A 109,250-nucleotide genomic window follows, 5' to 3' on the forward strand; every position below is an offset into this window, starting at 1 on the left:
GAGATCCGCTTCGTGTCTGCCCAGGGCGGGCAAGCCCGATCTGGGTGGGGAGGAGCCGGAGGTGGGGGTGGTACAACATCGAGCGGAGCGGTGCCGCCTGCACCACCCCTACCCCTCCCCGCAAGGGGAGGGGACGAGCGCCCTACTCCGCGGCCTTCTGCCGGAGCCCGATCCGTCCCCAGATCGTGGTGAGCGCCTCGACGAGACGGGCGATGTCGGCATCCGTATGCAGCGGCGACGGGGTGATCCGCAGGCGCTCCGTGCCGCGGGCCACCGTCGGGTAGTTGATCGGCTGCACGTAGATGCCGAACTCGTCGAGCAGGGTGTCGGAGATTCCCTTGCACAGCACGGGGTCGCAGACCATCACCGGCACGATGTGGCTGTCGTTGGGCATGGTCGGGATGTCGGCGGCTTCCAGCGCCTGCCGGACCTTCGCCACGCGCTCCTGGTGCCGGGCGCGCTCGGTGCCGCTCGTCTTCAGGTGGCGGATCGAGGCCGCCGCGCCCGCCGCGACGGCCGGGGGCAGCGAGGTGGTGAAGATGAAGCCCGAGGCGAAGCTGCGTACGAAGTCGCAGAGCTTCTCGGAGGCCGTGATGTAGCCGCCGTGGACCGCGAACGCCTTGCCCAGCGTGCCCTCGATCACGTCGAGCCGGTGGGCGACTCCGTCCCGCTCCGAGATGCCGCCGCCGCGGGCGCCGTAGAGGCCGACCGCGTGGACCTCGTCCAGGTAGGTGAGTGCCCCGTGGGCCTCGGCCACGTCGCAGATCTCGGCGATCGGCGCGATGTCGCCGTCCATCGAGTAGACCGACTCGAAGGCGACCAGCTTCGGCCGGGCCGGGTCGACCAGTCCGAGCTTGCGGTTCAGATCCTCCGGGTCGTTGTGGCGGAAGATGTGGCGCTCGGCGCGCGAGAACCGGATGCCCTCGATCATCGAGGCGTGGTTCTCGGAATCCGAGAAGACCGCGCAGTTCGGCAGGCGCGACGCCAGGGTGCCGAGCGCCGCCCAGTTCGACACGTAGCCGGAGGTGAACAGCAGGGCCGCCTCCTTGCCGTGGAGGTCGGCGAGTTCCTGCTCCAGCAGCACGTGATAGTGATTCGTGCCCGAGATGTTGCGGGTGCCGCCGGCGCCGGCGCCGCAGCGGTCGATCGCCTCGTGCATCGCCCCGATGACGTTCGGGTGCTGGCCCATGCCGAGATAGTCGTTCGAGCACCAGACCGTGACCGGCCGCGTGCCGCCGGCATGGTGGTGCGTGGCATGCGGGAAGTTGCCGGCATGGCGCTCGAGGTCGGTGAAGACCCGGTAGCGCCCCTCCCGGTGGAGACCGGCGATCTCAGTCCCGAAGAAGGTCTCGTAGTCCATGTCGCCTCTCCCCGAACAAACCCTGCGGGTTGATCCCGCCTGTGACACCGGATTTCGCACAAGACCAGTTCCAGATTGGTGGACGTGCGCCGCCCGGCTGTGATCCCCCGACCTACACGCGATCTGGCGGTCTCGCCGCCTCCCCGGACGCCCGGGCCGGCAGGCTCCAGCGCCACAGCTCCGCCGAGGGCAGCGGCAGCATCAGGAACCAGTGCTCCAGGGTGGCGAGCGCGGTCAGCGTCGCCAGGACCGTGAAGCCGATCAGCTCGTGCTCCAGCAGGTTCGGCCCCAGGGCCGCGCGCCCGAGCAGCGCCGCCGCGATGGTCCCGAGGCTCACCGAGACCGGGAACAGCAGGTTCATCGGCTTCCGCGACAGGTAGCAGGCGAGGTAGCCGAGATGGTCCGGCAGGAATTCGGCGTGGAGGTTGCGGACCCCCAGGAACAGGTTGAGCCGCGCCGAGAGGTTCATCACCACCAGGGTGCCGTAGGTCCACAGGGCGAAGCGGTTGGGGCTGCCCCAGACCAGCGCCAGGATCGCGAGGCCGCCGATCACGATGGCAAATTCGTGCCACAGGCTGGTGGCCAGGGCCGCAAAGAACCGGTCGACCCCCCGCACGCCCGGGGCGCAGGCCACCGGCCGCGGACCCGACAGGAAGCCCATATAGTAGCTCATCTCCTGCCAGCCCCAGACGACGAGCGCCGCCGTGAAGGCCGTGTAGGCCCCCGTCGCGCTCGTGTCGGCGGCGCTGGACCGGATCGCCACAAGGGCGCCGGCGAGCAGCAGGGTCGCCCCGGCCATGCTCCACGGATGCGTCCGCCGCGGGGCGTGGTCGAGCAGCAGGATCAGCCCGGTGGAGAACCACCAGAGCAGAACCGCGTACAGGACCGGGGCGGCGTAGGTCCCCATGCTACCAGACCGGCTGGAGGCGGATGTCGGCCGGCAGGGCGTTGGCCTTGACGGGCAGAAGATACAACCGGGCGAAGGTCGCGGCCGCCCGGGCGGCGTGGAACCCCTGCAGGACCTTGCCGACGGGGCCGCCCCGCGCCTTGGCGTCGGCGATCGCCCGGGAGCAGGCGAGCAGCCGGTCGAGCCCCGCCTTGAACTTCGGGTTGTCGAGGTCGAGCTCCAGCGGGAAGGTCTGCCGGGAGATCTCCGAGGTGATCCGGAAGACCTTGAAGTCGTAGTCGGACGGATCGACGCCGAGCGCCTTGTGGAAGGCCGGGCGGTGATGGTCGCGGACGTACATCGTGGCGAAGACCGCAAGCAGGAAGAACCGGATCCAGTAGCGGTTCACGCCGCTCGTCAGTTTCGGGTTGGCGCGCATCAGCAGCGCGAAGGCCTCGCCGTGGCGGAACTCGTCGTTGCACCACAGCTCGAACCACTTGAAGATCGGATGGATGCGCCGCTCCGGGTGCCGCTCCAGCTCGCGGAAGATCGTGATGTAGCGGGCGTAGCCGATCTTTTCCGACAGATAGGTCGCGTAGAAGATGAATTTCGGCCGGAAGAACGTGTATTTTTTCGACTTGGTGAGGAAGCCAAGGTCCACACCGATGCCGAAATCCTTGAGCGTGTCGTTGATGAAGCCGGCGTGACGGGCCTCGTCGCGACTCATGAAGCCGAACAGCTCCTTGATGTCCTTGTTTTTCGCCCGCTTGCGCATCTCGGCATAGAGGACGCAGCCGGAAAACTCCGCCGTGATGGAGGAGACTAGAAAGTCCAAGAACTCCTTCCGCAGCTCGGGCTCCATCTGCGACAGGTCGCAGTCGAACTCTTCGTTGCGGGTGAAGTGGCGCTTGTTCGGGTCGGCGCGCAGCTCTGCGATGAGCACGTCCCAGTCGCGACGCACCGGCTCGACGTTCGTGCGGTCGAGTTCGACGAAATCGGTGGTGTAGAAGCGGGGCGACAGGAAGGTCGTCTCCTGCGCGGCCTTGGTCGATTCGTTGACCGGCAACTTCGGGACCGGCTGTCCGGTGGGGGGCGCGACGGGAGCGTTCACAGCTTCCTCCTCTCGGAAAAGCTGACCTCGTAGAGTTCGGTCAGCTCGAGATGGGCGATGAGCTTGGTCCAGGCCCGCTCGAGCGGGCCGGCCCGGGTGACGGTGGCGGTGCGGCGCACGGTCAGCCGCTCGCCGTAGGGCACGGATGTCGGCGCATCGTGGACCTGGACCTCGTCGCCGGGCGCGATCTCGAAGCCGGCATCGAGGGTCACGTGCGCGTGCAGGCTCTCGGGGGTCTGCTCGATCTCCACCGTACAGGGCACGGTGACGGTGCGGCTGCCGAACAGGCCCATCACCGGGTCTCCGTCGCGGAGACGCCCGGCGCGGGCATCAGCCGGGCGAAGGCGCCGGCATTGGTGGGGCCGAAGGCCTCCAGGGGCACCTGGCGCCCGGTGGCCTCGTCGGCCAGCGCGAGGCGGCCGTCGTCGAAGCGGGTCAGGCTGAAGGGCTTCTCGGGTCCGAGACCTTCCCGCTGGCGGGCCTGGGCGAGGCCCCGCAGGGTCCCGCGCAGGAAGCCATCCTCGCCGGGGCGGATCCAGGCGACGATGTGCCGGTCGGCGACGTCCCGCAGAGCGATGGAGCCGTCGACCTGATCCTCGGCGCGGAACTCGAGCCGCGCCACCGCCTTGGCGGGCGGCAGGGCGACGAGGCCGACACCCTCGCTCCGGCCGATCAGGACCGCCAGCATGGTGAAGCCCATCAGCGCGCCGGCGCCGATCATCAGCAGCGCCGGTGCCGGTCCCGCGGCCGCCGACCCCAAGGCCCGGCCGGCGCCCTCCGCCCGCTCGCCCATCGCGTCCCTCCCTACTCGGCCGCGACGAGGCGACCGGGATTCTCGTCCGCTCGGCCCAGGCGGGTGACCCGCATCGGCGGCGCGGTGCCGTCGGCATGGGCCTCCAGGGCTCGCGCCAGCAGCGTCGCCACCGCCTCCGCGTCCGGCACGGAGCGCAGCATGGGCTCTGTCCGCGCGAGACACCAGGGCCGGGCATGCGGCCAGAGCTGAAGGTAGGCGATACGGATGCCCGACCGCAACCGCAGCGGTAGGTCGCCGCTGCCATCCGTGAAGGCACGCAGCGACGCGGTGTCGATCTGCGCGAAGGGCAGGTTGTGGGTCACCGGCAGGGCGATGCCGGCCTGGAGCACGACGCGGCGGTTGGTCACCGTGTAGAGCGTCGTCCGGTGCGTGAGCCACGCGAGGAGCCAGAGCAGCCCGACGGCACCGGACCCGATCAGCAGCGTCGGTCCCACCACCCGCAGCGCCGCGGCGGGCGTGCCGGCCGCGAGGCCGAAGGCCAGGGCGCAGACCGCGAACCACGCGATCACCAGACGGGCGTGGAACACCCGGACCAGCAGGCCCGCGGTGGCCGGCGCACCCTGCCAGAGGATGCGCTCGCCCGCCGGCAGCGGGCCGGGCAAACCCCGCAGGGTGCCCTCGGGGAGGAAGTCGCCGCTCATATCAGGGGCTCCGCCCGGGCCGGCGTGGCGTAGAGCGTGCCGGCGCCGAAATACGAGATGATCCGCTCCTCCTCCAGGAAGGTCACGCTGTCGGGATCGCGGATCTCCGGGATGTCGGCGAACTGGCTGGCGAGCAGCGCCTCGGTCTTCACCGTCTTGGTGAAGCCGCCGGCCCGGCAGAAGGTGGTCGGCATCAGGCGGCGGCCGCCCGTCGCGAGCTCCACCTCGTAGTAGCGGATCAGCGACTCGCCGCGATCGACCCAGACGTCGCTGATGACGCCCGCCACGGCGTTGTCGGTGCCGAACACCGTCATGCCGATCGGATTCGGGCCGCTCTCGTGCACCACGAAGTTCTTCGCGACGCGCAGGGGCACGATACGGATCTCGTTGTCCCAGGTCCGGTCGTGCACGTCGTGCCGCAGCACCCAGGAGCCGGGTCCGACGCCGGCCTGGAGCGACGTGTCCGTGCGCTCGTAGGGCGCGCCCGGCCAGGGCTCGACCTTGCGGGCGGGGATGCCCGTCTCGATGTCATCTTGGCCGTGCATCGCCTGCGGCGCGTAGGTCGTCTCACCGCCCGGCAGATGGAAGGCCTTGGACCGGGGGATCAGGATCGGATCGACGGTCTTGCGGCGCCCGACCGCTTCGTTCTCGAGCGGATAGCCTTCCCGCCGGTCCTCGCGGCGCAGCCAGAAGACCAGCCCCGCGAAGAAGAGGAAGAAGGCGTAGAGCACGACTTGGGCGACGTCGACGTAGCCCGTAAGTGCGCCGGTTGGCATGGCTGTCCTCCCCGTGTCTCAGGCGGTTCGGCCGGCAAGGTCGCCGGCGATTCGGTCACGATGGTCTGTGCGCGCGTCCTCACGCACCAGCGGTCCGAGCGCGAGGAGCGCGGCGAACAGCAGGGCGATCTCGATGTGGTAGACGATGAGGTAGCCGATCGCGGGCTCGTTCATGCCCTCGCCGAGCACACCCGACTGGGCGATGGCCCCGCCGACGTCGCGCACGAGTCCGCTCGCCGCGATCGAGAGGCCGGCGGCGGTGGCCTGCACGGCGCCCCAGGCGCCGAGGGCGAGCCCGGTATCCTCAGGGCCGGCGCGGTTCATCGAGGCGGTGAGCGTGCCGTGGGCGAACAGGCCGCCGCCGAGCCCGATCAGGCTGACGCCGGCGGCGAACAGGTCGGCCGAGGCCAGCGGCGCGGCGAAGACCACCGCCGAGAAGGCGAGGATCCCGATCCCAACGCCCACCGCCGAGACCCGGAACGGATCGCCCCCGCGCCCGAGCCAGCGTGCCGCCACCAGGAGGCCGAGCCCGCCGCCGGCAGCGAGCAGGGCGGTGAGCGCCGTGGTGGCGCCCACCGACAGGTGCAGGATCTGGCCGCCATAGGGCTCCAGCAGGATGTCCTGCATGGAGAAGCCCGCGGTGCCGAGGCCGATCGCCACGAGGCGCCGCCGGGCGGTGCCCTGGCCCGCATAGGCCTGCCAGGACGACCGGAAGTCGCGCTGCGGGGCCTCGCGGGTGCGGTGGGGATCGCGGGGTTCCTGTTTCCACAGGGCGATCCCGTTGAGGATGATGGTGACCAGCGCCGCGCCCTGGATCACCTGGATCAGCCGCACGGCCGAGAAGTGGGCGAGGAACAGCCCGAACAGCACCGCGCTCGCCATCATGCCGAACAGCAGCGCCGCGCAGAGCAGGGCCACGACCTTCGGCCGCGCATGCGCCGGGGCGAGGTCGGTGGCGAGGGCGAGGCCCACGGTCTGGGTGGTGTGCAGGCCAGCCCCGACCAGCAGGAAGGCGAGCGCCGCCGCGAGGTCGCCGACCCAGAGCGGCCCGGTCGTGTCCCCCGACAGGATCAGCAGGGCGAAGGGCATGATCGCCAGGCCGCCGAACTGCAGCAGCGTGCCGAACCAGATGTAGGGCACCCGCCGCCAGCCCAGCACCGAGCGGTGCGTGTCCGAGCGGAAGCCGACCAGCGCCCGCAGGGGGGCGAAGACCAGCGGCAGCGCCAGCATCATGGCGACGATCCAGGCCGGCACGGCGAGTTCGACGATCATCACCCGGTTCAGGGTGCCGATCAGCAGCACCGCCGCCATGCCGACGGTGACCTGGAACAGGGCGAGGCGCAGGAGGCGTCCCAGGGGCAGCTCGACCGTGGCGGCGTCCGCGAAGGGCAGGATTGCCGGACCGAGGCGCATGAGGGCGCGGGTGAGTTTCTGGGATGCAGCGGTCATGATCGCGCCCCGGGTACCGCTGGGTTCCCTCCCCCCTCTGCGGGGGACGGGACAGCGCGGGACAGCGCGATCGCGTTCGACAGATAGAAGCCGCTGTTGATCCTGTGGCTCCGCGTCCAGCTGAGCCCGTCGAGGGCGGAGTCCGAAGCGATCCGCCGCCGCAGCCCGCCCTCGGTCACCGGCACGATGGCGGGCGAGCGGTCGCCGCGGGGAAACAGCTTCCCGGCGGCGTGCATCACGGTCAGCAGCGCCGTCCGCGGCGCCACGGTGAACAGCACCGACCCGTCCGTGCGCGCGCCCAGTGCCGCCAGCGCCCGGACGATGTCGGCGGCCCGGTAATGGATCAGCGAATCCATCGCCACCACGTGGTCGAACCGCCCGAGATTCGGATCGAGCATGTCGCCCACACGGAAATCGATGCGCCCGCCGCCGGGGATCTCCGGGAGCCGCTCGCGGGCGAGCCCGACCAGCGTCGGCGAGACGTCGATGGCGACCACCTCCGCGCCGCGGCGCGCCGCCTCGACGCTGAGCGCCCCGGTGCCGCAGCCGGCATCGAGCAGGCGCAGGCCGGTCATGTCGGCCGGCAGCCAGGAGAGGAGCGTCGCCCGCATGGCGTCGCGCCCCGCCCGAACCGTGGCGCGGATCCGGCTCACCGGGGCGTCCGAGGTCAGGCGCGACCACGCCTCCACCGCGGTGCGGTCGAAGTAGGTGGTCAATTCGCCCCGGCGGGCGTCGTAGCTGGCGCTGGCCATCGGTCGGACCCCAAACTCAATCGAAACCGAGGAACTCGAACAGGTCGCGGTCCTTCATCGGGACCGCCTCGCAGGGCTCGGCACCCGACCAGAGCGTCTCGGCGAGCCGCATGTACTCGGCGGTCACGGCGTCGAGCTCCGGGGACGAGTCCATCTCGAACAGGGTCGACTTCTTGAGCCGCGAGCGCCGGACGATGTCGAGGTCAGGGAAATGGGCGAGCCGCCGCAGCCCGACCGCGTCGTTGAACCGGTCGATCTCGTCGGTCTTGGCCGAGCGGTTGGCGATGACGCCGCCCAGGCGCACCGGGTAGTTCTTCGACTTGGCGTGGATCGCCGCCACGATCCGGTTCATGGCGAAGATCGAGTCGAAATCGTTGGCGGTGACGATCAGCGCCTGGTCGGCGTGCTGGAGCGGCGAGGCGAAGCCGCCGCAGACCACGTCGCCCAGCACGTCGAACACCACGACGTCGGTGTCCTCCAGGAGGTGGTGCTCCTTGAGGAGCTTCACCGTCTGGCCGACCACGTAGCCGCCGCAGCCGGTGCCGGCCGGCGGCCCGCCGGCCTCGACGCACATCACGCCGTTGTAGCCCTCGACCACGAAATCCTCGACGCGCAGCTCCTCGGAGTGGAAGTTCACCGCCTCCAGGGCGTCGATCACCGTCGGGGCGAGGCGCTTGGTGAGCGTGAAGGTCGAGTCGTGCTTCGGGTCGCAGCCGATCTGCAGCACCCGCTTGCCGAGCTTCGAGAAGGCCACCGACAGGTTCGACGAGGTCGTCGACTTGCCGATGCCGCCCTTGCCGTAGACCGCGAAGACCTTCGCGGTCTCGATCTTCAGGTCCGGATCGAGGGCGACCTGGACGCTGCCTTCTTCCTTCCGGGCGATGACCGGATTGCGGATGGCGATGTTCATGCGGCGACTCCTGTGGTGACGCCTTCGAGACGATCCTCCAGCTCCTCCTCGGCCCGGTCGAGGGCCTCCCGCATCTCTGCGTTGGGAGTCCAGAAGCCGCGCCGGTGGGCCTCGATCAGCCTTTGGGCGACCTTGGCGGAGGCGGTGGGGTTGAGGGCCGCCATGCGCTCGCGCATGGCGGGGTCGAGGACGTAGGTCTCGGTGATCCGCTCGTAGATCCAGGGCTGGACCGCGTTGGCGGTGGCCGACCAGCCGACCGTGTTGGTCAGGTGGGTCTCGATCTGGCGCACGCCCTCGTAGCCGTGGCCGAGCAGGCCCTCGTACCATTTCGGGTTGAGCATCCGGGTGCGGGTCTCCAGCGCCACCTGCTCCTCCAGGGAGCGGACGCGCCCCTCCCCGCGGGTCTGGTCGCTGATGTAGATCGGCACCGACTCGCCCTTGGCCCGGGCGACCGCCCGGCCCATGCCGCCGAGGCCGTCGAAGTAGTGATCGACGGAGGTGACGCCGACCTCGACCGAGTCGAGGTTCTGGTAGGCCATGTCGACGGAGGCGAGCACCGCCTGCATCAGGGCGCGCTGCGGCGCCGGGCGGCCGGTGCGGCCGTACGCGAAGCTCTTGCGGCGCGAGAAGGTCTCGCACAGCTCGGCGTCGTCATCCCAGTTCCCGGAATCGACCAGGTGGTTGACGTTGGCGCCGTAGGCTCCCTCGGCGTTGGAGAAGACCCGCAGGGACGCGGTCTCCAGATCGCAGCCCTGCTCGATCTGGATCGCCAGGGCGTGCTTGCGGACGAAGTTCTGCTCCAGCGGCTCGTCCGCGGTGGCGGCGAGGTACGACGCTTCAGCCAGGAGCTTTGTCTGCAAGGGTAGCAGATCGCGAAAAATGCCCGAGAGGGTGACCACCGCGTCGATGCGCGGGCGGCCGAGGGTTTCCAGGGGGATCAACTCGGCGCCGCTGAGCCGGCCGTAGCCGTCGAAGCGGGGGCTTGCGCCGATCAGCGCGAGCGCCTGGGCGATCGGGCCGCCCTCGCTCTTGAGGTTGTCGGTGCCCCACAGGACCAGGGCGACGCTCTCCGGGCAGGGCTTCCCGTCCGCGGCGAAGCGCTCGAGGATGCGGGCCACCTGCCGGGCGCCGTCGGCCACCGCGAAGGCCGAGGGCAGGCGGTAGGGATCGAAACCGTGGAGGTTGCGGCCCGTCGGCAGGATCGCGGGATTGCGCAGCAGGTCGCCGCCGGCCACCGGCGGCACGAAGCGGCCGTCGAGCGCCCGCAGCAGCGCGGGGACCTCGTGGTCCCGCGCGAGCAGCCGGTCGGTCTCGGCGAGGCTCGCGAAGGCGGCGCGGGCCACCTYGTCGGCGGGCAGGCCGGAGGCCTTCAGCGCGGCCTCGACGCCATGGCCGGCGACGAGCGCTTCGATCCCTGCCCGCTCCGACTGAACGCCGTGCGCCGACTCGGCCAGGGCCAGCAGCAGGTCGATCCGCTCTTCTGCCGGCGTCCCCGCGCCAACCACGTGGAGCCCGTGCGGGATCAGTGTCTGTTCCAGCTCCTGCAGCGCAGTCCAGAGGCCGGCGACATGGGTGCCGAGGTCGCCGGTCCAGGCCGGCTCGGCCGCCACAAGGTCGACCGCCGCGCCCTGCTGCTGGATCAGCTCGGCGAGGCTGCCGCGCTCGGCCGCGGCTTCGAGATCGAGGCCGCGCCAGCGCTCGATCGAGCTCTTCAGATCGATCAGCCCGCGGTAGAGCCCGGCCGCCGCGAGGCTCGGGGTCAGGTAGCTCACCAGCGTGGCCGCTGAGCGGCGCTTGGCGAGCGTTCCCTCCGACGGGTTGTTGGCCGCGTAGAGGTAGACGTTGGGCAGAGCGCCGATCAGCCGCTCCGGCCAGCACGCCTCGGACAGGCCGGTCTGCTTGCCGGGCATGAATTCGAGCGCCCCGTGGGTGCCGAAATGCAGCACGGCGTCGGCGGCGAAATCCTCGCGCAGGTAGCGGTAGAAAGCCGAGAAGGCGTGGGTCGGCGCGAAGCCGCGCTCGAACAGCAGCCGCATCGGGTCGCCCTCGTAGCCGAAGGCGGGCTGGACCCCGACGAGGACGTTGCCGAACTGCGCTCCGAGCACGAAGATCTCGGCGCCGTTGGTCTGGTGGCGGCCCGGCGCCGGGCCCCACTGCGTCTCGATCTCGGCGAGGTAAGTCTCGCGCCGCAGATGATCCTCCGCCGGGATGCGGGCGTGGACGTTGGCCTGGGTGCCGTAACGCTTGGCGTTCCCGTCGAGGATACGCTCGCGCAGGGCATCGACGCTCTCAGGGACCTCCACGGCGTAGCCGTCGGCCGCCAACCCCTTCAGTGTGTTGAGGAGCGAGGCGTAGACCGACAGGAACGCCGCCGTGCCGGTGGCGCCGGCATTCGGCGGGAAGTTGAATAGCACCACGGCGAGCCGGCGCTCGGCTTTCGCGGTCCGGCGCAGGGACACGAGCTGCGTGACCCGCTCGGCGAGGCGCGCGGCCCGCTCGGGGTGGACCCGCATGTCCCGGGCATTGTCGCTGCCCGATGCGGCGGAGCGGCCGCCGAACACCATCGGGGCGGTGGCGCCGTCGAGTTCGGGGATGGCGACCATCATGGTGGCTTCCACCGGCGAGAGTCCGCGCTCGCCCGCCTCCCACTGCTCCAGCGTCTGGAACTCCAGCGCCTGGGCGGCGAGGTAGGGCACGTCGAGGGCAGTCAGCATCGCCTCGGCGGAAGCGGCATCGTTGTAGGCGGGGCCGCCGACCAGGGAGAAGCCGGTGAGGGATACGAGGGCGTCGATGCAGGCACGCCCGTCCTTCATGAAGAAGGACTCCACCGCCGGGCGGTTGTCGAGGCCGCTGGCGAAGGCCGGCACCACGTCGAGCCCCTTCGCCTCCAGGGCCGCGATGACGCCGTCGTAATGGGCGGTGTTGCCGGCGAGCACGTAGCTGCGCATCACCAGGAGTCCGACGCGGCCCTTCGCGCCGGGGAGGCGCGGCAGCCGGGACGGGTCGGCGCCGATCCGGCCGGGCAGGCGCGGGTGGTAGAGGCCGGTCTCGGGGTAGTCGAGGGGCGCGGGGGCCGCCGGCCCGTCGCGCCACGCCGCCCGCTCGCCCGCCGCGTAGCGGTGCACGAGGAAGCGCACCAGGGCGGCGACGTTCTCGTCGGAGCCCGCCAGCCAGTATTGCAGGGTGAGGAAGTAGGCGCGCACGTCCTGCGCCGAACCCGGGATGAAGCGCAGGATCTTCGGCAGCTTGCGCACGAGTGCCATCTGACGGCCGGCATTGCCCTGCTGGCCCGGCTTGCCGCGCAGCTTCTTCAGGAAATCGAGGGCGCCGCGCTTGTTGCCGCTCATGTCGAAGCGGCCGAGCCGCGTCGTCTTCACCACGTCGCTCGCCGAGAGGCAGCCGATCATCGCGTCGCAGGCCTCGCGCCGGGCCGCGAGCGCCGGCAGGATCGCCCGGACATGCTCGTCCATGAACAGCATGGCCGAGAGCACGATGTCGGCCTGTGCGATGTCGGCCCGGCAGTCTTCCAGGGTCGACGGGTCGGTCTCCCACTCGGCCGCCGCGTGGAAGCCCAGCACCAGTCCGGGCATCTCGGACCGGAGCCGCAGGCGCGCCCGTTCCACCGCGCTCGCCAAGTGATTGTCGAGCGTGACGATGGCGACGCGGATCGGCGGCCTAGCGGCCGTAATGCGCTTTGGCATCGTAGAGGGTCTCGATGGTGATGAGCGGCAGGTGCCGCTCTCGGGCGAAGGTCTCGGTGTTGGTGCGGGCCTTGCCGCGCACGAAGAACGGGATCTTTTTCAGTTCCTTCTCGGCTTCCGGCGACCACGCGGCCGCCACCGCCCTGTTCAGCAGGATCGGAACGGGCGCCGGCGTCGGAGGGGTGTCGGCCGGCGCCCGTTCTTCGGCCTCGAGCGCCCCGTCCGCCGGAGTCCCGAAGGACTTGCCGCCGAGATGCGAGGGGCCGACGCCGTCGTGGAATTCGGGATCCTCCCGGAACATGCCGAGGAGGTGCTCCTCGAGGCCCATCATCAGCGGATGGACCAGGGTGTCGAACAGGACGTTGGCGCCTTCGAACCCCATCTGCGGCGCGTAGCGGGCCGGGAAGTCCTGAACGTGGACCGGCGCCGAGATCACCGCACAGGGGATGCCGAGCCGCTTGGCGACGTGGCGCTCCATCTGGGTGCCGAGCACCAGTTCCGGCGCGGCGGCGCGGATCGCCGCCTCGACGTCGAGGTAGTCGTCGGTGATCAGCGCCTCGATCCCGTGCTCGGCCGCCTCGGCGCGGACCTCGCGGGCGAATTCGCGGCTGTAGGTGCCGAGGCCGACCACGGTGAAGCCGAGTTCGCGCGCCGCGACCCGGGCGATGCCGATGGCGTGGGTCGCGTCGCCGAACACGAAGACGCGCTTGGCCGTCAGGTAGGTCGAATCGACCGAGCGGGAGTACCAGGGCAGGCGCGAGCCCGGGCCGTCGAGCACGGGCGCCGGATCGATTCCGGCGATCTCCGCCACCTCGGCGACGAACCGGCGCGTGCCGCCGACGCCAATCGGCAGGGTCTGCGTGAACGGCTGCCCGAAGCTCTTCTTCAGGTATTCCGCGGCCGACCGGGCGGTCTCGGGGTAGAGCACGACGTTGAAATCGGCGTCCCCGAGGCGGCCGAGGTCGGCCGGCGAGGCCCCCAGCGGGGCGACGATGTTGGCGGCGATCCCGAGGGAATCGAGCAGGCGGCGGATCTCGATCAGGTCGTCCCGGTGGCGGAAGCCCAAGGCCGTCGGCCCGAGGATGTTGCAGAGCGGGCGCCGACCGGGCTCGCGCGCCGGACGCGGGGCCGGCGGACCCGCGAGCGCCCGGACGAGGCGATAGAAGGTCTCCGAGGCGCCCCAGTTCTCCTTCTTCTGGTAGGCGGGCAGCTCCAGCGGGATCACCGGGATCGGCAGGTCGAGGGCCTTGGCGAGACCGCCTGGATCGTCCTGGATCAGCTCGGCGGTGCAGGAGGCGCCGACGATCATCGCCTGCGGCTGGAAGCGCGTGTAGGCGGCGGCCACCGAGGTCTTGAACAGCTCGGCCGTGTCGCGGCCGAGATCCTGCGCCCGGAAGGTCGTGTAGGTGACGGGCGGGCGGGCGTCCCGCCGCTCGATCATCGTGAACAGCAGGTCGGCGTAGGTGTCGCCCTGCGGCGCGTGCAGCACGTAGTGCAGCCCGGTCATCGCCGTGGCGACGCGCATGGCGCCGATGTGGGGAGGACCCTCGTAGGTCCAGAGGGTGAGCTGCATGGCGCTACACCTCCAGCAGGGCGCGGCGCCGGAGCGGGCGCACGAACAGCTCGGCGAGGTCGCCGGCCTGCTCGTAGCCCTGCACGGGCGTGAACAGCAGCTCGATCGACCACTTGGTCGACAGTCCCTCCGCCTCCAGCGGGTTGGCGAGGCCGAGGCCGCAGACCGTGAGGTCCGGGCGCGCCGCCCGGCAGCGGTCCATCTGGTCGTCGAGGCTCTGGCCCTCGGTCACCCGCGTGCCCTGGGGCAGCATCTCGATCTCGGCGGCGAGATGCGCCCGATGCAGGTAGGGCGTCCCGACCTCCACGAGGTCTGCGCCGAGCTCCCGGGCGAGGAAGCGGGCGAGGGGCACCTCCAGCTGCGAATCGGGGAAGAAGAACACGCGCTTGCCCGCGAGCTTTTCGCGGTGGGGTGCGAGGGCGGTCTCGGCCCGGGTGCGGCCCGGGGCCGTCGCCCGGTCGAAGACGGCCTCGGCGACGCCGAACGCCTCGGCGGCCGCCCGCAGCCAGCCGGTCGTGCCCTCGGCGCCGAGCGGGAACGGCGCGGGGAGCCGGCGGGCGCCGCGTTCCTCGAGGGCGCGGGCCGTGTCGGCCAGGAACGGCTGGGCCAGGAGATAGCGCGTGTTGCGCCCGACCGCCGGCATCCTGCCGGCCCGGCGGGCGGGCAGGAACCGGACGTCGCCGATTCCCATCGCGGCGAAGATCCGGAGAAACTGGTCCTCCACAACGTCGGCCAGCGCCCCGACGACCAGGAGCGACGGCGCGGCCGTCTCGGCCTCGCCGGGCAGGTCCGGCACCAGGGCGGCGAGACAGGCATCCTCGCCCTGCGTGAACGTCGTCTCGATGCCGGACCCGGAGTAGTTCAGGACCCGCACGGGGGCGAGGCGGCCCGACAGCCGCTGCGCCGCCCGGGACAGGTCGAGCTTGATCACCTCCGACGGGCAGGACCCCACCAGGAACAGGAGCTTGATGTCCGGCCGCCGCTCGATCAGCCGGGTCACCACCCGGTCGAGTTCCTCGTTCGCGTCGGCGATGCCGGCGAGGTCGCGCTCGTCGATGATCGCGGTCGCGAAACGCGGCTCGGCGAAGATCATCACCCCGGCGGCGGACTGGATCAGGTGCGCGCAGGTGCGCGAGCCGACCACGAGGAAGAAGGCGTCCTGGATCTTCCGGTGCAGCCAGACGATGCCGGTGAGCCCGCAGAACACCGCGCGCTGCCCCTGCTCCTGGTGCAGGTCGATGCCGCCGCAGGCGGATTGATGCAGAAGGGGGGCGTTCATCACAGCGCCTCCGCGAGGCGCGGGGCGCGGCTGCCGGCGCCATCCAGGCGGGCGGCGCGCAGCTTCAGCAGGAACTGGCCGGCATTGACCACATAGGTCGCGTAGGCCGCCAGTGCGAGGAGCAGCAGCGCCCGCCCGCCCAGGGCGCCCGTGGCGAGGGCGGCCAGATAGGCCGTGTGGAGGGCCAGCACCAGCATGCTGACCACGTCCTCCCAGAAGAAGGCCGGGGCAAAGAGCCACCGACCGAACACGGCCTTCTCCCAGATCGAGCCGGTGACCATGATCGCGTAGAGCGCCAGCGTCTTCACCACCACCGAGACCTCGGCGGCGAGCAGGCCGTCACCGGTGGCCAGGGTGCGCAGCACCAGGATGAGGCTGATCAGGAAGATCGCGAACTGCAGGGGGGCCAGCACACCCTGGACCAGGGTCCAAGGAGAGGAATCGCGTCGGCGCCGTTCGGCGGACGTGTAGAGCGGTCGTGCCGGCCGGTCCTCGGGACCCATGCATCCGCTCCCTGGTGCTCGGCGTCGCCAACGGCTCCGTCGTTGACAGAGGCTAGGGCTTAGCTCCCAGAAGTGTCAAGTGCGCTTGACGCTTTTGCGATGTGACAGAGGGAGAGATATTTTTCTTCACTTTAGATCATTGCCAAGTTCGACAGGAGGCGTATCGTCGAGTGCGACGGCCGAGATTGCTGCGGTTCGATCGGTCAGATCCGGCAACTGGTGAAGTCGAAGAATAGGCGGGCGAGCAACGCCCCACCCCATGCGCGAGCGGTGCCGCCGGTCCCTTCGGTCCGGGGTCGTCTCAGGGAGGGATGCCGATGGGAAACTGGAGGCATTTCGGTGACCGCCTCGATTCCGGCTCGCCTTTGGCAGGCTGCAGTCCCGTGAGCGGCGGCTTTCCCGTCTTCCGCGACCCGCCCCCGCCCCTGGCCTGGTCCGATCCGCACCAACCCGTTCCGGATTCCATCGCCCGGGTGGTCGAGGCCGAGATCCTGCCCCGACTGATGCTCGCCCATCGTCCCGCCCCCGGGCGTCGCGTGCAGGCCAGCCGCAGACCCAGTCCGCGGGAGATCGCCGATTTCAGCGCCCTGCTCCTGACCGCCGGCCCGGTGGATCTCGATGCCCGGGTGGAGGCCCTGCGCGACGGGGGGCTGCCCCTGGCGCGCCTCCTCCTCGACCTGCTCGCCCCGGCCGCCCGGCATCTCGGCGCCCTCTGGGAGGAGGATGCTTGCGACTTCCTGGCCGTTACGGAGGCGCTCGGGCGTCTCCACGCCGTGAGCCGCCGCCTCTGCGCCGAGCTGGAGCGCGAATCGGTCCTGGCCAACGGGCGCAGCGTCCTTCTGCTGCCCTGCCCTGGGGAGACACACCTGTTCGGCCTGTCGGTCGTCGCGAGCTTCTTCCGGGAGGCTGGCTGGGACGTGACCACGGCGGTACCCGGGCCAGGGGTCGATCCCCTGGACCTGCTCCGGACCGACTGGTTCGACGTGGTCGGCCTGTCGCTGTCCTGCGACGTCCTGCTGCCGGCCCTGGCGGCGACGGTGGCTGATGTGCGCCGCGATTCGCGCAACCGCGAGATCCGCGTGCTGGTCGGCGGCCCCTATTTTGCCCGCTACGGCGGCGAGGCGGGAATCGTCGGGGCGGATGCCTGTGCGGCTGACGCGTGCCTCGCCCCCGCCGCAGCCGAAGCTTTGCTGGACAGACAGGCGTTGGCCTGCTGAAAGGGGCATTCCCCGAAGATCACATTGCGGTGACCGTGACGCCCCAGCCTCGCCCCACCCCGCAGCCGCCGCCCGCGGCCCTGCAGCAGGTGGCCGGCCTCCTCCACGGTGAGGCGGTCGGGCGCATCGTCGCGGCGTCCGCGGACTTATCGCTGATCGTCGATGCCGACGGGGTGATCCGCGACGCCACCGTCGGCACCGATCTCGAGGCGTCGACCGTGGCGGGCTGGCTCGGCCGTCGCTGGATCGACACCGTCACGGTGGAGAGCCGGCCGAAGGTCGACGCCCTCCTGCGCGATGCCCGGGCCGAGGGCATCACCCGCTGGCGCCAGGTCAACCACCCCTCCCCCGACGGCGCCGACCTGCCGATCCGCTACGCCTCGATCCGACCGTCGGAGGGCGGCCCGATCCTCGTTCTCGGGCGCGACATGCGGGCGGTGGCGGCCCTGCAGCGCCGGCTGATGGAGACGCAGCAGGCCCTGGAGCGGGACTACGACCGGCTCCGCGCCGCCGAGACCCGCTACCGGCTTCTGTTCCAGATCTCCGGCGAGCCGGTGCTGGTGGTCGATGCCGGGACGCGTCGGGTGGCCGAGGTCAACCCGGCTGCCGCCCGCCTGATCGGGCGCCCCGCCAAGCGCATCGCCGGCCAGGACGTGGTCGACCTGTTCGATTCCGCCAGCGCCCGAGCCCTCGAGGCTCAGTTCGGCGCCCTCCGGGCGACCGGGCAGGCCGGAGAGATCCGGGTTGCCCTGTCGCATGGACGGGGAGAGGTGACGGTCTCGGCCTCGCTGTTCCGGGGTGAGGGCGGCGCCAGCGTCCTACTGCAGCTGGTCGCCGACCCGGCGGTTGCGGAGGCCGGGCTCGATCAGGAGGCGCCCACGGCCGCGGTGATCGAGGCGATGCCCGAGGGATTCGTGGTCACCGACCCGGCGCGGCGGGTCCTCATGGCCAATGCCGCCTTCCTGGAACTGGCGCAGCTCGCCACCGAGGGGCAGGCGCGGGGCCGCACCCTCGACCACTGGCTCGGCCGCGACGAGTCGGAGGCGCAGGCCCTGTTCGCGACGCTGGTCGATCATGGTGCCGTGCGCCGCTTCGGCACCGTCGTCCGGGGCGCCTACGGCGGCATGGAGGACGTGGAGGTCGCCGCCGTGTCGGTGGCCGGTCTCCGCCCGTGCCTCGGCTTCGCCATCCGGTCCGGCCCGCGGCGGATTCCCGAGGGCCGCCACGTCGGCGTCGGACGAGAGGTGCCGCGTTCGGTGGAGCAGATGGCCGAGCTGGTAGGCCGCGTCTCGATGAAGACCCTGGTGCGCGAGACGACGGACCTGATCGAGAAGCTCTGCATCGAGGCGGCCCTGCGGATCACCCGGGACAACCGGGCCTCCGCGGCCGAGATGCTCGGCCTGAGCCGGCAGGGCCTCTATGCCAAGATGCGCCGCTACGGCGTCGGCGACCTGGACGGCCCGGTCGAAGTGGAGTGAGGCTTAGGGTCGGCAGGAGACCGATTCCGGGCCGATCCATTCCCCGCGGCACTACGCATCCACGGGAGCCGGCGGCCAGTCCGAACCCCTGCGGCCGCCGATCCGCGCCGCGTCAGCGGCCTTGGGATCCGCCGTTGATACCCTGTTCGATCCTGATGGAGATCCCGGCGCCGGAGACGCGCGGAGGACTCGAAAACGGTCCCCAGACCCTGCTCCGGATGCACGGTCCGACCGTGTCTTGCATATTGTATTTTAAGAGATCCGATGTATTCGACCGACAAACCGGTCGGACATTCTGCCGCCGGATGTAAATCTGACTTGACACTTTCCGTGGCGCCGGTAGCCTCGCTGCCATGGCCGCCACGCCCGCCCCGAGTGCAGTCATCGAGCTGCTGAAGCCGATCACGTGGTTCGCGCCGATGTGGGCGTTCGCCTGCGGCGTGATCTCCTCGGGACAGCCCGCGCACGGACAATGGCCGGTGATCGCCGCCGGGGTGCTGCTCGCCGGACCGCTGGTCTGTGCCACCAGCCAGGCGGCCAACGACTGGTTCGACCGCCACGTCGACGCGATCAACGAGCCGAACCGGCCGATTCCCTCCGGGCGCATCCCCGGCCGCTGGGGCCTCTACCTCGCGCTGGGCTGGACGCTGCTGTCGCTCGCGGTGGCCGCCGCCCTCGGGCCGTGGATCCTCGGCGCCGCCCTGTTCGGGCTGGTGCTGGCCTGGATCTATTCCGCGCCCCCCCTGCGCCTGAAGAAGAACGGCTGGTGGGGCAACGCCGCGGTGGGGCTCTGCTACGAGGGGCTGCCCTGGTTCACCGGCGCGGCCGTGATGGCCGCGACCCTGCCCGACCGGCGGGTGCTCGCCGTCGCCCTGCTCTATTCGGCGGGCGCCCACGGCATCATGACGCTCAACGACTTCAAGTCCGTGGAGGGCGACCGGCGGATGGGCCTGCTGTCGCTGCCGGTGCAGCTGGGCTCCGAGCGCGCCGCGCGCTTCGCCTGCCTGGTCATGGCGGTTCCGCAGGTGGTGGTGATCGCCCTTCTCGTCGGTTGGGAGCGGTACTGGCATGCCGGGATCGTGGCGGTGCTGCTCGCCGGCCAGCTCGCTCTGATGGTCCGGTTCCTCGGCAGCCCCCGGGAGCGAGCCGCGTGGTACAACGGCACCGGCACCACGCTCTACGTCCTCGGCATGCTGGTGGCGGCCTTCGCCCTGCGGCCGCTGGTGGGAGGGGCGTGATGGGGTCCGAGGCCCGCGCGCCCATGACGGGCGCCCTCCCGTTCCCGTCCGCGGAGCTCGGCTGGCCCCAGATCGTCCGCCTGGGTCTCGTCCAGACCGCGCTGGGCAGCGTCGTCGTGCTGATGACCGCCACCCTCAACCGGGTGATGGTCGTCGAACTCGCCCTGCCCGCCTTCGTGCCGGGCCTGCTGGTCGCCCTGCACTACGCCGTGCAGGTGCTCCGCCCGCGCTGGGGCTACGGCTCGGACCGGAGCGGCCGGCGCACCGCCTGGATCGTCGGCGGAATGGCCGCGCTCTGCCTCGGCGGGTTCGGGGCGGCCTGCGGGACCGCCCTCGCCGCGGAGAGTCTCGTCCTCGGGCTGGCGCTGGCCGCCCTCTCCTTCCTGTGTGTCGGGATCGGGGTCGGGGCAGCGGGAACCTCGCTCCTGGTTCTGCTGTCGGGGGGCGTCGCGCCGGCCCGGCGGGGGGCGGCCGCCACCATCGTCTGGGTGATGATGATCGTCGGCTTCGCCGTTACGGCGCCGCTCGCCGGCCACTTCCTCGATCCGTTCTCCGGCCTCCGGCTCGTGGCGGTGTCGGGCACCGTCTCGCTCATCGCCTTCGGCATCGCCGCCCTGGCGGTGGCCGGCGTCGAGCGCCGCCTGCCGGCTCGCGTCCCGGAGCCCGAAGCGGCGCGGCGGCCGTTCTTCGCGGTGCTGGCTCACGTCCTCGCCGATCCCGTCGCCCGCACCTTCACGGTCTTCGTCTTCGTCTCGATGCTGGCCTACAGTGCCCAGGAACTGATCCTGGAGCCCTATGCCGGTCTCGTCTTCGCGATGAGTCCGGGCGCCACAACGAAGCTCGCCGGGCTCCAGCACGGCGGCGTGCTCGCCGGTATGCTGCTCGTGGCGGCAGTGACGCTCGCCGCCCGCGGCACCCCCCTCGCCTCCCTGCGGCTCTGGATCGGAATCGGCTGCGCCGGCTCGGCGGCGGCCCTGTTCGCCCTGGCGAGCGGTGCGGCGGGCGGCTCGGACTTCCCGCTGCGGGAGACGGTCTTCGCCCTCGGGGTCGCCAACGGCGCCTACGCGGTCGCCGCCATCGGCTCGATGATGGCGCTGGCCGGCCGCGGCGACGCGCGGGAGCGCGGCACCCGCATGGGCGTCTGGGGCGCCGCGCAGGGCATCGCCTTCGGCGCCGGCGGATTCCTGGGCGCGGTGGCGGTGGACGCCGTCCGGCTCGTCACGGCCGAGCCCGTCCAGGCCTACGCGGCGGTGTTCGCCGCGGAGGGCGTGCTGTTCCTCGTCGCGGTCGCCCTGGCGGCGCGCCTCGAACCCGCTCCGGCACCCGACAGGGTGTCGCTCGATCCTGCCTTCAGCGCGAGGTGAGGCCATGGCCCGGTTGGATGATGCCGACGGCGAAGCGATGTACGACGTCGTTGTGGTCGGCGGCGGCCCGGCCGGCGCCACTGCGGCGACCGACCTCGCCCGCGCCGGCCATACGGTGCTGCTCCTCGACAAGCCGGGCCGGATCAAGCCCTGCGGCGGCGCGATCCCGCCGCGGCTGATCCGCGATTTCGCCATCCCCGATTCGCTCCTCGTCGCCAAGATCCGCGCCGCCCGGATGGTGGCGCCGAGCGGGAAGGCCGTCGACATGCCGGTGGGCGAGGGCTTCGTCGGCATGGTCGACCGGGAATCCTTCGATCCGTGGCTGCGCGCCCGGGCGGAGGAGGCGGGCGCCGATCTGCGCGCCGCCGCCTACGACCGGATCACCCGGCCGGATGACGGGCCGCCGCGCGTCCACTTCACCACCGGCGCCGGCGCAGATCTCGTCCGCGACGCCGTGCGGGCGCGCCTCGTCATCGGCGCCGACGGCGCCTGCTCGCCGGTCGGCCGGGCGGAGGTGCCGGGTCACGCCAAGATGCGGCAGGTCTTCGCCTATCACGAGATCCTCCGGGTGCCGGAGGCCGGCGCTCCAGGGGCCGCCTCCGTCGATGCGACCCGCTGTGACGTCTACTACCAGGGCCGCCACTCGCCGGATTTCTACAGCTGGATCTTCCCCCACGGGGACACACTGAGCATCGGCACCGGCAGCGCCCGGAAGGGTTTTTCCCTCCGCTCGTCGATCCGGGCCTTGCGCGCGGCGACCGGCCTCGACGGGGCCGAGACCCTGCGCCGCGAGGGCGCTCCGCTGCCCCTCAAGCCCCTGAAGCGCTGGGACAACGGCCGGGACGTGCTGCTCGCCGGCGACGCCGCCGGCGTGGTCGCCCCGGCCTCCGGCGAGGGGATCTACTACGCGATGCTCGGCGGCCGCCTCTCGGCTGAGGCGGCCGCCGCCTTCCTGCGGACCGGCGAGGCCCGCGCCCTCGCGGGTGCGCGCAAGCAGTTCATGAGGCTGCACGGGCGCGTGTTCTGGATTCTCGGGATGATGCAGTGGGTCTGGTACCGCAGCGACGGCCTGCGCGAACGCTTCGTCTCGATCTGCCGGGACAAGGACGTCCAGCAGCTCACCTGGGACAGCTACATGAACAAGGAGCTGGTCCGGGCGAAGCCCGCCGCCCACGCGCGGATCTTCTTCAAGGACCTTGCCCACCTGTTCCGCTGGGTCTCGCCGTGAGTGTCTCCCTCGGCGCCGGCTGGGGGCCGCCCGCGGTCGCGGCCGTGGCCGCCGTGCTTGTGGCCGTGGCCGGCGCCGTCGCGACCACCACGGACGGCTGGTATCGGCGCCTGCGCGTACCCGCCTGGAAGCCGCCGGACTGGGCGTTCGGACCGGTCTGGACCGTGATCTTCGCGCTCACCGCGACCGCCGGGGTGCTGGCCTGGACCGGCGATCCCGACCCGGCCGCCCGGGACGCGCTGCTCGCCGCCTACGGGGTGAACGGCGTGCTCAACATCGCCTGGAGCGTCCTGTTCTTCCGCTTCCGCCGGCCCGACTGGGCGCTGGCCGAGGTCGCGGCCCTGTGGCTGTCCATCGCCGTGCTGGTGCTGGTCACCGGCCGCGTGTCCGGCGCGGCCGGGCTCCTGAACCTGCCCTACCTCGCCTGGGTCAGCGTCGCCGCCTGCCTGAACCTGCGGATCGTGCGCCTCAACGCGCCCTTCGGGCAGCCCGCCTGATGGACGGGCTGTTCGCCGCCCTGTTCGCCTCCGGCCGGATCGTCGACGGGATCCTGCTGCTCGTCGCCGGGGAGGCGCTCCTCCTCGCATGGCTCTGCCGCCGGAGCGGCCCGTCACTGCCCGCCCTGCTGGCCAACCTCGCCTCCGGTGCCGCGCTGATGCTGGCCCTGCGGGCGGCGCTGGCGGGGTCCGGCTGGATCGCGGTCGCCGGCTTCCTGCTCGCCGGGCTCGTCGCGCATCTCGCCGACCTCGTTTTGCGGTTCCGGGCGGCCACGGCACAACGCCGCAGCCCGGCGCAGACCGGAACATCGCCGCGAACGGCCGCGTTCACGCGCGTCATCTGATTGAAAGAACTCTAAAGTCCGTTCGGGAGAGGTTGCCATGAAGCGCACGAATGCCCGCCTCTCCGGCTGGGCCTCGACCCCGATCCTGGCAGGCCTGTTCCTGGCCGCGCCCGCCCTGGCGCAGGACGGCTCCCCCGACCAGATCGAGCGCGGCAAGTACCTCGTCACCATGGGCGATTGCGCGGCCTGTCACACGGCGCCCGGCGGCAAGTACCTCGCCGGCAACTACGCGCTGAACATGCCCTTCGGCGTGATCATGACCCCCAATCTGACCCCCGACAAGGAGACCGGACTCGGCGACTACTCCTATGCCGACTTCGAGAAGTCCTTCCGTCAGGGCTACAGCAAGCATGTCGGCTACCTGTACCCGGCCTTCCCGTTCGGTTGGTACACCAAGGTCACCGACGAGGACACCAAGGCGATCTGGGCCTACCTGCAGTCGATCCCGGCGGTGAGCGAGAAGCGCCAGGAGAGCCAGATCCCGTTCCCGTTCAGCGTGCGCACCGCGCTGGTGACGTGGCGGACCGCCTTCTTCACCGAGGAGCGCTTCAAGCCCGACCCCAACGCCAGCGCCGAGGTGAACCGCGGCGCCTACCTCGTCGAGGGGCTCGGCCACTGCGCCATGTGTCACAACGAGAACAAGATCGTCGGCAATTCGAGCTTCGCGGGCCGCTTCGGCGGCGGCGTGATCGACGGCTGGTACGCCCCCAACATCACCCCGGACGGTCACCAGGGCATCGGCGCCTGGACCGACGAGCAAGTGGTGACCTATCTCAAGACCGGCACCGCCCCGGGCAACCGGCCCGGCGTCGCCGCCGGCCCGATGCGCCAGACCATCATGGAATCCCTCTCCAAGGTGAAGGAGGAGGACCTGAAGGCCATGGTCGCCTATCTGCGCACCGTCCCGGCCAAGCAGACCTACAAGCCGAAGGATCTGGCGGTCTTCGACAAGGCGGATGCCCCCGGTGCCTCCACCTACCTCACCTACTGCTCGTCCTGCCACCAGCCCGACGGCAAGGGCATCGAGGGTGCGGTCCCGGCGCTCGCCGGCAACACCTCGGTGATGTCGGAGGGACCCGAGACGGTCCTGCGCGTGATCTATGGCGGCTTGGCCGCCCAGAGCGGGCTCGCCCCGATGGTGGCGATCGGCCAGCAGATGACCGATGTCGAGGTGCGGAACGTCACCGACTACATCCGTAATTCCTGGGGCAACAAGGCCCCGCCGGTGACCGGCGACAAGGCCTCCGACGCCCGGGCCGCCACCAAGACCATGCTGGCCGGCACCGCGCCCTGTGCGGAGATCGAGCAGGACAAGCTCAAGGCCGCCTTCGAGCGGATCGGGGTCGGCGCCACGCTCACGGGTCTGAAGCAGCAGGACTTCGTGCCGACGCTGGTTCGGCTGGTGCCGCAGGTGAAGGCGGCCGACACGGGAGCCACCGACGACGACGTCGTCAACGCCCTGACCACGGCCTTCTGCAAGGTCGGCCGTGACGACCCGCAATACGCCAATCCGAGCTGGCCCGCGGTGATCGGCACCTTCTCCAACGTCGCCTACAGCCAAGTGAAGCATCCGGAGAAGCAGGCGGCGAACGTGCCGACCGCCACGACCCCGCCGGTCAAGAACTAAGGCACCGCCGGTCCGTCCGGGCCTCGCCGGACGGACCGTGCATCCGGGGTCCCGGGTCCACTGCGCGGCCCCGCAATGACGGCGTAGACCCAGGGAACGGATAAAATCGTGTTTCGTTGGAGCCGGGTCGTGCCGACTTCACGCCCGGAGTGCCTGTGTCCAGCCTCGTCCGCATCCTGCTCGCGATCTTCTTCCCGCCGATCGCCGTGCTCGTCACCACAGGCTTCGGCCTGCAGTTCCTGCTGAACATCCTGCTGTGGATCCTCGGCTGGCTGCCGGGTACGGTCCACGCCCTGTGGCTGATGAACCGCGACCGGCCGCTGGTCTGAGCGGTCAGGGTTTCCTGGCCTCGGGCTCGCCCTTCCGGAGGGCGGGCTTTGCGTCCGCCTTCGCGTCGCCCTTCCCGTCTGCCTTACCCTCCACCTTGGCGGTCTTTACCGCGTGGGCCTTAGCGACCACCTTCGGCGCCACCTTCTCGGCGGCGTGGGCGAGCTTCACCGGCTCGGGTACGACCGCGGCATCGACGGCCGGGGTCGCGGGTGCGGCCGGGGCCGGCTTGTCCTTGGGGAAGAGCTGGCCGAACAGCTTCTGGTAGCTGCTCGGGTCGCCGTCGGCATCCGCCACCGCAATCCGGGCGGGCTTCTCGGCGAGGGCCGCCGTGGTCTCGACCTGGGCGCCGGGTTCGACCCGATTCGCCATCAGCGTCGTGGACGCCGGCTTCGCGGGTTCCCGCAGCCCGTGGGCCTTGCCGTCGGCCTTCGCGGCCCGGGCCGGGGCCGCCGGCTCGGCGCCGGCCATCATCACGGCCTGGCTCTTCGGGCCGACCTCGATCTCCTGCGGACCGGCAGCCAGGGTCTCGGGGCGGCTCACGTCGCCGAGGTTGTGCCGGCCGTATTCCTTGGCGTCGTAGGGCACCACCGTCTCGGTGCCGCCGAGGCTCGCGAAGGCGCTGGCGTTCTGCGGACGGAATACGGGGTTCTGGCCGCCGTCCTGATAGACCACCCGCACCGCCGGCGTGCCCTTGGCGACGAGTTCGGCGACGGCGCGCTCGTCGCGCTCGCGCTTCTCGGCCACCAGGGGATCGACCTTCGGCTTGCACGAGCCCGCCGCCGCATCGGCGCCGCCGAACACGTACTTGGTGCCGCACTGGCCGATCTTCGGCTCCTCGCCCAGGGCCTCGAAATAGTCTGACCCCTCCTTGAGGTTCTGCCAGAACCCGATGTTCGGGTCGTTGCGGAACTTGGCCATGTTCTGGGCCGTCATCCGGAACGGGTAGGACTGGAACTGGAAGCTGCGCTGGCCGCCGACGAAGGCCTCGCGGGCGATGGCGTAGATCTCCGCGATGGTGGCGTCGGTCATGGCAAAGCATCCCGCCGACGAGCAGGTCCCGTGCACCATCAGGTATTTGCCCGTACGCCCGTTGGCCCGGTCGACGGCATTCGGGAAACCGGTATCGAACGAGAGATAGTACGAAGAGTTGGGATTCATCAGGCCCGGGGTGATCGTGTAGAACCCCTCCGGCGCCTGCCGGTCGCCCTCCCGGGTCTTGGGGCCGAGCTGGCCGGACCAGCGGCAGATCGGGTAGGTCTTCAGCAGGGCGTAGCGGCCGTCGCCGCCCCGCTTCCAGACCTCCATCTCCGCCTCCTTCTTGTAGGCACGGATCAGGATCGGGTCGGATTGCTGCATCCCCTTGGTCTGCATCAGGGCGACCGTCTGGGGGGCGATCGGCGCGAGGCTGCGTGCGCTCGGGCCGTTGATCCCGGAGCCATCCTGGCAGGCGGCGAGCGACAGGGCCAGCAGGGACGCCGCCGCCAGCAGTCGCGCGGTCGCGAGACGCGCCGTCATGGGGAACCTCGATCGTCTTACGCGCGCCCGCGAGCCTTGCTGGCCGCGTCGGGTGCCACTCCCCAACCCAATAGGCTCGTTAAGCTTGCGCCTTCCTTACCGCAAGGACGCGGGCGCAACACTGCACCGCTTCTGCGCGACGCGAATCCCAGGATATTCATCGGAACGGGTCAAGGAAAAGCCCGAAATGCCCGTACCGAAGCCACGACGCAGGCGGGATCGTCTGTATTCCGCCTCTCGCGGAGGGCCGCCCGCTCAGCCGAACAGGACCGGCCGCCGCGCCGCCTCGGCGCGGATGATCGCCACCAGCGCGGCGTCGTCGGCCGGGTCGGCGAGCCGCAGGCCGACCGGCTCCGAGGGCGTGTGCACGGTGAGCCAGCGCAGGGTGGGCCGGAGGTCGGTCGCCTCGACCACCGCCACCGCCGGATGCCCGGTCTCGAGTTGCAGGAAGGTCAGATGGTTGCGGCTCGCCCGCTGCCCGAGCAGGTCGTCGATCGCCTCGATCACGTCCCGGGGCGTGTGGAGGTGGGTCATCATCCACAGGCGGTTGTCGGTACCCTTCGTGTCGAGCGCCGTGCGGATCCGGCGCACGCCCTCGGTCAGGAAGGCGTAATCCGCATCGTTGGCCGCCGGGTCGTGGTGGTTGAAGACGCATTCGAGCCCGTGCCGCTCGCGGTAGAGGCGGTGGCGCCCGCGCCAGATGTCGGGGCCGCGCCGCTCGGCCTCCGGGATGCTCTCCAGCTGGGCGCGGTCGACGAGCGCGGAAAAGTCGTCCGCGAGGCAGTCCCGGGCCATGCCGGGCATCGAGAAGATCCAGTCCAGCGGCCCCGACCAGTGGCGCAGGTCGAGGGTCTTGAGCACGTGTGCCATCTGGCAGTTGCAGCCGAGCGACACGTGGTTGTGCCGGCCGGGCTCCCGGGCGTCGCGCCGGCCGAGCAGGCGCCCGATCGCGCCGAACAGGCCCCCCGTCGCCCCGGGCTCGTTCACAGGCTCCGGCCGATCGCGAGAAATTTCTCCGCGCGCCGGTCACGGATCTCGTCGGCCGTGAGGCCATCGAACTGGGCGAGGGACTCGGCGATGGCATCGCCCGCGGCCCGGATCGCCGCCTCGCGGTCGCGATGGGCGCCGCCGGTGGCCTCCGGGACGATCGCGTCGATGACGCCGAGGCGCAGCAGGTCCTGGGCGGTGATCTTCATGGCGGTGGCGGCGTCGGAGGCGCGGCCCTGGTCGCGCCACAGGATCGAGGCGGCGCCCTCCGGAGAGATCACCCCGTAGATCGCGTGCTCCAGCATCAGCACGCGGTTGGCGGTGGCCAGCGCGATGGCGCCCCCCGAGCCGCCCTCCCCGATCACCAGCGCGACGTTGGGCACGCCCAGCGCGAGGCAGGCCTCGGTGGAGCGGGCGATGGCCTCGGCCTGGCCGCGCTCCTCCGCCTCGATGCCCGGATAGGCGCCCGCCGTATCCACGAAGGCGAGGACCGGCAGGCCGAACCGGTCGGCGGTCTCCATGAGACGCACCGCCTTGCGGTAGCCCTCGGGCCGGGCCATCCCGAAATTGTGGCGCAGCCGCGCCTCGGTGGTAGCCCCCTTCTCCTGGCCGAGCACCAGGACCGGCCGACCGCGGAAGCGCCCGAATCCGCCCAGGATCGCCGCATCCTCGCCGAAGCTGCGGTCTCCGGCCAGCGGGGTGAACTCGGTGATGAGCCCGCCGCAATAATCCACGAAGTGCGGCCGCTGCGGGTGGCGGGCCACCTGGGTCTTCTGCCAGGGGGTGAGATTGGCGTAGATCTCGGCGAGCGCCTGGCCGGCCTTGGCCTCGAGCCGGCCGACCTCCTCGGCGATGGAGACCGCGCCGTCGCGCGCGCCGACCGCCCGCAGCTCCTCGAGCTTGGCCTCCAGCTCGGCTACCGGCTTCTCGAAGTCGAGGTAGGTGCGCGTCACCGCCATCGTGCTCAAGTCTTCCCGGATCCGCCGCGCGGGGCGGCGGGCGCGAGGTGTTGGCGATGGCGGGGGTGGTGTCAACCGGCCTGAGGCCGGACGGCCGCTCTCTGTCGCCCCGCGACGCCTCTCGGATCAGGCGAGCGGGGGAGCACCACGCTGAGGTCATGGGCCTGCCCCACCCTGGTCCAGGGCGCCTGATGGTAGACCTTGTAGCCCCCGTTCCCGTCCGGCAGGAACGTTTCCCCCGACCGCGGGAGCCAGTCCAGGCTGACGCGGGCATAGGTCTCCAGGATGGCGCAGAGCGGCTTCTAAGCCGAGGGCGACTCGCCCATCACCGCCTGGAACAGGCGTCGGAAGTGAAACAGGCTCAGCCCGACATGCCGCGCGATGGCGGACAGGCCGATCTTCTCGGCCGGCGCCGGCTCGATCGCCGCCTCCAGCGGGGCGGCGCCCGACACCGGCGCCACCTTCGACGTCGCCGGCGTGACCGCCGCGGGCGCAACGATCAACACCTTCACCGACACGGCCACCGGCCAGGCCGGGACCGTTGCGCTCGGGTCCAAGACCCTCACGGTCTCCGGCGCCGCCGGCAGCTTCAGCGGCGGCATCGCCGGCACCGGCGGCCTGACGCTCGCCGGCGGCGCGCAGATCCTTTCCGGCGCGAGCCCCTACGCGGACTCCACGGTGGTCTCGGCCGGCACCCTCACCATCGAGAACGGCACGGCTCTGGGGGCTGCGGACGGTGCGGCGGCGACCGGCACCACGGTCTCCGTCGGCGCGGCGCCGGCCCCGCAGGGCGGGATCGCGGTGGGCGACGAGGCGCTGTCCTTCGCGGGCCTCGGGCTCGACGTCCCGGTGAACGCCCGCGGGCTGATCGGTTACCGGCGGGCGTTCGGGGACGTGGTGCCGCGCGCGCTGATGGCGTTCGCGGGGGAGGCGGCCGTTCACGATCGCGGGCAGCCCGATCGACCGGGACGCGCTCGTGGTCTCGGCGGCGCTGGAGGCGCGGATCGAACCCGGTTCGACCCTGGGAGTCGCCTATTCAGGTTCGATGGTGAGCCGGGCCGGCGCGCATGCCGTCCGCGGCAGCCTGAACCGGCGCTGGTGAGGCGTCAGGCGGCCTGCAACTCGACTCGGTTCCGCCCCGCCGCCTTGGCCCGGTAGAGGGCGAGGTCGGCACGCCGGAGCATGTCGCCGGGACCGAGATCCTCGCCGTGGCGCACGGCGACGCCGATCGAGACGGTCACCGGGACCGTCCGGGTGGCGGCCTGCACCGAGAACGGCACCGCCTCGACCCGCTCGCGGATGCGCTCGGCGATGCTCTGCGCCTCGACCAGCCCCGCCTCCGGCAGGATCACCACCACCTCCTCGCCGCCGTAGCGCGCCACGATGTCGATGGGCCGCGTGTGCTGGCGGACGCGCTCGGCGAAGCCGCGCAGCACCTCGTCGCCGGCCTCGTGGCCGAAGCTGTCGTTGATGCCCTTGAAGTGGTCGATGTCGAGGATCAGCACGGCGAGATGTGCCCGACGGGTGGCCTCGTCGCTGAACAGCGCGCCGAGATGGTTGTCGAGGTAGCGCCGGTTGTGCAGCCCGGTCAGCGCATCGGTCACGGCCATCTGCAGCGAGGCCTGCATCGCCCCCCGCAGCGCATCCGTGAAGCGCTTGCGCTTAACCTGGGTGCGGACCCGGGCCATCAGCTCGTTGCGGTCGACCGGGCGCATCAGGAAGTCGTGCACGCCGAAATCGAGGCCGCGGACCACCCGGGCGCGGTCATGTTCCTCGGCGATCATGATCAGCGGCATCGCCCGGGTCCGATCCAGGGACCGGAGCTGGCTGCACAGGCGCAGCCCGTCGAACTCCGCGAGGTCGAGGCTCACCAGGGCAAGGTCGAACGCCTCCTCGGCGGCGCGGCGCAGGGCCTCGTGCGGGTCGGTCTCGACCGTGACCGTGTGGTGCTGGCGCAGGGCGCCGGCGAGGCGCTCGGCCGAGCCGGGGCGGTCCTCGATCAGCAGGATCCGGGCATCGAGGCCGGTCTCGGCGGTGGCCAGCGCCAGGGGGTCGCCGATGCCGAATTCCCGCGAGGCCAGCGCGCGCTGGCGCAACTCGTCCGTCACCGCCTTGAGGCGCACGAGGCTGCGCACCCGGGTGAACAGGGCGGTGTCGTCCACGGGCTTGGTCAGGAAGTCGTCGGCCCCGGCGTCGAGGCCGCGCAGGCGATCCGCCGGCTGGTCGAGGGCCGTGACCATCACCACCGGGATGTGGGCCGTGAGGGGGTTGTTCTTGAGGTGCCGGCAGACCTCGAACCCGTCCATGCCGGGCATCATCACGTCGAGCAGGACGAGGTCGCAGAGGCCCTTCTCGCAGATCGCGATCGCGTCCCGACCGTTCATGGCGGCGAGCGTGTCGAAATATTCCAGCCCGAGCTTCGTTTCCAGAAGCCGCACGTTCGGGAACAGGTCGTCGACGATCAGGACACGGGCCGACATGCTTCCTCGTAAGGGCGCGGTGGAGCGGCCCGGACCGGGCACCCTGTGCCGTGGGAGCCCACCGCCGGGCAGCCGCATCGGCTCAAGCGGGCAGGACGGGACGGACGATTGAACCGCTCACCCGACCCGGCACAATCGGAGGTTCGGTTCAACGGCACGCCTCGCCGGTGTCATCGCGGTTCAAGATACGCCCGAACCGTTGCCAAAAACTTCGCGACCGAGATGGGCTTCGACAGGTAGGCCTCGCAGCCGCCTTCGCGGATCCGCTCCTCGTCGCCCTTCATGGCGAAGGCCGTGATGGCGATGACCGGGATGCTCTTGAGGTCGTCGTCCTCCTTGAGCCATTTTGTCACCTCGAGGCCGGAGACCTCGGGGAGCTGGATGTCCATGAGGATCAGGTCGGGATGATGCGCGCGTGCCAGCTCGATCGCCTCGATGCCGTGGGCGGTCTTCAGGGTCGCGTAGCCGTTCGCCTCAAGGAGATCGTTGAACAGCTTCATGTTCAACTCGTTGTCCTCGACGATCAGCACCGTCTTCTTCATGATCCGATGTCCCGGTGCGCGCCGATCATGATTAGCGGGCCGTGAAGCCCCTCCGTCACCTTTGTAGCGTTCACATGTTGATGAATGGCAAACCTCTTCAAGGGGATGAGTCCGCCGAACGGCTCGCCCTGGACGTTCTTTTGTGGATCACGGCGGAGGAGGACCGGCTCCTGCCCTTCCTGGCGGCGAGCGGGCTCGGCCCCGAGACCCTGCGCGCGAGCGTCGGCGAGCCCGCCTTCCTGGTGGGGGTCCTCGACCACGTGATGGGCGACGAGAACGTCCTCCTCGCCTGTGCGGGCGCCCTCGGGGTCAAGCCGGAGCGGATCGCCGCCGCCTGGCACCGGCTGTCGCCGCGCCCGGACGACGAATGGGCGTGAGTCGCAGCGGTCCCGCGTGCCCTCAGGGCGTGCAGCCCTTGCCGGCTTCCTTCGCGTCGGGCCGCCCCGCTTGCGCGTCGATGTCGAGGGTGGTCATGTCGCCCACGATGGCGAAATCGCCGTAATCGAGCTTGAGCGCACCGCTGACGCCGTTCTCGTAGAGGTCGAAGCCGAGGGTGTAGATCGGCGTCCGCTCCCCGGCGCCCTCGGTGTAGTAGCTGAGGCGCACCGGCCAGTGCGGCATGCCGGCGAGCGCCCCGTCGCGCAGGGGCTTGTCCCGGGACGAGTCCTTCGCCGGCGCCGGGCCGGTCTCCGTATGACCGATCACCGCGAAGGTGTCGTAGATCTTCCGGCCGTCGTCGGAGCCGTCGAAGACCTTGACCGAGAGGGTCGACTGGCCGGCCCGCGCCGCCTCGATCAGGCGGCGCATGTGCTCGCTCGGGAACAGCACCGGGCCGTCGACGGTGAACGGCTTCGGGCCGCCCTTCAGCTTCACCGTCACGGCGTCGCCCTGCTCGGAGGCGGTCCCGTCCACGGGGGCGGCGGGCTTGTTGTTGGTGAGCGTCGTCGTCTTGAACCGGAACTCGCGCCCCTGCCCGCCCTCGAAGGTGGTGCTGCGCATGTCGGACAGGCGCGTGCCGGTCTCGCCGGAGGACAGTTCCGTCACCTGCCGGGTCAGCATCGTGTAGCCGCGGCAGGCATCGCCCCGGAAGTCGATGACGATGCGGCCGCGGGCGCTCTCCACCGCGCGCGTGCCGCCCCCCTCGGCGAGGGACAGGTCGTAGACCGCCCGGTGATTGGCCAGGACGATCTCGGGGGCCGGGGCCGAGGCCTGCGGCTTGGCCTCCGGCTCGGGCGCGGCGGGTGGGGCCGCCCGGGCGCCCCAGGCGGAGACGACGAGACCGGCCGTCAGGAGATGCAGGAGGCGCAGGCGCATGGACAACCTCGGTTCAGCCCGCCGCAGATAGCAGGCTGTGGGAATCGGGCAATGTGTGCACGGCGCCGGGAGCGCCGCCGCGGGGCCGGGCCTACCGGTAGCCCTCCGCCTGCAGGGCGAACAGCTCGGCGTAGCGCCCGCCCCGCGCCATCAGGGCGGCGTGGCTCCCCTCCTCCAGAAGCCGGCCACCCTCCAGGACCAGGATGCGGTCGGCCATGCGCACCGTGGAGAACCGGTGCGAGATCAGCACCGCCGTCCGTCCCGCCGACAGCTCCCGGAACCGCGCGAAGACGTCGTGCTCGGCCCGGGCATCGAGGGCCGCCGTCGGCTCGTCGAGGATCAGGATGTCGGCCTCGCGCATGTAGGCCCGGGACAGCGCGACCTTCTGCCACTCGCCCCCCGACAGGTCGAGGCCGCCCGCGAAGCGCTTGCCCAACGGCTGGGCGTAGCCCTCGGGCAGGCGCGCGATCACCGGGGCGGCGAGCCCCCGGACCGCCGCGGCCGCGATGCGGTCGGCGTCCCCGGCGGCCTCGATGCGGCCGACCGCGACGTTCTCGCCCGCGGTGAGGTCGAACCGGACGAAATCCTGGAAGATCGCCCCGATCCGCGCCCGCAGCGCATCGAGGTCGTAGGCCGGGAGCGGCACGCCGTCGAGGAGTACGCGCCCCTCGTGCGGGTCGTAGAGCCGGGTCATCAGCTTGACGATCGTGGTCTTGCCGGCGCCGTTGCCACCGACCAGCGCCACGGTCTCGCCGGCCCGCACCGCGAAGGACAGGCCGCGCAGCGCCCAGGTCTCCGTGCCGGGATAGCGGTAGCCGACCGCCTCGAAGACCAGCCCCTCGCGGATCGGATCCGGCACCGGCACGGGCCGCGCCGGAGAGCGGATCTGCGGCCGGATCGCGAAGAAGGAGTAGAAATCGTCGAGATACTGGGCCTGTCCGGTAATCTGGGTCACCCCGAGGAGCAGGCCCTCCAGGCCGCCGCGCAGGCGCTGGAAGGCGCCCGCCAGGAAGGCGAGGTCGCCCACCGAGAACCCGCCCGCCACCGTCCGCCAGACGATCACCGCGTAGGCGGCGTAGTAGGCGAGGGTTCCGAGGCTCGTAAAGGCGAAGCCCCAGCCGGCCCGGGCGGTGGCGAGGCCCCGGTTCTCGGCGAGCAGCCGGCGCGCCGCCGTCCCGTAGAGGTCGGTCAAATAATCCGAGAGGCCGAAGAGCTTGATCTCCTTGGCGGTCTCGACGCTGGCGCCGAGGTAGCGCAGGTAGTCGATCCGTCGGCGCTCCGGGCTGCGGATCCAGGCGAGGCGGTAGCCGGCCTTCGTGAAGTGCCACTCGTTGAGGACCGCGGGCACCAGGGCGGCAGCGATCAGCACCACCAGCCAGGGGGTGAAGGCCGCCACCCCGGCCGCCAGGGTGGCGAGGGTTAGGAGCCCCTGCGCCTGGCCGAACACCGTGCCGATGAGACCGGTTCGGCCGCTGACCTGCCGCCGCGCCCGCTCCAGCCGGTCCTGCTGGGCGCTGTCCTCGAACTGCGCGAGGTCCAGGGCGGCGGCATGCGCCATCAGCCGCAGGGAGGCGGCGTTGGCGTAGAGGTCGCCGATCAGGGTTTCGGTGAGGGCCGCGAGGCGGCCGGTGAGGTCCGAGACCAGGGCGAGGCCGAACTCGGCCAGGACCAGCCCGGCGAGCCGCGCCCGGCTGGGATCGGCGAGCCAGTCCGCCGGCCCTGTCTCCGGGACCGGCCGGGCATGCTCGGCCACGATCCCGTCGAGGATCAGCTTGGCGAGATACAGCATCAGGACCGGCAGGCAGGCCGCCACGAGGCGCAGGGACAGGCTCGCCGCGAGGAGGCGGGGGCTGGCGGCGGCGATCTCCCGGAACAGGGTCGGCAGGTAGCGCAGGGCTCCGAGGCGCCCGCTCAGGCGCTCACGGGCTTCCCCACCGAGACGCGGTGCCCGCTCCGTCATCCCCTGGGGATCTCCCGCCGGGTTTCAGGGGCCGGTTGGACGTTACGCAAGGACAGCATTAACTGTAGCGGCATTTAGTTTTAATCCTCGTCGAGTGGTGCGTGCTCAGCGGTCCTGCAATCCTCAGAATTTCGGTCTTGCTCATCATTGCCGGCATACTCGCGGCAGTGGTGCAATTCCTGTTGCCTGGCCCGATGCCCGGACCGGCGACTCGGCCCGCCCCATCGACGGTCCCGTCGGCTCCGTTGCCGCCGGCAGAGCCGACGCCTTCCCCGCCTCCGCCCGTGCCTGACGAGCCCGCGCGCGAGCCGGCGGCCCCGGTCCGCACCATCCAGCCCCCCGCCAGCCCGGCTCAGATGCCGTCCGACGCCCAGGCCGCTCCCGACGTTCCGTCGATCCCGCCGGAGACGCAGGCTCAGCCGGAGGGCGCGGAATCGGCCGGTCAGGCCGAGGTCGACAGGGCGGAGGACAGCGCCGGCCCCCGGGCCTTGGCGGTCGTCGATCTGAACACCGCCTCGGTGGCGGAGCTGAATCGCCTACGGGGCGGGGGCGCCATCGGCCGGGCGATCATTGCCAAGCGCCCCTACGCGTCGGTGGATCAACTGCTGTCGAAGCGGGTACTCAGCCGGACGGTGTACGAGCGAATCAAGGATCAGGTGACGGTGCGGTGAGGCGGTGGCGGATTCTCCCTCCGCCGGTCGGCCGTTCGCCGGACGCCTTTCTCGAACGGGCCGGCCTGCGGCCCGGTCCGCGCGAGGGTGGCCGCTGGTCTCAATGTCCGGACGGCCCCGCCCCTGCCCGGCCGCTCCGGCTCCCGCTGATCCGCGCGGGCAACGCCGCACCGCTCACAGACGTCGAGGCCCGATGACGCCTCGGTGGCGGAACGACGGCCCGACCGAGGCCTGAGCCGCCTTCAGAGCTTCGTCCCGAAGATCTCCGCCACCTGCGGGATGTCCTTGTCGCCGCGGCCGCAGAGATTGATCACCATCAGGTGGTCGGTCGGGCGCTGCGGGGCCAGATCAATCACCCGGGCCAGCGCGTGGGCGGGTTCCAGGGCGGGGATGATGCCCTCCAGCATCGAGCAGAGCTTGAACGCCTCGAGGGCTTCCGTGTCCGTCGCCGAGATGTAGGTGACCCGGCCCGACTCGTGCAGCCACGCGTGCTCCGGCCCGATGCCGGGATAGTCGAGCCCGGCCGAGATCGAGTGCGCGTCGGCGATCTGCCCGTCCGCATCCATCAGAAGGTAGGTGCGGTTGCCGTGCAGAACCCCAGGTTTGCCGCCGGTGAGCGAGGCCGCATGCAGGCCGGAATGAACCCCGTGCCCCGCCGCCTCGACCCCGAAGATCTCGACCTCGCGGTCGTCCAGGAACGGGTGGAACAGGCCCATGGCGTTGGAGCCGCCGCCGATGCAGGCGACCAGCGAATCCGGGAGGCGGCCCTCCTGGGCGATCATCTGCTCCCGGGTCTCGCGCCCGATCACCGACTGGAAGTCGCGCACCATGGCCGGATACGGGTGCGGCCCGGCGACGGTTCCGATGCAGTAGAACGTGTCGGCGACGTTGGTGACCCAGTCGCGCAGGGCCTCGTTCATCGCGTCCTTGAGGGTTTTGGTGCCGGATTCCACCGGGATCACCTCGGCGCCGAGCATCTTCATCCGGAAGACGTTGGGGGCCTGCCGGGCGACGTCGACCGCGCCCATGTAGACGACGCACTTGAGGCCGAAGCGGGCGCAGAGCGTCGCGGTGGCGACGCCGTGCTGGCCGGCGCCGGTCTCGGCGATGATCCGCGGCTTGCCCATGCGGCGGGCCAGCAGGATCTGGCCCAGCACGTTGTTCACCTTGTGGGAGCCGGTATGGTTCAGCTCCTCGCGCTTGAAATAGACCTTGGCGCCCTGCCCGGACGGCGCCTTGGCGCGCAGGTGCTCGGTCAGGCGCTCGGCGTAGTAGAGCGGGCTCGGCCGGCCGATATAGTGGGTGCCGTAGCTGGCCATGTCGGCCGCGAAGGCCGGGTCGACCTTGGCGGCCTCGTAGGCGGCCTCCAGCTCCAGGATCAGCGGCATCAGCGTCTCGGCGACGAACCGGCCGCCGAAAATGCCGAAGCGGCCGCGCTCGTCGGGGCCGGTGCGGAAGGAGTTCGGTTCGGGGGCCATGGTCACGGGACGGATCCTGCGCGCGCGGAGGTCGATCTGTTGCCGGTGCGTAGACCCATGCGGGCGTGACCGCAATGCGGCGTCCCGCCCGCGTAACCGGATCGGGCCACGGGGCGAACACCCTGTCAGATTCCGGCAGGAGGACAGAATGGCTCGTCGCGATCGAATCCGCCCGCTCCTCGGGGCCGTCCTCGGGCTCGGCCTCGCCGGCGCGCTGCTGCTGCCGCGCCTGCCGGCCTTCGCCGAGGAGGCGCCCCGGCGCCTGCCGGAGGCCGCCATCCAGGCCGGCGAGGCGCCGGGCTCGCGCGTGGCGGTGTTCGCCGGGGGCTGCTTCTGGGGCGTCCAGGGGGTGTTCCAGCACGTCCGGGGGGTGAGCAGGGCGGTCTCGGGCTACGCGGGGGGCACCCGCGCGGATGCCGATTACCGGACGGTGAGCGGCGGCGGGACCGGCCATGCCGAGGCCGTGGCGGTCACCTACGACCCGGCCGCGATCCGCTACGATGACCTGCTGCGGATCTTCTTCTCGGTGGCGCTGGACCCGACGCAGGTGGACCGCCAGGGACCCGATACCGGCCGGCAATACCGCTCGGCCCTGTTCCCGCAGGATGCCGAGCAGGCGCGGGTGGCGCGGGCCTACATCGCCCAGCTCGACGCGGCCAAGGTCTATGCCCGGCCGGTCGCCACCAAGATCGAGCTAGGCGCCGCGTTCTACCCGGCCGAGGCCTACCATCAGGATTACATGGCCCTGCACCCCGGCCACCCGTACATCGCCGCCAACGACGCGCCGAAGCTCGAAGCCCTGAAGCAGCTGTTCCCGGAGCGAACGGCGGCGCGGCCGGTCCTGGTCAACCGCCCGCCGGCGTGAGCGCTCTCACCGTCATCACGAGCGCAGCGAAGTGACCCAGGGCAGCGCGACAGCCTTGAGCGTGGCGCCACCCTGGATTGCTTCGCGCCGCTCGCAAGGACGACGGTGCGAGCATCGCGAGCCGTCCAGACTTCCCTACTCTTCCGGCGGCCGCGGCCGGCCGAAATCCGGGGCCGCGGTCTCCTGGCCCTGCGCGACGATGCTGCGCCGGATCGCCCGGGTGCGGGTGAACATGGCGTGCAGGGCGTCGCCGTCGCCCCAGCGCACCGCCTTGGCCAGCGCCGACAGGTCCTCGTTGAACCGCCCGAGCATCTCCAGCACCGCCTCGCGGTTGTTGAGGAAGATGTCCCGCCACATGGTCGGGTCGGAGGCGGCGATGCGGGTGAAATCGCGGAATCCGCTCGCCGAGAACTTGATCACTTCGGATTGCGTCGCCGCTTCGAGGTCGGCCGCGGTGCCGACGATGTTGTAGGCGATCAGGTGCGGCAGGTGGCTGGTGATCGCCAGCACGTGGTCGTGGTGCTCGGCGCTCATCGCCTCGACATTGGCGCCCATGCCTTCCCACAGCGCCCGGACCCGCTCCACGGCTGCCGGGTCCGTGCCCTCGGGCGGGGTCAGGATGCACCAGCGGCCGTTGAACAGGGTCGCGAAGCCGGCATCCGGACCCGAGAACTCCGTTCCGGCGATCGGGTGGCCGGGGACGAGGGCGACACCCTCGGGCAGGTGTGGCCGGATCGCCGCCACCACGGCGCCCTTCACCGAGCCGACATCCGACACGATGGCGCCGGGCTTGAGATGCGGTGCCATCTCGGCGGCCGCGTCCCCGATGGCGCCCACCGGCACGCACAGGATCACGAGGTCGGTGTCGGCCGCGCCCTCGGCCGGGTCGCCCGTGACGACGTCGGCGATGCCGAGTTCGCGCACCCGTTCGCGCACGGCCGCGTCGCGGTCGACGGCCACGACCGTGCGGGCGAGGCCGTAGCGCCGCGCCGCCCGGGCGATCGAGGAGCCGATCAGGCCGAGGCCGACGATGGCGAGGCGTTCGACCACGGGCTCCGCCCTGGGCGTCTCAGGCATGATGGCCCCGCACGAAGTCGCCGAGCGCCGCCAGGAAGGCTTCGTTCGCCTCCGCGCCCGCCACCGTCACCCGCAGGGCGTTCGGCAGGCCGTAGGCGGTGACACGCCGGGTGATCAGACCGCGCTCGGTGAGGAAGGCGTCGGCGTCGGCGGCCGTGCGGCCCGGCGCGTCGGGGAAGTGGATCAGCACGAAATTCGCCACGCTCGGCGTGACGGTGAGCCCGAGCGCCCGGGCGCCCTCGGTGAGCTTCGGCAGCCACGCGGCGTTGTGGGCGGCGGCCGCCGCCATGTGCGCCTCGTCGCCGATGGCGGCCGAACCCGCGGCGATCGCCGGGCCCGAGACGTTGAACGGGCCGCGGATCCGGTTGACCGCGTCCACCACGTGGGACGGCGCCACCATCCAGCCGATCCGCACGGCGGCGAGCCCGTGGATCTTCGAGAAGGTGCGGGTCATCACGACGTTCTCGGATTCCAGCGCCAGCTCGAGCCCGGCCGAGTAGTCGTTGGCCCGGACGTACTCGGCGTAGGCGCCGTCGATCACCAGGAGCACGTGCGGCGGCAGGCCGGCATGCAGCCGGCGGATCTCGTCGAAGGGCAGGTAGGTGCCGGTCGGGTTGTTGGGGTTGGTGACGTAGACGATCCGCGTCCGGTCGGTGACCCGGGCCAGGATCGCGTCGACATCGACCGTGAGGTCGCGCTCGGGCGCCACCACGGGCGCGCCGCCCGAGGCCAGGATGGCGATGCGGTACACGAGAAAGCCGTGCTCGGAATAGATGCCCTCGGTACCCGGCCCGCCATACGCATAGGCGAGCAGGGAGAGCAGCTCGTCCGAGCCCGCGCCGCAGACGATCCGCTCGGGATCGAGACCGTAGCGCCTGGCGATGGCGGTGCGCAGCGCCGTGGCACGGCCGTCCGGATAGGTCTCCAGCTTGGCGGTCGCCTCGTGGAGCGCGGCGAGCGCCGCCGGGCTCGGGCCGAGCGGCGTCTCGTTCGACGAGAGCTTGTAGACCTTGCCGCCGCCGGGCCGCCCGCTCTTGCCGGGCACGTAGGTGTCGATCGCCAGGACGCCGGGGCGCGGTTCCGGACGGGCGGGTCGGGGGGCGGACATGGGAGGCGACTCGGGATTCGCGGGCTGGAGGGCTTGCGCGCCCGTCTACAACATTTCCCGTGCCGGTGAACCCGGCCCTCCGCGGCGCCGGTCCATGGCTCTCGCGGCCGCGTCGCCCTACTTCTCCCGGGCCACGCATCGGCCTGCGACAAGGAGAGCACCATGCCCCTCGAACGCTATCTGGACGGCGGCGCCCACATCCTGCCCGCCGACGAAACCCTGATCCGCTTCGCCATGACGAACGGCCAGCGGGTGATCGGGATCGACGTGCCGATCCCCGTCCTGCGCCAGCGCTTCGCGGGCGGACCCGACCTCGCCCCCCTCGACCTGTTCGCCCGCAACCAAGCGGCGATCGAGGCCGCCGCGAGTCGCGCCTACGACCGGACCGAGACGCCGAACGACCTGCTCGACATGGGACCGGAGGATTTCGACACGCAGCCAGCCTCGACCAAGCTCTGAGGCCGAGGATCCATCCGCGGCAAAACCGCGACGCGCAAATGTCGCGGGGCACTCGCCACGTTTCGGCCTGTTGATCCGGGAGAACGGGGGCGCGTCGGGCGTGCCGCGCCCCACAGCGCCTGGATGGATCGACGATGCCCGGTGACCTGATCCCCTGCAGCCTGTTCCTGATCGGGATCCTCATGTCGGTGGCTGCGGATTGCCGCCTGCGCCGCGTCGAAGCCGCGCCCTGGGCCAACGGCTGCATCACGGCCGCCGGCGCGGCCCTTGTCTTCGCGGCCTGCGCGACCGCGATGCGCTGAGGAACATCGGCCTCCGGCCCGGCTTTTCCAGCGGGAAGCGGGCGCCGCCCCAGGGTGCGCGGTCGGCTGGACGAGGTGGTGATGGTTTCGTTTCAGGCGGTGATCGGCTGCGGTCTCGTTCTCGCCGGGATCCTCATCGAGAGCGCGGCGAGCCGGCACTGGCGCGGCGGGATCCGCGCCGACCGGCTCGATGCCCGGGCCGCGCTCGCGCTGGGCCTGCCGGCGCTGGGGCTGGCCGTGATGGCGGCACCGATCGCGTGAGGGCAGGCGTTTAGGGCGCAGCCTCGATCCTGTGTCCGGGCACATTGGCGCCCGCGATGGGTGATTGGAGACCTTCGCCATCGCGGCGACAGCGCGCGTGGGACGCGCGTGGGAGATGTCCAGTGCGTGCCGTGTTGAACCGCGTTCCGGACGGTGCAGCGCGCTTGGTCGAGCCGCCTTGGCGGCGTACGCGACGCGCTCCGACCGGCGCATCGGCGGCTGTCCTTCGAGCGACCGCATCCGGCGGGACATCCCGTCTCTCCGATGCGCGCGACCCGGACCGAGCGGCCGCGTCCGCGCTGCGTCGGACGCGGCCAGACGGGCCTGACCCCCTTGCGCGCGTTGACGCTTGGCGTCCGGAGCATTACCTCCGGGGCTGCTGGCCGCGTCGGGCGAGTGCGGCGCGTCAGCCGGCACCCTGCTCTCCCGGTTCGGATCCGATCGGATACACGGTCGTCAAGACCCGCCATGGACACCCAACCGGACACGGCTCTGCGGCCGGACCCGATCGACGAGCCGTCGCGGCGCGCCTCCGAGCGCTCGCAGGCGCTCGACCCGAAGAGCCCGGTGGCACGCTTCTCCGCGGACACACCGCTGCTCACCGATGCGGGCGTCGAACTCGCGCCCTTCCAGATCGCCTACCAGACCGCCGGCACCCTCAACGCCGCCCGTTCGAACGCGGTGCTGATCTGTCACGCGCTCACCGGCGACCAGTACTTCGCCCACACCCATCCGGTGACGGGCAAGCCGGGCTGGTGGGAGACGCTGGTCGGCCCCGGCAAGCCGATCGACACGGACCGCTACTTCGTCGTCTGCTCGAACGTCATCGGCTCCTGCATGGGCTCCACCGGCCCGGCCTCGATCGACCCGGCGACGGGGCGGCCCTATGGCTTGAACTTCCCGCTGGTGACGATCCGCGACATGGTCCGCGCCCAGGCGATGCTGCTGGAGCGCCTCGGCATCCAGGATCTGTTCCTGTGCATCGGCGGCTCGATGGGCGGGATGCAGGTGCTGCAATGGGCCGCGCTCTACCCCGAGCGCGTCTTCGCCGCGATGCCGATCGCCACCGGCGCCCGCCACTCCGCGCAGAACATCGCCTTCCACGAGGTCGGCCGTCAGGCGATCATGGCCGATCCCGCCTGGGCGGACGGGCGCTACCTCGAGGCGGGCACGCGGCCCGCCAAGGGCCTGGGCGTCGCCCGGATGGGCGCACACATCACCTATCTCTCCGAGCCGGCCCTTCACCGGAAGTTCGGCCGGCGCTTCCAGGGCGGCTCGGCGCCGACCTTCTCGTTCAACGCCGACTTCCAGATCGAGAGCTACCTGCGCCATCAGGGCCTGAGCTTCGTCGAGCGGTTCGACGCCAACGCCTACCTCTATCTCACCCGGGCCATGGACTATTTCGACCTCGCCGAGGACCACGGCGGCGTGCTGGCCAACGCGTTCCGGGGCACCAAGACCCGCTTCTGCGTGATCTCCTTCACGTCGGACTGGCTGTTCCCGACCCGAGACTCGCGGGCGATCGTCCACGCGCTGAACGCCGCCGCGGCGCCGGTGGCCTTCGTGGAGGTCGAGAGCGACAAGGGCCACGACGCCTTCCTGCTCGACGAGCCGGCGATGTTCTCCGCCGCCCGCGGCTTCATCGACGCCGCCGCCCGGGCGCGCGGGCTGTGAGTGGCCGGCCGGGCAAGATGACGTTCGGCAAGATGCCCCTGGGCAAGGCCGCGCACCGGACCCCCTGGGAGCGGGCCGACACCCTGCCCCACGCGGTCGGGGGCGGCGGCGACCGGGTCGACCACATCGTGGTCCTCGGTCTCGTGCCGGCAGGCGCCCGGGTCCTCGATATCGGCTGCGGTGACGGCTCCCTGCTGGCACTGCTGCGCGACCGGCGCGGCATCGACGGGCGCGGGATCGAATTGTCCCGCGAGGGCGTCAACGCCTGCCTCGCCCGCGGCCTGTCGGTGATCCAGGGCGACGCCGACACCGACCTCGCCAATTACCCGGACGGCGCCTTCGACGTGGTGGTCCTGTCCCAGACCATCCAGGCGACCCGCAATCCCCGGGTGGTGCTGGAGCACCTCCTGCGCATCGGCCGGCAGGTGATCATCTCGTTCCCGAATTTCGGGCATTGGCGGGTCCGGTCCGAGCTGGCCTTCCGCGGACGCATGCCAGTCACCGAGATCATGCCGGATGCGTGGTGGGAGACACCCAACATCCACCATTGCACGATCCGCGACTTCGTCGGCCTCTGCCGCCTGATCGGCGCCCGGATCGAGCACGCCACGGCATTGGACGCCCGCGGCCGGCCGATGCGGTTCTCGATGCCGTGGTGGGTCTGGAACCTGTTCGGCGCACAGGGGGTGTTCCTGCTCCGGCGCGCGGACGCCGAGGCCGAGGGCTAGGGCGCGCCGCAGGGCAGCGATCGCCGATCGGGACCGAGACGGGTTTCCTCTCCCGAGCGGGCTCGAGGCCCTACACGGATCGCTCAGGCGCCGAGACCGTCAGGACTGCGCGTGGCTTTCCCTCCCCGTCCCGGGCAAGGGGTGGGGTGGTGCGGAAGGCACCCACACCGCTTGACCCGGCGCGCCCCGCCTCCGAGGCTTGCCCGCAACGAGAGGAGCGCGCCGCCTCAGCCGGTGGGGAAACGTCGTCGTCCGTCGGGGCTGCGCCCTCCGGTACTCGCATCGAGATCGGACCGAAGCCGCCTCGTCCCGCCATCCCGCGGCGGCCTGTCCGGTGCGGACGGCGGTGCGCGGTCCTCCGCCTCTGGAGCCGCCGGCTCCGAACGGTCACGCCGGGGCCGGCCGCCGCGTCCGGCATGTCCTGAAATAGAGCAGAAACGGAGCTTGGCTATTTCTGGTCGCGTTCCCGTGATCGGACCGTGATTACGGATTTGGCAGGCTCTTTCCCGAGACATCCGCGTCCTTGAGGGAGACGTGGATTGTGCTCTTCTGGGCTGAGACCTGGCCGCAATCACGCAGTCCAGCGAGGTCGACAGCACAGGTGCGCCGCGCGATCGTCCATATCGGCATGCCGCGAACCGGCTCGACCTCGTTCCAGGAGGTCCTGACCCGCCTCAGGCCGCGGCTCGACTCCGTCGGGATCTGCTACCCGGCGCTCGCGCCCCCCGGATCCCCGGGGAGCGACGACGTCAACCACTTCCGGCTCGGCCAGGCCCTGGACCGCCGCCGCCCCGCCGCGGAGCGCCGCGACGCCCTCGCACGCCTCGACGGGATCCTCGGCACCACCCGGGCGGACACCCTGCTCCTGTCCTACGAGGACTTCTCCGTGCAACGCCCCTGCTGGTCCGTGCCGGAGACCCTGCGGGCGCTCTTCGCGCGGCACGGCTTCGCCCTGGAGGCGGCGCTGGTGGTCAAGCCACAGGGGGAGCAGCTGGCCTCGGCCTACGCCCTGCGAACGCAGGTGGTCTGCGAAGGCCGAACCTTCCGCGGTTTCCTGCGCGGCGAGGGCGCGTCCGGGCGCTACGATTACGCGGCCCGGCTCGAACCCTGGCGGCGTGCCGCGGCGGGACGGGTCGTTGCCGTGCCCTACCGCGACCGCCGGTCCGAGGCGCCGCTGCTCCGGCGGTTGATCGACGGTCTCGGGCTCGGCGAGCGCCTCGCGCCGCTGATCGATCCGGCCGACCTGGACTATCGGACGAACCGGAGTTCCGGACCCGTCGCGGTCGAGGCCGCGCGCCGCCTGTACCGGCTCGGCGTGCACAGGCAGGTGATCGGGCATCCTCGCCGGCTCGGCCATTTCCTCGACGACTGGGCGTGGGCGCGGGGACTCGACGCGGATCGGTTCCGCGGAGACGATTCGGAGGGCCTGGTGCGGGTGGCGACGCGCTTCGCGAGCGCGAACGCCCGCTTCGCCGCATCCTGCTGGGGGCAATCCTGGGACGCGGTCGTCGCGCCCGCCCCCGCAGCCCCTCCGAACGAACTCGCCGCGCGCCCGATCGCGCCGGAGACGGAGGCCCTGGTCGATGCGCTGGTGACGGCCGCGACGGCGCACGCCGCCTTCCGCCCGCCGCCTGCCTGGCGGCGGCACGCGGCACACCTCCTGGAGGAGGCCAGGGAGCGCGTCGGCGACGCCATCGGCTTTCCGGTCTGGCGCGTGCCTTAGGCGCCGCATGCCGGACCCCCGACCACGCAGACTTTTCCGGACAACGGGCAGCCGCGCGCGGCGCATGCCCCAGGCGGTGGATATGGGCGTCGTGCAGAAGATCCCGACCGGCGTCACGTGGCACAGGCTCCAGCCCCGGGAAGAGCGCTGGGCGCGTCTCGGACAGCTGCCGGTGATCGCTTGGCTGACCGGCCTGTCGGGGGCGGGGAAGTCGACCCTCGCGGCGGAAGCCGACCGGACGCTCCTGGCGGCCGGCCGCCACAGCGCCGTCCTCGACGGCGACAACCTCCGCCACGGGTTGAACGCCGACCTCGCCTTCTCGCCGGAGGACCGCGCCGAGAACGTCCGGCGCACCGCCGAGGTGGCGCGGCTGATGGCCGAGGCGGGATCGGTGGTGATCGTCTCGCTGATCTCGCCCTACCGGGCCGACCGGGCGCTGGCGCGCCGGATCGCTGGCGACATCCCGTTCCTGGAGGTGTTCGTCGATACGCCGCTCGGTCTGTGCGAGGCCCGGGATCCGAAGGGCCTGTACCGGCTGGCCCGCGCCGGTCGCATCCCGGGTTTCACCGGCATCTCGGCGCCCTACGAGGCGCCGGAGCGGCCGGACCTGACCGTCCCCACGGAAGGCCGCAGCACGGAGGCCTGCGCCCGGGCCTTGAGCGTATTGCTGATGCGCTTGAGTCAGGCTGCCGAGGGGGCGTAGCCGCGATGTTCATGCATCCGGCTCGGGCACGGGCGCTGGCGGCCGAGCGCGACGCGCCCCCTCTCCCGTGCGGGAGAGGGTTGGGTTGAGGGGCGGGACGCGTCAGGATCGAGCACGCGGTCGACGGGCGGACCCGTCGCGCTGTCTGCGGATGCCGCGCATCCCTCACCCTCTCCCGCACGGGCCTCGGGCCTGCCCGAGATCCGCACCGAGGAGCCCCATTCGGGCACGCCCGACTCGGGTGGAGAGGGGACCCGCGCCCGGTCCCGACGCCGCGTTGCCAAGGGAGATGCGTGAATCCGCCAGGCCGCTACGAAGGGCACCGACAGGTGCGGCGCAGGTCGAACCCTGCGCGGCGTCGCGGCGATGGGCGTGCGATCGGCGATCCCGGCCGTCCGTGGCGGTGGGCGCTACTGCGAACGGCGGCTGAACGAGACCGCGTAGGCCTGGACGCGGGCGTCGATCAGCGGGTCGTCCGAGACCTCGATGCCGTCGGTGAGGTTGTTGGGCATGAACAGCAGCGCCTTCTCGGCCTCGGCGCTGTCGGGCACGACCTTGTTCACCGTCACGGTGCCGAGATCGACCGTCTTGCGGTCGTCCGGCCAGGCCTTCGTGGCGTCGTTCGTCGGGTCGCCCGGCTCGGCGAGCTGGGCCAGCATCCTGAATTGTGCCGGCGTCTTGGCGACCCGCGGGCCGATCTCGGCCATCAGGAAGTTCGGATCGCGCTTGGCCGCCTCCTCGGGCGGCAGGATCTCCTCGCCCTGCACCGGTACGAAGCGGAATCGGAACGGCTGCCGCTTGCCGGCGTCGTCGACGAAGAGGAAGGCGTTGACGCCGTTATAGGTCTGTCGGGCGAGGCTCGATGGGGTCTTGGCGGTCCCGCCCGCGGTGGCGGCGGCCGGATGGGCGGCGGCGAAGCGCTCCAGCGCGGTGGGATGCGCGGCATTCGGGCCGCTGTCGGCGACGGCCTTCAGGAGGTCGCGGAACTCCTCGCCCGTGGCGACGGGGAAGTATTTCAGCGCGTTGGTGACGACGTCCATCTCGGCGCCGTCGCTCAGCTTGAACTTGAGGGCGAGGCCGTGCGGGTTGGCGTCGGCGACGCCGTCCGGGATGGTCGGGACGCCGGTGGCGTCCGAGAAGCGGACCGTCACCGGCACGGCCGGCCCCTTGAACAGGGAGGCCTTGCTGATCTTGGCCGCCTCGGGCGACGGGGTGAAGCTGCCCTCGGCGACCACGCCCTTGGCGTGGTTGGCCCGCGCCCCCGGATGCTTGCCGAACAGCGTGTTCATCACGTCGATCGTCTGCTCGGCGGTGGAGGCCTCCTGGGCCAGGGCCGGGGCGGCGGCCACGAGCGCGGTGCCCAGCAGAAGGGCGAAACCCAATCTCGAACGCATCATGGGGGAACCTCTCGGCGGCGCGGGCTCTTGGCGGGCTCTTGGGAGCCGGTCAATGCGGAACGGCCCATCTTGTAGGGAGAGAAGGGCCAAAGGCACAACCGCAAGCTTCGCCGCGGCGGCGTGCGGGTTACGTCCCGGCGGCAGGCTGCTGGTCGAGAACTTCGTCTTTGCGAGCGGAGCGAAGCAACCCAGGGCAACGCGACGTCCGGCGGTCCGGCGCGACTGGGTTGCTTCGCTCCGCTCGCAAAGACGGTGTGGAGCTCGCTACCGCGCCCCGCGGTGGAGGTCGCCGTCGATCAGCAGGGCGCTGCGACTGTCGAGTCGCGAGCGGTAGACCTGCAGGTTCTCCATCACCCGCTGCACGTAGTTGCGCGTCTCCGTGAACGGGATCCGCTCGACCCAGTCGATCACATCGACGTCGCCCTTGCGCGGGTCGCCGTAGGCGTCGATCCACTTCTTCACGTTGCCGCCGCCGGCGTTGTAGGAGGCGAAGGCGAGCACGTAGGAGCCGCGCCAATCCTCCATCAGCTCGCCGAGATGGGCTTGGCCGAGCTTGGCGCAGTAGGCGGGATCGCTGGTCAGCCGGTCGACGTCGAACGCCGCCGCGACCCGGCGGGCGGTGCGCTGGGCGGTGGCCGGCATCATCTGCATCAGGCCCCGGGCGCCGACGCCCGACTGCGCCCGCGGATCGAACTGGCTCTCCTGCCGGGCGATGGCGTACACCATGGCCCGCTCCACCTGCGGCACCGCCGTGAAGGTCTCATAGGCGGGGATCCCGATCGTCGGGTAGGCGTGGGCGTCCAGCGGCAGGCCCCGCTGCACCGCGAGCTTGCCGATCGCCACCAGGGCGCGGGGGTCCTTCATGTCGGTGGCAAGGTCGCCGAGCGCCTGCAGTTCGCGCGGATCCGACAGGTCCCGGGCGGCGTCGATGTAGAGCGGCAGCGCCAGCTCCTTGATCCCGGCTTCGCCGAGCAGGCGCAGGGCGCGGATGTAGAGCCGCCCGTCGAAGGCCTGGCGCTCCGCGCCCTCGAGGTCGGCCGGCGCCCGCAGGGGCAGGCTGGTCTGGCCGAGCCGCGCCCGGGCCACCTGGCCGTAATAGGCGATCGGCTGGAGGGCCGCGCGCTCGTAGAAGCGCTTCGCCTCCTCCCCCTGGCCGAGGGCCTCGGCTGCCCGTCCCTGCCAGTAGGCGGCCCGCGCCAGCGAGATCGGGCTCTCCGCGACGGTGGCCATCCGGGCAAAATGCTGCGCGGCGGCGGCCGGATCGCCGGCGAAGCGCAGCGCGATCCAGCCGGCGTGGAACTCGGCCTCGATCCGCTTCTCCGGCGTGCGCGCCGCCTGCTGGCTCGCCACCGCGTAGGCGGTCCGGGCGTCGCCGAGGTCGAGGAGCTTGCGCGCCACGATCCGGCGCTCGATCCACCATTCGTCACCATCGACCAGCACGTCCGGATTGCTCGGCGCCGCGGCGAGCACGGCGGCGGCGGCCTCGGGCTTGTCGGCCCGGCGGAAATACTGCGCCCGGGAGAAGGTGTAGGAGGCGTCGCTGCGCAGCGACGGCGGCACCGCGGCGAGCGCGGCCGCGGCGCCGGAGGACTTGTCCTCCACGGCCCGGCGGGCGCGCACGAGGCTGGCATAGGCGCCGCCCGCGTAGCCCGCGGCCCGGCCGGCGCTCTCCCAATCGTCCTTCAGCAGCGCCCGCTCCATCCGGTAGCGGTGGTCGACCCGGGTGAGCGTATCGGGGAAGGCGTCGAGCACCTTCGCTTCCAGGCTCCGCCCGAAGCTCTCGGTGCGCCAGAGGTCGCGGACCATCTCGGCGGCGTCGGCCTCGGAGCCCTCGGCGCGCAGCGCGAGCGCCAGGGCGAACTTGCCCGGCGCGCTCGCCGGCTTCGCCGTGGCGAAGAAGGCCCGCACCGTCGCGGGGGATTTCCGCTCGGAGAGCAGCGCCTCCTCGGCCCGGCGGCGCAGAAGCGGGCCGGCCGGCCAGTCCGGATTGGCCCGGACGAACGCCACCGTGCGGTTGAAGCCGATGCCGGCGCCCGCGCGGATCGCCACCCATTCGAGCAGCGCCTTCGCGGCCGGATCGGTGAAGGTGTCGCGCATCCGGTCGCCGTCGGCGACCCGGCCCTTGCGATAGAGGTCGATGGCGCCGCGCAGCAGCGTCGGGTCGGTGTCGCCGGAGATCTTCGGCCGCGCGGGATCGGGCACCTCCGGCACCGGCGCCGCCGGGGTGACGGCGGCGTCGGGCAGCGGGAAGGCCACCGGGGCGTCGGGATCGGCGGAGGCGTAGGCCGAGGCCGCGGCGGGCAGCGCCCGCGCGGGTTCCTCGCCCTTGTCGTCGCCGCCTGAGGCGTGGACCGGGTCGAGCTTCAGGGCGTCGGCGGCGACCGGGTCGGCGGCCTTCTCGGCCTGCGCCCCCCGGACCTGCGCGGTCGAGAGGGCGGCGTCGCTCGCGGGCGGCGCGGGCTGTGTGGCCGGCGGCGTGGTCGCGGGCACGTCCGGCCCAGCTGGGCCGGCCAGCGCGACGCCGACGGTGGCGAGGAGCGCGGCGGCGGTGAGGGACGTGCGCTTCGGGGCCGGATGCGAGGCCGCGGATCGGATCACGATTTCCCCCTGCTGATCGCCGGAGCGGGAAAGACCGAGGTTGAGGCCGCGACCATTAAGATCGCGTTAACCGTCGTCACGATCTGTTTGCGCGCCGTGGCGCGACCGCCTATGTCTGCCGGCCCGTGCCCGTACGATGCGGACCACGCGCGGCACCGAGACCGCCGAAATCCCAGTTGAGACCCCTTGGGACGCCTGAGATGACCGAGATGACCGGGAGCCGCCTGCGGGGCTCGCTCACCGCCCTTGTGACGCCCTTCCGCGACGGGGCCTTCGACGAGGCCGCCTTCCGGAAATTCGTGCGCTGGCAGATCGAGCAGGGCAGCCACGGCCTCGTGCCCACCGGCACCACCGGCGAGAGCCCGACCCTCACCCATGCCGAGCACGACCGGGTGGTCGAGGCCTGCATCGACGAGGCGGGCGGGCGCGTGCCGGTCGTGGCGGGCGCGGGCTCCAACTCCACCGCGGAGGCGGTCGAGCGGGCGCAGCACGCCGAGCGCGCGGGCGCCGACGCCGTCCTGGTGGTGACGCCGTACTACAACAAGCCGACGCAGGCGGGCCTCTACGCCCACTTCAAGGCCGTCAACGATGCGGTCGGCATTCCGATCATCATCTACAACATCCCGCCGCGTTCCGTCGTCGACATGAGCGTCGAGACGATGGCCCGGCTCTTCGAATTGAAGAACATCGCCGGCGTGAAGGACGCGACCGCCAAGATCGACCGCGTCAGCCAGCAGCGACAGGCCATGGGTGCGAGCTTCATCCAGCTTTCGGGCGAAGATGCGACGGCGCTCGGCTACAACGCCCAGGGCGGCCACGGCTGCATCTCGGTGGTGGCCAACGTCGCCCCGCGCCTTTGCGCCGACCTGCAGGAGGCGACGCTCGCGGGCGACTACGCCAGGGCGCTGACCCTCCAGGACAAGCTGTTCCCCCTGCAAATGGGTCTGTTCGCCGAGGCCAACCCGGCGCCGGTGAAGTATGCCCTGTCCCGGCTCGGTCACATGACCGACGAGCTGCGCCTGCCGCTCGTGCCGGTGACCGAGCCCACGAAGCGCATCGTGGACGAGGCCCTGCGCCACGCCGGCCTTCTGGTCGACTGAGGGAAGTCACGCATCATGGCCCCGAAACCGGAGCCCAGTCGGCGCATCGTCGCCGACAACCGCGCCGCGCGCTATCACTACACGATCGAGGACACCCTCGAGGCCGGCATCTCGCTGACCGGCACCGAGGTGAAGTCCCTCCGCGGCGGCAAGGCGACGATCGGCGAGGCCTATGCCGGCCCCTCCGGCAACGACCTGATGCTGTTCAACGCCTACATCCCGGAATACCTGGAGGCCAACCGCTTCAACCACGACACCAAGCGCCCGCGCCGGCTGCTCCTGCACCGCCGCCAGATCAACAAGCTGATCGGCGCCACCCAGCGCCAGGGCTACACGGTCGTGCCGCTGAAGATCTACTTCAACGACAAGGGTCGCGCGAAGGTCGAGCTGGGGTTGGGCAAGGGCAAGCAGGCCCACGACAAGCGCGAGGCCGCGAAGGAGCGCGACTGGCAGCGCGACCGGGCGCGGCTGCTGCGCGACCGGGGCTAGATCCGAAGCGAGCACGCCGCCTTTCAGGGGCAGCTTCCGCGCCGCGTCATCACGAGCGCAGCGAAGTGACCCAGGGCAGCGCGACGTCTGCGAGCGTTACCGCTGGATTGCTTCGCTGCGCTCGCAAAGACGGCCGTTTCGACGTCCCCGGCAGAGGGTGTCTCGGTGGCCGGAATGCGATCGCCTTGGCGCTGACCGCGTGATGTCTCAAGATCCGAGATTCGCCGGTGCTGCGTCCCAAGCCTGCGATTCTGCGGAGCGACCCATGTCATCCACCCACGACGCCCTGCCCGACGACCTGCCCGTCCCCGTCGACGACGGCGCGGCGGATCATCTCCGCGGCATGCGGCTTCCCGACGTGGCGCTCACCGCCACGGACGGCAGAACCGTCTCGCTGGCGCGGCTTGCCGGACGCACGGTCGCCTACGCCTACCCGCGCACCGGCGAGCCGGGACAGCCCGGCCTGACGCCCGATTGGGACGCAATCCCTGGCGCCCGGGGCTGCACGCCGCAGGCCTGCGATTTCCGCGATCACCACGCCGCGTTGACGGCGCGGGGCGTCGCGCAGGTCTACGGCCTCTCGACCCAGACCAGCGCCTACCAGCGGGAGGCGGCCGAGCGGCTGCGTCTGCCGTTCCCGCTCCTGGCCGATCCGCACCGGGCCTTCGCGATGGCCGCGCGTCTGCCGGTCTTCGAGGCGGGCGGTCAGGTGCTGCTCCGCCGCCTCACCCTGGTGATCGACGACGGCGTGGTCAGCCGGGTCTTCTACCCGGTCTTCCCGCCGGATCAGAGTGCCCGGCAGGTGCTCGCATGGCTCGACGGGACGGACGCGTGAGGGCCTATTCCTCGGCCTCCGGCTGGCGGATGCCGTACCGGTTCTCCAGGCCCGGGTTCGCGCGGCCCTCGCCGCGATAGCGGCTCGGGGCCTCCCCGGCCGGCCGGGCCGGGCGCTCGCCGGGCTCGCGACCGATCCGGCCCGCAAGACTCGCGAGGTCGACGAACTCGTCGGCCTGCCGCCGCAATTCATCGGAGATCATCGCCGGCTGCGTCTGGATGGTGGAGATCACCGTCACCTTCACGCCACGCCGCTGCATCGCCTCGACCAGGGAGCGGAAATCACCGTCGCCCGAGAACAGGATCATGTGATCGATATGCGGGCTGAGTTCGAGGGCATCGATCGCCAGCTCGATATCCATGTTGCCCTTGTACTTGCGCCTCCCCATCGAGTCCGTGAACTCCTTCACGGGCTTGGTCACGACGCGGTAGCCGTTGTAGTCGAGCCAGTCGATCAGCGGCCGGATCGAAGAATATTCCTGGTCCTCGATCATGGCCGTGTAGTAAAATGCGCGAAGGAGGTTCTCGCGTGACTGAAATTCCTTAAGAAGCTTCTTGTAGTCGATGTCGAAGCCGAGGGCCTTGGTGGTGGCATAGAGGTTCGCACCGTCGATGAAGATGGCGCTGCGCTGGGTGGCTGGCATGAACAGGTCAAATCCCGAACAATAGGGGGCGACAAGAAATCGTCTGAACAAACGGCCAGGGTCCGCCCGAGGCCGACGGCCGGGGGCGGTGCGCCGCGATCACGGTCGTCAGTCTCTGCAATCCGGGGCGAAACCGTGCGGTCCATCTCTGTGCGACCGCTGCCCTGGCCGCCGGACCATTCGTTTCAAACGCGACCTTGTCAAGCAGAGCCGAAAACGTACGGCCCCGAAAACCTGGACTGATGAACTGGAAAGGCCGGCCGCAGCAGGCTGTTGTGATGAAGAGAAAGATTTACGAAGGTCGATCCTGTAAACCTCAGATGCGTCCGGCTGCGGCCCGCGGCCTCAGCCGTTCACGCGCTCCACGCTGTTGACCGGGCGCTTGCCGCGCAGCTCGGCGATGATCGCGTTGAGATGCTGGAGATCCCAGACCGACAGGTCGATCGTGATGTCGGTGAAGTCCTGGGTCCGGCGCTTCATCGAGATATTGTCGATGTTGCCGTCATGGTCGGCGATCACCTGGGCGATCTGGGCGAACACGCCCGGTTCGTTGATCGACTTCAGCGCCAGCCGGGCGGGGAAGCGCTCGCCGCCGAGTCCTTCGGTGTCCCAGCGGACGTCGAGCCAGCGCTCGGGCTCGTTGTCGAAGGCGGCGAGCGCCGCCGACTGGATCGGGTAGACAGTGACGCCGACGCCCGGCGTCAGGATGCCGACGATCCGGTCTCCCGGGACCGCGCCGCCATTCGGCGCGAAGGTCACCGGCAGGTCGCCCGCGAGGCCCCGGATCGGGATCGCGTCGCTCCGGTCCTCGGTCTGGCCGTCCTTGCCGCCCTCGGCGCCCGGGAAGGTCAGCCGCATGGTCTGGTCCGCCGACCGGACGAGGCGGCCCGCACCGTTGACGACCCCCTGCGCAGGGGAAGGCCGACGCTCGTCGCGGTGGTCGGGATAGACGGCCCGGACAACGTCGCCCGAGAACATCTCGCCCCGCCCCACGGCGGCGAACACGTCCTCGGTGGTCGCCCGGGCGAGCCGCGGAAGGGCGCCGCGGAGCTTGTCCTCCGAGAAGGTCTTGGCCGCGCGCTCGAAGGCCCGATCCAGGATCTGGCGTCCGAGCCCGGCATATTGCCGGCGCACGGCGGCCCGGGTCGCCCGCCGGATCGCCGCCCGGGCCTTGCCGGTCACTACGAGGGACTCCCAGGCCGCCGGGGGGGAGGCCCCGTCCGAGCGGCTGATCTCGACCTCGTCGCCGTTGGCGAGTTCGTGCAGCAGCGGCGCCATCCGGCCGTTGATCTTGGCGCCGACCGCAGTGTTGCCGACATCGGTATGCACGGCGTAGGCGAAGTCGATCGGCGTCGCCCCCCGCGGCAGGGCGATCAGCCGGCCCTTCGGGGTGAAGCAGAACACCTGGTCCTGGAACAGCTCGAGCTTGGTGTGCTCCAGGAACTCCTCCGGGCTGTCGCCCTCGGCGAGCAGCTCGATGGTCCGGCGCAGCCACTGATAGGCGCCGCTCTCGGCGGCGAGCCGCGGATGCACGCTGCCCTCGCGTCCCGGATCCTTGATCAGCTCGGAGCCGATCTCCTTGTAGTGGGCGTGGGCGGCGATGCCGTACTCGGCGATGTCGTCCATGGCGCGAGTGCGGATCTGCAGCTCGACGCGCTGGCTCTTCGGCCCGATCACCGTGGTGTGGATCGAGCGGTAATCGTTCTGCTTCGGGGTCGAGACGTAGTCCTTGTACCGGCCCGGGACCATCGGCCAGCTGGTATGGACGATGCCCAGCGCCGCGTAGCATTCTTCCACGGTGTCGACGACCACGCGGAAGCCGAAGATGTCGGAGAGCTGCTCGAAGGCAACGGACTTGCGTTCCATCTTCGACCAGATCGAGAACGGCCGCTTCTGCCGGCCGCTCACCTCCGCGGTGATCCCCTGAGCCCCGAGCTTGTCGGTCAGCACCTGCGCGATGGTCTCGACCACGCTCTCGGACTTGGCGGTGAGCCGCGCCAGCCGCTGCGTGATGGTGGCGTAGACCTCCGGCTCGATGTTGCGGAAGGCCAGATCCTCCAGCTCCTCGCGCAGCTCCTGCATGCCCATCCGGCCGGCGAGCGGCGCGTAGATGTCGAGGGTTTCCTGCGCGATGCGGTGGCGCTTGTCCTCCCGCATGTGCTGGAGGGTCCGCATGTTGTGCAGGCGGTCGGCGAGCTTGACGAGCAGCACGCGCACATCCGCCGCGACCGCGAGCAGCAGCTTGCGGAAGTTCTCGCCCTGCGCGGCCTGCTTCGACACGAGGTCGAGCCGCTTGAGCTTGGTCAGGCCGTCCACCAGGGCGCCGATTTCCGACCCGAACAGCCGGCGGATCTCGTCCAGGGTCGCCTCGGTGTCCTCGACGGTGTCGTGCAGCACCGCGGCCACGATGGTGGCGTCGTCGAGGTGGAGATCCGTGAGGATCGCCGCGACTTCGAGGGGGTGGGCGAAGAAGGGGTCGCCTGAGGCGCGCTTCTGCGTGCCGTGCGCCTGCATGGCGTACACGTAGGCGCGGTTGAGCAGCGCCTCGTCGGCGGCCGGGTTGTAGCGCTTGACCCGTTCGACGAGCTCGTACTGGCGCATCATCCGGCGCGACGGGGCCGAGTCCTGGGTGCTGCGCGGGGTCGGGATCACACGCGATTGTTCCGCAACCGCCGTGCCGGCGCCAGTCCCCGGCGGGGGAAAACCGGCCGGCGCCGCGCCGGTGTCGGAACGAGAGAACCCGGCGTCTCCGCCGGGTCCGGTCTCGGTCAGGTCGTGCGCATCCAGGCCCACGTGCTCCGGCTCACTCGCCCTCGTCGTCGGTCTCGACCGGCGGGGCGAGGTTCTCGAGGCCGCGCAGGAGATCCTCCTCGCTCATGCGGTCGAACTGGACCGCCGCGTCGTCGCTGGAGGACTGCGGTGCCACCGCGGCGGCGGCCGGCGAACTCGACAGCAGCGGCACGGTCTCGGCCTCCGGCTCGTCCACCTCGACGTATTTCTGCATCGAGTGGATCAGCTGCTCCTTGAGGTCATCGGCCGTGATCGTCTCGTCGCCGATCTCGCGCAGGGCCACCACCGGGTTCTTGTCGCGGTCGCGGTCGATGGTCAGCGGGGCGCCGGCAGCCAGGAGGCGGGCTCGGTGGCTCGCCAGCAGCACCAGCTCGAAGCGGTTCTCGACCTTCTCGATGCAGTCTTCGACGGTGACGCGCGCCATGCGGGGCGGCTCCTTGGGCTTGAGCGACGGGTGATGTCGGGTATGCCGGCACTCTACACCGGATGCCGTTGTGCAACAAGCACAGCGGGTTGCGCAGGGCGCGCGCCAGTGGGGCGTCCCGGGCCGGACGGGCGCGCGCGGTGGGGCGGCATCTGAGGCGTCACCTGGGGCGGCATGGTGCGACGCATTGTTGACACCCGCGGCCGCGGGTGCGAGTGCGCCCGCCATCCCAGAGTTTCGGCCGACACGGGCGGCGTCCGCGCGCCGATCGTGCCGGCGATCAGGACGCACCATGCGCGCACTCATCTTTCCGGGTCAGGGCAGCCAGGCGGTCGGCATGGCGCGGGACCTCGCCGAGGCCTTCCCGCAGGCCAGGGCCGTGCTCGACGAGGTCGACGCCGCCCTGGGCCAGAACCTGTCGCGGCTGATGTTCGCGGGGCCGGCGGAGGACCTGACCCTCACCACCAATGCCCAGCCCGCCCTGATGGCGGCGAGCCTCGCGGTGTTGCGGGTGCTGGAGGCCGAGCGCGGCCTCGACCTCGCGCGTGACGTGGCCTGCGTGGCCGGCCACTCGCTCGGCGAGTACGCCGCCCTCGCGGCCGCCGGCAGCCTCACGGTCGCGGACGCCGCCAGGCTCCTGCGCCTGCGCGGCGAGGCCATGCAGGCGGCGGTGGCGCCGGGCGCCGGCGCCATGGCGGCGCTGATCGGCACCGACGTCGAGGCGGCCCGGTCGGTGGCCGAGGCCGCCGCCGACGAGGCCGGCGACGGCGCGGTCTGCGACGTCGCCAACGACAATGGCGGTGGTCAGGTGGTGCTCTCGGGCGACCGGCCGGCGGTGGAGCGCGCCATCGGCATCGCCACCAGCCGCGGGATCAAGCGCGCCGTCCTGCTCAACGTCTCGGCGCCGTTCCACTGCCGCCTGATGGCCCCGGCTGCCGACGCCATGGCCCGGGCGCTCGCCGCCGTCACCCTGAAGGCCCCGCGCGTCACCCTGTACGCCAACGTCATGGCCGCCCCGGTCTCCGACCCGGAGGCGATCCGCACGGCCCTGGTCGAGCAGGTCACCGGCACCGTGCGCTGGCGCGAGAGCGTCGCCGCCATGGCGGCGTCCGGCGTCGACCGGTTCCACGAACTCGGTGCCGGCAAGGTGCTCACCGGCCTCGTCAAGCGCATCGCGCCCCAGGCGAGCGCCACCGCAATCGGCACGCCCGCGGACGTCGCCGCCTTCGCGCTCTGATTCCACAGGAGCCCCGCATGTTCGATCTCTCCGGCCGCAAGGCCCTCGTCACCGGCGCCACCGGCGGCCTCGGCCAGGCGATCGCCCGGGCTCTGTACGCCCAGGGCGCCACCGTGGCGCTGTCGGGCACGCGCCCCCAGGCCCTGGAGGCGCTGGCGGCCGAACTCGGCGAGCGCGCGAGCCCCGTCGCCGCCGACCTCTCCGACAAGGACTCGGTCGAGGGCCTCGTGCCGGCCGCCGAGGCCGCGATCGGTCCGCTGGACATCCTCGTGAACAATGCCGGCATCACCCGGGACAACCTGTTCATGCGCATGAAGGACGAGGAGTGGGAGCAAGTGCTCGCCGTCAACCTCACCGCCGCCTTCCGCCTGTCGCGGGCCGCCGTGAAGGGCATGATGCGCCGCCGCTCCGGGCGGATCGTCAACATCGGCTCGGTGGTCGGCAGCACCGGCAATCCCGGCCAGGGCAACTACGCCGCCGCCAAGGCCGGCCTCGTCGGCATGACCAAGGCGCTCGCCGCCGAGGTCGCCTCGCGGGGAATCACGGTCAACTGCGTCGCCCCGGGCTTCATCAGCTCGCCCATGACCGATGCCCTGAACGAGAAGCAGCGCGAGGGCATCCTGGCCCGCGTGCCCGCCGGGCGGCTCGGTGAGGGCGCCGAGGTGGCGGCGGCCTGCATCTACCTCGCCTCCGCGGAGGCCGGCTACGTCACCGGCCACACGCTGCACGTGAATGGCGGGATGGCGATGTACTAGACCGGCCCCGGACCCGTCGAAACCGCGCCCGAATCACCCCCGCCGACACGCAAGTGCCACACCCATGAAGGGTTTCTGAACGGCCCCTCGCCAGGGCGGGAACCCTGTGCTACCACGCCCCGCAGCCGTACAGGGGGTTGACGGTTCAGCGGGTTTTCAGTCCAAGGCCCCCCGGCGGGGGCATCCCGGCTCACGCGCCGGTTCACCTCGAAGCACGCGCGATCGGACACCGGCCCGTCACAACAAGCCCGCAGGGGCGCGACGCGGCCACGGCACCACCCCGAGAAGACTGACAGACCAAAAGGACGAGGACGGAAGACCGATGAGCGATATCGCTGAGCGCGTGAAGAAGATCGTCGTCGAGCACCTGGGCGTGGAGCCCGAGAAGGTGGTCGAGAGCGCCAACTTCATCGACGACCTCGGTGCCGACAGCCTCGACACGGTCGAGCTGGTGATGGCCTTCGAGGAGGAATTCAACGTCGAGATCCCGGACGACGCGGCCGAGACGATCCAGACGGTGGGCGACGCCGTGAAGTTCCTGGAAAAGAATTCCGCCGCCTAAAGTCGCCGGGTTCGATTTCACGCGGCGCGGGTGAGGCGAAACAGCCCCCGCGCCGTTATGCGTTTCGAGGCTGCGCGCCGCGACGCCCCAGGGCGGACCGGATCCTGCCTCATTCGGTTGTTCAGGATGCGCTCCGGCCCCGCGGGGGCCCCCGGCCGTCGGCGGCGGGGAAGCGCCTCAAGACGGGACGGTTGCGATGCGGCGGGTGGTGGTCACGGGTCTGGGGATGGTCACGCCGCTGGGCAGCGGGGTCGAGCACACCTGGAGCCGGCTGATCGCGGGCGACAGCGGCGCCGGCCCGATCCGCGGCTTCGAATCCGCCGACCTGCCCTGCCGCATCGCGGCCCAGATCCCCTTCGGCGACGGCACCGACGGCACCTTCAACCCCGACGCGGTGATGGAGCCCAAGGAGCAGCGCAAGGTCGATCCGTTCATCGTCTACGCCATGGCGGCGGCCGACGAGGCCCTCAAGGATGCCGGCTGGGCGCCCAAGAGCCACGAGGACCAGTGCGCCACCGGCGTGCTGATCGGCTCCGGCATCGGCGGCATCGGCGGCATCTACGACGCCTCCGTGACCCTCCACGAGAAGGGACCGCGCCGGATCTCGCCGTTCTTCATCCCGGGCCGGATCATCAACCTCGCCTCCGGCCAGGTCTCGATCGCTCACGGCCTGAAGGGGCCGAACAACGCCGTGGTGACGGCCTGCTCCACGGGCGCCCACGCCATCGGCGACGCGAGCCGCCTGATCGCGCTCGGAGACGCCGACGTGATGGTGGCGGGCGGCGCCGAATCGCCGGTGAACCGCCTCTCGATCGCGGGCTTCTCCGCCTGCCGGGCGCTGACCACGGGCTTCAACGACACGCCCGAGAAGGCCTCCCGCCCCTACGATCGCGACCGCGACGGCTTCCTCATGGGCGAGGGCGCCGGCATCGTGGTGCTGGAGGAGTACGCGCACGCCAAGGCCCGCGGCGCGCGGATCTACGCCGAGGTGGTGGGCTACGGCCTCTCGGGCGACGCCTACCACATCACCTCCCCCTCCCCGGACGGCGACGGCGCCTTCCGCTGCATGAGCGCCGCGGTGAAGCGGGCCGGGATCTCACCCGCCGAGATCGGCTACATCAACGCCCACGGCACCTCGACGCCCATGGGCGACGAGCTGGAGCTGAAGGCCGTGGAGCGCCTCCTGGGCGATGCCGCCGCCACCGCCACCATGTCGTCCACCAAGAGCTCGGTGGGCCACCTGCTGGGCGCCGCCGGCTCGGTGGAGGCGATCTTCTCGATCCTCGTCCTGCGCGACAACGTCATCCCGCCGACGCTCAACCTCGACAACCCCTCCGTCCAGACCAAGATCGACCTCGTGCCGTTCGAGGCGAAGCGGAAGCAGGTGGATGTCGTGCTGTCGAACTCGTTCGGGTTTGGTGGGACGAATGCAAGTTTGGTGATGCGGCGGGTGGTGTAAGCGCGTCGCCGTCTCATTTCGTTACGCTCTGCAGGTCTTCTGGAAGATCTTTCCGCCATCTGGCGTACGGAATGCTGCGGCGTTGCTGCAGAAAGCGTCCGTTGCATGAGGACAGGCTGTGCTCGTCCGTGCAGTAGAGTTTAGCACGGGTCTGAAACTCGTCGCGTGTTTGCCAATGCGACGAGCTCCGTCGAGATCGCTGTCTAGCGGGTCGAACGGCCTAGGATTATCCTGAACATCTCGGATCGCGCGCGCCGAGAGCGGTGTTCAGAAAAATACATCCTGACCACGGCTCTTCAGTCGATCAACGTGAGCTTTTCATCGAAAAATTGGTAAAGCATATAGTCCAATATTAATCTGCGTGCAGGATGCTGTCTCTCACCCGGCGATCACGCCTGCGCAAACGCTCATCCTATAATCCGCGACGCTGGTTGCGTGAGACCTACGACACAGGTCCCGCGCTCGCCTCCATCCTGAACTGTTGCGCAGCAACCTCGAAGGAGGGCTCCAGAGATCGCGGTGCTGATTGGACGGCTCCTTCGAGGCCTGTGCTGCGCTCCGGCACCTCAGGATGAGTTCGCGATATGGTGCGCTGTCAGACGCGCCGCGCGCCTCCCGAATAGTCGTCCGGCTACCACCCCCGCCGCTCCGCCTCCCCCGGCACCCGCCCCTGCGGGGTAAGCGTGTGCACCACCTCCGGCAGCGCCTGAGCGAGCTGCGACAGCAGCGTCGCGCGATCCAAACCGGTCTGGCTCTGGAGGGTGTCCACCGTGTCGGGGCCGAGCGCCCGGGCGAGCTGGTCCGGGGCCACCGGGCGGTTGGCGCCGTGGCCGATCCAGGACTCGATCACGTCGCCGAGTCCGCCCTGGCGGAACCGGTCCACGAGCCCGTCGAGGCCGCCGAGATCCCCCTGCCCGTCCGGGGCGGCGCGGCTCGGGGCCGATGCGTCGCCGGGGCCGTCGAGCATGCCGGAGAGATCCGAGAAATCGCCGGGCGGCAGGGACCGGTCTACCGGCCCGCCCGGGCCGCCGTCGCGGCGGCCGCCATACTGGTCGAAGCCGCCGATGTCGCCGTTGTCATCCGGGCGGCGTCCGCCGGCATCGGCGGGGTGCTGGCCGGGATCGCGCCCGTAGGGTCCGGCGCCGCCGGAGCGGTCGGCCTCGGGGCCGGGCTCGCCCTGATGCCCGCGCCCGAAGATGTCGCCGAAGCCGCCGCTGGCGCCCTTGGCGAGCAGCAGCATCAGCAGGGCCTTCACCAGGGGCGACATGCCCCCGGCCCCCTGCTTCTGCCCGCCGAACACCTGACCGAGCACGCCGCCGATCGCCGATTCGAGCAGTCCCATGGCCGTCTCCCCGAGGCCCGAAGGCGAGCCCGGGCAAACAACAATTCGGGACGGGCGCGGGTTGCCTCGCTCAGCGGACCGGAGCGATAAGCGCGGCCTGCGTGGTGGCGGTGGTAGCGTCGGCGGACTCGACGAGGGGCACCGTGGCGGCCGAGAGGATCAGTCCGGCCAGGAACAGGCCCGTGGCGGCTGCGCCGGCGCGGGGGCGCGGCAGGCGAATGGCGCGGCGTTTCGCGGGATGGGGACGTTCGACGGTCCTGGGCATCGCGGCCTCTCCGGGTTCGGGGCGGGCTCCGTGGCCCTGTTGCCGAAGGAACGCCGCCTAGGGGCGCCCCGGTTCCCTGGGCGTTACGCCCGCTTGACGACGCGCCGCCCCAGCGCCCCGAGGATGCAGCCCGCGCAGTAGACCGGCAGGATCAGGCCTGCGCCCTCCAGCCACAGGCCGGGCAGGCCGGGCACGAACCCGGCTAGGGCCGCCGCGGTCAGGAGCCCCGCGACCACGCAGAGCCCCAGGGAGGCGGCGAGCCGGTCCGGCCAGCCGACCAGCGCCCCGACCACGAGGCCGAGTGCGGCCGCCCCGGCGAGTCCGGGCCAGAATCCGACAAGCAGCAGCGTCACGGCCGTGCGGCCTCCCTGCGGGCGCGATGGTGGCGTGCGGATGGGCGCGGCCCGGCGGGTGGGCGCGCGGCGGAGGGGGCTTCTCTCACGGCAGCAGCGCGAAGACGACGGGTCCCGCCGGCCCGTCCGGCCCGGCGCCGACCTGCTCGGGCCGGGCGCCGGCCTGGAGCAGATACTCCACCACCGCCTGGGCGCGCAGCCGCGGCAGGTCGAGGGGCGGCTCCTCCGGGGTCTCGGCGGGCTTCCTCGCCGCCGCCTTGCCGTGCGCGGCCGTCTCCTTCTTGGCCGCATCCGTCTTGGTCGAAGCCGGTTTGCCGGCCTCGGCCCTGTTGTGATCCGGCTTGCCGTGATCCGCTTTGCCCCGCTCCCTGGCGGTGTCCTTCCCGGAGGCGTCGGCCTCGGTTGTGTTGGCCTTGGAGGAACCGGCCTTGGCCACGTCCTTCGCCTCCGCGGCGGGTTTCCCGGGCACCGTGGGCGGTGCCTGCGCGTCCGGCTTGGCGGCGCTGGCGACCTGGGCCGGTGCGACGGCGGGCACGCCCTCCCCCGCGGCCGGTCCGGCGGCCGGCGTCGGAGGCGGCTTGGCCGGGTCGGCCGGTCCCGTGACCGCGATGCGCAGCGACGGGCAGGTCTTGGCCAGGGCGGCGAGGGCGTCGAGGGTCGGGTAGAAGGACGGCGTCAGGACCGCGCCCCCCGTGGGGAAGCGCAGGTCGGCCCCCGCCAGGACGGCGGAGACGTCGGCACGGCAGGTCGCCGGGTCGCGCCGCTCGGCCGCGTCCCGGGCCGTGACATGGGCCTGGGCGGTCCAGCCGGGGGGCAGCGCCTCGGCCAGCCGGTCGGGCGCACGGGCGGCGCCCTCCCGGTAGAGGCTCTCGCCGGTCAGGGTCAGGGCGCGGTCCGAGACCGAGACGGTCCCGTCCGCGAGGTTCGTCACCAGGGGCGCGGTGGCGGCCAGCGCATCCCCGAGATCTGGCGGGGCGCCGTCGGCGAGGCGGGTACGGTCGATGACCGACTCCCGGAACAGGCGCGGGCGCAGGGCGGCCAAGACCCGCTCCCGGGTCGCGGTGTCGGGCATGTGGCCGGTGACGGTGACGGCATCGGCCGTCCGGCGGATCGCCACCCGGTAKGGCGAGAGCGGCCGCGCCGTGAGCGCCACCGTCCCGGCCGCGACGCCCGCGGGCCGGCCGTCGCGCATCAGCGCTGCGGCGTCGGGGATGGCCTGCCCATCGATCGCGTCGCCGGTCACCGAGACCGCCCCGTCCTTGAACTCGACCGCGCCGGACTGGATCAGCTCGGCGAGCTTGAACGCGAAGGCGATGAGGCTCTTCGGGTCGATGGCCGGGTCGAGGCCACGGGCCGCCAGGAGCCGATCCTCCACGGCGCCGCCGGCCGCCGCCTCGGTGGCGGCGTGCAGGGCGGCCTCGCGGTCGGCCGCCGAGGGGGCGAACCCGTCGAGGACGAGGCCCCGGGCCGATTTCTCCAGGGCGAACCGGTACGCCGCCACCCTGGGCGGCAGGATTTCGATCCGCCCGATGCTGAACCCCTCCGGCGGGTCCGAGAGGGCCGCCCGCAGGGCCTCGTAGGCGGGCACGTCGAGGGCCTCGCCGGACAGGCTGAGCACGGTGTCGCTGAGGGCCGCCCGGCCGCCCTTGGCGAGGCCGGAGAGCCGGGTCGCCAGGAACGCGGCCGCGCTGGCGAAATCCGGCGGCGCCCCCCGGGCGGCCCGGGCCGTGTCGTCGAGGCTGGTGCCGGGCTCGAGGGCGCCAGTGATCCGCGCCTCCAGCGCCCGTCGGCCGATCTCCACGGGGCGGCTGCCCTCCAGGGCGATCCGGTTGGGGCCGGTGCGGATCGCGGCCCACTGGAAGGGGGTCGCGGTCTCGACGATGCCCACCTCCGAGATGATGCGACGCGGCCCGTCCAGCGCGGCGAGGCGGGACAGAACGGTGGCCCGCTCGGCGACGTCCGGCGCCTCGCCGGCCGCCCGGAGGTCGCGACCGCTCGCCCCGAGCCGGAGCCAGGGCTCGCCGGTGGCCGTGGCGGTGCCGGCCGCGACGCCCGCGCCCTCGGCTTCGAGCCGCTCGGCGATCCGCGGGGCGGCATAGAGGGACGCGCTCGCCCAGATCAACGCGAGCGCCGGCAGGCCGGCGAGCCAACCGGCGCTACGCAAGCCTTGGGCGAAAAATTCGGGCAACGGCACGATCGCAGGTTGGCACGCCGGTTCGGGCGGATCAGCCCGTGAGAGCACACCGCCTTTCCGGCAGCATGAAGGCCGGACGGTTCCTTTCCGCGTCCCGCGTCGGTGCGCCGCCGGAACCCGCCGGATGCCTCCCGGTTTGTCGGCGACACTCCTGTCCCCGTCCGCGGAGCGTGCCATGCGGTCCATCCTCGCCGCCGCCCTGCTGGTGCCCCTCGCGGTTCCGGCCGCGGCGCAGAGCCTCTCGGCCACCGCCACGGTGCCGAGTTCGGCCTCGCTGGAGCCGATCACGGCGATCGCCAATCCCGGTCAGCTCAGTCTCGGCGGGAGCGCCACCACCGGCCCGTTTCCGACCCTCTCGGCGCAGACCGGCGGCCTCGTGAATGCCGGCCAGCTCAGCCTCGGGGGTGCGGGCGGCGGAGGCGGCCGCATCGGATCCTCGACCGGGGTGGGTCAACTCGGTGCCGCGGCTTCGGGCACGACCGGCGGGGCCGGCGTCACCGGCGCGACGTCGGCCACGCTCGGGACCGCCGGAGCGATCGGCGCGACCGGCACGCGGAACGGCTTCAGCGCCGCGTCGGGTGCGGTGCGCGGGTCGATCTCGGGGAGCGCGCTGTCGTCGATCAGCGGCACGCGGGGCCTCGTGGGCGGCGTGGCCCTTGGCACGGGCCAGACCGCCAACACGGTTCCCTCGACGACCGCCGCCTTTGGTGCGGCCACGGCCGGGTCCGGCTTCGGAAACGGCTCGGGTCTGGCCACCGGCACGAGCACCGGCGCGCTCTCCGGAGCGACGCCCGCCACAGGGGCGACCCTGGCGTCCGGGTCGACCGGTGTCGTCAGTGCGGCCACCAGCACCTCCGGGGCCGTGCCCTCGACGGTCGGCCCGTTCACGCCGTTCGGAGCCGAGACAGCCCTACGTTCCGGTGGAGGTGCGACGGCCGTCGTGCCGGCGGGCGCCGGCGGGATCGGGACCGGCGGAGCCGCGATCGCCGCAGCACCCCAGGTGCTCGACCCGATCCGGTCGGCGAACACCACGCCGTCCGGTGGCGGCGCGGTCGGCGGTGCCGGCATCGGCGGCGCGGCGGCGATACCTGCGGCGGGCTTCCGGCCGAGGCCTGCATCGGCGGCAGCGCGTTCTGAGCCGCGCGAGCGTCCGGAACCCGGCCGAACCGCTGCCGTTCACTCTGTTCCGGCACCTCGGCCGGGACAGGAGGCAGAGATGAACGTCGTTCTGGGCCGCGTCTCGCTCGCGGTCGCTCTCGTTCTGGGGGTCTCGGGCGCCGCCCTGGCACGCGATGCCGGGTCGAAGGCTCACGGTGCCAATACCACGACGGGCCTGCACGGCATCGGCTTCGCCGAGCCGAAGTTCCGCTCGAGCCTGCGTACCGGCAGGGACCAGCCCTACACGTGGCCGGTCAGCGACCGCTATCACCCAGTCTCCCAGCCCTTCTATGGCCGGGCCTATTGAGCCGGACTGACGGCGCTCCGCCGAAGGGATGAATGGCGCGGCGCCGGTGCGTGCCGCACACCAAAATGCAGGCCCATCCCCGACAGCGATGCGGGCAGGAACAGATCCGGCGTGATCCCAGCGGTACGGGGTTCGTCGCCGGATCGCTTCGGAGCCAGGAGCGTGTGATGCATCTGCTGAGCCGGCTCTTCGTCGCAGGCCTGGTGGTCACGCCCCTCTCGGGGCAGGCGGGGGAGTTCGCGCAGACGGCGCCGGTGCCCGGTATGGCCCTGACGCCTCCCGATCCCGGCATGGCCAGCGGGGCTTCCGAGCCCGCGCCATCGCCTGTACCGGGGGCGGCCGCCCCGGCTCAGGCTCAACTCGACCTGACCGCCGATCGCCGGCGGCTGCGGGCTCTGGGTAGCGGCCTCTCTTCGATCGAAGGCCATCTCCCGAACCAGCGCACCGGTCCGCGACACGAGCACGTGGTGCGCGATATCTGCATCGGCTGCTGATCACCCCGCGGATGCCGGGTCGACTATTGCAGCGCGCTCGCCCGTGAATGAGCTCGTATCCAGCGCGGCGAGAGGATGTCGCCGGCCTCGGTGATAATCCAGGGCTGCGCCTCCCCGGTTTCGAGCGCCTGGAGGGCGACCACGAGGGCTTCGCGGACGGTCGCGAAGGGGCGACCCTCCGCGGACCGGCCAGGCGAGCGCCTGGGCCAAACGGTCAGCTCGGCTTCCTTATCGAGATCGGCGGGCGTCATAGGCGGGCCCATGCGGCTCTGCGTTGTGCGGAGTTCTACCGGGCTTCTGTGACGTGGATCTGGCGCGCGTGTTGCCGATTCGTGTCCGCACCGAGATCCACGGCGACGGGCACGCTTGCGCAGCTACGCCAGACGATCCGAGCTCGGGCTGTGAAATTAAATGATGCGATGCAGCAATTTTACTTTGAGAATGCCTTATCGGAAGTTTAGTTCATTTGCATCGAATGCATGGAACTGACGAGGTCCGGCTGAACGGATGCCTCCGGAATTGTCGCGAACACTGCATTACCGTGCTGGACTCACGTTATGATGCAATGCGCAAAACGCATATCGCAACGCACAAATCCGTGGTCTTATGCGCTGGCCGAGCGAATCCTGCGCTCGGCGCTGCGATCGAAACGGAGACGCACCATGCGCACGATTCTCATCCTCGCGTCGGCCGCGCTCACCTCGGCCGCCTTCACGGGCCTCGCTACGGCCGACGAGCGCCTGCACCTGACGCCGCCGCTCTATCGGGACCAGGCTCGGACTGCCCAGCAGGTCCGCGCGATCCACGACCTGACCACGACGCCCCAGCCCGTCTCGGCTCCCGCGGTCCTCGGCCGGACGGTCTCGTCCCTGGGCCGGTCGATGGTTCAGGCCTCCGCGGAGCCGCGCCGCTGAGTCCGCCGCCGGAGATGCGTCGCCCTCGGGCGGCCCCCTCTCCGGCGCTTCTTCAGACAATATGCAGGCTCTGAGCCGCCACCGCGGGGGACACGCCGCGGCGGATCAGGCGCCGGATCCGCGCCTGCTGATCGCGTTCGGCGCTGAGGGCGGTCCCTGCCGCGCGGTAGCCCTCGAACCACAGATGTGCCCACGCATACTGTGTCGCCATCATCAGCAGCACGGCATTCTCGGCCTGCCGCAGACCCAGCCGCAGGCTTTCATCTGCCAAGCGGCCAACCTCCCCGTACATCATGTCCGACTCCGCGTCCGACCACGACCGGTAGCCCATCGCCGGGCTGCCGGCTCACTGACTCTGCGGCCCCTCGGGGATCCGCTCAAGCGGATGCCTCGTCGGTGGCCGCTGGGCTGCCGCGGCTGCCTCTTGAGCTGCGTCCCATCCCTGTTCCATCGCCCTGTGGGCCTCCTCGGCGCCCTGGGGCAACGCGGTGCGGACACGCTCCGCTCCCTGCCTGTGTGCGCCCGAGGGAAGAGCCCCCATCCTTTTGGTCTGCGCCCGCAGAGTGTCGAAACGCCCTCGGGCGTATGCAGCCTGGATCTCGGCCGCTTCGGACAGGGATTGCGCGGCCCCGTGCGTCCGTGGACCGGCGCACGGCCGAGCGACACGTCAGATCTCGGTCTCGCGCCGAACGATCGCATCCTCGCCATTGCCCTTCTGCGCGACGCCAACCTCCGGATCCTCGCCCCGGAGCGTCGCCGGGATATCGAGGCGTTCTGATCTCGGGGTCGGGGCCTCCGGATCGCACGGAGCCGGATCACGGTTCGGCCGGGCTGCGGTTTCGCGTGCGTTGGTCATGGGATCTCCCCTTCCCCCTTGGCAACGCGACGGTCAGTCGGCGGGTCCGGCGTCGGCCTCACGATGGTGGGAGGCGGGATGGAGCGCGCAGCGCTATATGGGAGGCGCGAGCAGGGAGAGTGGCGTGTTCACCGTTAAGGGGATTGATCCGTCCGGGCGCGTCATGACGTTCGCCTGCGGGACTGACGAGCAGGCCATGGAGAAGACCTGGGAGCTGGCCCGGCGCGGCTTCCGCGAGATCACGGTCTCCGACCCGAGGGGCAAAGAGCTGACTGCGGCCGCCTTCGAACGCTCTCTGAACATCGATTGGGAGTGACGCGGTTCGTCGCACGGAACTTCGTGACTGGTCCGTCCCAGCGCTCGCGGGATCCTGGCCAGTGAAGGGAGCATGCGCGTCCGACGGAGGTGCGCCCGCCGAGGGAGGATCGGCCGCCGGCCGGAGACGTCAGATCGCCTCCAATTCGCGTCGGAGGTTCGATCGGCTCGGGTGCGCGGCTTCGGGAACGTCGGTGGCTGCCCCGATCTCTTCCGTCTTGCGCCAGACAGCCCGGCACACGAGGATCTCGTTGCTGGCATCGATGCTCAAGACGAACCTGTCTGGCACGATCTCGGCGTCCGGGAGGGCGATCCGCACGCCCCCGGCGGACCGGTCGTAGACGATGCAGGGCAGGCTTCGGTGCTCATCCACCGAGATGCTGCCGGTCTCATTCAGAAGTGTGCGTGGCGCGCTGCGTCGTTCGAACATCACCGCCTCGGAAACCTGTGCCCGGCAGGATCGGGCTCCCGGGTTCAGGCCGGGTTTGGAAAATGCATCAACTTGTCAGGATGCCGGCGGTCCTGTGGATTTCGTGATCTCGGGTGATCCGCTGGGAGAAGCCGAACGGCATGCGCGTCCCGGCTGCCGGATCGATGCGCGGCGAAGCCGGGAGGCTCGGATCTCCGTCGGAGAGGCCGCGCGCGTGGCGGCCCGTGACGCTAACCGGTGATGACTTCGACGAGGGTGGTGAGAAAGCCCAGGGCGACGGCGCCGATGCCGCTCATGAAGGCGACATCCCAGCCGGCGAATTCCTTCGACTGAGGAGCGCGGAGGAAGGTGAACAGCGTGACGGCCGCTCCGCAGATGACGAGCGCAATGGCCAGATAGATCGGTCGAGACATGGCGTTTCCTCTTCCGCCGGTCTCGCGGCCCTTGAGGGCTCTTGTGCGGATGACTACGACCGGCGTGATCTGTTCAGGCGCATCCGTCTTTAAAACATGACAGACGGCGCGGTAGCGAACAAGACGATAATCTGTTCTGCATTGCGGAACATAAAGTCGGAGCGCCCGCATGATCTGACCTGGGCGCGGGGCTCCAGACGAATCCACCGCGAGAGCTGCCAATTTCGAGGGGCGTTCCTCGCCAGCGCTCCTGAACTCACTCAGTCGACGAAAACGCGGATGCCGTCCGTATTCATGATGTCCCGCTGGTCGGCGCACCATTGCTCCGCGCCCACCGCGGCGATCTCGGCCGCCACGCGCCGACCCTCCTCGGCGATGGCGCTCTGGGTTCGGCGGTGGCCGAGGCTCGCGTCGAGGGCGCGGCGGACCGTCCGGGACAGGCTCTCGGAGACCGTGTCGTCGATGGTGTAGAGTTTGCGGCAGTACAGGACGATACCGGCCTGCGCGCCGACGATCCGCACGAGGCCCTCGATCGTCTCGGTCCGCTTGGCAGCCTTCGGGTCCTCGGCGGCCGAAGCCGCGTCGGGCAACGCTGTTGCAGCCAGCAGGACTGCGAGCAGGGCGTGTCTCATGCGGCGGCACTCCTCCGGTCCGAAGCCGGACCGCGCGTCTGGATCACCGCATGGGACGAGGGCAGCGCCCGCCTGTCGTCACGGTCGTATGCGGGCGATCCCGCGGGAGCACCCGTCAGGTCCGGTCGATCATTTCCGGGCGGCCATCATGTCATGGGTCAGGACGGTCAGCTTGCCGATCAGACTGCTGATATCCGTGCTTTTGCAGGACCATTGCGTGCCGATCGCCTCGCCGTCCGCCGAGACGGAGACGATCGCCACCGAACGCAGCCGACCCTCGCGCGCCAGCGCCAGCTGATCCTGCAGCACGGCGATAATCGAAGCCGTGTCCTCGTCCGCGATCGTGGGCGCGATGTGCGCCGGGAACGGCACGACCGAACTCGTCATCGTCTGCTCTCGCTTCATCTCGCCGAACCCCTCGGTAACATCTCCGGGCTTCGGCGTGCGCATCTGCTTTGTGCAGAGTGTGGCAGCTTGTCCGTGTCCTGCGATGTCGTGGACAGATGTGGCGGCGATGCAACGATTCCGGTCAGGTCCGGCACGGCCATGCCGCAGGCCTTCCGCGCTCCGGTATTTGCGGATCGCGGCCGGGTGATGCGGCAGACTGTATGGGTGATGCGCGGTCGGTCTTCAGGGAGGCGCCCTGCGCGGGGCGCCCCCGGAGGCGTTCCGCTCAGGCGGCCTTACGGCCCTTGCGCTCGCGCTCGGCCATGGCGCCGGGCTGGCCCAGGCCGATCGCCTTGGCGAGGGCGGAGCGCTGTTCGGCGTAGCTCGGGGCAACCATCGGGTAATCGGCCGGCAGGCCGTAGCGGTCGCGATAGCTGCGCGGGTCGAGGCCGTGGCTGGTCAGGTGGCGCTTGAGCGTCTTGTAGGTCTTGCCGTCGATGAAGCTGACAATACCGTCCTGCCGGACCGACTTGCGGATCTGGGCCGCACTTGGCTTCTCAACATCGGCCGGGGATGCTGTCCCGGACTCCGCCGTCAGCGTCCCGGCGACGAGCCCGCTGATCGCACCGTGCACCCGCGCGATCAGAGCCGGCAATTCGGCGGCCGGGACCGGATTGTTCGACACGTAGGCGGCGACGATATCGCCCGCCAGCTCGATGAAGTTGGAGTTGGGCCCTGTGGTTTCTTCTCTCACTGTAAGGTTCCTAGTGTGCCCCTCACAGGGGATTTGCTACCTTTGCGCGCTGAATGCAAGTTACAAAAGCGCTCGGCGGCCGGAATCTCGCGCGTGATTGGTGCGCTCGCTTCGGACGATCGACGGGGATTTCTGGGCGTGCGCGGCGGAAAACTTCCAGCCGCAGCTGCGGCGGTCCTATCAACTGCAGTAGTGTTTTCGCAGCGCGAAACGATCAGAAGCTGAATCTGACGATTTTTGCCGGGCTGCCGGCGAGGGCCGGTCGTTCCATCATCTTCTGCGGTGACGCGGCTGACTTGCCATGGCATGGCGCGTCGATGCTGATGCTCGCGCTTCTCCTCATCCTCCTGGCCGTTGTGACGGCGATGATCGTCCTGCGGCGATGGACCGGGCGCTTGGCCTCTCTGGCAACGCTTTTGGCAGGGGCGATCATGGCGCTGTGGCTGGCCGAGGTCGGGCTGTTGCCGGGATCTCAGGGGCCGCTGACAGAGCATCGTCCCCTCGTCCCCGGGCTTGACCGGTAACGGTTCGGTAAGCGTCCCGGCGCGAGCATTGATCATGCCCACACTCTCCGCCCCGCGCCTGCTCACATTCCTGGTGTCGGCCGTGTTGATCGGCCTTGCCATCGCCAGTCTTTACACGCGCATTCCCATGGTCGGGCGTACGGTCGTGGCGCACCGGCAGTGGTTCTTTATCGGCGCCTATGTCCTCCTCGCCCTTGGGGTGACCACCCGCAGCCTGTAGGGGGACGAGCCGTCGGTCCAGTCGCGATCGCTGTCCGCGCGGGGGAGACCGGAATGGCTTTGAAGACCACCTATCTCGTGCAGCCCTTCGAGCTGCATCGGAACCGCCTGCGGCCCGCGCGCCAGGAGCCCGCGCAGAGCGAGTTCGGCGCCCTCAAGAAGGCGGAGGCCCTGGCCGCCCGGATGCCGGGCGCGGCGGCCCTCAAAGTCGTCGCCGACGACGAGACCGGTGAGCTCGAGGGCGTGACCATCCTCGGCCAGTTCGGGACCGTCCCGGAGGATTTCGCCGAGACGCTCCTGGGCTCCTGAGCGCATCCGCGGCCGCGTCTCAAGGTGCGACACGGGGGACGCCGGATTGCGGTCCGCGGGAAACTACGTAGAAACAACGGAGACCGAATCTTGCGAGCCCCCTGCTCGCCGAGCCCGCATCCGTGCCCCGCTATTTCATCGATCTCCACGACGGCGCCAACCTGGTGCGCGACCGGGACGGCTTCGATCTTCCGGACCTCGCTGCCGCGCGGGCTCAGGCCGTTCGCATCCTGACCCGGTTGGCGCAGGGGTTGACCGATCCGATGGAGCGGCAGGATTACGTGATCGCCGTGCGCGACGAGCAGGGCACCGTTCGCCTGCGCCTTCGCCTCTCCTACGATGTCGAGGCCGGCTGACGGAGCGGCCGTCGCACGCGGCGTGGAGAGCGTCGCGCCCCGCCGCGTTGACCGGGGCTGGCACGGCGCAGGGCCGGGGGAGATCGCATGGGACAGTCAACAGGTCTGGTCGGCCCGCTCGTGGCGGCCCTGATGGTGCTCTGCCCTGCGGGCTTGGCGACGGCCCAGACCGCGCCGCCGCCGCAGGTCGGCTCCGCCACGGCGACGGCGGACAACGCCGTGCTGCTGACGGTCTTCCTGCGCCACGATCAGTCCCGCCCCCTGGCGGAGCTGAACGCGCAGCTCGCCAAGCAGGGCTTCTACAAGGCCTTCCCGCCTCCGGGCATCGAGGTGGTCTCCTGGAACGTCGTGATGGGGATCGGGCAGATCATCGTCCTGCGCCTGCCCGCGTCCCGCCTGCGCGAGGTCAACCGCGTCCTCGAGGACACGGCCTGGGGGGCGTACCGCACCGAATTCTACCCGACCTACGATTACAGGGCCGTGGGCCTCGGCGAGCACGAGAAGGCGCGCTGAGCGCCCCCGCGGGCTCAGACGAAGTGCGCCGGCAGCGACAGGCCCTGCGCGTACAGGGTCAACGCGATGGCGCCGCCCATCAGGGTGGCCGCCAGGGTGATGCGGTTGGTCCAGCTCATCGTCGATCTCCTTCGGTTCGCGACTGTGTTCGCGGTGTGGAGATGAGATAAGCCCAAGCTTTCGCGGCGCGCGTGTTCCGCGACACATCAGAGGGCGGCCGCGTGGCCGGGCTGCTGCGTGCCCAGGATCAGCGCCGCATCCCACAGGCAGGGCTGGCCGAGCCGCTTGGCCTCGTACATCGCCGCGTCGGCCCGCTCCGTCAGGCCCTGCGCCCGGGTGGCGTTCAGCGGGGCGCAGGCCACGCCGATCGCCGCGCCGATGCGGATCGGCGATCCCGCCCCGAGATCGTAGGGCTCGGCGAGGCGCGCCTGGAGGTTCAGGGCGAAGCCGAGCGCGGGTGCCGGCGCCGCGTTGCTCAGGAGGATGGTGAACTCGTCGCCCCCGAGCCGCGCGGCGATGTCCCCCTCCCCCAGGCCCTCCCGCAGGCGATCGGCCAGTTGCCGCAGCAGCGCGTCGCCCACGGCGTGGCCGTAGCGGTCGTTCACCGGCTTGAAGCCGTCGAGGTCGACGCACAGCAGCGCGCAGGCCGCGCGATCGAGGGTCGCCAGCGCCCGGTCGAGGCGGGCCGCGAACAGGTAGCGGTTCGGCAATCCGGTGAGCGGGTCGTGGTGGGCCATGTAGCGCAGGAGCGCCTCCGCCCGGCGGCACTCGGTCACGTCCTCCCACAGGACGGTCCAGCCGCCCTTCGCCTGCGGGTGCAGTGTGATCGCGATCTGGCGCCCGTCCGGAAGCACCTGCACGACCGCATCGGCCGTGCCCCGGGCGAGGAGCCGCCGGCGCGCCGCCCAGAGGCCGGAGGGAGCCCCGTCGGCTCCGGCGAGTCCCGTCGCGCCCACGTCCCGGGCATGCAGGCCGGGCCTGACCCGGTCCGCGCCCGGGCCGAACAGGCGCCGGAAGCCGTCATTCACGAACAGCAGCCGGTCGGCGGCATCGAATACGCAGAGGCCGTGCGGGAGCGCGTCCAGCGCCTGGACGATTCCGGCGCCGAGCTGGCGCGTGCGGCCGAGCCCGTCCTGCCGCCGGTCGCGGACCGCCTGGCGATGGCGCCGCGCCCGCTTCATCGCCGCCCAGTCCGCCCGCGCCGCCATGGCCATTCCCCCGAAGAGCCCGACATCGGCGGTCGCACGACCAACGGATCGGCGGCCCGGAAATTAATCCCGGTTCCTGATAGAATGGGATTCCTTTCGCCAACCTTGACGAAAGGACCATGCGTTGAACGATCCTTTGCGCGCCCGCCCTGCCCGCACGTCGAGGCGCCGGCTGCCCGCCGCCTCGACCGTCGACGGCCCGGGTCCGACGACCCGGGGTCGGATCACGGCGTGGCATGCACGCCGTGATGGCCGTCGAGCACCGTGTCGCTGGTCGGGACCGTCTCGGCGACGGCCTCGGCGCGGCGGATGTCCGGGGCGGTCGCCTCGGCCACGAAGGCCGCCACCGCCTCGGTCAGGGGAAGGGTGCGGGTCTGCTGGCTGCCCAGCCGCCGGATCGAGACCGTCCGCTCCTCCGCCTCGCGCTTTCCGAGGGCCAGCAGCACCGGCACCTTGGCGAGGGAATGCTCGCGGACCTTGTAGTTGATCTTCTCGTTGCGCAGATCCGCCTCCACCCGCAGGCCCGCGCGCTCCAGGGCGCGGATGACGTCCCGGGCGTACGGATCGGCCTCGCCGGTGATCGTCGCCACCACCACCTGCACGGGCGCCAGCCAGAGGGGGAAGTGGCCGGCGAAATGCTCGATCAGGATGCCGGTGAAGCGCTCCATCGAGCCGCAGATCGCCCGGTGGACCATCACGGGCGGCTTCCTTGCGCCGTCGGCGTCGATGTAGAAGGCGCCGAACCGCTCGGGCAGGTTGAAGTCCACCTGCGTGGTCCCGCATTGCCAGTCGCGGCCGATCGCGTCGCGCAGCACGTACTCGAATTTGGGCCCGTAGAACGCGCCCTCCCCCGGGTTGACCGCGGTCCTGATCCGTCCGGCCGACTGCTCCTCGATCTGCGCCAGCACGCGGGTCATCACGTCCTCGGCGTGGTCCCAGAGGGCGTCGGAGCCGACGCGCTTCTCGGGGCGCGTCGAGAGCTTCACGACGATCTGGTCGAAGCCGAAATCCGCGTAGGTTGAGAGGATCAGGTCGTTGATCTTCAGGCACTCGTCGGCGAGCTGGTCCTCGGTGCAGAAGACGTGGGCGTCGTCCTGCGTGAAGCCGCGCACGCGCATCAGCCCGTGCATGGCGCCGGACGGCTCGTAGCGGTGGACCACGCCGAACTCGGCCATGCGCAGGGGCAGGTCGCGGTAGGATTTTAGCCCGTGCTTGAAGATCTGCACGTGGCCCGGGCAGTTCATCGGCTTGAGGGCGAACCAGCGCTTGTCCTCGGCCTCCTCGCCGGCCGACTGCGCGGCGAACATGTTCTCCCGGTACCAGCCCCAGTGGCCGGAGGTCTCCCACAGGGCCTTGTCGAGGATCTGCGGGGCGTTCACCTCGGCGTAGTCGCCGCGCAGGCGGCGGCGCATGTAGGCGATCAGCTCCTGGAAGATCGTCCAGCCCTTGGCGTGCCAGAAGACGACGCCCGGCCCCTCCTCCTGGAAGTGGAACAGGTCCATCTCGCGGCCGAGGCGGCGGTGGTCGCGACGCTCGGCCTCCTCCAGACGGTGCAGGTAATCGTCGAGATCGGCCTGGGAGGCCCAGGCGGTCCCGTAGATGCGGGTCAGCATCGGGTTGTTCGAATCGCCCCGCCAGTAGGCGCCCGCGACCTTCATCAGCTTGAACGCGGTGCCGACCTTGGCGGTCGAGGTCATGTGCGGGCCGCGGCAGAGGTCGAACCAGTCACCCTGGCGGTAGATCTTCAGATCCTCGCCCGGCGGGATCGCGTCGACCAGCTCGACCTTGAATTTTTCGTCTTTGCCGGCGAACAGCGCCCGCACGTCCGCGCGCGTCCAGACTTCCTTGGTGAAGGGCGCATCGCGCGAGATAATCTCGCGCATCTTCGCCTCGATCTTCGGGAAGTCGTCGGGCGTGAACGGGGTCTCACGGTAGAAGTCGTAGTAGAAGCCGTTCTCGATCACCGGGCCGATCGTGACCTGCGTGTCCGGCCAGAGCGCCTGCACGGCCTCGGCGAGCACGTGGGCGCAATCGTGGCGGATCAGCTCCAGGCTGCGCGGGTCCGTCCGGTCGAGGAACTCGATGCGGGCGTCGCGGGCGATCGGGTCGTCGAGGTCGGCGACCGTGCCGTCGAGCGCCATGGCGACGGTCCGCTTGGCCAGCGACTTGGCGATGCCCTCGACCACGGCGCGGCCGGTGGTGCCGGCGGCGATCTCCCGCGTGTTGCCGTCGGGGAAGGTGAGAATCGGCATGGTTCAGGCTCTCCAGGCTCAGTCCTGCATACGCGGCAGGTAAGCGTCTTCGGGGTCCGTCTTGCGGGTCCGTCTTCGGGGGAGCGGCCGTGTAGACCGATTTTCCGGGCGAGGGAACAACGGTGCGGCGCATCTCCGCGCATCCCTGCCCCATCCGGCCTGCCCCGGCCTGTCCTCGGACATGGGTGATCGTCCCCGCGCGCCTGTTGCGCCGGGGGCATGGCCCAGGTGACGCGACGAGGGACGCGGGACGCCGCGGGAACCCTGTGTCGGCCATGATACGCGCGGGATCCGATCCCCGCGGCGCCCCGCGGCATCGACCGGGCGCCTCCCCCGGCCGGTGCCGTCTGTCTCGTCGCGGCGTCTTGCCGGCGCCCCGGTCCTGCGACTCCGTTTCAGCGGTCACCGGCGAGGGCGATGGCGGCTGAGAGCCACCGACGCGGGCGCCGCCCCGTCCCCGGATCCGCCCGGTCAGCCACCGCACGGACCCCCGAAGGACGCCCCGGGATCGCTCCCGAAGCGCCGTGGACAGGTGGCGGCTTATGGGCACAAAATAGGAACATTGTCAAGATCAACGCGCCGTGGGACGCCGCGACGCGTGCGGGTCAGGCGCGGGTCCCCTCGCCCGTGCGGGCTGCGCTGGTCACGCATCCGGGTCGGACACGGGCGCTGGCGGCCGAGCGCGACGCGCCCCCTCTCCCGTGTGGGAGAGGGTTGGGGTGAGGGGCACGACGCGTCAGGATCGAGCACGCGGTCGACGGGCGGGTCCGTCGCGCTTTCTGCGGAGGCCGCACATCCCTCACCCTGTCCCTCTCCCGCAGGGGAGAGGGGACCCGCGCCTCGTCCTCGAGCCGCGTTGCCGCGGCAGATGTGGGAATCCGTTAGGCCGCACGGGAGAGCGGGCGCATGGCGCCTTACCCGATCGGAAACGCCCGCGGTCCCGGTCGTTGCCGCACGATCGGGCGCGGTCCGGGAGCCGCCGTCCGAGCCGGGTCCCGGCCTGGTGGCGCGCCCAGATCCCGGATTCCGCCCGCGGCGCCCCGGGACGACGCGCATCCCACGAATGCCGGGGGCCGGGGCTGGAAGACGGCCCCGTCTGGCGACATGCTGGCGCGGCGCCTCCCCCGCCCGGACGGGCGGGCGGCCGGACACTCGGAACAGGGACAACCGCATGGCTGCGCGCATCGCCCTCCTCGGCCTCGGCGCGATGGGGCATCCCATCGCCCGCAACCTCGCGGCCAAGCGGGATTCCGACGCCGAGACGCTCGTCGCGATCGATTCCGATCCGGGGCGCCTCGCCGGCCTCGACGCGCCGGGCCTCGTCGCCACCACCGATCCCGGCCGGGCCGGCGGTGCCGACGTGCTGGTCCTGTGCCTGCCGAACGGCGACGCGGTCGAGGCGGCGCTGTTCGGCACCGACGCCCTGGCCGAGCGCCTCGCCCCGGGGGCGGTCGTGATCGATCTCAGCACCATCGCGCACGCCAAGGCCCTGGCGATCGGCCGCGCCGTGGCGGCGACCGGGCGGTCCTTCGTCGACGCGCCGGTCTCCGGCGCGCCGGCCGGCGCCGAGGCCGGGACGCTCACCGTGATGTGCGGCGGCGAGGCCGGGGCGGTGGCGCGGGTGCGTCCGCTGCTGGAGCGGATCGGCACCACCATCCTCCATATGGGGCCAGCCGGGTCCGGCCAGCTCACCAAGACGATCAACAACCTGCTCTACGACATCAACATCGCGGCGCTCGCCGAGGTGCTGCCCATGGCGGTGGCCATGGGGCTCGACCCGGATCAGGTCGCCGAGGTGGTCACCACGGGCACGAGCCGCAGCTACGCGGCGCAGTACTTCGTGCCGCGCATCCTGCAGGGGCGCTTCAACGAGGGCTACCCGATGGGGGCGGCCTACAAGGACCTCGTCGCCGCAGCGGCGATCGCGGCGGAGAACGGCTTCCCCATGCCGGTGACGGCGGCGGCCACCGCCACCTACCAGACCGCCCTGCGTCAGGGCCACGCCGACAGGGACAAGGGCGCGATGGTGCTTCCGTTCGAGGAATTGCTCGGGGTCAGGGTGCGGGGACGGCCGCGCTGAGCGCCGCAGCGCGGCTGGGCGTCCCCTATTCCGCGGGTTCCGTCTCCGGCACGGCGCCGCGTCCCGCGCGCACCGGCACCACCGGCGCATCGGCCCGCTGGAGCACCTCCAGGGCGGCATCGGCCTCCCGCTGGCGGTCCCAGAGCGCCGCGTAGACGCCGCCGGCCTCCAGCAGCTCCGCATGGGTGCCCCGCTCGACGATGCGGCCGTGGTCGAGGACCAGGATCGCGTCGGCGTTGACCACCGTCGACAGGCGATGGGCGATCACCAGGGTGGTGCGGCCGCGGCTGACCCGGTCCAAAGCCGCCTGGATCTCGGCCTCGGTGAAGGAATCGAGCGCCGAGGTCGCCTCGTCGAGCACCAGGATCGGTGGTGCCTTGAGGATCGTGCGGGCGATGGCGACCCGCTGCTTCTCGCCGCCCGAGAGCTTCAGGCCGCGTTCGCCCACCGGCGTGTCGTAGCCCTCCGGAAGGCTCGAGACGAAGCGGTCGATCTGGGCGAGCCGGGCCGCCTCGCGCAGCTCCGCGTCGGTGGCGTCGGCGCGGCCGTAGCGGATGTTGTAGCCGATCGTGTCGTTGAACAGCACCGTGTCCTGCGGGACCATGCCGATCGCCGCCCGGAGCGACGCCTGCGTCACCGCGGCGATATCCTGCCCGTCGACGCTGATCCGACCGGCCGACGGTTCGTAGAACCGGAACAGCAGGCGCGAGAGGGTGGACTTGCCCGCCCCTGACGGCCCGACCACCGCGACCGTCTGGCCCGCCGGGATCTCGAAGGAGACGCCGCGCAGGATCGGCCGCTCGGGATTATAGGCGAAGCGCACGTCCTCGAACCGCACCGTGCCGCCCGCCACCGCGAGGGGCGCGGCGCCCGGCCGGTCGGCGATCTCGGGATTCTGCCCAAGGATGCGGAACATGTCGTCGATGTCGATCAGCGCCTGTTTGATCTCCCGGTAGATCATCCCCATGAAGTTGAGCGGCATCGCGAGCTGCACCAGCATGGTGTTGGCGAGCACGAAGCCGCCGATCGTCGTGCGCCCGGCCAGGATGTCGCGCGCCGCGAGCCACATCACCACGGTCATGCCCAACGTGAAGATCGCCGCCTGCCCGGCATTGAGCACCGCCAGCGAGACGTAGGTCTGCGTCGAGGCCTTCTCGTACTTGGCCATCGAGACATCGTAGCGGGACGCCTCGCGGGCCTCCGCGCCGAAATACTTCACCGTCTCGTAGTTTAGCAGCGAATCGACCGCCTTGGTGTTGGCGTCCGTGTCGGACGCGTTCATCCGGCGGCGGATGGCGATCCGCCACTCGGTCGCCTTGTAGGTGAAGGCCAGGTAGGCCGCGACCGTCAGGAACGCGGTCGCCGCGTAGGTCCAGCTGAACTCGTAGGCCAGCACGCCGAGCACCAGCACGAACTCGACGATGGTCGGCACGAGCGTCAGCACCATCAGGCGCGACAATTCCTCGATGCCGGCGCGGCCGCGCTCCAGCACGCGGGTCAGGCCGCCGGTCTTGCGCTCCAGGTGGAAGCGCAGGGACAGCCGGTGCATGTGCTCGAAGGTCTGGAGCGCCAGCCGCCGGACCGCGTGCATTGCCACCTTGGCGAACAGCCCGTCGCGCATCTGGGTCAGCGCCGCCATGGCGATCCGCGAGACGCCGTAGAGGGCGATCAGCAGCATCGGCGCCGCGAGCAGCCCCGTGGGCACCGGCGCGTCCGTCCCGCCGACCGCCGCCACCAGCGCGTCGGTGATCCATTTGAAGGTGAACGGCGTCACCATGGTCACCAGCTTGGCCGCCAGCAGCAGGCCGAAGGCCAGGAAGACCCGGCGCTGCAGGTCGGGCCGGCCATGAGGCCAGAGATGCGGCCAGAGCCGGCGGTAGGTGGCGATCAGGCCGGGGCGCTCGGCCGGGGGAAGCGGCCCGGCCTGAGGCACGGTCTTGTCGGTCATGCGGGTTCTGTCGGGAGGTGTGGTGAGCCCCGCATATAGGCCCGGGATCGCCCGGGATCACCCGCGCTGCGTGCAGAGCACCATCTCAGGCCCGCCAGAACGGCTTCGCGATCTCGGCGCGCAGGTCCCACGGCTCCAGGCCGGCATCCCGGGCCTGGTCGGGATGGAGCGCCGCGAGGGCGCGCCGGGTACGGATCCGCTGCAGCCAAGTCCGGACCAGGGATGGCCGGACCAGGGATGGCCGGAGCACGGCCGGGCGACGGGGGACGGAGGACGAAGACAGTGTGACGGCGGGCATCGCAGACGATCCGGTGGCGGGGATGCAGTCCGGCCGGGATTGCTGGCGGAGCATTGATCCGATACACATCTCGGATCAATCGAAACATTGAACTCGGAGCAATGATGCGCGCCGCGGATTACCGCTCCGTCGCCGACGCGATCGCGGCCGACATCGCGGCGGGCCGGCTGCGCCCCGGCGCGCGGCTGCCGCCGCAGCGCGACTTCGCCTACGCGCGGGGCATCGCGGTCTCGACGGCGAGCCGCGTCTACGCCGAACTGGCCCGCCGGGGGCTGGTGACCGGCGAGGTCGGGCGGGGCACCTATGTCCGCAGCGATCCGGGGCAGGCCGGCCTGCTCCGCCCGGAGCCGCCCGCCGCGGCCCTCGACCTGCAGCGGACCCATTCGCGGCTGCCGGAGCAGGAGGCCGTCCTGGCCGAGACCCTGGCGGCCCTGGCGCGCGGGGACGGCCAGATCGGCTTCAGCCAGTACGGGCCCGCCGGGACGCCCGGGGCGCAGGCCGTCGCGGCCGCGTTCCTGGCCCGCGACGGCTATGCCCCCGACCCGGCCGACATCCTATTCACCGGCAACGGCCGGCAGGCGCTGGCCGCGGCCCTGGCGGCCCTGGCGGCGCCCGGCGAGCGGATCGGCTGCGAGCCCCTGACCTACCCGGGTGTGAAGGGCATCGCGGCACGGCTCGGGATCACGCTGATCCCGCTGGCGATGGACGCCGAAGGGGTCTCTCCCGACGCGCTCCTCCAGGCCCACCGGGCGACGCCGCTGAGCGGCGTCTATCTCCAGCCGACCCTGCACAACCCCCTCGGCGCCACGATGGGGCCGGCGCGGCGGGCCGCCCTGGCGGAGGTCCTGGACCGGACCGGGCTGACCGCCATCGAGGACGCGGTCTACAGCTTCCTCGTCGAGGCGCCGCCGCTCGCCGGCCTCGTGCCCGACCGGGTGATCTTCGTGGACAGCCTGTCGAAGCGGGTGATGCCGGCGCTGACGGTCGGCCTGATCGCCGCGCCCCCTACCTTCACCGACCGGCTCGCGGCCTCCGTCCGCCAGGGGGCCTGGACGGTGCTCGGCCTGTCCCTCGCGGCCGGCATGCACTGGATGGCGGGGGGCTCGGCCGCGGCGCTGGCCGGGGCCAAGCGCCGGGACGCCACGGACCGGCAGGCCCTCGCCCGGGCAGCCTTGGCCGATCTGCGGGTGGTCGGCGATCTCCACGCCTACCACCTCTGGCTGGAACTGCCCGAGACCTGGCGGGCCGAGGCCTACGCGGCCGCGGCCCTGCGCCAGGGCATCGCCCTCCTCCCGGCCTCGGCCTTCGCGGTCCATCCCGGCCACGCGCCGAACGCCGTGCGCCTCGCCCTGGCGGCCCCGTCGCGGGACGACCTCGACCGGGCGCTGCGGACCCTGCGCCGCCTCGCCTTCGCGGGGGACGATCAGGTCGTGGAGTGACGGCGCTCAGCCGCGCTTGTCGACCGGCAGCACGAAGATCTGGCCCGGATAGATCAGGTCCGGATCGCGGATCTGGTTCTGGTTGGCGTCGTAGATCACCGTGTAGCGCTCGCCGCGGCCATAGGTGCGCTGGCTGATCCGCCAGAGGTTGTCGCCGCGGGTGATCCGGGCCGTGCTGATCTCGGGCACGAACACCGCCCCGGCCCGGACGGGACCCGCCGTCTCCGCCGCCAGATGGCTCGGGTCGGAGGCCGGGGGCGATCCCGCGGCGGTCCCGTCCCGGGCCGGGGCGTCGGCCCCGCTCCGGTGCGCCCCGTCCCGCATGCCGTTCGCGGCGGGCGGTGCCGATGCCGGCGCGGCGGCCTCCCCGGCGGCGACCTGCGCCGGCTCGGGCACCGAGAGGGGCACCTCGGCGCGGCCGGCGACCTTCCCGGTGGACGGATCGACCTGATCGATCCGCACCTGGTACTGGCCGGGCCTGATCCCGCGTCCGATCGTGAAGCTCGCCCGTCCGTCCGGCCCGATCTGGCCCGGGGCGATCAGCGTGTCGTTGAGGTAGAGCTGGATCTTCGCCCCCGGAGCGCCGGTCGCCGTCACGAACAGGCGGCCGCTCCCCTGCACGTCCACGCTGACGATCCGGGTCGGCGTCCCGCCTCGGGGCGCGGCGACCGCGCGGGTGTTGCCGTGTCCCGGCGATTGGGCCGCCGGTGCCGCATCGGCGACCCTGGCGCCCGCCGTCGTTTCCGGCGCCCCGGGCTGCGACAGCACCACGGTGGCGGCATCCGGGGCGGTCAGGGCCACGAGGGGCTGGCGGTCCCGGCCGGGGGCGACGTCCACCGCGACGCTCTGCTGCGACTCCGCCGCGCGCCCGTCCTTGCCGGTCATGCGCAGGCGGATCTCGCTCGCTCCCGCCGGCAGGGCCGGCGGGACGATGGCGAACTGCCCGTCCGCGTCGGCGGTCGCCCGGGCCACGGCCTTGCCGCCGACCAGCATCTCGATCGTGGAACCCGGCGCCCCGCGGCCGGCCACAACGGTGTCGCCGTTCGGCTCGACGCGGACGATGTCGAAGCGCGGCGCTTCGGTCGCGTCCGCCCGGGGCGCCTGCGGGCTCATGCCCGTCCCGCCCTGCGGCGCCGCGGGCGCGCCGTCGCGAGAAGGTTGCCCGCGCGTGGCCGTGTCGCCCGCCCCCGGCACCGGCCCGGATCCCGACCGGCCCGGCTTGTMGTCGCGGAAGTCGATGGACGGGTCGGCGCGGCCGGCGAGGGTGCCGGGATCGGCGAGGCTGCGCAGGTCGCCGCGCGGTGCGGTGGCCGCGGGCGTCTCCGCACCGGGCCGGCCGGTCAGCCGCCGCAGGGACTCGCCGCCGAACAGCGCCAGCACGAGTCCCAGTCCGCCGAGAAGGCCGGCGAGCGCCAGGGCGAGACTGCGCCGCACCTGTCCCGACATCGCCACGAAGGCCTCCCCTGATCCTGCCGCCGCCCGTCGGGCGGATCCCCGCCCACGCGAAAACCGTCGACGGCGCCGCCCATAATACCGTACATGGTGCCCACACCAAGCCGTCCTGCCGCCCAGGCGGGTGAATCCCGCGCGAATTCAGCACTTTGGCACGTGGAGTGCCGGGCGCGGGGCTCTGTCCGGACGGCTCGCAACGGACGCGCGAGGAGGGTGCCGGATGGCCCCGGTGAGGACAGTCTGTGTCTATTGCGGCTCCGGCTTCGGCCGTGATCCGGCCTTCCGCGAGGCCGCCGAGATCCTCGGGACCGCGGTCGCGCAGGCCGGGATGGGCCTCGTCTACGGCGGCGGCGATGTCGGCCTGATGGGCACGGTGGCGCGGGCGGCGCTCGCCGCCGGCGGCCACGTCACCGGCATCATCCCGGACTTCCTCCAGGCGCGCGAGCACATGCTGGCGGACATCCAGGAGACCGTGGTGGTGTCCGACATGCACACCCGCAAGCGCCTGATGTTCGAGCGCTCGGACGCGTTCGTGACCCTGCCGGGGGGCATCGGCACCCTCGAGGAGCTGGTCGAGCAGCTGACCTGGGCGCAGCTCGGGCGGCACCGGAAGCCGGTGGTGCTGGTCTCGGTGGCGGAGTTCTGGTCGCCGCTGCTCGCCCTGTTCGAGCACATGCGCGGCCACGGATTCATCCGCGAGGGCCTCGATCTCAGCTACCTCGTCGCCCGCGAGGCGGCCGAGGTGGTGCCGATGCTCCGCGAGGCCGGCCACGAGCCGGACCCCCAGGCCGAGACCATCGTCCGGCAGCGGATGTAGGCGGCTCCGCCGGCCCCGGCGCACCGCCGACCGCGCGGCGAGAGGATGTTCAGGATGCGCGCTTCGATCCTCGCGGCCCTGCCGCTCGCCGGCCTCGCCGGCGCGGCCGCGGCCGGCCCGTCGCCGGTCCTCCAGACCCTGGACTACGCCAACACCCGCTATTCGAACCTGACGCAGATCGATGCCGGCAATGTCGGCCGCCTGAAGGTCGCCTGGACCTTCTCGACCGGCGTGCTGCGCGGCCACGAGGGCGCGCCGATCGTGGTCGGGCACGTGATGGTCGTGCACACGCCCTTCCCCAACGTGGTCTACGCCCTCGACCTCGACCAGGGCGGGAAGATCCTGTGGCGCTACGCCCCGCGGCAGGACGCGGGCGTCATCGCCGTGATGTGCTGCGACACGGTCTCCCGCGGGCTGGCCTATGCGGACGGCCGGCTGTTCCTGCAGCAGGCCGACACCACCGTGGTGGCCCTCGATCCGGAGACCGGGCGGGTGCTGTGGTCGGTGAAGAACGGCGATCCGGGCCGGGGCGAGACCAACACCGCCACGGTCCTGCCGGTCCACGGCAAGCTCATCGTCGGGCTGGCGGGGGGCGAGTACGGGGCGCGCTGCCACGTCACCGCCTACGATCAGGCCAGCGGGAAACGCCTCTGGCGCGCCTACGCCACCGGGCCGGACGCCGACATGCTGGTCGATCCGGAGGCGACGACCGAGTTCGGGCGCCCGATCGGCACGGATTCCTCGCTCAAGAGCTGGGAGGGCGACCAGTGGCGGACCGGCGGTGCCTGCAGCTGGGGCTGGTTCTCGTATGACCCGGACCTGAACCTCGTCTATTACGGCACCGGCAATCCCGCGACCTGGAACCCGAACCAGCGCCCGGGCGACAACCGGTGGGCACAGGCGATCATCGCCCGCGACGCCGATACCGGCATCGCCCGCTGGGTCTACCAGATGACCCCACACGACCAGTGGGACTATGACGGCGTCAACGAGATGATCCTCACCGAGCAGGTGATCGACGGCCGCGCGCGGAAGGTGCTGACCCATTTCGACCGCAACGGCTTCGGCTACACCCTGGACCGGGCCACCGGCGCCTTGCTGGTGGCGGAGAAGTTCGACCCCACGGTCAACTGGGCCAGCCGGGTCGAGATGGATCCGGCCGCGCCGGGCTACGGCCGGCCGGTGGTCGACAGGCGCTACGCGCCGGGCGAGGCCGACGAGGACGAGACCACGAAAAACATCTGTCCCGGGGCGCTGGGCGCCAAGAACCAGCAGCCCGCGGCCTACTCGCCGCTGACCCGGCTGTTCTACGTGCCGACCAACCACATGTGCATGGATTACGAGGCGTTCCGGGTCACCTACACGCCCGGCCAGCCCTATGTCGGCGCGACGCTCACCCTGCACCCGCCGGAGGGCACCGACCGGACCGGGGCGTTCATCGCCTGGGACGGCGCGAAGGGCCGGATCGCCTGGACGATCCCGGAGCCGTTCTCGGTCTGGTCGGGGGCGCTCGCCACGGCGGGCAACGTGGTCTTCTACGGCACGCTGGAGGGCGCCCTGAAGGCGGTGGATGCCCGGGACGGGCACGAGCTCTACCGGTTCAAGACGCCGTCCGGCATCGTCGGCACCGTCACCACCTACCTGCACGCCGGGAAGCAGTACGTGGCGGTGCTCTCCGGGGTCGGCGGCTGGGCCGGGATCGGCCTGGCGGCCGGGCTCACCGACCCGGCCGACGGTTCGGGGGCGGTCGGCGGCTACGCGGCCCTGTCGCAGTACACCGCGCCGGGCGGGCAGCTCACGGTGTTCGAGCTGCCGGACCCGGCACCGCCGGCCGAGCACTGACGAAGTCCACGAAGGCGCGCAGCGGCGCCGGCAGGAGCCGCCGGCCCGGATAGTAGAGGAACGGCCCGGAGAAGGCCTGCCACCAGGGCTCCAGAACCGGCTCCAGGGCGCCGCTGTCGAGAAGCGGCCGAAGCCAGTCCTCGAACACGTGGATGATCCCGGTTCCCGCGACCGCGGCCGCGACCGCGAGGTCGCTGGCGCCGACCCGCACGATCAGCGGCCCGGACGGATCCACCCGGACGATGTCGCCGTCGCGCTCGAACTCCCAGGGCGCCGTCAGGGCGCCGCTCGGGAACCGGCCGAGCAGGCAGGCATGGTCCAGGAGGTCCCGCGGGTGGTCCGGCCGGCCGCGCCGGTCGAGATAGGCCGGCGACGCCGCGGTGGCGAAGCGCTGCCGCCGGGGGCCGATCGGCACGGCGATCATGTCGAGTTCCAGCCGCTCGTCGTAGCGGATGCCGGCGTCGCAGCCCGCCGCTAGCACGTCCACGAACCCGTCCTCGACCACCACCTCCAGGCGGATCTCCGGATAGGCCGCCAGGAAGGGCGGCACGAGCGCCGGCAGCACCAGCCGGGCCGCGCTCAGCGGCACGTTGAGCCGCAGCGTCCCGGCCGGCCGGTCGCGGAACCCGTTCACCACGTCGAGGGCGGACTCCACCTCGGCGAGCGCCGGCCCGAGCCGCTCCAGCAGGCGAGCGCCGGCCTCGGTCGGCGCGACGCTGCGGGTGGTGCGGTTCAGGAGGCGCACACCCAGGCTCGCCTCCAGCCGGCGCACGGCCTCGCTGAGGCTCGACGCGCTCGCACCGCCCGCGCGGGCGGCCTCGCGAAAGCCGCCGGCCCGCGCCACGGTCACGAAGGCGGCGAGGTCCGAGAGATCCTGGGTCATCGTTCGAGAATCCGCACGGCCCGTGCCGATTGTCACGACTTATCGGCCTAACCGGTGCGGTCTACATCCGGGCCGCCAACAGGAGATTTGCCATGTCCGCCACCACCACCGATATCACCCAGGCCGGCACGTTCCAGCTCGGTGACCGGACCGTGAAGCGGCTCGGCTACGGGGCCATGCAGCTCGCCGGACCCGGCGTGTTCGGGCCGCCCAGGGACCGCGCCGCCGCGGTCGCGGTGCTGCGCGCGGCGGTTGCCGCGGGCGTCGACCACATCGACACCAGCGACTTCTACGGGCCGCACGTCACCAACCGGATCATCCGGGAGGCGCTGCACCCCTATCCGGAGGATCTCGTGATCGTCACCAAGGTCGGCGCCAAGCGCGGGGCCGACGCGTCGTGGAACCCGGCCTTCTCGGCCGCGGACCTCACCCAGGCGGTCCACGACAACCTGCGCAACCTCGGCGTCGACGTCCTCGACGTGGTCAACCTGCGCCTGATGTTCGACATCCACGGCCCAGCAGAGGGGTCGATCGAGGCGCCGCTCACGGTGTTGGCGGATCTCCAGCGCCAGGGGCTGATCCGCCGGATCGGCCTGAGCAACGCCACGCGGCGTCAGGTCGCGGACGGGCGCCGGATCACGGACATCGTCTGCGTCCAGAACCAGTACAACCTCGCCCACCGGGGCGACGACGCCTTCATCGACGACCTCGCCGCGTCGGGCATCGCCTACGTGCCGTTCTTCCCGCTGGGCGGGTTCAGCCCGCTCCAGGCGGAGACCCTGTCCGAGGTGGCGGCGGGGCTCGGCGCGACGCCGATGCAGGCGGCGCTCGCGTGGCTGCTGCGCCGGTCGCCCAACATCCTGCTGATCCCGGGGACGTCGTCCCTCGGCCACCTGCGCGAGAACCTCGCGGCGGCGGAGCTTCGCCTGCCGGAGGAGGCCATGGCGGCGCTGGATCGGATCGGGGCGGCGTGAACGGTTTCCGTTCGGACGCTCAGGTCGCGGTATCCCTCCCCGTCATCACGAGCGGAGCGACGTGACCCAGGGCAGCGCGACGACGGTCGGCGTCGCGCCGTCTGGATTGCTTCGCTCCGCTCGCAAAGACGGCGATGCCGGAATGATCGACCCGACGCCTACTTCGCCGACATGCCGGCCAGCATCGGGCAGCCGCCTTCGCTCATCGGGCGGAACGCCTGCTCGGCCGGGATCGTCTCCAGCACCTTGTAGAGGTCCCACTCGCCCTTCGACTCGGACGGCGCCTTGGCCTCGAACAGGTACATCGGGTGGATCTTCCGCCCGTCCGGCCGGATCGTGCCCTTGCCGAACAGCGGGTCGTCGGTGGGCAGTTCCTTCATCTTGGCGACCACGGCGGCGCCGTCCTTGGCCGAGTGCAGGGCCGCCACCGCCTTCAGGTAGTGGAGCGTGCTGGCGTAGACGCCGGCCTGATAGGAGGTCGGCTTCTTGCCGGGCATGCGCTTCTCGAAGCGCTCCGCGAAGGCGCGGGTGCCGTCGTTGAGGTCCCAGTAGAACGAGGCCGTGAAGTCGAGCCCCTGCGCCACCTCCAGGCCCAGCGAGTGGATGTCGGTGATGGCGATGAGCAGGGCCGCGAGGGTCTGGCCGCCCTGGCGGACGCCGAATTCGTGCGCCTGCTTGATGGCGTTGGCGGCGTCGAGCCCGGCATCGGCGAGCCCGATCACCTGGGCGCCCGATCCTTGCGCCTGGAGCAGGAACGAGGAGAAGTCCGGGTTCGGGAACGGCGTGCGCACGCCCCCGACGACCGTGCCGCCGTTCTTCTCCACGACCGCCTTGGTGTCCCGCTCCAGGGCGAGGCCGAAGGCGTAGTCGGCGGTGATGAAGTACCAGCTCTTGCCGCCGCGCTTGAGGATGGCCTTGCCGGTGCCGTTGGCGAGCGCCGCGGTGTCGTAGGTCCAGTGCACGGTGTTGGGCGTGCAGGCCGAGCCGGTGAGGTCGGCGGTGCCGCCGCCCGAGTTGATGAAGGCCTTGTTCTTCTCCTTGGTGATCTGCGCGATGGCCAGCGCCACCGAGGAGGTCGGCACGTCGAACACCGCGTCGACGCCGTCGCGGTCGTACCATTGCCGGGTGATCGAGGCCCCGACATCCGGCTTGTTCTGGTGGTCGGCGGAGACGACCTCGACCTTCAGCCCATGTTCCTCCGGCTTGAAGTCCTCGACCGCCATGCGGGCGGCCACCACCGAGCCCTCGCCGGTGGAGTCGAAGTAGACCCCGGAGCGGTCGTTCAGCACGCCGATCTTCACCGGCACGAGGTCGGCCGCGAAGGCGGCACCGGCGCCGAGCGCGCACAGACTCCCGAGCAGCCGCGCGGCGCGGTGGCGGAGCGTCATGTCTCTCTCCCTGTTGTGTGAACGCGGCGGCGTTGATCGCGGCTCGCGGTCGTCCGGATGCAGCGTATCCGCGGAGGGACGCGGCCGGAACGGGCGCGCGTGAGGATGCCGGCGATCCGTCAGGGTCGCCCCGCCCCGCTCGAGGTGCCACCCCCGTCTTTGCGAGCGGAGCGAAGCAACCCAGCCGGCACCACGATCACGGATGTCCCGCTGCCCTGGGTCACGTCGCTGCGCTCGTGATGACGGGTGAGCGACGGCAATCGGACTCTCAACCGCCCCGCGGCGCCAATCCGAAGATCGCCCGCGCCTGATCGGGCGTGGCCGGCTCCCGGTCGATGTGGGCCAGCAGGCTCACGGCCTTCTCCACCAGGGCGGCGTTGCTCGGCGCGAGCGTGCCGCGGGACAGGTACAGGTTGTCCTCCAGCCCGACTCGGACGTTGCCGCCCATCCCGGCCGCCACCGCGAGGATCGGGAACTCCTCACGGCCGATGCCGAAGGCCGACCAGACCGCGTCCTCCGGCAGCCGGGCGCGCATCGCCACCAGGGCCTCCGGCGTCGCCGGCGCCCCCCAGGGGATGCCGAGGCAGATCTGGAACAGCGGCGGCCGCGCCAGGTGCCCCTCGGCGATCAGGTGCCGGGCCAGCTCGATCTGGCCGAGGTCGAACACCTCGATCTCGGGCTTCACGCCCGCGTCGCGGATGTGACCGGCCATCGCCCGCAGGTGCGCGGGGGTGTTGAGGAACAGGTGCTCGCCGAAATTCATCGTCGCGACGTCGAGGGTGCAGATCTCGGGCTTGAGGGCCGCCACGTGCCGGGTGCGGGCCTCCGGTCCCACGAAGGTGGTGCCCGGGCCGGCCACGGCCGGGTCGGGGTCGCCGGGCACGAACCGGCCCCCTGCCCCCGTGGTCAGGTTGAGGATCACGCTGTCGTTCTGGTCGCGGATCCGCTCCACCACCTCGCGGTAATGGGCGAGTTCCATGCTGGGGGCGGCGGTCTCGGGATCGCGGACGTGGATGTGGACCACGGCCGCCCCCGCGGCGGCGGCCTCGAGGGCCGACTGCGCGATGGCCTTCGGGCTCACCGGCACCGCCGGGTTCTTCCGCGGCGTGTCGAAGGAGCCCGTGAGGGCGCAGGTGATGACGGTGGTGCTCGACATGTGTGTCCTCCCCGGGCTCAGATGGCCCCGCCGTCGACCGTGAGGGTCTCGCCGGTGATGTAGGCGGCGCCCGCGCCCAGGAAGAAGATCGTCTCGGCGATGTCCTCCGGCCGGGACATGCGGCCGAGCATGGTGCGCCCCACGGTCGAGGCCTTGCGCTCCTCCGACCAGGGCTCGGTCCAGGGCGTGGCGACGAGGCCCGGCGCCACCGCGTTGACCCGCACGTCGGGCGCCAGCGCCCGGGCGAGGCTGCGGGTCAGGTTGATCAGCCCGGCCTTGCTGGCCGAGTAAGCCACCGACGAGCCGCGCCGGCCGAGCCCGGCCACCGAGGCGGTGTTGACGATGGCGCCGCGGCTCGCCTTGAGGGTCGCGGCCGCGGCCCGGGCGCAGCGGAACGGCCCGAGGAGGTTCGTCGCCAGGATCGTCTGCCAAAAGTCCTCGGTCATCGCGTCGAGGTCCTCGAAGGCGATCGGTGTGGTCGTGCCCGACGTCCCGGCATTGTTGACGAGCACGTCGAGGCCGCCGAGCCGGTCGATCCCGGCCGCCACCATCGCCTCGGCCTCGCCCGCCCGCGACACGTCGCCGGGCAGCGCGATCACCGAGAATCCGGCTCCGGCGAGCCGGGCGGCCTCGTCGGGGCCGCGGGCATCGTCGGGCAGGTGGTTCAGCGCCACCATGGCGCCGTTGCGGGCGAAGATCTCCACCGTCGCCAGCCCGATGCCCGACGAGGCCCCGGTGACGAGGACGCGCCGTCCCGACAGATCCGCTGCGATCATGATCCCTCCATCCGGCCGATCCCGGCCATCGCCGCCTTGAGCGCCAGGAGCTTGCGGTCGCGCTCGCGGAACAGCTCTTCCGGCGGCCGCCCGCCCCAGTCGAAATAGCCCTTGCCGGCCATCACCCCGGTCCGGCCCTCGGCGCAGAGGGCGTCGAGGGTCTCTGAGCGGGTCCGCGGGGGCGGCGGCGCGTAGCTACCGTTGGCCAGCGCCCGCTGGGTCAGCTCCAGGCCGGTGAAATCCGCCTTGGCGAGGTGGCCGAGGATCGGGATGCGTAAGGAGAGCCCGTGGATGATCGCGTCGTCGATGTCCTTCGGCGCGGCGACGCCCTCGTCGAGGAGGCGGAACACCTCGGCGCTGATCGCCTGCTGGATGCGGTTGGCGACGTAGCCCGGGATGAAGCGCTTCAGCACGATCGGGACCTGGCCCAGGCCGCGCACGAACTCGGCCATGGCGGCGACCACCGCCGGATCCGTCCCGGGTCCCGGCACCACGTCGACGAGGTCGACGATGTAGGGCGGCGTGTACCAGTGCAGGATCAGCGCCCGCGCCTGCCGGCGCTCCGGGATCAGCGGGAAGACGTCGAGGTAGCTGGTGTTGCTGGCGAGGATCGCGTCGGCCGCGCAGAGCCGGTCGAGCTCGGCGAAGAGCGCGCGCTTGGCCTCTGGGTTCTCGGTGATCGCATCGATCACGAGGCCCGCGCCGTCCACCGCGGCCTCGAGTTCCGCCTCGACCCGGACGGCGCGCGCCAGCCGGTCGGAATCCCAGCCTTCGGGGGCGGCGCCGGCCTCCCGCAGGGTCGCGAGGGCCGAGTCCATGAGGGCGGGCACCCGCGCGCGGGTTTCCGGTTGCGTGTCGGTGATCCGCACGCCGTGCCCGCCGAGCGCCAGCACCAGGGCGATGCCGTGCCCCATCAATCCGCCGCCGACGACCGCGATCTCGCCCATGCCGCACGCTCCCTATCCCTGCCCCGGGCTCCTCTCGCGGGAGTCCTCGGGTCTTGCTTCCGTCGCTCAGCCGCCGCGCTGGTCCCGGCGCATCATGAAGGCCAGCTTCTCGAACAGGCTGACATCCTGCTCGTTCTTGAGGAGCGCCCCGTGCAGCGGCGGGATCAGCTTGCGGCCGTCCTGCTCGCGCAGGGTCTCGGGGGCGATGTCCTCGGAGACGAGGAGCTTCAGCCAGTCGAGCAGCTCCGAGGTCGAGGGCTTCTTCTTGAGGCCCGGCACCTCGCGCATCGCCAGGAAGGTCCGCAGGGCCTCCTCGACGAGGCGGTGCTTGATGGCCGGATAGTGGACGTCGACGATGCGCTGCAGCGTCTCGGCGTCGGGGAACTTGATGTAGTGGAAGAAGCAGCGGCGCAGGAACGCGTCCGGCAGCTCCTTCTCGTTGTTCGACGTGATGATCACCACCGGCCGGCGCACGGCCTTCACGGTCTCGCCGGTCTCGTAGACGTGGAACTCCATCCGGTCGAGTTCGGTCAGCAGGTCGTTGGGGAACTCGATGTCGGCCTTGTCGATCTCGTCGATGAGCAGGACCGGGCGCTCGGGCGCGGTAAAGGCCTCCCAGAGCTTGCCGCGCCGGATGTAGTTGGAGATGTCCGAGACCCGCTTGTCGCCGAGCTGCGAGTCGCGCAGGCGCGAGACCGCGTCGTATTCATAGAGCCCCTGCTGCGCCTTCGTGGTCGACTTGATGTTCCAGACGATCAGCGGCGCGCCGAGCCCCTTGGCGATCTCCTCGGCCAGCACGGTCTTGCCGGTGCCGGGCTCGCCTTTCACGAGGAGCGGCCGTTCCAGGACCACGGCGGCGTTGACCGCCGCGGTGAGGTCGGGGGTCGCGACGTAGGTCTCGGTTCCGGAAAAGCGCATCATGGTCTCGGAGAGGTGGACTCGGGCCGACGGGTAACGCGGGGCGCGGGCGGCCCGCAAGCGCCGTCCCTGTCTGATCGACCCAGTCGGCTCCGGCTGATGCGCCCGCCGAATGGTCCGCGCCGTCATCACGAGCGAAGCGAAGTGACCCAGAGCAGCGGGACGTCCGGAGGCGTCGCGGCGCCCTGGATTGCTTCGCTTCGCTCGCAAGGACGGGACGGCGGAGCCTCAGGGGGAGCCAGCGTCAGCCCTTCTCGTGCCAGACGCAGTTCCGGGCCAGGATCTCGAGGTTCACGTCCGACTTCTGCGGCTGCGGCAGGGTCTTGCCGTCCATGGCGAGGTCGATCTTGATCTCGACCTGACCCTTCGCCTCGGCTGTGCGGCGGGAGAAGTAGCAGTATTGCTGGTAGGGCTGATCGGCGCTGTCCTTGAAGTTCCAGCCGGTCACGATCTGCCCGTCGAGGTAAGGAACCTGCTTGAACACCGTGAAGGTGGTGTTCACCGTCGCCTTCGAGGCCGGGGCCGCGTCGCTGCCGAGCTGCGCCTTGGTGGGGGTCGGCGAGGCGGCGGCGACCTTGGGCAGGCCCTCGAGCTTGAGGGTGTTGTCGGTCAGCGTGACCTCGCCCTTGGTCTTCAGCGTCACGTCCGAGAGCGCGGCCTGCATGGCGGCGGCGATCTTCTCGGCGGCGGTGTCGAACCGGTTCAAGGTCGCCCAGCCATAGGCCGCCGCCCCGATGCCGATGCCGGCGAGGCACGCGAAGGCGCCGAAGCCCAGAGCCCGGAACAGGAAGGCCCGGGCGGCGACGTAGCTCGAATCCGCCCGCAGGCGGGAATTCACCTGCTGGGCGAGGGCGATGTTCTCGGGGGTCCCGCTCGCGACGTAGTTCATGCGCCGGCTCCAGCGGCAGGGAGGGTCGAGCCCGGATGGGTCTGGTTCGGCAGCGCCTGCTGGCCCTGGGCCGGGCGGTTCATCGGGATCACCGCGCCCGACGCGTTGGCGGCCCGCGGCAGCATCGGCTCGGGGTTCGAGCGCAGGGCGTCGGCGATCGCGTCGAGCATGTAGGGGGCCGCCTCCGGGTTCACGGCGGCGCCGAGGTCGTCCTCGTCCATGAAGGTCCGGCGGGTCGAGACCGCGCAGAGCGCCAGGATCGTCGACGCGAAGGCCGCGCAGACCGCGGGCAGGAACACGAAGATCCGCAGGAAGGCGTGGACCTGGCTCTCGGTCACGTCGATCGGGTCGACGCCGTAGACCATGGCGGTGAAGGAGTGGAGCTGCGAGCGGTTGACCGCGTTGCGGTAGCCCTGCTCGGCATCGGCCACGCGCCGGTCGGCGGCGCCGGGATCGAGGGCGGCGCGCGCCTTGCGGGCCTCCTCCAGGTCCTTGATCATCCCGGCGCGGTCGGCCGACGCCTTGGCGACGCCCTGGGACAGGGCGGCGACGCGGGGGTCGGCCACGCATTTCAGGTTCTGGTACTTCCGGCCCTTGCTGTTGGTGCCGAACACCCGCTCGCAGCGCTGGGCCGGCAGACCGGCGAGCTGCTGGGCGTTGTCGGCGGAGCGCTTCTCGATCTGGTCGAGTTCGGACGTGTACTGGGCCACGCGCTCGTCCGCCGCCTTGATCCGGTCGCCGATCGTGGCGCGGTCGGCCTGGGCGTCCTTCAGGGCGGTCTTGGTCCGGGCCGCCTCCATCAGGCGGGGATGGAACATCATCTCGCCGAGCTGTGACACCGACTTGGTGGTCACGCCCGCCGCGAAGATGATGCCGAGCACGGCGAGGCCGCGCACGAAGTGCGAGCGCTGCGTGCGGGCCAGGATGCCGAGCGGCACGCGGCACAGCTCGACGGCGGCGTAGACCAGCGGCGCCAGCAGCATGAAGTAGAAGGCGTGCCAGTCGCCGTCGCTGTAGACGCCCGCGAACAGCCACGCGCCCCAGAGCGAGGCGCCGATCACCATGAACTCGACGAGGTACGCGATCGCCACGTAGCCCCACTTGATCCGGTAGCCCTTCTCGACGTGGCGCTGGTGGCGCCAGCGGTCCGATTCGAGCTTCCACTCGCGCTTCTCGCGGTCGAGATCGCGGCTGGGGAGCGCTGTCGGGCCGGAGAATATCGATTTGAGGGAGATCATCGGCCTCGTCGCATCCATCGGGTCCAGTCCCGGGTCCGGCCGGGCCGAGCTTAACCCCCGGTTTACTCGGGCGTGTATGGGCGCATTGTGCCGATTTTGAGCCGGGTTGCACGCACCCGCCGGACACATCCGCCGCGCGATCGCCCGCGGCATCGCCCGGGTGACGTAAATGTCTCACCCGATCGACGTATCCGGCTTGTGTCGGAGCGCACCTGCGCCGGCCCGTTCCGGGCCTGAAAGCGGTTGCCCGCAGCACAGCGACGACCCATGATCGCGAAGCCGTGATCGGCGCCCCCCACAGCCCCGAGAGACGAGGTTCGATCCGCCGCCGATGCCAGAGGTCCACGCCGGCTCCTACAAGGAAGCGATCCTGTTCCTCGTCACGGCGGGCATCGTCGTGCCGCTGTTCCATCGCCTGCGGATCTCGCCGGTGCTCGGCTTCATCGGCGCCGGCGCCCTTCTGGGGCCGTTCGGTCTTGGCCGCCTGGCTGATGCCCACCCCTACGTGCACCTCTTCACCATCGGCAACCGGGCCGAGATCGCGCACCTCGCCGAGTTCGGTGTGATCTTCCTGATGTTCATGATCGGGATCGAGCTGTCCTGGGAGCGCCTGCGGGTGCTGCGCCGGCTGGTCTTCGGCCTCGGGTCCCTGCAGGTCGGCTGCTCCGCGCTGATCCTCGGGGCGATCCTGTACGGGCTCAGCGTGCCGCTCACCGGCGCGGCGATCGTCGGCATCGGCCTCGCCCTGTCGTCCACCGCCGTGGTGCTGCCGGTGCTGGCCGAGCAGAAGCGGCTCAACGCGCCCACCGGCCGGACCAGCTTCGCGGTCCTGCTGTTCCAGGATCTGGCGGTGGCGCCGGTCCTGTTCGCCATCGCGGTGCTCGGCCGCGACGACGGCGGCGACAAGGGCTGGGCGCTGGCCATGGCGCTCGGCCAGGCCGCCATCGCGCTGGTCCTGATCGTGGTCGCGGGCCGCCTCGCCCTGCGCCCGCTGTTCCAGCTGGTGGCGCGCACGCGCTCCACCGAGCTGTTCATGGCCGCCTGCCTGCTGGTCATCGTCGGCACGGCGCTGACCGCGGCGGCGAGCGGCCTGTCGATGACGCTCGGCGCCTTCGTGGCCGGCCTGCTCCTCGCCGAGACCGAGTACCGGCGGGCGATCGAGGCGACGATCGACCCGTTCAAGGGCCTGCTGCTCGGCGTGTTCTTCGTCTCGGTGGGCATGAACCTCGATCCGGCCCAGCTCATGGCGAGCCCCGGCGCGATCCTCGGCCTGTCCCTGGCCCTGGTCCTGATCAAGGCCGCCGTGGTGATGATGGCGGCCCCCGTCCTGAAGATCCCCCGGCCCGTGGCCCTGGAGACGGCGCTGCTGCTCGGGCCGGGCGGCGAATTCGCCTACGTGCTGATCGGCGGCGCCATGGCCACCGGGCTGGTGCCCGAGGAGGTCGGGGCCGCCGCCCTGGTGGTGACCACCGTCACGATGATCATGATCCCGGCGCTGGCCGCGATCGGCCGGCGGCTCAAGCTGCGCGCCACCGCCCACGCCCAGGCGGCCACCAAGGCCGAGCCGCTGCCGGAGCGGTTGGAGAACCGGGTGATCGTCGCGGGCTTCGGCCGGGTCGGCCGCCAGGTCGGCGAGATGCTGGAGCGGCACAAGATTCCGTACATCGCCCTGGATTCCGACGCGGCCCGGGTCGCCGAGCAGCGGCGCTCCGGGGCGCCGGTCTATTTCGGCGACAGCGGCAACACCGAGATCCTGCGCCGCTGCGACATCGCCACGGCCCGGGCTCTGGTGGTCACCCTGGACAACCCGCGCGCCGTCGAGGCGGCGGTGACGGCCGCCCGTGCCGAGCGCCCGGACCTGACCATCGTCGCCCGCGCGCGCGACGCCCGCCACGCCTCATCGCTCTACGAACTCGGCGTCGACGACGCGGTCCCGGAGACGATCGAGGCCTCGCTGCAACTGTCGGAGGCGGTGCTGGTGGATGTCGGCGTCCCGATGGGGCTCGTCATCGCCTCGATCCACGAGCGCCGGGACGAGTACCGCGCCCTGCTGAAGAAGCGCGAGAACGAGGCGAAGCCGATCTTCCGGGCGCGCCGGACCGTCGGCAAGGCCCTGGCCAAGCCCCCCGCCAAGCGGGAGCCCGAGCGGCAGGAGGCGGCCGGCCAGGAGGCGTGAGGGCGGCCTTCCGCGGTCGCCGCCGGAGCGCCGCGACGCGCGCGGCCGCGATGGTTCGCGGCCCGGCAGGAGCGGCGCGATCGCGCGCGGGGCCGACCCGACCGTCCCCGCGTCGTTCAGATCCCGCCTAGCGGACGGCCTCGAGGCTGTCCGGGCGGTCCCGCGATCGAAAAGGCAATTCGGGCGCGGCCCGCGGAAGAGCGATGTCTTCTCCTGCGCGAAGGGCCTGCCGGCCGGGGCCGTGATCAACGCTGCACCCCTGTCGGTCGGATTCCAAATCCCTCAGCGGCCCCAGCGCCGGCCGGCCTGCCGCCGCCGCGCGCGGGTGACGCACTACGTCTGATCACATCTGCGTGATATCTGGTTTGTCCGTTTAGTATTATATTCGATGACGGAATTCATCTTGCAGGGATCTGATGCTGGAATTCGATCGGGGGCGGCCGACGCGGTTCAGCAAATACAATCGATGCGTTGTTCCGATCGATTGTATTTATATTGATTTGAGGGCGAGATTTGCACTTTGATGAGAAGGGCTATTCGATTCTAGGGGTACGTCAGCTGCCAATATCGAACCGGTCAGCGGGAGACCGGGCAGCCGGGGCTCGGGTAGGCGGCGATGGGCGACAGGCAGGAATGGGATCACGGCGGCAAACACGACCGCATCATCGCTCGGCACGCGACCTTCAGCATGAGCACCGACGACGTGCCGCGGCATGCCAGCTTCGAATACTGGGAACATGCCTGCCGAAACGCCGTCGGCCTATTCGAATTCGTCGATTATGTGCGGAAAGGTTTCCGCGCTGGGCTGGACATGTTCGCGATCGACACCATCAAGGTGTGCCACTATTCCGGCGTCGCCCACACTATGGAGCGGCGGAAAAGTCATCTCCGGTCGTCGGATACGGATGATTACAACATCATCCTCGGATCGCGGCGGACCTGGAACTTCGCGCAAGGCCGCTACCAAGAGGCCGTTTCGGGCGGCATCTCGCTCATCGACAATGCCCAGCCCTACGTGGGGGCTCACCCCGAGGGGCTCGACGTTGTCAGCTTCCTCATCCCGCGCGCGATCCTGGACCGGGCTCTTGGACCGAGCCGCCACGCCGTCGGATCGTCGATCACCACCGCGCAGACGAGCTTCCCGATCGTCGCGGGGTATCTTCATTCCCTCGTCGAGCACGGCGCACTGCTCGATCCTGCCCGTCAGGCGCGCATGGCCTCGGTCGCCGTCGAACTCCTCGCGGCGGGTTTCGCCGAGCGGCTGGCGGTCGATCTGCCCCGGTCCCTCAGTGGAGCCGCGATCCTGTGCCGGGCGCAGGCCTTCATCACCGAGCACATCGGCGTCGAGGGCCTTTCGATCAACGATGTCGCGGCCGCCCTCAACATCTCGGTCCGCCGGATTCAGGAAGTGGCCAGCGCGGAGAACGTCGCGCTCATGGACTGGATGTGGGAGCGCCGTCTGCAACTGGCGCGCGCCAAGCTCGCCGATCCGACCAACGGCGTCGTGCCGATCGGGCTCAACGCGTATCAATGCGGGTTCGCCAGCCAGGCCCACTTCTCCCGCCGCTTCAAGGAGCGCTTCGGGCAGACGCCGACCGAGTTCAAAGTGTTGGCCGTCTTCCAGCGGCAGCGGCATTGAGGGACCTCTGCGACCGCCGGCGCGCCGTGGGCGCCGGCGATGCGTCCGCATTCCGCCGCTCAGATCAGGACGGGATGCGCATCCTCGTGCTTGGCCTGCCGCGCCACGCGGCTGCGGGGGGCCGGCTCGAACCCGTCGGCGAAGCTGCAGCGGTAGACCAGTTCGTCGGCTGGCCCGAGGCCGGTGACCAGGGGCACCGTCACGGTGTCGCCGGAGAAGCGCCAGCCGCGGGCGCCCTTGTCCCAGTACAGCCAGACCGTACCCGGATACCCGCGAAGGGTGAAGACCGCGGCCTTGCGCGACAGGGCCTGCACCGCCCGCGGGGCGTACATGCCCTTGTCGCGATACGCGTCCCGGGTCGCTTCCGGCTGGCGATCCATGAAGGTGTTGCGCACCAGCTGAATCGTCGCCCCCGGCTTCCCGAGAAACCGCTTGAATTCCGTCAGATTCCGCAGGATGACCGCCATCGCAGGTCTCCTCGCTAGCCCGGTGTGGGCCGCGTCGCCGCGTCCGCACACACTCGATGTGACGAGTTGAGCGATTCCCATGACCGATTGAGTGACTGCACGAGGCTTGTCCGGTCACATATCAACAGATTCGACGACTTATACCCAGGTTATGAGTCCCATCGGCGTGCGGAGACTCGCTCAGCCCCCGGAATCCGCGGCTTCGACAGCACTGAATCTTGTCGGCCATCGCCGAAGACTCGACATCGGCCGGTGAAAGTCCCGCTCCGCTTGGCGCGGACCGGACCGATTCGTGCGGGCTTGACCCGGGCGCGCGGCTGGCGCGTTCTCCCGGCATGCTGCTGCAGTTCTTCACGGCCCTCCGGGACGCCAAGGTCCCCGTCTCCCTGAAGGAGTACCTGACGCTGCTCGGCGCCCTCGACCGGGGCCTCGCCGGGCACGACGTCGAGGCGTTCTACTTCCTGTCGCGGACGGCGCTCGTGAAGGACGAGGCGCATCTCGACCGGTTCGACCGGGTGTTCGGCACCGTGTTCAAGGGTCTGGAAAGCCTCGGCGCGGCGGTGGAGCCCACGGCCATCCCCGAGGAGTGGCTGCGGAAGCTCGCCGAGAAGTACCTGACCGAGGCCGAGAAGGCGGAGTTGAAGGCGCTCGGCTGGGACAGTCTGTTCGAGACCCTGAAGCAGCGCCTCGCCGAGCAGAAGGGGCGCCACCAGGGCGGCTCGAAATGGATCGGCACCGGCGGGACCTCGCCCTTCGGCGCCTACGGCTACAATCCCGAGGGGATCCGCATCGGCCAGGACGGCAACCGGAACTTCCGGGCGGTGAAGGTCTGGGACAAGCGCGAGTTCAAGGATCTCGACGACGACCGGGAGATCGGCGCGCGCACCATGCGCCTGGCGCTCCGGCGCCTGCGCTGCTTCGCCCGGACGGGGGCGGCCGAGGAGCTCGACCTCGACGGCACGATCCGCGCGAGCGCCCGCCAGGGCTACATCGACGTGAAGCTGCGGCCGGAGCGGCGCAATGCCGTGAAGGTGCTGCTGTTCCTGGACGTCGGCGGCTCGATGGACTGGCACATCGAGCAGGCCGAGGCGCTGTTCTCGGCGGCGCGCTCCGAGTTCAAGCACCTCGCGCACTACTACTTCCACAACTGTCCCTACGAGGCGGTCTGGACCGAGAACCGGCGGCGGCACGAGGCGAAGACGCCGCTCCTCGACGTGATCCGCACCTACGGCAGCGACTACCGGGTGGTCTTCGTGGGCGACGCCTCGATGAGCCCCTACGAGATCGCCACCCCCGGCGGCTCGGTCGAGCACTGGAACGAAGAGGCCGGCGCCGTCTGGATGCAGCGGCTCCTCGACCATTTCCCCAAGGTGGCGTGGCTGAACCCTGTGCCCGAGACCCACTGGGGCTACACCCAGTCGATCGGCATGATGCAGCGGCTGGTGGCGGGCCGGATGTTCCCCCTCACCCTGGACGGGCTGGACGCGGCGGCGCGGGCGCTCGTGCGGTGAGCGACAGGGTCACCGCATCACGGCATGGTGCGCTCCGACCCGCCGCTGCCGTCTTCGCGAGCGCAGCGAAGCAATCCAGCGGCGCTGCGCACATCAAGGTTGCGCTACCCTGGGTCGCTTCGCTGCGCTCGCGATGACGGCTGAGAGGGAGACGCCGGGAACGCCTTGAAGTGACGCCGGCTCAGCCCTGCTGGGACGGCGTCGTCACCACGAGGCCGTCGAGGTCCGGGGTGATCTTGATCTGGCAGGACAGGCGGGAATTCTCGCGCACGTCGCTGGCGAAATCGAGCATGTCCTGCTCCATGTCCTGGGCCTTGCCGACCACCTCGATCCACGCGTCGGCGACGTAGACGTGGCAGGTGGCGCAGGCGCAGGCGCCCCCGCATTCCGCGTCGATGCCCGGCACGTTGTTGCGCAGAGCCGTCTCCATCACGGTCGCGCCGACGCTGCCTTCGACGGTTCTTTCCGTCCCGGCGTGGTCGACGTAGGTGATCTTGGGCATGCTGGGGGCTCCGGGCTCGCGTCGGGCGCAATCTGTCCGACGGGCGGCGTGCCTGCTTGGCGGCAGAGACCGCGGAATGCAAGCGCGGCGGTAGGCGCCCGTCGCGGATCGATCGCCGCATCGCGTGGGGCCGGCCCGGGCGGCCTGTCAGGCCGGCCCGCCCGCGATCTCGGACAGCGCCGCCGCGACCGCCGCGGCGAGGTCGTCCAGGGGTGGCATCCCTCCGTCCCGCAGGCGCCGCTCGGCGGCGTCCGCCAGGCCCCAGACCCGCTCGGCCCCGACGCCCGCGGCCGAGCCCTTCAGGGTGTGGGCGAGGTCGGCGCGCTGATCGGGCGGCAGGGCCGGGTCGGTGAGACGGGGCAGGATGGCGCGGCACTGGCCGGCGAACAGCGCCAGAACCTCGCGGGCGAGGTCAGCGTCCCCGCCGGTCTGGGCGTCGAGGGCCGCGAGGTCGATGGCCTGCATGCGTGAGGTCCCGGGATCGGTGTTCTTCGGGGATTGCTGGGCTGATCCACACGATTCAACCGCTGATTCGTCGCCCGGGGATCGCGCCGGACCCCTTCCCTGCGGCAGGATGGAAGAGGCGGCGAGCGGCGGGCTCGGTAACCATTCGGTTAACGTTTTCTGGGGCCGGCCGATGGCTCGGGTATCGACAGTCGGTGCCTGGGTCTAATCTTCGATGGTAAACGGGGTGTTGCGTCTCCGGCATCAGCCTCCCCAGGTGCCGGTGAGCCCGTGTAACGAGGCGTTGAATGGCGATCGAGAAGAAGCTGAAGGACCCGGCCGAGGCCGCGCTCTCTGCGATCGAGCAGGCGCTGAACCTCGACGCCCTGACGCCGACCGGCACCGATGGCCGCGCCGAGCCGCGCCTGCCCGATGTCGGCGACGCCGAGCCGCTGCTCGACGGCGGCCTCGATGCCGCCGGGCGGACCATGCCGCCGCGCCTCGACCCGCCCCTCGCCTCCGACCTGCCGCCGCCGGGCCTGGACCGCCCGCGCCGGGAAGGCGGCCTCCTGCCCCCCGACCGTTCTCTGGTGGCCAACGACGACCGGCGCAACATCGGCATCCTGCAGCAGACCCTGCGGGTGCGCTCCTCGCCCAAGCCCTATCTCTTCGCCCTCGCCGCCGGGGCCGTCTGGATCGGCGCCCTGGCGCTGATCGCGTGGTCGAAATCCGACGGCGACCTGCGCGCCGTCGTCTCGGGGCTCTCGGCCCTGCAGGCGAGCGTCGGCGCGGCGGCCCTGTTCGGCCCCGTGGTGCTGTTCGTGATCGCCGCCATGCTGGCGGTGCGCGCCCAGGAAATGCGCCTCGTCGCCCGCGCGGTCGGCGAGGTCGCGGTGCGTCTCGCCGAGCCCGAGAGCTTCTCCACCGACGCGGTCCTGACCATGTCGCAGACCGTGCGCCGCGAGGTTGCGGCGGTGGGCGACGGCGTCGAGCGGGCGCTCGCCCGGGCCGGCGAGCTGGAGACCCTCGTGCGGGGCGAGATCGCCACCCTGGAGCGGGCCTATTCCGACAACGAGATCCGCATCCGCTCCCTCGTGGACGAGCTGGTGGCCCAGCGCGAGGCGATCGTCACCAACGCCGAGCGGGTGCGCAGCGCCATCACCGGGTCGCACCAGAGCCTGAGCCAGGACCTGGAGGGCGCCTCCGACCGGATCGTCTCCGCGGTGACCGGTGCGGGCGAGCGCGTGACCGGTGCCCTGGAGACCCGCGGCGCCGCGATCACCGCCTCCCTGGGCGAGGCCGGCGACCGGGTGGTCAACCTGATGACCGCCCGCGGCAGCGACCTGATCGACAATCTCGCGGCCACCAGCCAGGAGGTGCGCGGCGGGTTCCAGGAGATCGGCGAGACCCTGACCCGCGCCTTCGAGAGCCGCGCCGGCGAGGCGACCGGCGCCTTCCAGGCCGTCGGCAGCGCCCTGGCCGACCGCCTGTCCGAGAATGCCGGCACCCTCACCCGGAGCCTCGAGGAGACGGGCACGCGGGTCGGCGAAGCCCTGGCGCATCAGGCCGGCACGGTGCGCGAGAGCTTCGAGCGCTCGGTCACGGGGCTGGAATCCGTCTTCCTGTCGCGGGGCTCGGAGCTGACCGAGCGCTTCGGCGCGATGGGGGCCGAGATCACCGCCCGCTTCGCCGATACGGGTTCGGCCCTTACCCAGGACATCGCCGGCCGCGGGCTGGCGCTGCGCGCCGAGATCGAGAGCGCGGGCCTGTCGGTCGCCGAGACGATCGAGGATCGCGGACGCGACGCCCAGGCCGCCCTGGCACTGGCGGCCGGCGGCGCCGGCGAGGCCCTGACGAACCGCGCCCATGCGGTGCGCGACGACCTCCTCGGCACGGCCGAGCGGATCGCCGAGGCTCTCGCCGAGCGCGGCGGTTCCCTCGCCGACCGGATGGACGGCATCGCGGCGCGCCTGGACGAGACCGTGACGGTCCGCGCCGCCGACCTGGAAACCCGGGTGGCGGCGGCGGCCGAGCAGGCCGGCGGCAGCATCGCGCACCGCACCGAAACGGTCGCGGCGCGCCTGGAGGCCGCCTTCACGGCGCTCGGCCAGGGTTTCGAGACGGGTGCCTCCTCCGCGGTCCAGTCGCTGCGGGGCACCGTCGAGGGCCTGTCGGGCGAGATCGACGGCCGCACCGCCGAGGCGGTCGCGGCTCTCCAGCGCGGGGCCGAGGCGGCCACCGCCGCCCTGCGCGGCACGACCGAGGAAGCCACCGGCGCGGTCGAGGCCCGGACCCTCGAGGCCGTTCGGGTGTTCGAGCGCCGGGTCGCGGATTCCGCCGCCGCCCTGTCGGCGCGGACCGAGGAGGCGGCCGCCGCGCTGCGGACCGCCGCCGATCAGGCGGGCAACGCCGCCGAGACGCAGACGCGGGATGCCGCCGCYCGGCTCGCCGGCGCCCTGGAGACCCTGCGCAACGCCTCCGCCGAGGTCACCGGCGCCGTCGAGGCCGAGACCGCGATCCTCACGACCCGGTTCCGCGACGTCGCGGACCGCGCCGGCACCGAACTCGGCGCCCGCGGCACGGCCGCCGTCTCGGCGGTCCGCGCCGCCCTCGACGACCTCAACCGCGAACTCGCCGCCCGGACCGGCGACGCCACCGGCCGCCTCGCCGAGGCCGCCCGCGCGATCTCGGCCGATCTCGCCGCCCAGATCGGCGAGATGGAAGCGGCCTTCGGCGCGCACGGCCAGAGCGTCGCCCAGTTGCTCGCCAGCCACGCCGACGAGACCCAGGCCCGGATCAGCGGCACCGGCCGCGACATCGTGCTCGCGGTGGCGAGCCAGGGCGCCCGCATCGCCGACACCCTCAGCCAGACCGGCGCGAGCTTCGCCGAGACCGCCGACGGCCGGGTCCGCGCGATCGACGAGACGCTGGGCAGCCGCCTCGCCGCCCTGCAGGAGACCATCGCCCGCGGCGACATCCTGGCCGACCGGATCGGCCGCGACACCGCCGCCCTCGGCGAGACGGTCGGCGCCCGCCTGGAGGAGATGGACAGGCTCCTCACCGGCAAGGGCGAGGCCGTCGCCGAGACGATCGCCGCCCGGGCGCGGGAGGCCGGCAGCCTGATCGAGACCCATCTCGGGGGCCTGGAGACGCGCTCCGCGGAACGCGCCGCCGAGATCGCCGCCGCCGTGGCGGCGCTTGTCAGCCAGATCGACGGTCATTTCGGCAGCCGCACCAGCGCCGTGGACGACGCGCTGCGCGCCCGGACCGACGAGATGGCGCGGGTCATGACCGAGGGGCATCGCGGCCTGATGGAAATGCTGGAGGGCCGCACCTCCGGGCTCGGCCAGGACATCGCCCGGCACACGGGCGAGATCGCCCGCCGGATCGAGGAGAGCGCCGTCCATTTCGACACCGGCGTCATCGGCCGCCTGCAGGCGATCGCCGAGACCCTTGACGCGCGCGCCCGCCTCGTGGACGAGAGCTTCGGCGTGCAGGCCTTCGAGGCGATCCGCCTCATCGAGGCGCGCACCCGCGCGGTGGACGAGGAACTGGCCGGGCGGACCCGCGACCTCGTGGGGATGATCGCCGACCGGACCGGCGGCCTCGAAGGCGCCATGGCCGAGCGCGTCCGCGCCCTCACCGGCACCATCGAGGAGGCGACCCGCGGCCTCGAGGCTGCCCTGGCGAACCGTGCGGAGTCCCTGGTCCGTCTGGTGGACGAGCGCACCGAGACCGCCGACGCGGCGCTGACCGCCCGCACCGACGCCGTCCACGCCGCCTTCGCGGAGCGGGCCGACCGCCTCGGCCACCTGATCGACGCGCGCATCGCCACCATGTCGGGCGAGCTCGACGAGAAGGGCCGCGCCGTGTTCGGGGCGATCGGCGGCCGGATCACCGAGCTGGCCCGCCTGCTCGATCGCGGCGGCTCCTCGCTCGCCGAACTCATCGACCAGCGCGGCGAGAGCGTGCTCGCCAAGCTCCAGCAGACCATCGCGGATGCCGAGCGGATGCTCGATGCCGGCGAGGGCCGCCTGGGCCACACCCTGTCGAGCCGCACCGCCGACATCAGCGGCCTGCTCGACGACGGCGTACGCTCGGTCCACACCCTGCTGGACGACCGGACCAACCAGATCCGCGTGATGCTGGACGAGCACGCCGGCACCCTGGCCTCCACCCTCGACGGCCGCATGGAGCCGATCCACGCGGCGCTGGACGGCCGCGGGCAGGCGCTGGTCGCCGCCCTGGAGGGCGCGTTCGGCTCCGCCACCGGCGCGCTCGACGACCGCACCCGCCAGCTCGGCGGCCTGTTCGACGAGCGCCTCGGCCATCTCGAGACTCTGGTCGAGGGCCGCGGCACCCGCCTCGCCGACACCCTCGCCGCCCGCGCCCAGACCCTGCGCACCCTGTTCGAGGAGGCTCATACGGCCCTCGACGGCGTGGTCGAGGGCGGCGGCGGCCGCTTCGCCGCCACGGTCGATGCCCGCATCCAGTCGCTGCGTGCGGTGCTGGAGGAGGCCCCCGCCGCCGTCTCGGCTCTGGTGGAGACCCGCGAGCGCCAGCTCGCCGCGAGCCTCGACGCCCGCACGCAGCGCCTCCACACCCTGTTCGAGGAGGCCCAGGCCGGCCTGCGCGACCTCGTCGAAGGACGCGGCCAGGAAGTCGCCGACGCCATCGCGGCCCGCACCGAGGGCCTGCGCACGACCCTCGACGCGGCGCCCGCCCAGATGGCGGACCTGCTCGACGGCCGCCTCTCCGACCTCCAGGGCCTGTTCGAGCGGGCGCAGGGCGAGATCGACCGCCTCGTGGATACCCGCGGCCGCCAGATCGCCGGGACGATCGAGCACCGCACCCAGGCGCTCCAGGCGACCATCGAGGGGGTGAACCCGGCCATCGCCGGCCTGCTCGAGGAGCGTGAGAACCGCCTCGCCGAAACCCTCAAGGAGCGGACGGGCGAACTCCAGACCCTGTTCGACCGGGTGCAGAACCGCCTCGGCGCCCTGGTCGAGGGCACCGGCCGCGACGTGTCCGAGCGGGTCGACGCGCGCATCGAGACCCTGCGCTCGACCTTCGAGCAGGCACGCGCGTCCATCGAGGGGCTTCTTGAGGACCGCGGCCAGGCCCTGGTGGCGGCGGCCGAGGACCGGACCGGCGCCCTGGTGGAGGTCTTCGATACCCGGCTGCGCGCGCTCGACGGTGCCGTCGAGGGCCGGACGGGCGCCCTGGTCGAGGCGTTCGACGCCCGCCTGCGCGCCCTCGATGGCGCCGTAGAGGGTCGCACCGGTGCCCTGGTCGAGACCTTCGACGCCCGGCTGCGGGAGCTGGACGGCGTGGTCGAGGGCCGCACCGCGGCCCTGGCGCAGGCCGTCGAGGCGCAGAGCGAGGCCCTGGCCCGCGGCGTCGATGCCCGCGCCGACGCCTTCACGCAGCGCATCGACAGCCGCATGCGGCTGTTCGCGACCCTGGTAGCGCAGCGCGCCGACACCCTGGCCACCGCCTTCGACGACCGCCACGACGCCTTCGCGGGCCTCATGGATGAGCGCACGGCGTCCCTGGTCGCCGCCCTCGACGAGCGGGCCCGCGCCCATGCCGAGCAGGTCGAGGCCCACAACGCCGCGCTGGCCGAGACGCTCAGCCGCCGCGAGGCCGCGCTCGCCGGCCTGATCGACGCCCGCACCGAGGCCCTCGGGGCCGGGTTCGAGCGCCGCGCCACGGCGCTCGGCGCCCTGGTGGATGCCCGCGGCGAGGCCCTGTCCCGCCGCCTCGCCGAGAGTGCCGAGACCCTGGTGCGCGCCATCGAGGAGCGCGGCGGCGCGCTGCTCGCCAGCGTCGAGGGCAGCGGCCGCGCCGTCGGCGATAGCCTGGAGGGCCATGTCGAACGCCTGCGCGGCGCCATCGACGGGCCGATGATGGACCTGTCGCGCGCCCTGTCCGACCGGGCCGAGGCGATCGAGCGGACGCTCGCCGAGACCGGCGTGCCGCTCGCCGAGAGCCTGCGGGAGCGGACCGAGGAACTGGCCGTGCAGTCGCGGGCCTCGGCCGAGCTGCTGCGCGCCGCCGTCGAGGACGGTGCGGGCCGCACCCTCTCGGAGCTGTTCGAGACCAACGACCGGATGGGCCGCGAACTCGGCAGCCTGCTCCAGCGGATCGAGGCCGCCAACACGGCGCTGACCGACCTCGTGGCCGGGGCCGACACCAATCTCGGCGCGATCGAGCAGGGTCTCGCCGGCCGGATCGCACAGGTCCAGGGGGCGCTGGAGCGCATCGCCGCCGAGACCGGCCGGGCGAGCGCCGGCGTCTCGGCCCAGGTCGAGGCCCTGCGCGGTGCCGCCGACGGGGCGCTCAGCGAGGCGTCGCGCCTCGCCGAGACCCTCGACGGCCGCGGCCGCTCGCTCGGGGAGCAGACCGCCGCGCACGTGGCGGCCCTCGACCGGGCCGCGACCTCCCTGGCGGCCATCGAGGAGCGCCTCGACTCGGCCCTGTCGGGCCGCGAGACGAAGCTCACCGAGGCGCTGGCCACCTTCGAGGCTCGCGCCGCCGCCCTGGAGCAGAACGGCAACGCCCTGGCGCAGACCATCGAGCAGACCCTGCGCGCCGCCGAGGAGCGCGCCCGCAGCGTCGGGGAATCCCTGGCCCAGTCGGCCCAGGGGGCCGGGGCCTCGGTGACGAGCGCCTTCGCCGACCTGAAGGACAGCGCCAGCGCCGAGGGCGAGAAGGCCGCCCAGGGCGTCCGGCAGGTCATCGCGGAGGCGTCCCGCGAGATGCGCAGCGGCTTCCAGGAGGCCCAGGCCAGCTTCGGCGACTCCTTCTCGGCCCTGCGCGAGATGGCGGGTTCGATCCGCGGCGAACTCGACGCGACCCGCGCCGAACTCGCCAAGGGCGTCCTGGAGCTGCCGCGCGAGACGCAGGACGCTACCGGCGAGATGCGCCGGGTGGTGGCGGACCAGATCAAGGCGCTCAACGAGCTGTCGTCGCTGGTCTCCCGCTCCGGTCGCTCGGTCGACGTCGCCCAGCCGCAGGCCCAGGCCCAGGCCCAGGCCCAGCGCCGGGTCGCGGAGGGCGGCAGCCGCGCCGTCGCGGCGCCGTCCGCGGCGGTGC

General features: G+C 71.5%; 103 protein-coding genes. 45 read left to right on the forward strand and 58 right to left on the reverse strand.

Annotation, left to right across the window (positions count from 1 at the left end):
- Nucleotides 1-142: 142 nt before the first annotated feature.
- From hemA to bchF, 14 genes are all read right to left on the reverse strand, one after another.
- Nucleotides 143-1,360 (reverse strand): 5-aminolevulinate synthase, encoded by a 1,218-nt coding sequence (gene hemA, locus ACXJKQ_RS14415; protein ID WP_457106413.1) that lies wholly within the window; start codon nt 1,358-1,360, stop codon nt 143-145.
- A gap of 112 nt (nt 1,361-1,472) precedes the next feature.
- Complete coding sequence (gene puhE, locus ACXJKQ_RS14420) at nt 1,473-2,267, reverse strand: putative photosynthetic complex assembly protein PuhE (RefSeq protein WP_457106414.1); 795 nt, start codon at nt 2,265-2,267, stop codon at nt 1,473-1,475.
- A gap of 1 nt (nt 2,268) precedes the next feature.
- A complete protein-coding gene (gene acsF / locus ACXJKQ_RS14425; RefSeq protein ID WP_457106415.1) occupies nt 2,269-3,357 on the reverse strand; it encodes a magnesium-protoporphyrin IX monomethyl ester (oxidative) cyclase in 1,089 nt (362 codons plus the stop codon).
- On the reverse strand, nt 3,354-3,650 hold the full coding sequence (locus tag ACXJKQ_RS14430) for a hypothetical protein (protein WP_457106505.1): 297 nt from the start codon (nt 3,648-3,650) through the stop codon (nt 3,354-3,356). The genes acsF and ACXJKQ_RS14430 overlap by 4 nt, the downstream gene beginning before the upstream one ends.
- On the reverse strand, nt 3,650-4,150 hold the full coding sequence (puhC, locus tag ACXJKQ_RS14435; protein ID WP_457106416.1) for a photosynthetic complex assembly protein PuhC: 501 nt from the start codon (nt 4,148-4,150) through the stop codon (nt 3,650-3,652). The genes ACXJKQ_RS14430 and puhC overlap by 1 nt, the downstream gene beginning before the upstream one ends.
- Nucleotides 4,151-4,161: 11 nt before the next feature.
- Complete coding sequence (gene puhB / locus ACXJKQ_RS14440) at nt 4,162-4,812, reverse strand: photosynthetic complex putative assembly protein PuhB (RefSeq protein WP_457106417.1); 651 nt, start codon at nt 4,810-4,812, stop codon at nt 4,162-4,164.
- Complete coding sequence (gene puhA, locus ACXJKQ_RS14445; protein ID WP_457106418.1) at nt 4,809-5,588, reverse strand: photosynthetic reaction center subunit H; 780 nt, start codon at nt 5,586-5,588, stop codon at nt 4,809-4,811. The genes puhB and puhA overlap by 4 nt, the downstream gene beginning before the upstream one ends.
- An 18-nt stretch (nt 5,589-5,606) precedes the next feature.
- Complete coding sequence (locus ACXJKQ_RS14450) at nt 5,607-7,037, reverse strand: BCD family MFS transporter (RefSeq protein ID WP_457106419.1); 1,431 nt, start codon at nt 7,035-7,037, stop codon at nt 5,607-5,609.
- Nucleotides 7,034-7,789: a magnesium protoporphyrin IX methyltransferase gene (bchM, locus tag ACXJKQ_RS14455; RefSeq protein ID WP_457106420.1), complete on the reverse strand. Its 756-nt coding sequence runs from the start codon at nt 7,787-7,789 to the stop codon at nt 7,034-7,036. The genes ACXJKQ_RS14450 and bchM overlap by 4 nt, the downstream gene beginning before the upstream one ends.
- Nucleotides 7,790-7,805: 16 nt before the next feature.
- A complete protein-coding gene (bchL, locus tag ACXJKQ_RS14460) occupies nt 7,806-8,699 on the reverse strand; it encodes a ferredoxin:protochlorophyllide reductase (ATP-dependent) iron-sulfur ATP-binding protein (RefSeq protein WP_457106421.1) in 894 nt (297 codons plus the stop codon).
- Nucleotides 8,696-12,400, reverse strand: coding sequence for a magnesium chelatase subunit H (locus tag ACXJKQ_RS14465; protein WP_457106422.1), 3,705 nt, complete (start codon nt 12,398-12,400; stop codon nt 8,696-8,698). The genes bchL and ACXJKQ_RS14465 overlap by 4 nt, the downstream gene beginning before the upstream one ends.
- Entirely contained in the window at nt 12,375-13,973 is a 1,599-nt protein-coding gene (gene bchB / locus ACXJKQ_RS14470) for a ferredoxin:protochlorophyllide reductase (ATP-dependent) subunit B (protein ID WP_457106423.1), read from the reverse strand. Before bchB ends, ACXJKQ_RS14465 begins: the two co-directional genes overlap by 26 nt.
- Before the next feature lie 4 nt (nt 13,974-13,977).
- Nucleotides 13,978-15,252 (reverse strand): ferredoxin:protochlorophyllide reductase (ATP-dependent) subunit N, encoded by a 1,275-nt coding sequence (locus ACXJKQ_RS14475; RefSeq protein ID WP_457106424.1) that lies wholly within the window; start codon nt 15,250-15,252, stop codon nt 13,978-13,980.
- Complete coding sequence (gene bchF / locus ACXJKQ_RS14480) at nt 15,252-15,755, reverse strand: 2-vinyl bacteriochlorophyllide hydratase (RefSeq protein WP_457106425.1); 504 nt, start codon at nt 15,753-15,755, stop codon at nt 15,252-15,254. Before bchF ends, ACXJKQ_RS14475 begins: the two co-directional genes overlap by 1 nt.
- Nucleotides 15,756-16,072: 317 nt before the next feature.
- Here bchF and ACXJKQ_RS14485 point away from each other — a divergent pair, with 317 nt between their 5' ends.
- The 9 genes from ACXJKQ_RS14485 to ACXJKQ_RS14525 all read left to right on the forward strand — a co-directional run bounded on the left by ACXJKQ_RS14485 (nt 16,073) and on the right by ACXJKQ_RS14525 (nt 25,077).
- Nucleotides 16,073-16,972 carry a cobalamin B12-binding domain-containing protein gene (locus tag ACXJKQ_RS14485; RefSeq protein ID WP_457106426.1) on the forward strand — a complete coding sequence of 300 codons (900 nt, stop codon included), beginning with the start codon at nt 16,073-16,075 and terminating at the stop codon, nt 16,970-16,972.
- Nucleotides 16,973-17,001: 29 nt separating this feature from the next.
- Nucleotides 17,002-18,450 (forward strand): transcriptional regulator PpsR, encoded by a 1,449-nt coding sequence (gene ppsR, locus ACXJKQ_RS14490; RefSeq protein ID WP_457106427.1) that lies wholly within the window; start codon nt 17,002-17,004, stop codon nt 18,448-18,450.
- 353 nt (nt 18,451-18,803) lie between these two features.
- Nucleotides 18,804-19,688, forward strand: coding sequence for a chlorophyll synthase ChlG (chlG, locus tag ACXJKQ_RS14495; RefSeq protein WP_457106428.1), 885 nt, complete (start codon nt 18,804-18,806; stop codon nt 19,686-19,688).
- Entirely contained in the window at nt 19,688-21,052 is a 1,365-nt protein-coding gene (locus ACXJKQ_RS14500; RefSeq protein WP_457106429.1) for a BCD family MFS transporter, read from the forward strand. Before chlG ends, ACXJKQ_RS14500 begins: the two co-directional genes overlap by 1 nt.
- A gap of 4 nt (nt 21,053-21,056) precedes the next feature.
- On the forward strand, nt 21,057-22,280 hold the full coding sequence (locus tag ACXJKQ_RS14505) for a geranylgeranyl diphosphate reductase (protein ID WP_457106430.1): 1,224 nt from the start codon (nt 21,057-21,059) through the stop codon (nt 22,278-22,280).
- Nucleotides 22,277-22,777: a TspO/MBR family protein gene (locus ACXJKQ_RS14510; RefSeq protein WP_457106431.1), complete on the forward strand. Its 501-nt coding sequence runs from the start codon at nt 22,277-22,279 to the stop codon at nt 22,775-22,777. Before ACXJKQ_RS14505 ends, ACXJKQ_RS14510 begins: the two co-directional genes overlap by 4 nt.
- Nucleotides 22,777-23,121 carry a hypothetical protein gene (locus ACXJKQ_RS14515; protein WP_457106432.1) on the forward strand — a complete coding sequence of 115 codons (345 nt, stop codon included), beginning with the start codon at nt 22,777-22,779 and terminating at the stop codon, nt 23,119-23,121. The genes ACXJKQ_RS14510 and ACXJKQ_RS14515 overlap by 1 nt, the downstream gene beginning before the upstream one ends.
- Before the next feature lie 37 nt (nt 23,122-23,158).
- Nucleotides 23,159-24,748 carry a cytochrome c gene (locus ACXJKQ_RS14520; RefSeq protein WP_457106433.1) on the forward strand — a complete coding sequence of 530 codons (1,590 nt, stop codon included), beginning with the start codon at nt 23,159-23,161 and terminating at the stop codon, nt 24,746-24,748.
- Between the two features lie 155 nt (nt 24,749-24,903).
- Complete coding sequence (locus ACXJKQ_RS14525; RefSeq protein ID WP_012318839.1) at nt 24,904-25,077, forward strand: YqaE/Pmp3 family membrane protein; 174 nt, start codon at nt 24,904-24,906, stop codon at nt 25,075-25,077.
- 4 nt (nt 25,078-25,081) lie between these two features.
- Here ACXJKQ_RS14525 and ACXJKQ_RS14530 read toward each other — a convergent pair whose 3' ends face one another.
- From ACXJKQ_RS14530 to ACXJKQ_RS14545, 4 genes are all read right to left on the reverse strand, one after another.
- Nucleotides 25,082-26,593, reverse strand: a complete 1,512-nt coding sequence (locus ACXJKQ_RS14530; protein ID WP_457106434.1) for a L,D-transpeptidase family protein — start codon at nt 26,591-26,593, stop codon at nt 25,082-25,084.
- Nucleotides 26,594-26,848: 255 nt separating this feature from the next.
- Nucleotides 26,849-27,580: a DUF1796 family putative cysteine peptidase gene (locus ACXJKQ_RS14535; protein ID WP_457106435.1), complete on the reverse strand. Its 732-nt coding sequence runs from the start codon at nt 27,578-27,580 to the stop codon at nt 26,849-26,851.
- Nucleotides 27,577-28,539: an acetyl-CoA carboxylase carboxyltransferase subunit alpha gene (locus ACXJKQ_RS14540; RefSeq protein ID WP_457106506.1), complete on the reverse strand. Its 963-nt coding sequence runs from the start codon at nt 28,537-28,539 to the stop codon at nt 27,577-27,579. The genes ACXJKQ_RS14535 and ACXJKQ_RS14540 overlap by 4 nt, the downstream gene beginning before the upstream one ends.
- A 302-nt stretch (nt 28,540-28,841) precedes the next feature.
- Nucleotides 28,842-28,991, reverse strand: a complete 150-nt coding sequence (locus ACXJKQ_RS14545; protein WP_457106507.1) for a helix-turn-helix transcriptional regulator — start codon at nt 28,989-28,991, stop codon at nt 28,842-28,844.
- Between ACXJKQ_RS14545 and ACXJKQ_RS14550 the strand changes: the two genes are divergently transcribed.
- Nucleotides 28,921-29,697 (forward strand): hypothetical protein, encoded by a 777-nt coding sequence (locus tag ACXJKQ_RS14550; protein ID WP_457106513.1) that lies wholly within the window; start codon nt 28,921-28,923, stop codon nt 29,695-29,697. The two genes, ACXJKQ_RS14545 and ACXJKQ_RS14550, sit on opposite strands and share 71 nt — an antisense overlap.
- Here ACXJKQ_RS14550 and ACXJKQ_RS14555 read toward each other — a convergent pair.
- Nucleotides 29,646-31,019, reverse strand: coding sequence for a PleD family two-component system response regulator (locus ACXJKQ_RS14555; RefSeq protein ID WP_457106436.1), 1,374 nt, complete (start codon nt 31,017-31,019; stop codon nt 29,646-29,648). The two genes, ACXJKQ_RS14550 and ACXJKQ_RS14555, sit on opposite strands and share 52 nt — an antisense overlap.
- Nucleotides 31,020-31,189: 170 nt before the next feature.
- Nucleotides 31,190-31,561, reverse strand: coding sequence for a response regulator (locus ACXJKQ_RS14560; protein WP_007560977.1), 372 nt, complete (start codon nt 31,559-31,561; stop codon nt 31,190-31,192).
- Between the two features lie 80 nt (nt 31,562-31,641).
- Here ACXJKQ_RS14560 and ACXJKQ_RS14565 point away from each other — a divergent pair, with 80 nt between their 5' ends.
- Complete coding sequence (locus ACXJKQ_RS14565; RefSeq protein ID WP_457106437.1) at nt 31,642-31,938, forward strand: DUF3572 domain-containing protein; 297 nt, start codon at nt 31,642-31,644, stop codon at nt 31,936-31,938.
- 22 nt (nt 31,939-31,960) lie between these two features.
- Here the strand turns inward: ACXJKQ_RS14565 and ACXJKQ_RS14570 are convergent, their stop codons facing one another.
- Together ACXJKQ_RS14570 and ACXJKQ_RS14575 are read right to left on the reverse strand one after the other, a co-directional pair.
- Complete coding sequence (locus ACXJKQ_RS14570; protein ID WP_457106438.1) at nt 31,961-32,875, reverse strand: cell envelope integrity EipB family protein; 915 nt, start codon at nt 32,873-32,875, stop codon at nt 31,961-31,963.
- 91 nt (nt 32,876-32,966) lie between these two features.
- Nucleotides 32,967-34,835, reverse strand: a complete 1,869-nt coding sequence (locus ACXJKQ_RS14575; RefSeq protein WP_457106439.1) for an ABC transporter ATP-binding protein — start codon at nt 34,833-34,835, stop codon at nt 32,967-32,969.
- Between the two features lie 284 nt (nt 34,836-35,119).
- Between ACXJKQ_RS14575 and ACXJKQ_RS14580 the strand changes: the two genes are divergently transcribed.
- Nucleotides 35,120-35,506 (forward strand): helix-hairpin-helix domain-containing protein, encoded by a 387-nt coding sequence (locus ACXJKQ_RS14580; RefSeq protein ID WP_457106440.1) that lies wholly within the window; start codon nt 35,120-35,122, stop codon nt 35,504-35,506.
- Between the two features lie 242 nt (nt 35,507-35,748).
- Here ACXJKQ_RS14580 and trpB read toward each other — a convergent pair whose 3' ends face one another.
- On the reverse strand, nt 35,749-36,990 hold the full coding sequence (gene trpB, locus ACXJKQ_RS14585) for a tryptophan synthase subunit beta (protein ID WP_457106441.1): 1,242 nt from the start codon (nt 36,988-36,990) through the stop codon (nt 35,749-35,751).
- Between the two features lie 142 nt (nt 36,991-37,132).
- Between trpB and msrA the strand changes: the two genes are divergently transcribed.
- Nucleotides 37,133-37,849, forward strand: a complete 717-nt coding sequence (gene msrA / locus ACXJKQ_RS14590; RefSeq protein WP_457106442.1) for a peptide-methionine (S)-S-oxide reductase MsrA — start codon at nt 37,133-37,135, stop codon at nt 37,847-37,849.
- A gap of 135 nt (nt 37,850-37,984) precedes the next feature.
- On the opposite strand, the gene ACXJKQ_RS14595 is transcribed toward msrA, so the two are convergent.
- Both ACXJKQ_RS14595 and ACXJKQ_RS14600 read right to left on the reverse strand, forming a co-directional pair.
- Entirely contained in the window at nt 37,985-38,926 is a 942-nt protein-coding gene (locus tag ACXJKQ_RS14595; RefSeq protein WP_457106443.1) for a prephenate/arogenate dehydrogenase family protein, read from the reverse strand.
- On the reverse strand, nt 38,919-40,034 hold the full coding sequence (locus ACXJKQ_RS14600) for a pyridoxal phosphate-dependent aminotransferase (RefSeq protein WP_457106444.1): 1,116 nt from the start codon (nt 40,032-40,034) through the stop codon (nt 38,919-38,921). The genes ACXJKQ_RS14595 and ACXJKQ_RS14600 overlap by 8 nt, the downstream gene beginning before the upstream one ends.
- A gap of 162 nt (nt 40,035-40,196) precedes the next feature.
- On the opposite strand from ACXJKQ_RS14600, the gene ACXJKQ_RS14605 reads away from it, so the two are divergent.
- The 7 genes from ACXJKQ_RS14605 (at nt 40,197) to cysC (ending at nt 45,884) form a co-directional block, all read left to right on the forward strand.
- The gene (locus ACXJKQ_RS14605) at nt 40,197-40,493 is read left to right on the forward strand and encodes a hypothetical protein (protein ID WP_457106445.1); all 297 of its coding nucleotides are present in this window, start codon (nt 40,197-40,199) and stop codon (nt 40,491-40,493) included.
- Between the two features lie 134 nt (nt 40,494-40,627).
- Nucleotides 40,628-40,795 carry a hypothetical protein gene (locus tag ACXJKQ_RS14610; protein ID WP_457106446.1) on the forward strand — a complete coding sequence of 56 codons (168 nt, stop codon included), beginning with the start codon at nt 40,628-40,630 and terminating at the stop codon, nt 40,793-40,795.
- Nucleotides 40,796-40,876: 81 nt separating this feature from the next.
- A complete protein-coding gene (locus ACXJKQ_RS14615; RefSeq protein WP_457106447.1) occupies nt 40,877-41,056 on the forward strand; it encodes a hypothetical protein in 180 nt (59 codons plus the stop codon).
- A gap of 468 nt (nt 41,057-41,524) precedes the next feature.
- The gene (metX, locus tag ACXJKQ_RS14620; protein WP_457106448.1) at nt 41,525-42,730 is read left to right on the forward strand and encodes a homoserine O-acetyltransferase MetX; all 1,206 of its coding nucleotides are present in this window, start codon (nt 41,525-41,527) and stop codon (nt 42,728-42,730) included.
- A gap of 17 nt (nt 42,731-42,747) precedes the next feature.
- On the forward strand, nt 42,748-43,458 hold the full coding sequence (metW, locus tag ACXJKQ_RS14625; RefSeq protein WP_457106449.1) for a methionine biosynthesis protein MetW: 711 nt from the start codon (nt 42,748-42,750) through the stop codon (nt 43,456-43,458).
- Between the two features lie 601 nt (nt 43,459-44,059).
- Entirely contained in the window at nt 44,060-45,181 is a 1,122-nt protein-coding gene (locus tag ACXJKQ_RS14630) for a hypothetical protein (protein WP_457106450.1), read from the forward strand.
- Nucleotides 45,182-45,263: 82 nt separating this feature from the next.
- Nucleotides 45,264-45,884: an adenylyl-sulfate kinase gene (gene cysC, locus ACXJKQ_RS14635; RefSeq protein WP_457106508.1), complete on the forward strand. Its 621-nt coding sequence runs from the start codon at nt 45,264-45,266 to the stop codon at nt 45,882-45,884.
- A gap of 410 nt (nt 45,885-46,294) precedes the next feature.
- On the opposite strand, the gene ACXJKQ_RS14640 is transcribed toward cysC, so the two are convergent.
- Together ACXJKQ_RS14640 and ACXJKQ_RS14645 are read right to left on the reverse strand one after the other, a co-directional pair.
- Nucleotides 46,295-47,281, reverse strand: coding sequence for a catalase family peroxidase (locus ACXJKQ_RS14640; RefSeq protein ID WP_457106451.1), 987 nt, complete (start codon nt 47,279-47,281; stop codon nt 46,295-46,297).
- Between the two features lie 264 nt (nt 47,282-47,545).
- Nucleotides 47,546-49,879, reverse strand: coding sequence for a transglycosylase SLT domain-containing protein (locus tag ACXJKQ_RS14645; RefSeq protein WP_457106452.1), 2,334 nt, complete (start codon nt 49,877-49,879; stop codon nt 47,546-47,548).
- 200 nt (nt 49,880-50,079) lie between these two features.
- Here ACXJKQ_RS14645 and dapA point away from each other — a divergent pair, with 200 nt between their 5' ends.
- From dapA to ACXJKQ_RS14660, 3 genes are all read left to right on the forward strand, one after another.
- On the forward strand, nt 50,080-50,979 hold the full coding sequence (gene dapA / locus ACXJKQ_RS14650; protein WP_457106453.1) for a 4-hydroxy-tetrahydrodipicolinate synthase: 900 nt from the start codon (nt 50,080-50,082) through the stop codon (nt 50,977-50,979).
- Between the two features lie 15 nt (nt 50,980-50,994).
- Nucleotides 50,995-51,468, forward strand: coding sequence for an SsrA-binding protein SmpB (gene smpB, locus ACXJKQ_RS14655; protein ID WP_457106454.1), 474 nt, complete (start codon nt 50,995-50,997; stop codon nt 51,466-51,468).
- Nucleotides 51,469-51,733: 265 nt separating this feature from the next.
- Nucleotides 51,734-52,303: a peroxiredoxin gene (locus ACXJKQ_RS14660; RefSeq protein ID WP_457106455.1), complete on the forward strand. Its 570-nt coding sequence runs from the start codon at nt 51,734-51,736 to the stop codon at nt 52,301-52,303.
- A gap of 4 nt (nt 52,304-52,307) precedes the next feature.
- On the opposite strand, the gene ACXJKQ_RS14665 is transcribed toward ACXJKQ_RS14660, so the two are convergent.
- From ACXJKQ_RS14665 to rpoZ, 3 genes are all read right to left on the reverse strand, one after another.
- The gene (locus ACXJKQ_RS14665) at nt 52,308-52,946 is read right to left on the reverse strand and encodes a LabA-like NYN domain-containing protein (protein WP_457106456.1); all 639 of its coding nucleotides are present in this window, start codon (nt 52,944-52,946) and stop codon (nt 52,308-52,310) included.
- Between the two features lie 345 nt (nt 52,947-53,291).
- A complete protein-coding gene (locus tag ACXJKQ_RS14670) occupies nt 53,292-55,550 on the reverse strand; it encodes a RelA/SpoT family protein (protein ID WP_457106509.1) in 2,259 nt (752 codons plus the stop codon).
- 199 nt (nt 55,551-55,749) lie between these two features.
- Nucleotides 55,750-56,160 carry a DNA-directed RNA polymerase subunit omega gene (rpoZ, locus tag ACXJKQ_RS14675; protein ID WP_010685409.1) on the reverse strand — a complete coding sequence of 137 codons (411 nt, stop codon included), beginning with the start codon at nt 56,158-56,160 and terminating at the stop codon, nt 55,750-55,752.
- Nucleotides 56,161-56,452: 292 nt separating this feature from the next.
- Here rpoZ and fabD point away from each other — a divergent pair, with 292 nt between their 5' ends.
- From fabD to fabF, 4 genes are all read left to right on the forward strand, one after another.
- A complete protein-coding gene (gene fabD / locus ACXJKQ_RS14680) occupies nt 56,453-57,397 on the forward strand; it encodes an ACP S-malonyltransferase (protein ID WP_457106457.1) in 945 nt (314 codons plus the stop codon).
- Between the two features lie 17 nt (nt 57,398-57,414).
- Complete coding sequence (fabG, locus tag ACXJKQ_RS14685; protein WP_457106458.1) at nt 57,415-58,152, forward strand: 3-oxoacyl-[acyl-carrier-protein] reductase; 738 nt, start codon at nt 57,415-57,417, stop codon at nt 58,150-58,152.
- 322 nt (nt 58,153-58,474) lie between these two features.
- Nucleotides 58,475-58,714, forward strand: a complete 240-nt coding sequence (locus ACXJKQ_RS14690; RefSeq protein ID WP_007559070.1) for an acyl carrier protein — start codon at nt 58,475-58,477, stop codon at nt 58,712-58,714.
- Nucleotides 58,715-58,910: 196 nt separating this feature from the next.
- On the forward strand, nt 58,911-60,173 hold the full coding sequence (fabF, locus tag ACXJKQ_RS14695) for a beta-ketoacyl-ACP synthase II (protein ID WP_457106459.1): 1,263 nt from the start codon (nt 58,911-58,913) through the stop codon (nt 60,171-60,173).
- Between the two features lie 631 nt (nt 60,174-60,804).
- Here the strand turns inward: fabF and ACXJKQ_RS14700 are convergent.
- From ACXJKQ_RS14700 to ACXJKQ_RS14715, 4 genes are all read right to left on the reverse strand, one after another.
- Entirely contained in the window at nt 60,805-61,515 is a 711-nt protein-coding gene (locus ACXJKQ_RS14700) for a YidB family protein (protein ID WP_457106460.1), read from the reverse strand.
- Nucleotides 61,516-61,585: 70 nt separating this feature from the next.
- Complete coding sequence (locus ACXJKQ_RS14705) at nt 61,586-61,780, reverse strand: hypothetical protein (protein ID WP_457106461.1); 195 nt, start codon at nt 61,778-61,780, stop codon at nt 61,586-61,588.
- Between the two features lie 83 nt (nt 61,781-61,863).
- Nucleotides 61,864-62,133, reverse strand: a complete 270-nt coding sequence (locus ACXJKQ_RS14710) for a hypothetical protein (RefSeq protein ID WP_457106462.1) — start codon at nt 62,131-62,133, stop codon at nt 61,864-61,866.
- Between the two features lie 85 nt (nt 62,134-62,218).
- Complete coding sequence (locus tag ACXJKQ_RS14715) at nt 62,219-64,297, reverse strand: hypothetical protein (RefSeq protein WP_457106463.1); 2,079 nt, start codon at nt 64,295-64,297, stop codon at nt 62,219-62,221.
- A 205-nt stretch (nt 64,298-64,502) separates the two neighbouring features.
- Here ACXJKQ_RS14715 and ACXJKQ_RS14720 point away from each other — a divergent pair, with 205 nt between their 5' ends.
- Nucleotides 64,503-65,792 (forward strand): hypothetical protein, encoded by a 1,290-nt coding sequence (locus ACXJKQ_RS14720; RefSeq protein WP_457106464.1) that lies wholly within the window; start codon nt 64,503-64,505, stop codon nt 65,790-65,792.
- Between the two features lie 167 nt (nt 65,793-65,959).
- On the forward strand, nt 65,960-66,286 hold the full coding sequence (locus tag ACXJKQ_RS14725; RefSeq protein WP_457106465.1) for a hypothetical protein: 327 nt from the start codon (nt 65,960-65,962) through the stop codon (nt 66,284-66,286).
- A 23-nt stretch (nt 66,287-66,309) separates the two neighbouring features.
- Here ACXJKQ_RS14725 and ACXJKQ_RS14730 read toward each other — a convergent pair whose 3' ends face one another.
- On the reverse strand, nt 66,310-66,537 hold the full coding sequence (locus ACXJKQ_RS14730) for a hypothetical protein (protein WP_457106466.1): 228 nt from the start codon (nt 66,535-66,537) through the stop codon (nt 66,310-66,312).
- Nucleotides 66,538-66,948: 411 nt separating this feature from the next.
- Here ACXJKQ_RS14730 and ACXJKQ_RS14735 point away from each other — a divergent pair, with 411 nt between their 5' ends.
- Nucleotides 66,949-67,200 carry a hypothetical protein gene (locus ACXJKQ_RS14735; RefSeq protein WP_457106467.1) on the forward strand — a complete coding sequence of 84 codons (252 nt, stop codon included), beginning with the start codon at nt 66,949-66,951 and terminating at the stop codon, nt 67,198-67,200.
- Between the two features lie 52 nt (nt 67,201-67,252).
- Here ACXJKQ_RS14735 and ACXJKQ_RS14740 read toward each other — a convergent pair whose 3' ends face one another.
- The gene (locus tag ACXJKQ_RS14740; RefSeq protein WP_457106468.1) at nt 67,253-67,495 is read right to left on the reverse strand and encodes a hypothetical protein; all 243 of its coding nucleotides are present in this window, start codon (nt 67,493-67,495) and stop codon (nt 67,253-67,255) included.
- A gap of 372 nt (nt 67,496-67,867) precedes the next feature.
- Nucleotides 67,868-68,056 carry a hypothetical protein gene (locus ACXJKQ_RS14745; RefSeq protein ID WP_457106469.1) on the reverse strand — a complete coding sequence of 63 codons (189 nt, stop codon included), beginning with the start codon at nt 68,054-68,056 and terminating at the stop codon, nt 67,868-67,870.
- Nucleotides 68,057-68,153: 97 nt separating this feature from the next.
- Between ACXJKQ_RS14745 and ACXJKQ_RS14750 the strand changes: the two genes are divergently transcribed.
- Entirely contained in the window at nt 68,154-68,372 is a 219-nt protein-coding gene (locus ACXJKQ_RS14750; RefSeq protein WP_457106470.1) for a hypothetical protein, read from the forward strand.
- Between the two features lie 129 nt (nt 68,373-68,501).
- Here the strand turns inward: ACXJKQ_RS14750 and ACXJKQ_RS14755 are convergent, their stop codons facing one another.
- From ACXJKQ_RS14755 to ACXJKQ_RS14775, 5 genes are all read right to left on the reverse strand, one after another.
- Nucleotides 68,502-68,801, reverse strand: a complete 300-nt coding sequence (locus ACXJKQ_RS14755) for a PilZ domain-containing protein (RefSeq protein ID WP_457106471.1) — start codon at nt 68,799-68,801, stop codon at nt 68,502-68,504.
- Nucleotides 68,802-69,031: 230 nt separating this feature from the next.
- Entirely contained in the window at nt 69,032-69,385 is a 354-nt protein-coding gene (locus ACXJKQ_RS14760) for a hypothetical protein (RefSeq protein WP_457106472.1), read from the reverse strand.
- Between the two features lie 89 nt (nt 69,386-69,474).
- Entirely contained in the window at nt 69,475-69,846 is a 372-nt protein-coding gene (locus ACXJKQ_RS14765; RefSeq protein ID WP_457106473.1) for a hypothetical protein, read from the reverse strand.
- 129 nt (nt 69,847-69,975) lie between these two features.
- Nucleotides 69,976-70,233 carry a hypothetical protein gene (locus ACXJKQ_RS14770; protein WP_457106510.1) on the reverse strand — a complete coding sequence of 86 codons (258 nt, stop codon included), beginning with the start codon at nt 70,231-70,233 and terminating at the stop codon, nt 69,976-69,978.
- Nucleotides 70,234-70,519: 286 nt separating this feature from the next.
- Nucleotides 70,520-70,987, reverse strand: coding sequence for a MucR family transcriptional regulator (locus ACXJKQ_RS14775; protein ID WP_457106474.1), 468 nt, complete (start codon nt 70,985-70,987; stop codon nt 70,520-70,522).
- Nucleotides 70,988-71,304: 317 nt separating this feature from the next.
- Here ACXJKQ_RS14775 and ACXJKQ_RS14780 point away from each other — a divergent pair, with 317 nt between their 5' ends.
- The 5 genes from ACXJKQ_RS14780 (at nt 71,305) to ACXJKQ_RS14800 (ending at nt 72,908) form a co-directional block, all read left to right on the forward strand.
- Entirely contained in the window at nt 71,305-71,511 is a 207-nt protein-coding gene (locus tag ACXJKQ_RS14780; RefSeq protein WP_457106475.1) for a hypothetical protein, read from the forward strand.
- A gap of 34 nt (nt 71,512-71,545) precedes the next feature.
- A complete protein-coding gene (locus ACXJKQ_RS14785; RefSeq protein ID WP_457106476.1) occupies nt 71,546-71,731 on the forward strand; it encodes a hypothetical protein in 186 nt (61 codons plus the stop codon).
- A gap of 53 nt (nt 71,732-71,784) precedes the next feature.
- Nucleotides 71,785-72,039 carry a hypothetical protein gene (locus tag ACXJKQ_RS14790; protein WP_457106477.1) on the forward strand — a complete coding sequence of 85 codons (255 nt, stop codon included), beginning with the start codon at nt 71,785-71,787 and terminating at the stop codon, nt 72,037-72,039.
- Between the two features lie 122 nt (nt 72,040-72,161).
- Nucleotides 72,162-72,395, forward strand: a complete 234-nt coding sequence (locus ACXJKQ_RS14795; protein ID WP_457106478.1) for a DUF6894 family protein — start codon at nt 72,162-72,164, stop codon at nt 72,393-72,395.
- A gap of 87 nt (nt 72,396-72,482) precedes the next feature.
- Nucleotides 72,483-72,908 carry a hypothetical protein gene (locus ACXJKQ_RS14800; protein WP_457106479.1) on the forward strand — a complete coding sequence of 142 codons (426 nt, stop codon included), beginning with the start codon at nt 72,483-72,485 and terminating at the stop codon, nt 72,906-72,908.
- Nucleotides 72,909-73,114: 206 nt separating this feature from the next.
- Here the strand turns inward: ACXJKQ_RS14800 and ACXJKQ_RS14805 are convergent, their stop codons facing one another.
- Nucleotides 73,115-74,116 (reverse strand): diguanylate cyclase domain-containing protein, encoded by a 1,002-nt coding sequence (locus ACXJKQ_RS14805; RefSeq protein ID WP_457106480.1) that lies wholly within the window; start codon nt 74,114-74,116, stop codon nt 73,115-73,117.
- A gap of 224 nt (nt 74,117-74,340) precedes the next feature.
- Nucleotides 74,341-76,368: a threonine--tRNA ligase gene (gene thrS, locus ACXJKQ_RS14810; RefSeq protein ID WP_457106481.1), complete on the reverse strand. Its 2,028-nt coding sequence runs from the start codon at nt 76,366-76,368 to the stop codon at nt 74,341-74,343.
- 1,171 nt (nt 76,369-77,539) lie between these two features.
- On the opposite strand from thrS, the gene ACXJKQ_RS14815 reads away from it, so the two are divergent.
- Complete coding sequence (locus tag ACXJKQ_RS14815) at nt 77,540-78,448, forward strand: NAD(P)-dependent oxidoreductase (protein WP_457106482.1); 909 nt, start codon at nt 77,540-77,542, stop codon at nt 78,446-78,448.
- A gap of 25 nt (nt 78,449-78,473) precedes the next feature.
- Here the strand turns inward: ACXJKQ_RS14815 and ACXJKQ_RS14820 are convergent, their stop codons facing one another.
- Both ACXJKQ_RS14820 and ACXJKQ_RS14825 read right to left on the reverse strand, forming a co-directional pair.
- The gene (locus ACXJKQ_RS14820) at nt 78,474-80,396 is read right to left on the reverse strand and encodes an ABCB family ABC transporter ATP-binding protein/permease (protein WP_457106483.1); all 1,923 of its coding nucleotides are present in this window, start codon (nt 80,394-80,396) and stop codon (nt 78,474-78,476) included.
- 85 nt (nt 80,397-80,481) lie between these two features.
- A complete protein-coding gene (locus ACXJKQ_RS14825; protein ID WP_457106484.1) occupies nt 80,482-80,694 on the reverse strand; it encodes a DUF1127 domain-containing protein in 213 nt (70 codons plus the stop codon).
- 104 nt (nt 80,695-80,798) lie between these two features.
- Here ACXJKQ_RS14825 and ACXJKQ_RS14830 point away from each other — a divergent pair, with 104 nt between their 5' ends.
- A complete protein-coding gene (locus tag ACXJKQ_RS14830; protein ID WP_457106485.1) occupies nt 80,799-82,133 on the forward strand; it encodes an aminotransferase-like domain-containing protein in 1,335 nt (444 codons plus the stop codon).
- A 6-nt stretch (nt 82,134-82,139) separates the two neighbouring features.
- Here the strand turns inward: ACXJKQ_RS14830 and ACXJKQ_RS14835 are convergent, their stop codons facing one another.
- The gene (locus ACXJKQ_RS14835; protein WP_457106511.1) at nt 82,140-83,579 is read right to left on the reverse strand and encodes an Ig-like domain-containing protein; all 1,440 of its coding nucleotides are present in this window, start codon (nt 83,577-83,579) and stop codon (nt 82,140-82,142) included.
- 226 nt (nt 83,580-83,805) lie between these two features.
- On the opposite strand from ACXJKQ_RS14835, the gene ACXJKQ_RS14840 reads away from it, so the two are divergent.
- Nucleotides 83,806-84,402: an LOG family protein gene (locus tag ACXJKQ_RS14840; protein WP_457106486.1), complete on the forward strand. Its 597-nt coding sequence runs from the start codon at nt 83,806-83,808 to the stop codon at nt 84,400-84,402.
- Between the two features lie 54 nt (nt 84,403-84,456).
- Nucleotides 84,457-86,244, forward strand: a complete 1,788-nt coding sequence (locus ACXJKQ_RS14845) for a methanol/ethanol family PQQ-dependent dehydrogenase (RefSeq protein WP_457106487.1) — start codon at nt 84,457-84,459, stop codon at nt 86,242-86,244.
- On the opposite strand, the gene ACXJKQ_RS14850 is transcribed toward ACXJKQ_RS14845, so the two are convergent.
- Entirely contained in the window at nt 86,198-87,127 is a 930-nt protein-coding gene (locus ACXJKQ_RS14850; RefSeq protein WP_457106488.1) for a LysR substrate-binding domain-containing protein, read from the reverse strand. The two genes, ACXJKQ_RS14845 and ACXJKQ_RS14850, sit on opposite strands and share 47 nt — an antisense overlap.
- Before the next feature lie 92 nt (nt 87,128-87,219).
- Between ACXJKQ_RS14850 and ACXJKQ_RS14855 the strand changes: the two genes are divergently transcribed.
- Nucleotides 87,220-88,101 carry an aldo/keto reductase family oxidoreductase gene (locus ACXJKQ_RS14855; RefSeq protein ID WP_457106489.1) on the forward strand — a complete coding sequence of 294 codons (882 nt, stop codon included), beginning with the start codon at nt 87,220-87,222 and terminating at the stop codon, nt 88,099-88,101.
- A 158-nt stretch (nt 88,102-88,259) separates the two neighbouring features.
- Here the strand turns inward: ACXJKQ_RS14855 and ACXJKQ_RS14860 are convergent, their stop codons facing one another.
- From ACXJKQ_RS14860 to ACXJKQ_RS14890, 7 genes are all read right to left on the reverse strand, one after another.
- Entirely contained in the window at nt 88,260-89,489 is a 1,230-nt protein-coding gene (locus ACXJKQ_RS14860) for an ABC transporter substrate-binding protein (RefSeq protein ID WP_457106490.1), read from the reverse strand.
- A gap of 268 nt (nt 89,490-89,757) precedes the next feature.
- Nucleotides 89,758-90,645 (reverse strand): 3-keto-5-aminohexanoate cleavage protein, encoded by an 888-nt coding sequence (locus ACXJKQ_RS14865; RefSeq protein ID WP_457106491.1) that lies wholly within the window; start codon nt 90,643-90,645, stop codon nt 89,758-89,760.
- A 17-nt stretch (nt 90,646-90,662) separates the two neighbouring features.
- On the reverse strand, nt 90,663-91,421 hold the full coding sequence (locus ACXJKQ_RS14870) for an SDR family NAD(P)-dependent oxidoreductase (RefSeq protein WP_457106492.1): 759 nt from the start codon (nt 91,419-91,421) through the stop codon (nt 90,663-90,665).
- Nucleotides 91,418-92,368 (reverse strand): 3-hydroxyacyl-CoA dehydrogenase family protein, encoded by a 951-nt coding sequence (locus ACXJKQ_RS14875; protein ID WP_457106493.1) that lies wholly within the window; start codon nt 92,366-92,368, stop codon nt 91,418-91,420. The genes ACXJKQ_RS14870 and ACXJKQ_RS14875 overlap by 4 nt, the downstream gene beginning before the upstream one ends.
- A 66-nt stretch (nt 92,369-92,434) precedes the next feature.
- Nucleotides 92,435-93,286: an AAA family ATPase gene (locus ACXJKQ_RS14880; RefSeq protein WP_457106512.1), complete on the reverse strand. Its 852-nt coding sequence runs from the start codon at nt 93,284-93,286 to the stop codon at nt 92,435-92,437.
- A 244-nt stretch (nt 93,287-93,530) separates the two neighbouring features.
- The gene (locus tag ACXJKQ_RS14885; RefSeq protein ID WP_457106494.1) at nt 93,531-94,175 is read right to left on the reverse strand and encodes a hypothetical protein; all 645 of its coding nucleotides are present in this window, start codon (nt 94,173-94,175) and stop codon (nt 93,531-93,533) included.
- Entirely contained in the window at nt 94,172-95,431 is a 1,260-nt protein-coding gene (locus tag ACXJKQ_RS14890) for an ATPase (RefSeq protein WP_457106495.1), read from the reverse strand. The genes ACXJKQ_RS14885 and ACXJKQ_RS14890 overlap by 4 nt, the downstream gene beginning before the upstream one ends.
- 313 nt (nt 95,432-95,744) lie before the next feature.
- Between ACXJKQ_RS14890 and ACXJKQ_RS14895 the strand changes: the two genes are divergently transcribed.
- On the forward strand, nt 95,745-97,589 hold the full coding sequence (locus tag ACXJKQ_RS14895) for a cation:proton antiporter domain-containing protein (protein WP_457106496.1): 1,845 nt from the start codon (nt 95,745-95,747) through the stop codon (nt 97,587-97,589).
- Between the two features lie 616 nt (nt 97,590-98,205).
- Nucleotides 98,206-99,228 carry a helix-turn-helix domain-containing protein gene (locus ACXJKQ_RS14900; protein WP_457106497.1) on the forward strand — a complete coding sequence of 341 codons (1,023 nt, stop codon included), beginning with the start codon at nt 98,206-98,208 and terminating at the stop codon, nt 99,226-99,228.
- Nucleotides 99,229-99,287: 59 nt separating this feature from the next.
- Here ACXJKQ_RS14900 and ACXJKQ_RS14905 read toward each other — a convergent pair whose 3' ends face one another.
- Complete coding sequence (locus ACXJKQ_RS14905; RefSeq protein WP_457106498.1) at nt 99,288-99,695, reverse strand: hypothetical protein; 408 nt, start codon at nt 99,693-99,695, stop codon at nt 99,288-99,290.
- Between the two features lie 335 nt (nt 99,696-100,030).
- On the opposite strand from ACXJKQ_RS14905, the gene ACXJKQ_RS14910 reads away from it, so the two are divergent.
- Nucleotides 100,031-101,206 (forward strand): vWA domain-containing protein, encoded by a 1,176-nt coding sequence (locus ACXJKQ_RS14910; RefSeq protein ID WP_457106499.1) that lies wholly within the window; start codon nt 100,031-100,033, stop codon nt 101,204-101,206.
- Between the two features lie 181 nt (nt 101,207-101,387).
- Here ACXJKQ_RS14910 and ACXJKQ_RS14915 read toward each other — a convergent pair whose 3' ends face one another.
- Together ACXJKQ_RS14915 and ACXJKQ_RS14920 are read right to left on the reverse strand one after the other, a co-directional pair.
- On the reverse strand, nt 101,388-101,708 hold the full coding sequence (locus ACXJKQ_RS14915) for a 2Fe-2S iron-sulfur cluster-binding protein (protein WP_457106500.1): 321 nt from the start codon (nt 101,706-101,708) through the stop codon (nt 101,388-101,390).
- 147 nt (nt 101,709-101,855) lie between these two features.
- Nucleotides 101,856-102,173: an Hpt domain-containing protein gene (locus tag ACXJKQ_RS14920; RefSeq protein ID WP_457106501.1), complete on the reverse strand. Its 318-nt coding sequence runs from the start codon at nt 102,171-102,173 to the stop codon at nt 101,856-101,858.
- A gap of 287 nt (nt 102,174-102,460) precedes the next feature.
- On the opposite strand from ACXJKQ_RS14920, the gene ACXJKQ_RS14925 reads away from it, so the two are divergent.
- Nucleotides 102,461-109,250 (forward strand): apolipoprotein A-IV repeat region-like domain-containing protein (locus ACXJKQ_RS14925; protein WP_457106502.1); only part of this gene is annotated, 6,790 nt, incomplete at its 3' end.

This window comes from Methylobacterium sp. P5_C11, from assembly GCF_054049775.1.

Excerpts from the sequence above, each read along its gene's own strand:
- ACXJKQ_RS14880 (WP_457106512.1), bottom strand. The coding sequence starts at position 93,286 with ATGCGCTTTTCCGGAACCGAGACCTACGTCGCGACCCCCGACCTCACC.
- ACXJKQ_RS14740 (WP_457106468.1), bottom strand. The coding sequence starts at position 67,495 with ATGATGTACGGGGAGGTTGGCCGCTTGGCAGATGAAAGCCTGCGGCTG.
- ACXJKQ_RS14885 (WP_457106494.1), bottom strand. The coding sequence starts at position 94,175 with ATGAACTACGTCGCGAGCGGGACCCCCGAGAACATCGCCCTCGCCCAG.
- ACXJKQ_RS14780 (WP_457106475.1), top strand. The coding sequence starts at position 71,305 with ATGCTGATGCTCGCGCTTCTCCTCATCCTCCTGGCCGTTGTGACGGCG.
- ACXJKQ_RS14720 (WP_457106464.1), top strand. The coding sequence starts at position 64,503 with ATGCGGTCCATCCTCGCCGCCGCCCTGCTGGTGCCCCTCGCGGTTCCG.
- ACXJKQ_RS14750 (WP_457106470.1), top strand. The coding sequence starts at position 68,154 with ATGGGAGGCGCGAGCAGGGAGAGTGGCGTGTTCACCGTTAAGGGGATT.
- fabG (WP_457106458.1), top strand. The coding sequence starts at position 57,415 with ATGTTCGATCTCTCCGGCCGCAAGGCCCTCGTCACCGGCGCCACCGGC.
- ACXJKQ_RS14855 (WP_457106489.1), top strand. The coding sequence starts at position 87,220 with ATGTCCGCCACCACCACCGATATCACCCAGGCCGGCACGTTCCAGCTC.
- bchL (WP_457106421.1), bottom strand. The coding sequence starts at position 8,699 with ATGAACATCGCCATCCGCAATCCGGTCATCGCCCGGAAGGAAGAAGGC.
- ACXJKQ_RS14785 (WP_457106476.1), top strand. The coding sequence starts at position 71,546 with ATGCCCACACTCTCCGCCCCGCGCCTGCTCACATTCCTGGTGTCGGCC.
- ACXJKQ_RS14450 (WP_457106419.1), bottom strand. The coding sequence starts at position 7,037 with ATGACCGCTGCATCCCAGAAACTCACCCGCGCCCTCATGCGCCTCGGT.
- ACXJKQ_RS14770 (WP_457106510.1), bottom strand. The coding sequence starts at position 70,233 with ATGACGAGTTCGGTCGTGCCGTTCCCGGCGCACATCGCGCCCACGATC.
- cysC (WP_457106508.1), top strand. The coding sequence starts at position 45,264 with ATGGGCGTCGTGCAGAAGATCCCGACCGGCGTCACGTGGCACAGGCTC.
- ACXJKQ_RS14690 (WP_007559070.1), top strand. The coding sequence starts at position 58,475 with ATGAGCGATATCGCTGAGCGCGTGAAGAAGATCGTCGTCGAGCACCTG.
- ACXJKQ_RS14575 (WP_457106439.1), bottom strand. The coding sequence starts at position 34,835 with ATGACGGAGCGGGCACCGCGTCTCGGTGGGGAAGCCCGTGAGCGCCTG.
- ACXJKQ_RS14820 (WP_457106483.1), bottom strand. The coding sequence starts at position 80,396 with ATGACCGACAAGACCGTGCCTCAGGCCGGGCCGCTTCCCCCGGCCGAG.
- ACXJKQ_RS14660 (WP_457106455.1), top strand. The coding sequence starts at position 51,734 with ATGTCATCCACCCACGACGCCCTGCCCGACGACCTGCCCGTCCCCGTC.
- ACXJKQ_RS14760 (WP_457106472.1), bottom strand. The coding sequence starts at position 69,385 with ATGCGGGCGCTCCGACTTTATGTTCCGCAATGCAGAACAGATTATCGT.
- ACXJKQ_RS14555 (WP_457106436.1), bottom strand. The coding sequence starts at position 31,019 with ATGTCGGCCCGTGTCCTGATCGTCGACGACCTGTTCCCGAACGTGCGG.
- ACXJKQ_RS14800 (WP_457106479.1), top strand. The coding sequence starts at position 72,483 with ATGGGACAGTCAACAGGTCTGGTCGGCCCGCTCGTGGCGGCCCTGATG.
- ACXJKQ_RS14570 (WP_457106438.1), bottom strand. The coding sequence starts at position 32,875 with ATGCGCCTGCGCCTCCTGCATCTCCTGACGGCCGGTCTCGTCGTCTCC.
- ACXJKQ_RS14505 (WP_457106430.1), top strand. The coding sequence starts at position 21,057 with ATGGCCCGGTTGGATGATGCCGACGGCGAAGCGATGTACGACGTCGTT.
- bchB (WP_457106423.1), bottom strand. The coding sequence starts at position 13,973 with ATGCAGCTCACCCTCTGGACCTACGAGGGTCCTCCCCACATCGGCGCC.
- ACXJKQ_RS14840 (WP_457106486.1), top strand. The coding sequence starts at position 83,806 with ATGGCCCCGGTGAGGACAGTCTGTGTCTATTGCGGCTCCGGCTTCGGC.
- bchM (WP_457106420.1), bottom strand. The coding sequence starts at position 7,789 with ATGGCCAGCGCCAGCTACGACGCCCGCCGGGGCGAATTGACCACCTAC.
- ACXJKQ_RS14895 (WP_457106496.1), top strand. The coding sequence starts at position 95,745 with ATGCCAGAGGTCCACGCCGGCTCCTACAAGGAAGCGATCCTGTTCCTC.
- ACXJKQ_RS14850 (WP_457106488.1), bottom strand. The coding sequence starts at position 87,127 with ATGACCCAGGATCTCTCGGACCTCGCCGCCTTCGTGACCGTGGCGCGG.
- ACXJKQ_RS14605 (WP_457106445.1), top strand. The coding sequence starts at position 40,197 with ATGCCCCTCGAACGCTATCTGGACGGCGGCGCCCACATCCTGCCCGCC.
- ACXJKQ_RS14700 (WP_457106460.1), bottom strand. The coding sequence starts at position 61,515 with ATGGGACTGCTCGAATCGGCGATCGGCGGCGTGCTCGGTCAGGTGTTC.
- chlG (WP_457106428.1), top strand. The coding sequence starts at position 18,804 with ATGGCCGCCACGCCCGCCCCGAGTGCAGTCATCGAGCTGCTGAAGCCG.
- ACXJKQ_RS14870 (WP_457106492.1), bottom strand. The coding sequence starts at position 91,421 with ATGATCGCAGCGGATCTGTCGGGACGGCGCGTCCTCGTCACCGGGGCC.
- ACXJKQ_RS14615 (WP_457106447.1), top strand. The coding sequence starts at position 40,877 with ATGGTTTCGTTTCAGGCGGTGATCGGCTGCGGTCTCGTTCTCGCCGGG.
- ACXJKQ_RS14600 (WP_457106444.1), bottom strand. The coding sequence starts at position 40,034 with ATGTCCGCCCCCCGACCCGCCCGTCCGGAACCGCGCCCCGGCGTCCTG.
- ACXJKQ_RS14665 (WP_457106456.1), bottom strand. The coding sequence starts at position 52,946 with ATGCCAGCCACCCAGCGCAGCGCCATCTTCATCGACGGTGCGAACCTC.
- ACXJKQ_RS14485 (WP_457106426.1), top strand. The coding sequence starts at position 16,073 with ATGGGAAACTGGAGGCATTTCGGTGACCGCCTCGATTCCGGCTCGCCT.
- ACXJKQ_RS14550 (WP_457106513.1), top strand. The coding sequence starts at position 28,921 with ATGGCGGACAGGCCGATCTTCTCGGCCGGCGCCGGCTCGATCGCCGCC.
- hemA (WP_457106413.1), bottom strand. The coding sequence starts at position 1,360 with ATGGACTACGAGACCTTCTTCGGGACTGAGATCGCCGGTCTCCACCGG.
- ACXJKQ_RS14890 (WP_457106495.1), bottom strand. The coding sequence starts at position 95,431 with ATGGATGCGACGAGGCCGATGATCTCCCTCAAATCGATATTCTCCGGC.
- metW (WP_457106449.1), top strand. The coding sequence starts at position 42,748 with ATGACGTTCGGCAAGATGCCCCTGGGCAAGGCCGCGCACCGGACCCCC.
- dapA (WP_457106453.1), top strand. The coding sequence starts at position 50,080 with ATGACCGAGATGACCGGGAGCCGCCTGCGGGGCTCGCTCACCGCCCTT.
- msrA (WP_457106442.1), top strand. The coding sequence starts at position 37,133 with ATGGCTCGTCGCGATCGAATCCGCCCGCTCCTCGGGGCCGTCCTCGGG.
- ACXJKQ_RS14595 (WP_457106443.1), bottom strand. The coding sequence starts at position 38,926 with ATGCCTGAGACGCCCAGGGCGGAGCCCGTGGTCGAACGCCTCGCCATC.
- ACXJKQ_RS14920 (WP_457106501.1), bottom strand. The coding sequence starts at position 102,173 with ATGCAGGCCATCGACCTCGCGGCCCTCGACGCCCAGACCGGCGGGGAC.
- ACXJKQ_RS14730 (WP_457106466.1), bottom strand. The coding sequence starts at position 66,537 with ATGACGCCCGCCGATCTCGATAAGGAAGCCGAGCTGACCGTTTGGCCC.
- ACXJKQ_RS14515 (WP_457106432.1), top strand. The coding sequence starts at position 22,777 with ATGGACGGGCTGTTCGCCGCCCTGTTCGCCTCCGGCCGGATCGTCGAC.
- fabD (WP_457106457.1), top strand. The coding sequence starts at position 56,453 with ATGCGCGCACTCATCTTTCCGGGTCAGGGCAGCCAGGCGGTCGGCATG.
- ACXJKQ_RS14815 (WP_457106482.1), top strand. The coding sequence starts at position 77,540 with ATGGCTGCGCGCATCGCCCTCCTCGGCCTCGGCGCGATGGGGCATCCC.
- ACXJKQ_RS14475 (WP_457106424.1), bottom strand. The coding sequence starts at position 15,252 with ATGAACGCCCCCCTTCTGCATCAATCCGCCTGCGGCGGCATCGACCTG.
- ACXJKQ_RS14790 (WP_457106477.1), top strand. The coding sequence starts at position 71,785 with ATGGCTTTGAAGACCACCTATCTCGTGCAGCCCTTCGAGCTGCATCGG.
- ACXJKQ_RS14765 (WP_457106473.1), bottom strand. The coding sequence starts at position 69,846 with ATGAGACACGCCCTGCTCGCAGTCCTGCTGGCTGCAACAGCGTTGCCC.
- ACXJKQ_RS14805 (WP_457106480.1), bottom strand. The coding sequence starts at position 74,116 with ATGGCGGCGCGGGCGGACTGGGCGGCGATGAAGCGGGCGCGGCGCCAT.
- ACXJKQ_RS14865 (WP_457106491.1), bottom strand. The coding sequence starts at position 90,645 with ATGTCGAGCACCACCGTCATCACCTGCGCCCTCACGGGCTCCTTCGAC.
- ACXJKQ_RS14640 (WP_457106451.1), bottom strand. The coding sequence starts at position 47,281 with ATGATGCGTTCGAGATTGGGTTTCGCCCTTCTGCTGGGCACCGCGCTC.
- puhE (WP_457106414.1), bottom strand. The coding sequence starts at position 2,267 with ATGGGGACCTACGCCGCCCCGGTCCTGTACGCGGTTCTGCTCTGGTGG.
- fabF (WP_457106459.1), top strand. The coding sequence starts at position 58,911 with ATGCGGCGGGTGGTGGTCACGGGTCTGGGGATGGTCACGCCGCTGGGC.
- ACXJKQ_RS14430 (WP_457106505.1), bottom strand. The coding sequence starts at position 3,650 with ATGGGCCTGTTCGGCAGCCGCACCGTCACCGTGCCCTGTACGGTGGAG.
- ACXJKQ_RS14900 (WP_457106497.1), top strand. The coding sequence starts at position 98,206 with ATGGGCGACAGGCAGGAATGGGATCACGGCGGCAAACACGACCGCATC.
- metX (WP_457106448.1), top strand. The coding sequence starts at position 41,525 with ATGGACACCCAACCGGACACGGCTCTGCGGCCGGACCCGATCGACGAG.
- ACXJKQ_RS14915 (WP_457106500.1), bottom strand. The coding sequence starts at position 101,708 with ATGCCCAAGATCACCTACGTCGACCACGCCGGGACGGAAAGAACCGTC.
- ACXJKQ_RS14830 (WP_457106485.1), top strand. The coding sequence starts at position 80,799 with ATGCGCGCCGCGGATTACCGCTCCGTCGCCGACGCGATCGCGGCCGAC.
- ACXJKQ_RS14705 (WP_457106461.1), bottom strand. The coding sequence starts at position 61,780 with ATGCCCAGGACCGTCGAACGTCCCCATCCCGCGAAACGCCGCGCCATT.
- ACXJKQ_RS14910 (WP_457106499.1), top strand. The coding sequence starts at position 100,031 with ATGCTGCTGCAGTTCTTCACGGCCCTCCGGGACGCCAAGGTCCCCGTC.
- smpB (WP_457106454.1), top strand. The coding sequence starts at position 50,995 with ATGGCCCCGAAACCGGAGCCCAGTCGGCGCATCGTCGCCGACAACCGC.
- puhA (WP_457106418.1), bottom strand. The coding sequence starts at position 5,588 with ATGCCAACCGGCGCACTTACGGGCTACGTCGACGTCGCCCAAGTCGTG.
- puhC (WP_457106416.1), bottom strand. The coding sequence starts at position 4,150 with ATGGGCGAGCGGGCGGAGGGCGCCGGCCGGGCCTTGGGGTCGGCGGCC.
- ACXJKQ_RS14755 (WP_457106471.1), bottom strand. The coding sequence starts at position 68,801 with ATGTTCGAACGACGCAGCGCGCCACGCACACTTCTGAATGAGACCGGC.
- ACXJKQ_RS14905 (WP_457106498.1), bottom strand. The coding sequence starts at position 99,695 with ATGGCGGTCATCCTGCGGAATCTGACGGAATTCAAGCGGTTTCTCGGG.
- ACXJKQ_RS14670 (WP_457106509.1), bottom strand. The coding sequence starts at position 55,550 with ATGATGCGCCAGTACGAGCTCGTCGAACGGGTCAAGCGCTACAACCCG.
- ACXJKQ_RS14520 (WP_457106433.1), top strand. The coding sequence starts at position 23,159 with ATGAAGCGCACGAATGCCCGCCTCTCCGGCTGGGCCTCGACCCCGATC.
- bchF (WP_457106425.1), bottom strand. The coding sequence starts at position 15,755 with ATGGGTCCCGAGGACCGGCCGGCACGACCGCTCTACACGTCCGCCGAA.
- ACXJKQ_RS14860 (WP_457106490.1), bottom strand. The coding sequence starts at position 89,489 with ATGACGCTCCGCCACCGCGCCGCGCGGCTGCTCGGGAGTCTGTGCGCG.
- ACXJKQ_RS14725 (WP_457106465.1), top strand. The coding sequence starts at position 65,960 with ATGCATCTGCTGAGCCGGCTCTTCGTCGCAGGCCTGGTGGTCACGCCC.
- ACXJKQ_RS14745 (WP_457106469.1), bottom strand. The coding sequence starts at position 68,056 with ATGACCAACGCACGCGAAACCGCAGCCCGGCCGAACCGTGATCCGGCT.
- ACXJKQ_RS14560 (WP_007560977.1), bottom strand. The coding sequence starts at position 31,561 with ATGAAGAAGACGGTGCTGATCGTCGAGGACAACGAGTTGAACATGAAG.
- puhB (WP_457106417.1), bottom strand. The coding sequence starts at position 4,812 with ATGAGCGGCGACTTCCTCCCCGAGGGCACCCTGCGGGGTTTGCCCGGC.
- thrS (WP_457106481.1), bottom strand. The coding sequence starts at position 76,368 with ATGCCGATTCTCACCTTCCCCGACGGCAACACGCGGGAGATCGCCGCC.
- ACXJKQ_RS14825 (WP_457106484.1), bottom strand. The coding sequence starts at position 80,694 with ATGCCCGCCGTCACACTGTCTTCGTCCTCCGTCCCCCGTCGCCCGGCC.
- rpoZ (WP_010685409.1), bottom strand. The coding sequence starts at position 56,160 with ATGGCGCGCGTCACCGTCGAAGACTGCATCGAGAAGGTCGAGAACCGC.
- ACXJKQ_RS14875 (WP_457106493.1), bottom strand. The coding sequence starts at position 92,368 with ATGGGCGAGATCGCGGTCGTCGGCGGCGGATTGATGGGGCACGGCATC.
- ACXJKQ_RS14845 (WP_457106487.1), top strand. The coding sequence starts at position 84,457 with ATGCGCGCTTCGATCCTCGCGGCCCTGCCGCTCGCCGGCCTCGCCGGC.
- ACXJKQ_RS14735 (WP_457106467.1), top strand. The coding sequence starts at position 66,949 with ATGCGCACGATTCTCATCCTCGCGTCGGCCGCGCTCACCTCGGCCGCC.
- ACXJKQ_RS14540 (WP_457106506.1), bottom strand. The coding sequence starts at position 28,539 with ATGGCGGTGACGCGCACCTACCTCGACTTCGAGAAGCCGGTAGCCGAG.
- ACXJKQ_RS14530 (WP_457106434.1), bottom strand. The coding sequence starts at position 26,593 with ATGACGGCGCGTCTCGCGACCGCGCGACTGCTGGCGGCGGCGTCCCTG.
- ACXJKQ_RS14610 (WP_457106446.1), top strand. The coding sequence starts at position 40,628 with ATGCCCGGTGACCTGATCCCCTGCAGCCTGTTCCTGATCGGGATCCTC.
- ACXJKQ_RS14565 (WP_457106437.1), top strand. The coding sequence starts at position 31,642 with ATGAATGGCAAACCTCTTCAAGGGGATGAGTCCGCCGAACGGCTCGCC.
- ACXJKQ_RS14500 (WP_457106429.1), top strand. The coding sequence starts at position 19,688 with ATGGGGTCCGAGGCCCGCGCGCCCATGACGGGCGCCCTCCCGTTCCCG.